This is a genomic window from Actinobacillus succinogenes 130Z, from assembly GCF_000017245.1.
GTDB lineage: Bacteria > Pseudomonadota > Gammaproteobacteria > Enterobacterales > Pasteurellaceae > Exercitatus > Exercitatus succinogenes.
In genome coordinates this window covers 1,730,147-1,843,234 of sequence record NC_009655.1, presented here as the reverse complement: position 1 = coordinate 1,843,234, position 113,088 = coordinate 1,730,147, and the positions used below count along the sequence as shown (strand labels likewise).

General features: G+C 45.1%; 115 protein-coding genes, 1 other RNA gene, 1 pseudogene and 1 riboswitch (1 of these 118 running past the window's edge). Of the genes and pseudogenes, 59 read left to right on the top strand and 58 right to left on the bottom strand.

Annotated features, from left to right (window positions below; all coding sequences use genetic code 11):
- Positions 1-35: 35 nt before the first annotated feature.
- Complete coding sequence (locus ASUC_RS08705) at positions 36-1,073, bottom strand: ABC transporter substrate-binding protein (RefSeq protein WP_012073411.1); 1,038 nt, start codon at positions 1,071-1,073, stop codon at positions 36-38.
- Between the two features lie 77 nt (positions 1,074-1,150).
- The gene (locus ASUC_RS08700) at positions 1,151-2,191 is read right to left on the bottom strand and encodes an ABC transporter substrate-binding protein (protein WP_012073410.1); all 1,041 of its coding nucleotides are present in this window, start codon (positions 2,189-2,191) and stop codon (positions 1,151-1,153) included.
- A 161-nt stretch (positions 2,192-2,352) separates the two neighbouring features.
- On the opposite strand from ASUC_RS08700, the gene ASUC_RS08695 reads away from it, so the two are divergent.
- The 7 genes from ASUC_RS08695 to moaE all read left to right on the top strand — a co-directional run bounded on the left by ASUC_RS08695 (position 2,353) and on the right by moaE (position 6,859).
- Positions 2,353-3,282 carry a LysR family transcriptional regulator gene (locus ASUC_RS08695; protein WP_041834659.1) on the top strand — a complete coding sequence of 310 codons (930 nt, stop codon included), beginning with the start codon at positions 2,353-2,355 and terminating at the stop codon, positions 3,280-3,282.
- Positions 3,282-4,007, top strand: a complete 726-nt coding sequence (locus ASUC_RS08690; RefSeq protein WP_012073408.1) for an AzlC family ABC transporter permease — start codon at positions 3,282-3,284, stop codon at positions 4,005-4,007. Before ASUC_RS08695 ends, ASUC_RS08690 begins: the two co-directional genes overlap by 1 nt.
- Positions 4,008-4,343 (top strand): branched-chain amino acid transporter permease, encoded by a 336-nt coding sequence (locus ASUC_RS08685; protein ID WP_012073407.1) that lies wholly within the window; start codon positions 4,008-4,010, stop codon positions 4,341-4,343.
- Between the two features lie 142 nt (positions 4,344-4,485).
- Positions 4,486-4,639, top strand: a riboswitch (molybdenum cofactor riboswitch).
- A complete protein-coding gene (gene moaA / locus ASUC_RS08680; RefSeq protein WP_012073406.1) occupies positions 4,628-5,638 on the top strand; it encodes a GTP 3',8-cyclase MoaA in 1,011 nt (336 codons plus the stop codon). It overlaps the preceding riboswitch by 12 nt.
- A gap of 8 nt (positions 5,639-5,646) precedes the next feature.
- Positions 5,647-6,123 (top strand): cyclic pyranopterin monophosphate synthase MoaC, encoded by a 477-nt coding sequence (moaC, locus tag ASUC_RS08675; RefSeq protein WP_012073405.1) that lies wholly within the window; start codon positions 5,647-5,649, stop codon positions 6,121-6,123.
- A 9-nt stretch (positions 6,124-6,132) separates the two neighbouring features.
- Positions 6,133-6,378 (top strand): molybdopterin synthase sulfur carrier subunit, encoded by a 246-nt coding sequence (moaD, locus tag ASUC_RS08670; protein ID WP_012073404.1) that lies wholly within the window; start codon positions 6,133-6,135, stop codon positions 6,376-6,378.
- Between the two features lies 1 nt (position 6,379).
- On the top strand, positions 6,380-6,859 hold the full coding sequence (gene moaE, locus ASUC_RS08665) for a molybdopterin synthase catalytic subunit MoaE (RefSeq protein ID WP_012073403.1): 480 nt from the start codon (positions 6,380-6,382) through the stop codon (positions 6,857-6,859).
- Positions 6,860-6,882: 23 nt separating this feature from the next.
- On the opposite strand, the gene ASUC_RS08660 is transcribed toward moaE, so the two are convergent.
- Genes ASUC_RS08660 through ASUC_RS08650 form a run of 3 tightly spaced genes read right to left on the bottom strand, consistent with a single transcriptional unit; the run spans position 6,883 to position 8,796 of the window.
- Positions 6,883-7,224 (bottom strand): SirB2 family protein, encoded by a 342-nt coding sequence (locus tag ASUC_RS08660; RefSeq protein WP_012073402.1) that lies wholly within the window; start codon positions 7,222-7,224, stop codon positions 6,883-6,885.
- 54 nt (positions 7,225-7,278) lie between these two features.
- Complete coding sequence (locus ASUC_RS08655; protein WP_012073401.1) at positions 7,279-7,821, bottom strand: KdsC family phosphatase; 543 nt, start codon at positions 7,819-7,821, stop codon at positions 7,279-7,281.
- 39 nt (positions 7,822-7,860) lie between these two features.
- Positions 7,861-8,796 (bottom strand): KpsF/GutQ family sugar-phosphate isomerase, encoded by a 936-nt coding sequence (locus ASUC_RS08650; RefSeq protein ID WP_012073400.1) that lies wholly within the window; start codon positions 8,794-8,796, stop codon positions 7,861-7,863.
- Between the two features lie 176 nt (positions 8,797-8,972).
- Between ASUC_RS08650 and rnpB the strand changes: the two genes are divergently transcribed.
- Positions 8,973-9,369, top strand: an RNA gene (gene rnpB, locus ASUC_RS11040) — RNase P RNA component class A.
- Between the two features lie 97 nt (positions 9,370-9,466).
- Here the strand turns inward: rnpB and ASUC_RS08645 are convergent.
- The 18 genes from ASUC_RS08645 to ASUC_RS08560 all read right to left on the bottom strand — a co-directional run bounded on the left by ASUC_RS08645 (position 9,467) and on the right by ASUC_RS08560 (position 29,082).
- Positions 9,467-9,778, bottom strand: coding sequence for a c-type cytochrome (locus ASUC_RS08645; protein WP_012073399.1), 312 nt, complete (start codon positions 9,776-9,778; stop codon positions 9,467-9,469).
- A gap of 1 nt (position 9,779) precedes the next feature.
- On the bottom strand, positions 9,780-10,265 hold the full coding sequence (locus ASUC_RS08640) for a TlpA family protein disulfide reductase (RefSeq protein ID WP_012073398.1): 486 nt from the start codon (positions 10,263-10,265) through the stop codon (positions 9,780-9,782).
- On the bottom strand, positions 10,255-10,926 hold the full coding sequence (locus ASUC_RS08635; protein ID WP_012073397.1) for an ABC transporter ATP-binding protein: 672 nt from the start codon (positions 10,924-10,926) through the stop codon (positions 10,255-10,257). Before ASUC_RS08635 ends, ASUC_RS08640 begins: the two co-directional genes overlap by 11 nt.
- Positions 10,927-10,928: 2 nt before the next feature.
- Entirely contained in the window at positions 10,929-12,065 is a 1,137-nt protein-coding gene (locus ASUC_RS08630) for an ABC transporter permease (RefSeq protein WP_012073396.1), read from the bottom strand.
- Complete coding sequence (locus tag ASUC_RS08625) at positions 12,055-13,365, bottom strand: ABC transporter permease (RefSeq protein ID WP_012073395.1); 1,311 nt, start codon at positions 13,363-13,365, stop codon at positions 12,055-12,057. Before ASUC_RS08625 ends, ASUC_RS08630 begins: the two co-directional genes overlap by 11 nt.
- Complete coding sequence (locus ASUC_RS08620) at positions 13,365-14,762, bottom strand: Fe-S-containing protein (RefSeq protein ID WP_012073394.1); 1,398 nt, start codon at positions 14,760-14,762, stop codon at positions 13,365-13,367. Before ASUC_RS08620 ends, ASUC_RS08625 begins: the two co-directional genes overlap by 1 nt.
- A gap of 72 nt (positions 14,763-14,834) precedes the next feature.
- The gene (locus ASUC_RS08615) at positions 14,835-15,359 is read right to left on the bottom strand and encodes an iron transporter (RefSeq protein ID WP_012073393.1); all 525 of its coding nucleotides are present in this window, start codon (positions 15,357-15,359) and stop codon (positions 14,835-14,837) included.
- A 109-nt stretch (positions 15,360-15,468) separates the two neighbouring features.
- Positions 15,469-17,394 (bottom strand): FTR1 family iron permease, encoded by a 1,926-nt coding sequence (locus ASUC_RS08610; protein ID WP_012073392.1) that lies wholly within the window; start codon positions 17,392-17,394, stop codon positions 15,469-15,471.
- Positions 17,395-17,749: 355 nt separating this feature from the next.
- Positions 17,750-19,891 carry a phosphate acetyltransferase gene (gene pta / locus ASUC_RS08605; RefSeq protein ID WP_012073391.1) on the bottom strand — a complete coding sequence of 714 codons (2,142 nt, stop codon included), beginning with the start codon at positions 19,889-19,891 and terminating at the stop codon, positions 17,750-17,752.
- Between the two features lie 58 nt (positions 19,892-19,949).
- Positions 19,950-21,164: an acetate kinase gene (locus ASUC_RS08600; RefSeq protein WP_012073390.1), complete on the bottom strand. Its 1,215-nt coding sequence runs from the start codon at positions 21,162-21,164 to the stop codon at positions 19,950-19,952.
- 296 nt (positions 21,165-21,460) lie between these two features.
- Positions 21,461-22,318 carry an AraC family transcriptional regulator gene (locus tag ASUC_RS08595; protein ID WP_012073389.1) on the bottom strand — a complete coding sequence of 286 codons (858 nt, stop codon included), beginning with the start codon at positions 22,316-22,318 and terminating at the stop codon, positions 21,461-21,463.
- 66 nt (positions 22,319-22,384) lie between these two features.
- On the bottom strand, positions 22,385-23,272 hold the full coding sequence (locus ASUC_RS08590) for a LysR family transcriptional regulator (protein ID WP_012073388.1): 888 nt from the start codon (positions 23,270-23,272) through the stop codon (positions 22,385-22,387).
- A 143-nt stretch (positions 23,273-23,415) separates the two neighbouring features.
- Entirely contained in the window at positions 23,416-24,393 is a 978-nt protein-coding gene (locus tag ASUC_RS08585; RefSeq protein WP_012073387.1) for an NAD(P)H-dependent flavin oxidoreductase, read from the bottom strand.
- A gap of 308 nt (positions 24,394-24,701) precedes the next feature.
- Positions 24,702-25,718 carry an MBL fold metallo-hydrolase gene (locus tag ASUC_RS08580; RefSeq protein WP_012073386.1) on the bottom strand — a complete coding sequence of 339 codons (1,017 nt, stop codon included), beginning with the start codon at positions 25,716-25,718 and terminating at the stop codon, positions 24,702-24,704.
- Between the two features lie 290 nt (positions 25,719-26,008).
- On the bottom strand, positions 26,009-26,719 hold the full coding sequence (locus ASUC_RS08575; RefSeq protein ID WP_012073385.1) for a DsbA family protein: 711 nt from the start codon (positions 26,717-26,719) through the stop codon (positions 26,009-26,011).
- A 9-nt stretch (positions 26,720-26,728) separates the two neighbouring features.
- Positions 26,729-27,073 carry a phenylpyruvate tautomerase MIF-related protein gene (locus ASUC_RS08570; RefSeq protein ID WP_012073384.1) on the bottom strand — a complete coding sequence of 115 codons (345 nt, stop codon included), beginning with the start codon at positions 27,071-27,073 and terminating at the stop codon, positions 26,729-26,731.
- Positions 27,073-27,930, bottom strand: coding sequence for an alpha/beta fold hydrolase (locus tag ASUC_RS08565; RefSeq protein ID WP_012073383.1), 858 nt, complete (start codon positions 27,928-27,930; stop codon positions 27,073-27,075). Before ASUC_RS08565 ends, ASUC_RS08570 begins: the two co-directional genes overlap by 1 nt.
- A gap of 9 nt (positions 27,931-27,939) precedes the next feature.
- Positions 27,940-29,082 carry an NADH-dependent flavin oxidoreductase gene (locus tag ASUC_RS08560; RefSeq protein ID WP_172435804.1) on the bottom strand — a complete coding sequence of 381 codons (1,143 nt, stop codon included), beginning with the start codon at positions 29,080-29,082 and terminating at the stop codon, positions 27,940-27,942.
- Positions 29,083-29,353: 271 nt separating this feature from the next.
- Here ASUC_RS08560 and ASUC_RS08555 point away from each other — a divergent pair, with 271 nt between their 5' ends.
- The 14 genes from ASUC_RS08555 (at position 29,354) to ASUC_RS08485 (ending at position 41,222) form a co-directional block, all read left to right on the top strand.
- Entirely contained in the window at positions 29,354-29,806 is a 453-nt protein-coding gene (locus ASUC_RS08555; RefSeq protein WP_012073381.1) for a ferritin-like domain-containing protein, read from the top strand.
- A gap of 34 nt (positions 29,807-29,840) precedes the next feature.
- Positions 29,841-30,632 (top strand): HpcH/HpaI aldolase family protein, encoded by a 792-nt coding sequence (locus tag ASUC_RS08550; RefSeq protein WP_012073380.1) that lies wholly within the window; start codon positions 29,841-29,843, stop codon positions 30,630-30,632.
- Between the two features lie 116 nt (positions 30,633-30,748).
- A complete protein-coding gene (locus ASUC_RS08545) occupies positions 30,749-31,120 on the top strand; it encodes an MmcQ/YjbR family DNA-binding protein (protein WP_012073379.1) in 372 nt (123 codons plus the stop codon).
- 20 nt (positions 31,121-31,140) lie between these two features.
- On the top strand, positions 31,141-31,809 hold the full coding sequence (locus ASUC_RS08540) for a nitroreductase (RefSeq protein ID WP_012073378.1): 669 nt from the start codon (positions 31,141-31,143) through the stop codon (positions 31,807-31,809).
- Between the two features lie 104 nt (positions 31,810-31,913).
- Positions 31,914-32,345 carry an organic hydroperoxide resistance protein gene (locus ASUC_RS08535; RefSeq protein ID WP_012073377.1) on the top strand — a complete coding sequence of 144 codons (432 nt, stop codon included), beginning with the start codon at positions 31,914-31,916 and terminating at the stop codon, positions 32,343-32,345.
- Between the two features lie 7 nt (positions 32,346-32,352).
- Positions 32,353-33,498 carry an alpha/beta hydrolase gene (locus ASUC_RS08530; RefSeq protein ID WP_245822070.1) on the top strand — a complete coding sequence of 382 codons (1,146 nt, stop codon included), beginning with the start codon at positions 32,353-32,355 and terminating at the stop codon, positions 33,496-33,498.
- Between the two features lie 196 nt (positions 33,499-33,694).
- Positions 33,695-34,249, top strand: a complete 555-nt coding sequence (locus ASUC_RS08525; RefSeq protein ID WP_012073375.1) for an NAD(P)H-dependent oxidoreductase — start codon at positions 33,695-33,697, stop codon at positions 34,247-34,249.
- A gap of 18 nt (positions 34,250-34,267) precedes the next feature.
- A complete protein-coding gene (locus ASUC_RS08520) occupies positions 34,268-34,873 on the top strand; it encodes a glutathione S-transferase family protein (RefSeq protein WP_012073374.1) in 606 nt (201 codons plus the stop codon).
- 10 nt (positions 34,874-34,883) lie between these two features.
- Complete coding sequence (locus ASUC_RS08515) at positions 34,884-35,510, top strand: glutathione S-transferase family protein (protein ID WP_012073373.1); 627 nt, start codon at positions 34,884-34,886, stop codon at positions 35,508-35,510.
- 285 nt (positions 35,511-35,795) lie between these two features.
- Positions 35,796-36,737 carry an alpha/beta hydrolase gene (locus ASUC_RS08505; protein ID WP_012073372.1) on the top strand — a complete coding sequence of 314 codons (942 nt, stop codon included), beginning with the start codon at positions 35,796-35,798 and terminating at the stop codon, positions 36,735-36,737.
- A gap of 169 nt (positions 36,738-36,906) precedes the next feature.
- A complete protein-coding gene (locus tag ASUC_RS08500) occupies positions 36,907-37,473 on the top strand; it encodes a restriction endonuclease subunit S (protein ID WP_012073371.1) in 567 nt (188 codons plus the stop codon).
- 9 nt (positions 37,474-37,482) lie between these two features.
- Positions 37,483-38,316, top strand: a complete 834-nt coding sequence (gene dinD, locus ASUC_RS08495; RefSeq protein WP_012073370.1) for a DNA damage-inducible protein D — start codon at positions 37,483-37,485, stop codon at positions 38,314-38,316.
- Positions 38,313-39,830 (top strand): type I restriction-modification system subunit M, encoded by a 1,518-nt coding sequence (locus ASUC_RS08490; RefSeq protein ID WP_012073369.1) that lies wholly within the window; start codon positions 38,313-38,315, stop codon positions 39,828-39,830. Before dinD ends, ASUC_RS08490 begins: the two co-directional genes overlap by 4 nt.
- 243 nt (positions 39,831-40,073) lie before the next feature.
- On the top strand, positions 40,074-41,222 hold the full coding sequence (locus ASUC_RS08485; protein WP_012073368.1) for a restriction endonuclease subunit S: 1,149 nt from the start codon (positions 40,074-40,076) through the stop codon (positions 41,220-41,222).
- 38 nt (positions 41,223-41,260) lie between these two features.
- On the opposite strand, the gene ASUC_RS11305 is transcribed toward ASUC_RS08485, so the two are convergent.
- On the bottom strand, positions 41,261-41,920 hold the full coding sequence (locus ASUC_RS11305) for a hypothetical protein (RefSeq protein ID WP_198003510.1): 660 nt from the start codon (positions 41,918-41,920) through the stop codon (positions 41,261-41,263).
- An 18-nt stretch (positions 41,921-41,938) separates the two neighbouring features.
- On the bottom strand, positions 41,939-43,273 hold the full coding sequence (locus ASUC_RS08480; RefSeq protein WP_198003509.1) for a hypothetical protein: 1,335 nt from the start codon (positions 43,271-43,273) through the stop codon (positions 41,939-41,941).
- A gap of 88 nt (positions 43,274-43,361) precedes the next feature.
- Here ASUC_RS08480 and ASUC_RS08475 point away from each other — a divergent pair, with 88 nt between their 5' ends.
- Positions 43,362-46,625, top strand: coding sequence for a type I restriction endonuclease subunit R (locus ASUC_RS08475; RefSeq protein ID WP_012073367.1), 3,264 nt, complete (start codon positions 43,362-43,364; stop codon positions 46,623-46,625).
- Positions 46,615-47,340, top strand: coding sequence for a M48 family metallopeptidase (locus ASUC_RS08470; RefSeq protein WP_012073366.1), 726 nt, complete (start codon positions 46,615-46,617; stop codon positions 47,338-47,340). Before ASUC_RS08475 ends, ASUC_RS08470 begins: the two co-directional genes overlap by 11 nt.
- 299 nt (positions 47,341-47,639) lie before the next feature.
- On the opposite strand, the gene ASUC_RS08460 is transcribed toward ASUC_RS08470, so the two are convergent.
- From ASUC_RS08460 to ASUC_RS08445, 4 genes are all read right to left on the bottom strand, one after another.
- A complete protein-coding gene (locus tag ASUC_RS08460; protein ID WP_041834656.1) occupies positions 47,640-47,870 on the bottom strand; it encodes a glutathione S-transferase family protein in 231 nt (76 codons plus the stop codon).
- A gap of 250 nt (positions 47,871-48,120) precedes the next feature.
- The gene (locus tag ASUC_RS08455) at positions 48,121-50,385 is read right to left on the bottom strand and encodes an ATP-binding cassette domain-containing protein (RefSeq protein ID WP_012073365.1); all 2,265 of its coding nucleotides are present in this window, start codon (positions 50,383-50,385) and stop codon (positions 48,121-48,123) included.
- 61 nt (positions 50,386-50,446) lie between these two features.
- Positions 50,447-50,773, bottom strand: coding sequence for an SMR family transporter (locus ASUC_RS08450; protein ID WP_041834655.1), 327 nt, complete (start codon positions 50,771-50,773; stop codon positions 50,447-50,449).
- A gap of 7 nt (positions 50,774-50,780) precedes the next feature.
- On the bottom strand, positions 50,781-51,104 hold the full coding sequence (locus tag ASUC_RS08445) for a DMT family transporter (protein ID WP_012073363.1): 324 nt from the start codon (positions 51,102-51,104) through the stop codon (positions 50,781-50,783).
- Between the two features lie 118 nt (positions 51,105-51,222).
- Here ASUC_RS08445 and ASUC_RS08440 point away from each other — a divergent pair, with 118 nt between their 5' ends.
- Positions 51,223-52,104, top strand: a complete 882-nt coding sequence (locus ASUC_RS08440) for a LysR family transcriptional regulator (RefSeq protein ID WP_012073362.1) — start codon at positions 51,223-51,225, stop codon at positions 52,102-52,104.
- A 275-nt stretch (positions 52,105-52,379) separates the two neighbouring features.
- On the opposite strand, the pseudogene ASUC_RS11175 reads toward ASUC_RS08440, so the two are convergent.
- Both ASUC_RS11175 and ASUC_RS08430 read right to left on the bottom strand, forming a co-directional pair.
- Positions 52,380-52,769: pseudogene (locus ASUC_RS11175) on the bottom strand (YybH family protein); the annotation flags it as partial.
- Positions 52,770-52,927: 158 nt separating this feature from the next.
- Entirely contained in the window at positions 52,928-53,161 is a 234-nt protein-coding gene (locus ASUC_RS08430) for a putative hemolysin (RefSeq protein WP_012073359.1), read from the bottom strand.
- A 141-nt stretch (positions 53,162-53,302) separates the two neighbouring features.
- On the opposite strand from ASUC_RS08430, the gene ASUC_RS08425 reads away from it, so the two are divergent.
- Positions 53,303-53,761: a PACE efflux transporter gene (locus ASUC_RS08425; protein ID WP_012073358.1), complete on the top strand. Its 459-nt coding sequence runs from the start codon at positions 53,303-53,305 to the stop codon at positions 53,759-53,761.
- Positions 53,748-54,176, top strand: a complete 429-nt coding sequence (locus tag ASUC_RS08420) for a MarR family winged helix-turn-helix transcriptional regulator (RefSeq protein WP_012073357.1) — start codon at positions 53,748-53,750, stop codon at positions 54,174-54,176. The genes ASUC_RS08425 and ASUC_RS08420 overlap by 14 nt, the downstream gene beginning before the upstream one ends.
- A gap of 207 nt (positions 54,177-54,383) precedes the next feature.
- Here the strand turns inward: ASUC_RS08420 and hypF are convergent, their stop codons facing one another.
- Complete coding sequence (hypF, locus tag ASUC_RS08415; protein WP_041834801.1) at positions 54,384-56,660, bottom strand: carbamoyltransferase HypF; 2,277 nt, start codon at positions 56,658-56,660, stop codon at positions 54,384-54,386.
- Between the two features lie 322 nt (positions 56,661-56,982).
- On the opposite strand from hypF, the gene ASUC_RS08410 reads away from it, so the two are divergent.
- Together ASUC_RS08410 and ASUC_RS08405 are read left to right on the top strand one after the other, a co-directional pair.
- Positions 56,983-57,729 carry an SDR family NAD(P)-dependent oxidoreductase gene (locus tag ASUC_RS08410; RefSeq protein ID WP_012073355.1) on the top strand — a complete coding sequence of 249 codons (747 nt, stop codon included), beginning with the start codon at positions 56,983-56,985 and terminating at the stop codon, positions 57,727-57,729.
- A gap of 181 nt (positions 57,730-57,910) precedes the next feature.
- The gene (locus ASUC_RS08405; RefSeq protein WP_012073354.1) at positions 57,911-59,176 is read left to right on the top strand and encodes an O-acetylhomoserine aminocarboxypropyltransferase/cysteine synthase family protein; all 1,266 of its coding nucleotides are present in this window, start codon (positions 57,911-57,913) and stop codon (positions 59,174-59,176) included.
- 89 nt (positions 59,177-59,265) lie between these two features.
- On the opposite strand, the gene ASUC_RS08400 is transcribed toward ASUC_RS08405, so the two are convergent.
- From ASUC_RS08400 to ASUC_RS08380, 5 genes are all read right to left on the bottom strand, one after another.
- Positions 59,266-60,183 (bottom strand): gluconeogenesis factor YvcK family protein, encoded by a 918-nt coding sequence (locus tag ASUC_RS08400; protein WP_012073353.1) that lies wholly within the window; start codon positions 60,181-60,183, stop codon positions 59,266-59,268.
- A 146-nt stretch (positions 60,184-60,329) separates the two neighbouring features.
- Positions 60,330-61,604 (bottom strand): alpha/beta hydrolase-fold protein, encoded by a 1,275-nt coding sequence (locus ASUC_RS08395; RefSeq protein WP_012073352.1) that lies wholly within the window; start codon positions 61,602-61,604, stop codon positions 60,330-60,332.
- On the bottom strand, positions 61,601-61,978 hold the full coding sequence (locus tag ASUC_RS08390) for a SufE family protein (RefSeq protein ID WP_012073351.1): 378 nt from the start codon (positions 61,976-61,978) through the stop codon (positions 61,601-61,603). Before ASUC_RS08390 ends, ASUC_RS08395 begins: the two co-directional genes overlap by 4 nt.
- A gap of 30 nt (positions 61,979-62,008) precedes the next feature.
- Entirely contained in the window at positions 62,009-63,208 is a 1,200-nt protein-coding gene (locus ASUC_RS08385) for a cysteine desulfurase (RefSeq protein ID WP_041834653.1), read from the bottom strand.
- A complete protein-coding gene (locus ASUC_RS08380) occupies positions 63,205-63,702 on the bottom strand; it encodes a thermonuclease family protein (protein WP_012073349.1) in 498 nt (165 codons plus the stop codon). Before ASUC_RS08380 ends, ASUC_RS08385 begins: the two co-directional genes overlap by 4 nt.
- A 101-nt stretch (positions 63,703-63,803) precedes the next feature.
- Here ASUC_RS08380 and ASUC_RS08375 point away from each other — a divergent pair, with 101 nt between their 5' ends.
- The 3 genes from ASUC_RS08375 to ASUC_RS08365 are packed head-to-tail and all read left to right on the top strand — an operon-like array spanning position 63,804 to position 66,267.
- Positions 63,804-64,235 carry a CidA/LrgA family protein gene (locus ASUC_RS08375; RefSeq protein WP_012073348.1) on the top strand — a complete coding sequence of 144 codons (432 nt, stop codon included), beginning with the start codon at positions 63,804-63,806 and terminating at the stop codon, positions 64,233-64,235.
- On the top strand, positions 64,232-64,915 hold the full coding sequence (locus tag ASUC_RS08370; RefSeq protein WP_012073347.1) for a CidB/LrgB family autolysis modulator: 684 nt from the start codon (positions 64,232-64,234) through the stop codon (positions 64,913-64,915). Before ASUC_RS08375 ends, ASUC_RS08370 begins: the two co-directional genes overlap by 4 nt.
- Entirely contained in the window at positions 64,912-66,267 is a 1,356-nt protein-coding gene (locus ASUC_RS08365) for an anti-phage deoxyguanosine triphosphatase (RefSeq protein ID WP_012073346.1), read from the top strand. The genes ASUC_RS08370 and ASUC_RS08365 overlap by 4 nt, the downstream gene beginning before the upstream one ends.
- Positions 66,268-66,278: 11 nt before the next feature.
- Here ASUC_RS08365 and ASUC_RS08360 read toward each other — a convergent pair whose 3' ends face one another.
- The gene (locus tag ASUC_RS08360; RefSeq protein ID WP_012073345.1) at positions 66,279-67,199 is read right to left on the bottom strand and encodes a TIGR01777 family oxidoreductase; all 921 of its coding nucleotides are present in this window, start codon (positions 67,197-67,199) and stop codon (positions 66,279-66,281) included.
- Positions 67,199-67,666 carry a transcriptional regulator ArgR gene (gene argR, locus ASUC_RS08355; protein ID WP_041834800.1) on the bottom strand — a complete coding sequence of 156 codons (468 nt, stop codon included), beginning with the start codon at positions 67,664-67,666 and terminating at the stop codon, positions 67,199-67,201. Before argR ends, ASUC_RS08360 begins: the two co-directional genes overlap by 1 nt.
- Positions 67,667-67,894: 228 nt before the next feature.
- Here argR and mdh point away from each other — a divergent pair, with 228 nt between their 5' ends.
- Positions 67,895-68,833, top strand: a complete 939-nt coding sequence (gene mdh, locus ASUC_RS08350) for a malate dehydrogenase (RefSeq protein WP_012073343.1) — start codon at positions 67,895-67,897, stop codon at positions 68,831-68,833.
- A 224-nt stretch (positions 68,834-69,057) separates the two neighbouring features.
- Here the strand turns inward: mdh and uspE are convergent, their stop codons facing one another.
- Both uspE and ASUC_RS08340 read right to left on the bottom strand, forming a co-directional pair.
- The gene (uspE, locus tag ASUC_RS08345) at positions 69,058-69,990 is read right to left on the bottom strand and encodes a universal stress protein UspE (RefSeq protein WP_012073342.1); all 933 of its coding nucleotides are present in this window, start codon (positions 69,988-69,990) and stop codon (positions 69,058-69,060) included.
- Positions 69,991-70,129: 139 nt separating this feature from the next.
- Positions 70,130-70,903, bottom strand: coding sequence for an FNR family transcription factor (locus ASUC_RS08340; protein ID WP_012073341.1), 774 nt, complete (start codon positions 70,901-70,903; stop codon positions 70,130-70,132).
- 120 nt (positions 70,904-71,023) lie between these two features.
- On the opposite strand from ASUC_RS08340, the gene ASUC_RS08335 reads away from it, so the two are divergent.
- Positions 71,024-71,218: a hypothetical protein gene (locus ASUC_RS08335; RefSeq protein WP_012073340.1), complete on the top strand. Its 195-nt coding sequence runs from the start codon at positions 71,024-71,026 to the stop codon at positions 71,216-71,218.
- Positions 71,219-71,265: 47 nt separating this feature from the next.
- Here the strand turns inward: ASUC_RS08335 and ftnA (ASUC_RS08330) are convergent, their stop codons facing one another.
- The 3 genes from ftnA (ASUC_RS08330) to ASUC_RS08320 all read right to left on the bottom strand — a co-directional run bounded on the left by ftnA (ASUC_RS08330) (position 71,266) and on the right by ASUC_RS08320 (position 72,927).
- Entirely contained in the window at positions 71,266-71,760 is a 495-nt protein-coding gene (gene ftnA / locus ASUC_RS08330; protein WP_012073339.1) for a non-heme ferritin, read from the bottom strand.
- 14 nt (positions 71,761-71,774) lie between these two features.
- Complete coding sequence (gene ftnA / locus ASUC_RS08325; RefSeq protein WP_012073338.1) at positions 71,775-72,260, bottom strand: non-heme ferritin; 486 nt, start codon at positions 72,258-72,260, stop codon at positions 71,775-71,777.
- Positions 72,261-72,510: 250 nt separating this feature from the next.
- Positions 72,511-72,927 (bottom strand): EamA family transporter, encoded by a 417-nt coding sequence (locus ASUC_RS08320; protein WP_012073337.1) that lies wholly within the window; start codon positions 72,925-72,927, stop codon positions 72,511-72,513.
- A 66-nt stretch (positions 72,928-72,993) separates the two neighbouring features.
- Between ASUC_RS08320 and ASUC_RS08315 the strand changes: the two genes are divergently transcribed.
- Positions 72,994-73,296 carry an RnfH family protein gene (locus ASUC_RS08315; RefSeq protein ID WP_012073336.1) on the top strand — a complete coding sequence of 101 codons (303 nt, stop codon included), beginning with the start codon at positions 72,994-72,996 and terminating at the stop codon, positions 73,294-73,296.
- Between the two features lie 353 nt (positions 73,297-73,649).
- Here ASUC_RS08315 and glpK read toward each other — a convergent pair whose 3' ends face one another.
- Positions 73,650-75,161, bottom strand: coding sequence for a glycerol kinase GlpK (gene glpK / locus ASUC_RS08310; RefSeq protein ID WP_041834799.1), 1,512 nt, complete (start codon positions 75,159-75,161; stop codon positions 73,650-73,652).
- Between the two features lie 379 nt (positions 75,162-75,540).
- Here glpK and ASUC_RS08305 point away from each other — a divergent pair, with 379 nt between their 5' ends.
- Positions 75,541-76,281, top strand: coding sequence for an MIP/aquaporin family protein (locus ASUC_RS08305; protein WP_012073334.1), 741 nt, complete (start codon positions 75,541-75,543; stop codon positions 76,279-76,281).
- Positions 76,282-76,360: 79 nt separating this feature from the next.
- On the opposite strand, the gene ASUC_RS08300 is transcribed toward ASUC_RS08305, so the two are convergent.
- From ASUC_RS08300 to ASUC_RS08290, 3 genes are all read right to left on the bottom strand, one after another.
- On the bottom strand, positions 76,361-78,622 hold the full coding sequence (locus ASUC_RS08300) for a nitric-oxide reductase large subunit (protein ID WP_012073333.1): 2,262 nt from the start codon (positions 78,620-78,622) through the stop codon (positions 76,361-76,363).
- Positions 78,623-78,846: 224 nt separating this feature from the next.
- Entirely contained in the window at positions 78,847-79,632 is a 786-nt protein-coding gene (locus tag ASUC_RS08295; RefSeq protein WP_012073332.1) for a triose-phosphate isomerase, read from the bottom strand.
- A gap of 22 nt (positions 79,633-79,654) precedes the next feature.
- Entirely contained in the window at positions 79,655-80,425 is a 771-nt protein-coding gene (locus ASUC_RS08290; protein ID WP_012073331.1) for a DeoR/GlpR family DNA-binding transcription regulator, read from the bottom strand.
- 220 nt (positions 80,426-80,645) lie between these two features.
- Between ASUC_RS08290 and pdxA the strand changes: the two genes are divergently transcribed.
- The 6 genes from pdxA to ASUC_RS08265 all read left to right on the top strand — a co-directional run bounded on the left by pdxA (position 80,646) and on the right by ASUC_RS08265 (position 85,952).
- On the top strand, positions 80,646-81,656 hold the full coding sequence (gene pdxA / locus ASUC_RS08285) for a 4-hydroxythreonine-4-phosphate dehydrogenase PdxA (RefSeq protein ID WP_012073330.1): 1,011 nt from the start codon (positions 80,646-80,648) through the stop codon (positions 81,654-81,656).
- A 22-nt stretch (positions 81,657-81,678) separates the two neighbouring features.
- Complete coding sequence (locus tag ASUC_RS08280; protein WP_012073329.1) at positions 81,679-83,043, top strand: four-carbon acid sugar kinase family protein; 1,365 nt, start codon at positions 81,679-81,681, stop codon at positions 83,041-83,043.
- Between the two features lie 10 nt (positions 83,044-83,053).
- The gene (rpiB, locus tag ASUC_RS08275; RefSeq protein WP_012073328.1) at positions 83,054-83,503 is read left to right on the top strand and encodes a ribose 5-phosphate isomerase B; all 450 of its coding nucleotides are present in this window, start codon (positions 83,054-83,056) and stop codon (positions 83,501-83,503) included.
- Between the two features lie 71 nt (positions 83,504-83,574).
- On the top strand, positions 83,575-84,621 hold the full coding sequence (locus ASUC_RS08270; RefSeq protein ID WP_012073327.1) for a 2-keto-3-deoxygluconate permease: 1,047 nt from the start codon (positions 83,575-83,577) through the stop codon (positions 84,619-84,621).
- A gap of 105 nt (positions 84,622-84,726) precedes the next feature.
- Positions 84,727-84,888 carry a hypothetical protein gene (locus ASUC_RS11255; RefSeq protein ID WP_156770517.1) on the top strand — a complete coding sequence of 54 codons (162 nt, stop codon included), beginning with the start codon at positions 84,727-84,729 and terminating at the stop codon, positions 84,886-84,888.
- A gap of 101 nt (positions 84,889-84,989) precedes the next feature.
- Positions 84,990-85,952: an oxidoreductase gene (locus ASUC_RS08265; RefSeq protein WP_012073326.1), complete on the top strand. Its 963-nt coding sequence runs from the start codon at positions 84,990-84,992 to the stop codon at positions 85,950-85,952.
- A 460-nt stretch (positions 85,953-86,412) separates the two neighbouring features.
- Here the strand turns inward: ASUC_RS08265 and ASUC_RS08260 are convergent, their stop codons facing one another.
- From ASUC_RS08260 to ASUC_RS08240, 6 genes are all read right to left on the bottom strand, one after another.
- On the bottom strand, positions 86,413-86,832 hold the full coding sequence (locus ASUC_RS08260) for a hypothetical protein (protein WP_012073325.1): 420 nt from the start codon (positions 86,830-86,832) through the stop codon (positions 86,413-86,415).
- Between the two features lie 227 nt (positions 86,833-87,059).
- Positions 87,060-87,650, bottom strand: a complete 591-nt coding sequence (locus ASUC_RS08255) for a hypothetical protein (protein WP_012073324.1) — start codon at positions 87,648-87,650, stop codon at positions 87,060-87,062.
- Positions 87,650-88,177, bottom strand: a complete 528-nt coding sequence (locus ASUC_RS11370) for a 2Fe-2S iron-sulfur cluster-binding family protein (RefSeq protein ID WP_012073323.1) — start codon at positions 88,175-88,177, stop codon at positions 87,650-87,652. Before ASUC_RS11370 ends, ASUC_RS08255 begins: the two co-directional genes overlap by 1 nt.
- Positions 88,178-88,188: 11 nt before the next feature.
- Complete coding sequence (locus ASUC_RS11170; RefSeq protein ID WP_012073322.1) at positions 88,189-88,386, bottom strand: 2Fe-2S iron-sulfur cluster-binding protein; 198 nt, start codon at positions 88,384-88,386, stop codon at positions 88,189-88,191.
- Between the two features lie 83 nt (positions 88,387-88,469).
- Positions 88,470-89,423, bottom strand: a complete 954-nt coding sequence (gene trxB / locus ASUC_RS08245) for a thioredoxin-disulfide reductase (protein ID WP_012073321.1) — start codon at positions 89,421-89,423, stop codon at positions 88,470-88,472.
- Between the two features lie 173 nt (positions 89,424-89,596).
- Positions 89,597-90,445, bottom strand: coding sequence for a co-chaperone YbbN (locus tag ASUC_RS08240; protein WP_012073320.1), 849 nt, complete (start codon positions 90,443-90,445; stop codon positions 89,597-89,599).
- A 332-nt stretch (positions 90,446-90,777) separates the two neighbouring features.
- Here ASUC_RS08240 and prlC point away from each other — a divergent pair, with 332 nt between their 5' ends.
- The 14 genes from prlC (at position 90,778) to tpiA (ending at position 105,124) form a co-directional block, all read left to right on the top strand.
- Entirely contained in the window at positions 90,778-92,817 is a 2,040-nt protein-coding gene (gene prlC / locus ASUC_RS08235) for an oligopeptidase A (protein ID WP_012073319.1), read from the top strand.
- A 374-nt stretch (positions 92,818-93,191) separates the two neighbouring features.
- Positions 93,192-94,208 (top strand): 4-hydroxythreonine-4-phosphate dehydrogenase PdxA, encoded by a 1,017-nt coding sequence (locus ASUC_RS08230; RefSeq protein WP_012073318.1) that lies wholly within the window; start codon positions 93,192-93,194, stop codon positions 94,206-94,208.
- Between the two features lie 31 nt (positions 94,209-94,239).
- Positions 94,240-95,244: a dihydroxyacetone kinase subunit DhaK gene (locus ASUC_RS08225; protein ID WP_012073317.1), complete on the top strand. Its 1,005-nt coding sequence runs from the start codon at positions 94,240-94,242 to the stop codon at positions 95,242-95,244.
- 1 nt (position 95,245) lies between these two features.
- A complete protein-coding gene (gene dhaL / locus ASUC_RS08220; RefSeq protein ID WP_012073316.1) occupies positions 95,246-95,872 on the top strand; it encodes a dihydroxyacetone kinase subunit DhaL in 627 nt (208 codons plus the stop codon).
- 54 nt (positions 95,873-95,926) lie between these two features.
- Positions 95,927-97,195 (top strand): MFS transporter, encoded by a 1,269-nt coding sequence (locus ASUC_RS08215; RefSeq protein WP_012073315.1) that lies wholly within the window; start codon positions 95,927-95,929, stop codon positions 97,193-97,195.
- A gap of 10 nt (positions 97,196-97,205) precedes the next feature.
- A complete protein-coding gene (locus tag ASUC_RS08210) occupies positions 97,206-98,126 on the top strand; it encodes an amidohydrolase family protein (RefSeq protein ID WP_012073314.1) in 921 nt (306 codons plus the stop codon).
- An 18-nt stretch (positions 98,127-98,144) separates the two neighbouring features.
- The gene (locus tag ASUC_RS08205; protein WP_012073313.1) at positions 98,145-99,008 is read left to right on the top strand and encodes a sugar phosphate isomerase/epimerase family protein; all 864 of its coding nucleotides are present in this window, start codon (positions 98,145-98,147) and stop codon (positions 99,006-99,008) included.
- Complete coding sequence (locus ASUC_RS08200) at positions 99,008-99,964, top strand: sugar-binding transcriptional regulator (protein ID WP_012073312.1); 957 nt, start codon at positions 99,008-99,010, stop codon at positions 99,962-99,964. Before ASUC_RS08205 ends, ASUC_RS08200 begins: the two co-directional genes overlap by 1 nt.
- A gap of 19 nt (positions 99,965-99,983) precedes the next feature.
- Positions 99,984-100,436 carry a ribose 5-phosphate isomerase B gene (gene rpiB / locus ASUC_RS08195; RefSeq protein ID WP_012073311.1) on the top strand — a complete coding sequence of 151 codons (453 nt, stop codon included), beginning with the start codon at positions 99,984-99,986 and terminating at the stop codon, positions 100,434-100,436.
- Between the two features lie 63 nt (positions 100,437-100,499).
- A complete protein-coding gene (locus ASUC_RS08190) occupies positions 100,500-101,477 on the top strand; it encodes a TRAP transporter substrate-binding protein (protein ID WP_012073310.1) in 978 nt (325 codons plus the stop codon).
- A 105-nt stretch (positions 101,478-101,582) separates the two neighbouring features.
- Complete coding sequence (locus ASUC_RS08185) at positions 101,583-102,059, top strand: TRAP transporter small permease (RefSeq protein ID WP_012073309.1); 477 nt, start codon at positions 101,583-101,585, stop codon at positions 102,057-102,059.
- Entirely contained in the window at positions 102,059-103,354 is a 1,296-nt protein-coding gene (locus ASUC_RS08180; RefSeq protein WP_012073308.1) for a TRAP transporter large permease, read from the top strand. The genes ASUC_RS08185 and ASUC_RS08180 overlap by 1 nt, the downstream gene beginning before the upstream one ends.
- Before the next feature lie 11 nt (positions 103,355-103,365).
- Positions 103,366-104,040, top strand: coding sequence for a cyclase family protein (locus ASUC_RS08175; protein ID WP_012073307.1), 675 nt, complete (start codon positions 103,366-103,368; stop codon positions 104,038-104,040).
- A 10-nt stretch (positions 104,041-104,050) separates the two neighbouring features.
- A complete protein-coding gene (tpiA, locus tag ASUC_RS08170; protein WP_012073306.1) occupies positions 104,051-105,124 on the top strand; it encodes a triose-phosphate isomerase in 1,074 nt (357 codons plus the stop codon).
- An 86-nt stretch (positions 105,125-105,210) separates the two neighbouring features.
- Here the strand turns inward: tpiA and ASUC_RS08165 are convergent, their stop codons facing one another.
- The 3 genes from ASUC_RS08165 to purE all read right to left on the bottom strand — a co-directional run bounded on the left by ASUC_RS08165 (position 105,211) and on the right by purE (position 108,213).
- Positions 105,211-106,401, bottom strand: a complete 1,191-nt coding sequence (locus ASUC_RS08165; protein WP_012073305.1) for an amino acid aminotransferase — start codon at positions 106,399-106,401, stop codon at positions 105,211-105,213.
- Positions 106,402-106,535: 134 nt separating this feature from the next.
- Positions 106,536-107,615 (bottom strand): 5-(carboxyamino)imidazole ribonucleotide synthase, encoded by a 1,080-nt coding sequence (purK, locus tag ASUC_RS08160; protein WP_012073304.1) that lies wholly within the window; start codon positions 107,613-107,615, stop codon positions 106,536-106,538.
- 100 nt (positions 107,616-107,715) lie between these two features.
- Positions 107,716-108,213: a 5-(carboxyamino)imidazole ribonucleotide mutase gene (gene purE, locus ASUC_RS08155; protein WP_012073303.1), complete on the bottom strand. Its 498-nt coding sequence runs from the start codon at positions 108,211-108,213 to the stop codon at positions 107,716-107,718.
- 259 nt (positions 108,214-108,472) lie between these two features.
- Here purE and sppA point away from each other — a divergent pair, with 259 nt between their 5' ends.
- The 3 genes from sppA (at position 108,473) to tyrA (ending at position 112,846) form a co-directional block, all read left to right on the top strand.
- Positions 108,473-110,350, top strand: a complete 1,878-nt coding sequence (gene sppA / locus ASUC_RS08150) for a signal peptide peptidase SppA (RefSeq protein WP_012073302.1) — start codon at positions 108,473-108,475, stop codon at positions 110,348-110,350.
- Between the two features lie 180 nt (positions 110,351-110,530).
- Complete coding sequence (locus tag ASUC_RS08145) at positions 110,531-111,580, top strand: 3-deoxy-7-phosphoheptulonate synthase (protein ID WP_012073301.1); 1,050 nt, start codon at positions 110,531-110,533, stop codon at positions 111,578-111,580.
- Between the two features lie 138 nt (positions 111,581-111,718).
- On the top strand, positions 111,719-112,846 hold the full coding sequence (gene tyrA, locus ASUC_RS08140; RefSeq protein WP_012073300.1) for a bifunctional chorismate mutase/prephenate dehydrogenase: 1,128 nt from the start codon (positions 111,719-111,721) through the stop codon (positions 112,844-112,846).
- 61 nt (positions 112,847-112,907) lie between these two features.
- On the opposite strand, the gene ASUC_RS08135 is transcribed toward tyrA, so the two are convergent.
- Positions 112,908-113,088 carry the 3' end of a DASS family sodium-coupled anion symporter gene (locus ASUC_RS08135; protein WP_012073299.1) on the bottom strand. It continues 1,211 nt past the right edge of the window, so the window shows 181 of its 1,392 coding nt (coding positions 1,212-1,392); its start codon lies off the right edge, out of view; its stop codon occupies positions 112,908-112,910.

Sequence of the window (113,088 nt, the reverse complement as noted above, 5' to 3'; positions counted from 1 at the left end):
TGCCCGAATTATATAAAGTGCGGTGAATATCGGGCTTATTTTGCCAATTTTACCTCATTCACCCACTTGGTAATCAAGCGTTTGCGTAATTCGCTCGAGCCGTATTTATCAAAATCATAATTGATTAAATTAATGGACTTAAAATCTAACGCATAAGGAGATTGTTTTGCTTGGCTGTTGGTTAAAATTTGGTGTGTTTCACCTTTTTGCCAAGAAAGTTCCTGCGCTTCTTTAGATAATGCCCAATCCACAAATTTTTTCGCATTTTCAAGGTTACGCGCGCCTTTAATAATACTTACGCCGCCGATTTCGTAACCGGTGCCTTCACAAGGCACCACCAGTTCGACCGGTGCGCCTTTTTCTTTTTCCAGAGAATGTTCGTGTAAAAAACCAATACCGACGGAGGCTTCGCCGCGAGCGGTGTTACGCGTTGCGGTATTACCCGATTTGGTGTATTGCGACACATTTTTGTGTAATGCTTTTAAATACGTATAGGCTTTATCTTCTCCCCAAAGCTGTATGAAGGTAGCCAGCGCAGTGTAAGCCGTACCTGAACTTTGCGGATCTGCCGTTTGAATTTCATTTTTCAAGCGCGGATCGGTCAAATCTTTCCAGCATTTCGGTACCGGAATGTTGAGTTTCGCCAGGCGTTCGGTGTTTACGCCGAAACCTAATACGCCTAAATAAACGGCTGAAGAATAATTACCTTTTATTTTGGCGGGATCTTTCAATTCATCCGGAATATACTGTAAATTCGGTGATTTATAAGGCACGAGTAAACCCATTTCGCCGGCTTGACTATGAGGATCAAGCGTACCGCCATACCACACATCGCCTTGCGGATTAGCTTTTTCAGCATCGATTTTGGCTAAAATAGATCCGGTTCCGCCACGGATAAAACTGGTTTTAATTCCTGTTTTTTTCTCGAAGGCCAACGTTTCTTGCTCGCACATGGTATTCTGGGCGGAACAATAGACTACGACACGTCCGCTATCGGCAGAAACATTTTGGCTAAATATTAAACTTCCTAACAAAGCCGTAGAAAGCGATAAAGCAATTTTTGAGATTTTCATAGGCTTTTCCCTTGAAAGTGATGGGAAATTGACCGCACTTTAAGCAAAGTGCGGTCAAAAAAACAAATGTTTTACAATCAATTTGCGAGTTTCACTTCTTGAACCCATTTTTCGATTAAGCGTTTACGTTCGTCTGCAGAACCGTATTTCTCAAAATCGTAATTGATGAGTTTTAATTTGGTCGGATCAAACGCCGTCGGTGATTGCTTGGCTTTGGTATTGGTTAAAGTCTGGTGTGAGTTACCTTTTTGCCATGTCGTTTCCTGGCCTTCGGCGGAAAGTACGTAATCTACGAATAGTTTGGCATTGTCCAAATTACGCGCGCCTTTAATGATGCTTAAACCGCCCAACTCATAACCGGTTCCTTCGCAAGGCACCACCATTTCGATTGGTGCACCGGCTTTTTTCTGAACCGCGTAATCGTGCAGGAATCCGATACCGACGGTCGCTTCGCCGCGCGCCGTGCTGTTGGACGGCGTAATGCCGGATTTGGTATATTGCGAAATGTTCGGATGTAACTCTTTGAAGTATTTGAAGGTAGCGTCTTCCCCCCAAAGTTGTACGAAAGTGGCGATGGCTACATAAGCGGTGCCTGAACTTTGTGGATCGGCTATTTGAATTTCGTTTTTCAAACGCGGATCAGTTAAGTCTTTCCAGCATTTCGGTACTTCTTTAATGCCTAACTTGGCTAGCCGTTCGGTATTGACGCCAAAACCTAAAATCCCCATATAAATAGCGGAAGCGTAATTGCCTTTTATTTTAGCGGGATCTTGGAAGTTCGGCATGACGTTGTCGATTTCTTTAGAACGGTAAGCCTGTAACAGGCCTAGTTCTGCCGCCTGCGCCTGAGGATCGAAGGTACCGCCGTACCATACATCCGCCTGCGGATTATTTTTTTCCGCTTCTATTTTAGCGAACGTACTACCGGAACCGTTACGGATAAAGGCGGTTTTGACGTTATATTTTCGTTCGAAAGATTTGGTTACCGCTTCGCACATTTCATTGGTAGCACTACAGTAAACCGTTAGACGTCCTTTTGCTTCGGCATGCGCGGAAAGCATTAAACCGGCGCTTAACAGTGCGGTCGATATAGCGAGAGAAAGTTTTTTATATTTCATAGAAACTCCGATTTTGAGTGAATACGAATTGAAATTGGCAACATATTATAGGATTTCGAAAATAAATACCGTGAACTAGCTCACAAAAATTGATTTAAAGTGCGGTCGGATTTCGAGTAAAATACGGCGCATTAATTTTTCCATTTAAATGAATGATTCTCATGAAACCCATATTCCTTGAACTGCGTCATTTAAAAACCTTGCTGGCATTAAAAGAAACGGGTTCGGTTTCTTTGGCGGCACAACGGATTTACCTGACTCAATCGGCACTTTCTCACCAAATTAAAGCCTTGGAAGAACAATACGGTTTGCCGTTGTTCGAACGCAAAAGTAATCCGTTGCGGTTTACCGCTGCCGGCGATCGGTTAATCCAACTGGCTAACGATATTTTGCCGAAAGTAGTCGCGGCGGAACGGGATCTTTCCCGGGTGAAGCAGGGCGAAGCGGGGGAATTGCGTATCGCGGTGGAATGTCACACCTGTTTCGACTGGCTGATGCCGGCAATGGACGGTTTTCGTCAGCATTGGCCGTTAGTTGAACTGGATATCGTGTCGGGGTTTCATACGGATACGGTGGGACTATTGTTAACCCATAGGGCGGATTGGGCGGTGGTGTCGGAAATCGAAGAAAATGACGACATCATACATAAACCGCTGTTTTCCTATGAAATGGTGGGATTATGTGCGAAAGATCATCCGTTGGCGAATAAAGATATATGGGAAGCGGAAGATTTTGCCGAACAAACCTGGATTACTTATCCCGTGCCGGACGATATGCTGGATTTATTACGTAAGGTGCTGAAACCGGCAGGGGTTAATCCGCAGCGACGCACCAGTGAACTGACCATTGCCATCATTCAACTGGTCGCCAGTAAACGCGGGGTGGCGGCAATGCCGTTTTGGGCGGCCAAACCCTATTTGGATCGCGGTTACGTCGTGGCGCGCAAGATTACCCGCCAAGGGCTGCAAAGTAATCTGTATTGCGCCTACCGCAAAGAAGATGCGGAAAGCGCCTATCTTGACGATTTTTATGAAACGGTAAAAACGCAAAGTTTTTCAACCTTGCCGGGGTTGTCGGTTTTGGAGTTGTAATGGCAAGTCGAACACAAATTTTTGCCGCGGCAAAAGCGGCATTTCCTTATTCCCTGCCGATGTTGGCGGGATTTTTGTTTTTAGGAATTTCTTACGGCGTGTACATGCAGGCGTTAGGATTCGGCGTATTGTTTCCTCTGTTTATGGCGGCACTGATTTATGCCGGTTCGGTGGAATTTATCGTTGCCACGGCTCTGGTTGCGCCTTTCGCGCCTATCAGCACATTATTAGTCACCTTAATGGTAAGCGGGCGACAAGTGTTCTACGGTATTTCCATGCTGGAAAAATACGGTGCTTATGTAGGCAAAAAACGTTGGTATTTGATTATGGCGTTAGTGGATGAAGCTTTTTCGTTGAATTATATGGCAAAGATCCCTGCCGGCATCGACAAAGGCTGGTATTATTTCTGGGTTAGCCTGTTCCTGCATATTTACTGGATTTCCGGTGCGGTACTGGGCAATGTATTCGGTAATATTCTGCCGATTAATCTGCAAGGCGTGGAATTTGCCATGACGGCGTTATTTATCGTGATTTTTGCAGAAAACTGGATGAACGAAAAAGTACATGACAGTTCCTTGATGGGGTTGGGCATCACGTTATTTTTCTTGCTGACAATAGGGAAAGAACACTTCCTGATTCCGACATTATTCGCTATTCTGGCGGTACTGACTTTCAGACGTAACAAGCTGGAAAGTAAAATCGTTCGTTTGGAAAAGGTGGAGTAAATGACATTAAGCCAACAAATCATTACCATCGCCATGGGCGTTATCGGTGTGCATTTTTGCCGCCTCCTGCCTTTTTGGGTTTTTCCGGCAAACCGCCCGATTCCGCAGTATATCCGTTACTTAGGCAAAGTGCTGCCTGCCGCGATGTTCGGTATGCTGGTGATTTACTGTTTTAAGGATATCGATCTGTTAACGGGTTACCACGGCATTCCGAATTTCATTGCCGGCGCGGTGACTTTAGCCCTGCACTTATGGAAGAAAAATATGTTCCTGTCCATGGCGGCAGGGACGGTTTTATATATGGTTTTGGTGCAAGCCGTATTTGTGACTGTATAAAGTGCGGTCGGATTTTGCGATGTTTTTTCGCTATAAAATTAAATATATAATTGATTTAAAAGAAAAATTCATTTTTTCTACCTAGATCAAGTAATTTCTTGTTTTATACTTGCTCATCCTCACGGGCTCTTTTACAATAGATTCAATTTTCGTTTACCGAGCTTGTGTGCCTAAGTTCTTCCGGTTATCCGGCGCGGAATAAGGCAGCAACGCCAGCGATGCGGTTTATCGCTCAGGGATCCGTTGGAAACAGTTGGTCCTACCGATTTTTGTAAAGGTATTCAATGCAATCTATTCCTGTGAAAAATGCCGGCGATCGTCTTGTGGATGCGTACCGGCGTACCTATTATTATCTGCGCCTGTCGATTACGGACGTGTGTAATTTCCGTTGTAATTACTGTCTGCCCGACGGCTATCATCCCTCGCACGAGCGCGATAAATTTCTCACAGTGGATGAAATTCGGCGTGCGGTATCTGCTTTTGCGGCAATGGGAGCGCAAAAAGTGCGGATTACCGGCGGCGAGCCTACTTTACGCAAAGATTTCCTGCAAATTACGGAAAATATCACCGCACTTGACGGTATTCGACATGTCGCGCTTACCACTAACGGCTATCGTATGGCACAAGATGTCGGGGCTTGGAAGCAAGCGGGAATTTCCTCCATCAATGTCAGTGTGGACAGTCTTGATCCGCGCATGTTTTATCAAATTACCGGCGAGAACAAATTCACTGAAGTCATGCGCGGAATCGATCGCGCCTTTGAAGCGGGTTATCGTAAAATCAAAGTCAATTCCGTGCTGATGAAAGATCTTAACGAACGGGAGTTTGACAAGTTTCTGGCATGGGTGAAAGACCGCCCGATTCAAATGCGCTTTATCGAGTTAATGCAGACCGGCGAAATGGACGCATTTTTCCGGTGTCATCATCTTTCCGGTCAAGTGCTGGCGGAAAAACTAATTCGCGACGGCTGGCAGTTACAATCGAAAGGCATAACGGACGGACCGGCAAAAGTATTCCGACATCCGGACTATGTAGGCGAAATCGGTTTGATTATGCCTTATGAACCGGATTTCTGTGCAAGTTGTAATCGCCTGCGGGTGTCGGCGAAGGGAAAACTACATCTTTGCCTGTTCGGCGAAGAAGGTATCGATTTGCGTGATTTGTTACAAAGAGACGATCAGCAATCTCTTTTACAAGCACGTTTATTCGCAGCGTTACAGGGTAAACGGGAACATCATTTCCTGCACCGGGGCGACAGCGGTATACGCAAAAATTTATCAACAATCGGTGGTTAACGGATAGCATGACAGAATTAACTCATATCAATCAAAACGGCGAAGCTAACATGGTGGACGTGTCCGGTAAACAGGACACGGTGCGCGAAGCGCGCGCGGAAGCTTTTATCGGCATGAACGCGGAAACGCTGCAAATGATTATGTCGGGCAATCACCATAAAGGCGATGTGTTCGCCACCGCCAGAATCGCCGGTATTCAGGCGGCTAAACGCACTTGGGAATTAATTCCGTTGTGCCATCCGTTATTGTTGTCAAAAGTCGAGGTGAATTTGACCGCACTTCCCGAAAGCAATCAGGTTCGCATTGAAAGTTTGTGTAAATTAACGGGCAAAACCGGGGTTGAAATGGAAGCTTTAACTGCGGCGAGTGTTGCAGCGTTAACCATTTACGATATGTGCAAAGCGGTACAAAAAGATATGGTGATTTCACAGGTGCGCCTGCTTGAAAAGTGCGGTGGAAAATCGGGACATTTTGTGGCGGCGTAAGGATTGAGTATGATTAAGGTTTTATTTTTTGCCCAAACCCGAGAGATTATCGGCGTGGCGTCAACGGAAGTGGGCGATGAATTCCAAACAGCCGAACAGATTCGCCGGCATCTTGCCGAGCGGGGAGAACGTTGGGCGTTAGCTTTGCAGGCGGGAAAACTGCTGGTGGCGGTGAATCAAACCTTGGTTCCGTTGGAAAGTGCGGTAAAATCCGGTGATGAAATCGCCTTTTTCCCACCGGTGACGGGAGGCTGATATGGCGGATATTCGCATTGCGGTGCAGGAAGCGGAATTTGATCAAAACGCCGAATATCGTTGGTTATCGGAAAATCATTCCATCGGTGCGACGACGATTTTTGTGGGCAAAGTCCGTGAGATGAATTTAGGCGATGAAGTGGCAAGTTTATATCTTGAACATTATCCCGCCATGACGGAAAAAGCGTTGCGTGAAATTGTAGAAGAAGCCAAACAACGTTGGGATATTCAGCGAATTTCCGTGATTCATCGCGTGGGATTGCTGCAAACCGGTGACCCAATTGTATTGGTGGGCGTAAGTTCCGCTCATCGCGGCGATGCCTATGCCGCCAATGAATTTATCATGGATTATCTGAAAACCCGCGCACCGTTCTGGAAAAAAGAACAAACCGCCCAAGGCGAACGATGGCTGGAAAGCCGAGACAGCGATCATCAGGCGGTGGGGAAGTGGTCAAGAGAAAAACGAATTGAAAGGGCGTAACATCACGCCCTTTTTTATGCAAATTAGTGGTGATAACCCAACCACATGGCAACCAATAATGCGGCAAGCGCAAGAATAAAGTGAAATGCTTTAGGTTGTGATGTTTTCTTGCTGAAGAATTTAGCGGCACCGAATGCGTATACGACAAAGCACAGTAGTTTTTCAACCATCCAGATTTCAAAACCGTAGATGACAGCCAGCGCAACGCCGCTTACCAATAAAACCGTATCCGATAAGTGCGGTAGAATTTTTAAGAGTTTTACTGCGCGCCAGTCTTTGCCGCCGAGCTGCATGCCGCCGCGGACAATTAATAAGAATAGGGTTAAAAATGCAAAAATAATATGAAGTTGAACAAGGATAGACATAATTACTCTCTGTATTTGGTTAAATATAAAGTTACGAAATAAAAAATTTTGTGGCTATTGTGCCATATTTTTTACGGTTTTTAGAAAGCCTTTTGCGGTGGTAAAGATATCCGTTTTGTTTTGGGCGGTTAGAATCATGTCGGACATTTCGCGAAATGCGCCTTTTCCGCCGCCGAGTGACAGCACGTAATCGGCGTTTTGTTTGACATATTCCGGCGCGTCGTTAACGGCAAATGCCATGCCGCATACCGCAAATGCCGGTAAATCGACGCTGTCGTCACCGATGTAAGCGGTTTCTTCCGGCGTGACGCCCGCTTGTTTTATCAGATCCAAACAGGCGGTTTCTTTTTCCAGTTTACCGAGATAAGCCAGTTTGATACCTAAATCGTCTATACGGCGCTGTAAAATCGGGGATGAACGCCCCGATAATACGGCGACCTGAATACCCTGTTCAATCAGCATGCGGATGCCTAAACCGTCACGCACATGGAAGCTTTTCACCGCTTCGCCGCAGGCGTCGTAATGGAGTAAGCCGTCGGTCAGTACGCCGTCGACATCGGTAATCACAAATTTGATGTTTTTAAGTTTGTTTTGCATTGATTTATTCCGGATAAGAATTCAAAATTCAAACGTAAATTATGATGAAAATTCCACCAATCCTACAACCTGATTATCATCATTCACGACCACTAATGAATGAATTTTTTTCTCTTTCATGAAAGATTCGGCGGCAGACAGAAATTCGTTTTGATTGATGGTTTTCGGCGTGCCTGTCATTAAATCCCGGGCGGATTTATGTAATGTTTCCGCGCCGTTTGCCGTTAATGCCCGTCGAATATCGCCGTCGGTAATAATGCCTTTCAGGGTTTGTCGTTCCATGACTAACGCCACGCCCATTCTGCCTTCGTTCATGACGGTTAGACAGTCGGTAAAACCGGTATTTTCCGCAACCACGGGCAACCGGGTTTGCATTTGATCTTTTACGCGACACAGTAAACGGCGCCCAAGGGAACCGCCCGGATGGAATTTAGCGAAATCAATCGGTTTGAAATTGCGGGCGTGAATTAACGCTACGGTTAATGCATCACCCAGCGCCAGCGTAACTAAGGCGGAAGTGGTGGGCGCCAGATTGTTCGGGCAGGCTTCGCGCTCTACCGTGATGTCCAAAATAAAATCGGCGTGTTTGCCCAGCGTGGAAGTAGGGTTGCTGGTTAAGGCGACGATTTTATTACCGAAATTCTTTAAGCTGGGAATGAGTTTATTTACTTCATCGCTTTCACCGCTGTAAGAGATGAGAATCACCACATCGCTGGGCTTAAGCATGCCTAAATCACCGTGAAAAGCTTCCGTGGGGTGCAGAAAAAAACTCGGCGTACCGGTAGAGGCGAGGCTGGCGACGATTTTCTTACCGATTAATCCGGATTTTCCCACGCCGCTGACGGCGATACGTCCTTCGCAACCAATAATGAGTTCTATTACGGCGTCAAAAGTGCGGTTTAAATTTCGGCTTAATTTGGCGAGCGCCTGTTCTTCAATGGCAAGGGTTTCGCGTGCATTTTGCAAATAATCCATCTGATTTCCTATAAGGTTGCGAATGTCCGCAGGGGTATTACATTCGCCCGAAAAACCGGCAATTTAAGGTTTAAACGGTACACTCCTGCAAATGGACGTAGGGTTAAAATAAAAGTGCGGTCATTTTACAGCAACTTTTGATTTCGCTCTACCATAAAATCCGCTATACTACGCGTCGAGTTGGTCAGACAATCGCTGGTTTATTGAAGCCCTTAATACCGAAAGGTTAGCCTGAAACAGGTGATAAGCGGGACAAGTAGACGAGAGGAAAGTCCGGGCTACATAGGGCAGAGTGCCGGATAACGTCCGGGGGGCGCGAGCCTACGACAAGTGCAGCAGAGAGCAGACCGCCGTTTTTAATAAAACGGTAAGGGTGAAAGGGTGCGGTAAGAGCGCACCGCGCGGGTGGTAACATTCCGCGGCAAGGTAAACTCCACTCGTAGCAAGACCAAATAGGAACTCAATGAGTGTGCCCGCTCAGAGTTCGGGTAGGTTGCTTGAGCGACGGAGCAATTCGTCGCCTAGAGGAATGATTGTCCGCGACAGAACCCGGCTTATCGACCGACTCATTCATTTCATACAATAACGGCGGGTTGCTTGACCCGCCGTTATGTTTTTTACCGGATATTTTTATGGAATTCGGGATCAGTTTATTTTTTGTGAACGGATCCTATTTTTGATGCGTCAAAAATTCCGCAATATTTTTCATATCCGATTCGCTCAACCGTTCTTTCACACTGTTGCCGGCGCCTTGAATTTCCCCGCTTTTCCGTTTGGACAAGGCCGTTACGATTTGTTGCGCCGTGAAATTGCGGATCACGGCGGATTGCCCCATCGCCGGTTTTTCACCTTGTTTGCCGTGACAAGTGGCGCATTGCTGTTTATAAGCGCGTTCGCCTTTTTTCAGTGAATCCGTATTACCCGCATGTGCCGCGAAAGACAACATACAAAGTGCGGTCAAAATCAGGGATATTTTTTTCATGTTACCCCTTAAATAATTTTTGTAACGTTTGTTCGGGAATGAGCCCTTCGTATTTTGCCTGAATATTGCCTTCGGGCGAGATCACGAAACTGGTGGGCGTACCTGTTACGCCATAGCGTTCGCCGGTAATTTTCATTTGATCTTTCAATACCGGCAGGCCGATTTTTTGTTTGATAACCACCGCTTGGGTATCTGCGTTTTCACCGTCGATATTGATTGCCAGAATTTCCACTTTATCCGGATATTCCGCCGCCATTTTTTCCAGCGATTTTAATTCCGCTACGCAGACTCCGCAATTACCGGACCAAAAACTCATCAGTAAGGTTTTACCGTGGAATTGATTTAATTCCGTCTTGTTGCCCTGTAAATCGAACACGGCAATATCGGGAGCTTGTTTGCCGATTTCCGCTGTTTGTTCTTTACAGCCGAATAAAATAGCGGAAAAAACGACCGCACTTAGCACGGGAAATAGAGACTTAATGCGCATTATGTTCTTCCTTGACAAATTTACCGTGATGGAAATAAATAATACGATCCGCCAGCTCACCGAGTTCCGGATTGTGAGTAACCATAACGACAGTCCGTCCCTGTTTATTGAGATCCTGTAATAATTTGAGCACTAAGGCTTCGTTTTTCTCATCCAGATTTCCGGTAGGTTCGTCGGCAAAAATTACCGGCGGTTGGTTCACTAATGCCCGTGCGATACATACCCGTTGCTGTTCGCCGCCGGAGAGCTGGCTGGGACGGTGCGACATTCGTTCTCCCAGTCCGACTTGTTCGAGTACGGCGCGTGCCGCCGCTTCATCGATTACACTGTGATAGTGCTGGGCCAGCATCACGTTTTCCAGGGCAGTTAAATAAGGAATCAGATGAAATTGCTGGAACACTAATCCTATTTTTTCGGCGCGGAAGCGTTGACGTCCCGTTTCATCAAGTCGGGCGGCATCTACGCCGTCTAAAATCACTTTGCCTTCGGTTGCGGTGTCCAGCCCGGTGAGAATATTCATTAACGTGGTTTTGCCTGAACCGGATGCGCCCATAATAGCGACAAATTCGCCCTCTTTGATTTGGATATTAATGTCTTCCAGAGCGGTAACGGTTCCGAATCTTTTGTATAAATGCTGGGTTTCAATAACGTAGTTTGACAAAATTATTCCCCTTTTAATACGTTCGCCATTTCCACATTAAGCGCACGTTTAGTTGGTACGATAACGGCAATAAATGCCACAATCAACGATAAAGCCGCGGTGACCGGAATCACCGGCAGACGCATGTCAATGTTGGCTTTAAACACGGTTAAGCCTAGAATCTGGGCTAAAATATAGCCGATAATCAACCCTGTCACAATAGCAGCTACCGCGATAATCAGGGTTTCCGTGCCGATTTGTGTGACGATATCCCGTCGTTTTGCTCCCAGTGCTTTCTGCAGCGCAAATTCTTTGGCGCGTTCACCTACGATGGCGATTAAAGTTGTGTTCACACAAAGGGTCGCTAACACTAAAATAACAGCGGAGATTAATCCCATTAAGCCTTTAATTTTATCCAGAATCTGTCCTTCGCTGGCGGATACTTTACGTATCGGACGGATGTCGAGATGCGGATATTTTTGCTGTAGTGACTGAGCAAATTCATCCACTTGTCCGTGATCGTTTTTTACGATAAGCAGCGCATTACTGGCAAGTTCGTCTTTTTCCAGCCAATCCTGGGCAAATTCAAGGTTAACGATCAACATACTGTCGGTAACATCACCGGATTCGACAATTCCTTTAATTCTTAAACTATGTTTTTCTACCGAATTTTTGGTCAGCGTGATTTTATCGTCCACTTTTAAATTTAATCGTTCGGCCAAATTTTTACCTATCATCGCGTTACGATCGTCAAATCCGATTTCAATCCGGGAGCCGGTGATTTGCCAGTAAGGCGTCAAAGCTTTCAGCTGGTCGAACTGCGCCCCCATTAACACGACTTTTTCCAAATCCGATCGCGCCACGCCGTGCAAATAGCTGCTGCCCGCCGAAATCAAACCTGGCGGCGCCTGATTGATAATCTCATTTACCTGTCGGGTTTCAATTAAGCCGGCATCCTGTGCGCCGATATAGAAATTGGCGCCGAAAGTGCGTAACTCCCGTGACATTTTAGTATTAATATCAAAATACACCGCAGACATTGCGGTCACAATACTTGCGCCGACGGTGAGTGCGGCGAAGATAATCAGTACGCGGTTTAGGCGTAGGCGTAACGCCTGTAATACTAAACGCCGGAACATTTTTCGTTTATTATCGACCATATAAAACTTCCACCGGATATAATTTTGCAATGCGGTGCGCCGGGAACCAAGTGCCGATGAGCGCGATTAACATGGCGAGAACCAAGACGCAGGGTACGACTATCCAGGCAAAATCCAAAGGCACGCCGAATAAACTGGCGCCGATGAATTTTGCCAGTCCCCAGCCGGCAATACAGCCTAATATGCCGCCTGTCAGTCCGCTTAATATCGCCTCGCAATAAAATAATAGCGTAATTTGCCATTGATAAGCGCCGAGCGCTTTCATTAAGCCGATTTCTTTGCTGCGTTCGATAATCGTGGTCGTCATTAAAGAGGCAATTCCCATGGCGGCGGCAATTAATGCGGCAACCGTTACGACGGCGAGCAGCAACTGAATTTTGCCGATAACGACGCCTTCTGAAGCGGCAACCTGCCAGATTGGCCGTACAACGGCGCCGGAAATGGCTTCTTCCAGCTGATGGGAAATAGATGATACGTAAGCGGTACAGTACCAGCGATCGTATTCTTCCGCGTCCAACCCGTCTACATTGACGCGTGCTTTACGGGATAATTCGTTTTCCGGTACCGTCAGCGCGGAGACTTTAACGGATTGCACCTTGCCCTGCAGGTTTACCAGATCCTGCAGCGCACTTAACGGTAGCAGAAGTTGTTGTTCTTCCGTACCGCCGGTTGAAACGATCCCTTTGATTTCTACGGTTACGCTGTTATCCGTTTCAGTGGTTTTATAAGTTAACGGGATCCGATCACCGATTTTCCAGTTTTCGCTGCGGGCTAATTGTTGACCGAGTAAGGCGGGCACGATTTCCGGCAAATTGTCGGTTTCGTCATTCACCCATTCGCCTTGAACCTTCCAGTAAGGACTGATGATTTTTTGTCCCGTATGGTAATCGTCTTCGTCCGGTACGGCAATTTGACGGTCAAAAAAGGTTCCCATCACGGATATCACTTTATCGCCGGATTTGACATTCGCCGTTAATTGCGGCGCGAAACCGACGATATTGTTACGCCAAAAAATATCCTTAATATTCGGTAATTCTTTTTCGTCGATAAAATCCTGAGTTTCCAAGGAGGTAGCGTTATTCTCCGAATCGGATATTTCCGGCAGAATCGCGCTGCTGGCGGGTTCCACCAAAATATTGGCTCCATAGGATTTCAGTTCTTTCGCCATTTTATCGCCGATGTCGATGGATACGGCAAGCAAGGCGGAAATTAATCCCGAGGCAAGGAAAATCGTGATAATGGCAAGTAATTTGCGTTTTATCCCGTTTCTCCATGATTGGAATAGCATGCGGGCTAACATTATGGGTTCTCCGTTTTCGGTAAATAGTTTTCCGGGTTGTCGCGAAACAGCTCTAAATTTTTCTCGCTGGTGAAGAAATAGGTTTTATTGTCGAGATTATATTTGAATTCCGCTTTGGTATTCATGAGTTTTTTGCCGTTCACCGGATCCGTCACTTGAATTTCAATTACGGTAGAGAATAAATTCAGACCGGCTTCCAGCGAAGTGCGGTCAATAATGACATCGTTTTGATCTTGTTTCCAGTCTTCAATCGGCACCGGATTACAACCGCCCGGCTTGCCGATGGAGGGAATAAACATCCGTACGCCGCAGGCTACGCACTCCACTTGACCGTCGTGCATGACGTAACCTTGGTCGCCGCACAGCAGGCAAGCGTCAAATACGGTGGCGAGACTCAATCCCTCCGGTTTACGGTTTATGATGAAGAAGCGGACTACTTTGCCGTCGTCCGCCACCCAAATGAAGCGGTGTAACTGACCGTCGCGCACCTGCTGAACGGGAATCCGGATTTGGTTATCGGCATTTAGTTTCACCGGAACCGATTCGGACAGTTGCGGCGGTCGGGAGGCGACTTTATCCCAGAAAAGCTGACTGCTTAATATGATAATCAGGCTGATTATTCCCCATAGGATTGTCCGTCCGGAATGTAATGCCAATGCCGTTTTTTTACGCTTTTCTATAGGGTGGGATTCGGCTTTGACCCGCGCTTTGCGCGGTAAATGGATTTTTACGGCAAACAGAATCAGGCTTAAGGCTAACAATGCGGTGACGATATAATTGAAATAATTGGTAATATTGCCGGTTTTCGCCACGAAACTGAGACGGGCTTTGGTGAGTTCGGTAACCTGCAGTTTCATTAGGCTGAGTAAAAATTCGCCTGTTAACGGAATGATAATCAGCAGCGCGATTAATCCCATTAATATCATGGGAAGTGCGGTCAGTTTTTGTTCCGTTTTAGTTTGTTTAATCAGGAAAAATAACCAGGCCGCTGAAAATACGCAAAAAATTACGCCGAAAACGACCGCGCTTAGATTCAGAATGAAATCCGTATTAATGACATCGGTGCTGGTGATGGCGGAAATATTAGGATTACGCGCCCATTGAACGCTTGCCAGCGTGACGAGTACGACGTGCCAAAAAGCCGTCAGTTTTTGCGAACGGGAAAATTGACTGAGGATAAAAAGCAAAACGGCACCGATAATCGTGCTGTTCAAACTTAAGTTGATAACTTGGGTTGCCGGTAAATAAGGGGCAAGCAGTATGCCTAAGGCGAAGCCTGTCAGTGTCAGACGGATGAGCGATTTTATGTTAGGTTTTTCAAATGCGGACCAGCGACAACCGAGTAATAAAGCGGTCGGCAATAAAATTTGAAGCAGTGAAGTAAAAAAATACGTCATAACGCAGTAAACCGGAGTAATTAAGATGAACCGTGAGAATAGAAAGTAAGGTGGGCATTGCCCACCCGAGTATTATTTTTTATCTAAACCGGCAAACTTGAATTCATAGCTGACATCAAACGGTTTCCACCAGCGACCGACACCGGTTTCGTCGTCGGTATGACGGTGCATACCCGCTTTAGAAGGCGGTTCGATATGATAAGTCAATTTATAGTTGCCTACGCCCATCATTTTAATATTCGCACCATAGTGAGGACCGTCGCTTGCCACCATCGGCATGAACGAACCTTCCTGCTTTTCATTGGTGTCGGTATTAACCAAGGTATAGTTGATAGTCAGATACGGCATCCATTCACCGTCGCCGAAACCGTTTTTGTTCCCTTTAGTAGCATGAATATCCGCTTCCAAATGGATGTCGGATTTTGCCGCCGGTAAACCCATACCGCGCGGTTCCATGTCGATAGGTTGCAGGTAAACCGCCGCAATTTCCATTTCATTGATGGTTTGCGCTTCGCCAATCGGATATTCGGTGAATGCGTGAGCGGCCGTGGCGGCAAACATACCGGCAAAGGTGGTCATTAATAATGTCTTTTTCATGTTGTTTTCCTGTGTTGTGGTTAAATCCGTTGTCGCCAAAGCGACGGTTAAAATTTTGCTTGAAGTAATGAATAAACCGATCGGCTTTAAAAGTGCGGTCGTTTTTTCATTATTGCACTTCATTTTCAATGTCTTTATTTTCAATGTCTTTGCGTGCCTGTATTTTCATATAAAATAGGGCGAAAACAGCGGCTAGAATCAATAAGCCCTGCGGAATTAAAGTTTCCACATAAGGATAAATACCTAACCAACCGATTTCCGGCACATGGTTTACTAAAGTCGGTTCGAACAGTTTTCCTTCGATTAATTCGAGTACGCTCTTACCGGCAAATACGAATGCCATCAGGTACATAAATCCGCCGGTGAACATAAAGAACGGTTTTAGCGGCAATTTCACCACACTGTAGCGCATAATGAAGTAGCAGATAGCGAGGATGACTACGCCGACGGCAAAACCGGCAAAAAGATAGAAATAACTGACCGCACTTTGCGCATCACCGGCTAAAGCGTAATAGAACAGCACGGTTTCGGCGCCTTCGCGGTATACCGCCAAGAAGCTGGTCAGCCACAATCCGATGAGCGAGCCGGTGGTTAATGCGGTACTGAGTTTGCCTTCCAAATACCGTTTCCAGTTTTGCGCTTCTACTTTGGAAAGCAGCCAGTAACTCATACTAAACAGCATAAATACGGCGATAATCATGGTGAAACCTTCGAGTAATTCCCGGTTTTGTCCGGAATTTTCAAAGATCATTTGGAATAAATAAGCTGTCACCACGCTTGCCGCCAGTGCAACATAAACGGAATTGCGGATAGTCGGTAGTTTGTCTTCGTGTTTGTTTTTTACCAAGTAAGCAACGATAGCCGCTACAATCAATAAGGCTTCCAAGCCTTCACGGGTGATAATCAGCAAACTGTACAGGAACATTGCCCAGTCACTTTGATTTTCACCCTGTAATGTAGTGACGGCTTGGGCCAGGTCCTGACTTAGACTGTCGGCTTGCGTCTGCAATTTTTTCACCGGTTCGTTTGCTTTCATTAAACTGACCATGCGGGTGAAATAGGCTTCCAACCGGGTTTTAAAGTTACTGTCGCGGGAACCTATTTTGTTTTCCATTCCTGTGGCTTCAAACACATCAAAATAGGTGTCCTGTACGGAGAGGATGGCTTTTTTAGACTCGCCGTCCCGGTAAGTTTGAATTGCCTGCTGGATGCGATTATTAATTTCAGCGGTCACTTTTGACCAATCCTGAGAATCTTGCTGATCTTCTACCGTACGTTGTTCGGCTTGTTGTATTTGGCTGTCGCGGGTAGCCGGTAAATCAGGCAGTTGTTCTTCAATCGTTTGCAGTAATTGTGTACTTTGATAACCTAAAGCGTTGATTTGATCAGGCTGTTCGGTAAGACGGATTAAATCGTAAAATTGTTGGTTGATGTTAGCGGAAATACTTGCGCCGCGATTATGGCGGATAGACATTTCCATTTCAGAGTTTTTGAAACCGTCGTATTGAGCCTGCTGCATAAATTTTTTGGCGTCGGCAAATTTATTTTCCTGATAGGCTTCAATGGCTTGAGCCAGCAAATCGTCGATAATTCTGAAGCTTTGTTGCCAGTAAGGCAGGATATCCTGATTGTCGTAGGCAGCGTGTTGTCCTTCGGCATTTAACTGATGCCCCTCCGCCAACGAAGGCAAAACGGCATCCAATTCGCTTTTTAACCAGTCGATACGGGCTTGAATTTCAGCCTGCGGTTTGTTTTCGGTGATCATTTTACGAATTTCGCCGAAAGCGGCTTCCATCTGGTAGCTTTTTTGCGCGGAGAAATTAATGCGGATCGGCCCTTCTAAGTTTTCAAATACTTCAAAATAGGCGGATTGTACTTCGGTTTTGGCTTCAGCCGTTTGATGTTGTTGATAAAGCTGCGCCGTTTTATCCAAACGTGCTTTGATGTCATCCGCCAAAGCCTGGTAATCTGCCGCCAAAAGCGGATGAGAGAAAAGCGAACAGAATAAAATGAAAATAAATTGAAGATAACGCATGATAGTTGTAAATAAAATTGATTATCAATTAGATGTGGATTATGAAATTTTGATCTTCATATTTCAAGCAGAAATTTTGAAAAATATGATGTAGCTCAAACTTTTCTTGAATGAATGATAAATTTATGTGCGGTACATCACAAAATTGAAAATTGGGATTTGCATATAAGAGATAAAATCCGTATTCTCATGTCGCATAAAAAAACAGAACTATAAAAATTAAATAGTCATCTTATTATTTGCTTTCCGAGTAGAGCCTTGATCCAAGGCTCTTTTTTTTCGCCGTTAGATCAGCGAAAAAGCAGCAAAAAATAACCGCACTTCAAAAGTGCGGTCGGGTTTTGAAAAGTTTTTGTTAAGCTTGCGTAGCCTGAATAGCGGTTAACGCAATGGTATAAACGATATCGTCCACTAATGCGCCGCGGGACAAGTCATTTACCGGTTTACGCATACCTTGCAGCATTGGGCCGATAGACACTAAATCCGCAGAACGTTGTACCGCCTTATAAGTGGTGTTGCCGGTATTCAAATCCGGGAAGACGAATACGGTGGCTTTACCTGCAACCGGCGAATTAGGCGCTTTGGATTTCGCCACGTCCGCCATAACTGCCGCGTCGTATTGTAACGGACCGTCAATCAGTAGGTCAGGACGTTTTTCCTGCGCGATACGGGTTGCTTCTTTCACTTTTTCAACGTCCGCACCGGCACCGGAAGTACCGGTTGAGTAGGAAATCATCGCTACTTTCGGATCAATACCGAAGGCTTTGGCGGAATCGGCGGATTGAATGGCGATTTCCGCCAATTGTTCCGCTGTCGGATCCGGATTTACCGCACAGTCGCCGTACACCAATACTTGATCCGGCAACAACATGAAGAAGATTGAGGAAACGATCGAGCTGCCCGGTGCGGTTTTGATGATTTGCATCGGCGGACGAATGGTGTTTGCCGTCGTGTGTACCGCACCTGAAACCAAACCGTCCACTTCGTTGGCTTCCAACATCATGGTGCCTAACACCACGTTGTCTTCCAATTGTTCGCGTGCCGCTTCTTCGGTCATACCTTTCGCTTTACGTAATTCGACCAAACGCGCCACATAGTTTTCGCGTACAGTGGCAGGATCGATAACAGTAATACCTTTATCTAAGCTGACCCCTTGGGCTGAAGCTACGCGTTTTACATCTTCAGGATTGGCTAGCAATACGCAATCGGCAATGCCGCGTTCTGCACACAGCGCCGCCGCTTTAACGGTACGCGGTTCGTCGCCTTCAGGTAAAACAATACGTTTTTTCGCAGCACGGGCCAATTCGGTTAATTGATAGCGGAAAGCCGGCGGTGATAAACGGCGTACGCGGGCTGATGTGCCGGCAATTTGATGAATAAATTCCGCGTCGAATTGACGGCTGGTATATTCTTTAATGTTTTCAATACGGATTTTATCGTCGACCGGTACTTCAAGGTTGAAGCTTTGTAAACTTAATGCGGTTTGCCAGGTGTTACCTTCGATGCGGAAGATAGGTAAGCCGGTAGTTTCAAAGGCGCGTTGGCATAGTTTATTGATCTCGTTATCGATTTTATAACCGCCGGTTAGTAAGATACCGCCTAATTCAATGCCGTTAGTCACGGCTAATGCTGCGGCGGCCAAAACGTCCGCACGGTCGGCGGAAGTCACTAACAAATCGCCTGCATGGAAATGTTCCACCATGTGATGTAACGAACGGGCACAGAATGTAATACCGCGGATACGGCGGGTTTTCATTTCACCTTCGTTAATGATCGCCGCACCTAAGTGTTTGACTAAATCGATTACGCGGGTCGCCACTAAATCGGCAGACCATGGGATACATGCCAAAACCTTAATCGGGCTTTGTTCGAACAGTTTGAACACTTCCGCCGAATTATTATGGCTGTGTTGGAATGAATCGAAAATTTCGGTTAAATCAGGACGGGTACGACCGGATTCGTCAACCGGTGCATTGAATTTATTGATTACGACGCCTAACAGATTCGGGTTGTTTTTGCCGCCGAACAACGAAGCGGAAGCTTCTACGCGTTCTTTGAGTTGCGCCGGCGTTTCCGTACTTGGCGCCGCCACTAAAATAATTTCTGCATCAAGTGCCTGAGCGATTTCGTAGTTAATGCTATTGGCATAACTGTGCTTGCGGTTAGGGATTAAACCTTCGACAATAACGATTTCGTTATTTTTGCTTAATTCCTGATGTGCCGCAACGATGGTTTCCAACAGGACATCGGTTTGGTTTTGACCGATCAGATTCTCCGCCACGCTCAACATTACCGGTTCGGCTGTTTCAAGCTGCGTACTGGTGCGAACGATTGAAGTGGTACGATCGATTTTGTCTTCGCCGGTGCTTGGTTGGGAGATCGGTTTCATAAAGCCGATTTTGGCGCCTTTTTGTTCGAGGGAACGGATTAAACCGAGACTGACGCTGGTTAAACCAACGCCGCCGCTGATAGGGATAAGAATAAATGTACGAGACATGAGATTTCCTTAATAAAAGTGAAACTGCCGAACAAGTCGGCAGTTCATTATTTACACATTAGAAACAAAGACGGGCGGTATCCTGTGCGATAACCAATTCTTCATTTGTCGGGATTACCATTGCGATTGGCGTGTTATCCGCCGTGATAACGCCTTCGTTACCGAAACGGGCCGCCAGATTTTTGTCGCGATCTAATTGATAACCGAACAGTTTTAAGTGATTCAACGTGATTTCACGTACGTGAGCGGAGTTTTCACCGATACCGCCGGTAAACACGATGGCGTCTAAACGCTCACCGATAACCGCCATATAAGAACCGATGTATTTCGCTAAACGGTAGCAGTAAACGTCCATTGCGCGACGAGCCGGTACACGTAACGATTCGTCATCACTTTCATAGTTGTCTTCCGCAAAGCGACAGTCACTGGTCACTTCCGTTAAACCTAAGATACCGGATTTTTTGGTTAAGGTCGTGTTGATTTCTTCTACGGACATGCCCAAAGTATCATGCATATAGAACATGATCGCCGGATCGATGTCGCCGCAACGGGTACCCATTACGATACCTTCTAACGGAGTTAAGCCCATTGAGGTATCGATACATTCACCGTGGCGGATTGCGGAAACGGAACCGCCGTTACCTAAGTGGCAGGTAATCACGTTAATTTTATCTTCCGCGACACCTAAACGTTTTGCCGCTTCACGGCTGATAAAATAGTGGCTGGTACCGTGTGCGCCGTAACGACGAATACCGTGTTCTTTATATAAAGAATAAGGAAGAGCGTATAAGAATGCTTCTTCAGGCATGGTTTGATGGAATGCGGTGTCGAAAACGACTACGTTTTTATCTTTCAGATGCGGGAAGATTTTGAACGCTTCTTTTATACCGATTAAGTGGGCAGGGTTGTGCAACGGTGCGAATTGAATAGCGTCTTCGATACCTTTAACTACTTCGTCGGTGACGATAACGGAAGAGGTAAATTTCTCACCGCCGTGAACGATACGGTGACCGATTGCTACGATACTTTCCTGCAAAGAAGGGTCTAAAGGGAAAATATTTTTAACAATAAAGTTTAACGCTTCACTGTGAGCAGCTCCGGCACCTAAATCCGCATTGCCTTTTTCACCGTGCAATTTCCATTTGATACGCGCTTCCGGAAGATAGAAAGCTTCGGCTAAACCTGATAATTTTTCTTCACCAGATACGGGATCTAAGATAGCAAATTTTAAAGATGAGCTACCGCAGTTAAGAATTAAAACTAATTTGGACATAAATTAACCTATCTTGTGGGTTTGAGTGGAATAGTTCACTAAATAACCAGCGAACGACTAAAAGTCATGATTTTTATAGAATACACGTTTCGCGCACTAAAATAAATTGTTACGCAAAGAAAAAACACGATCTTTATCAAAAAAGTTGAAGATTTCAATAATTTTTATAATGACGAATCCCATAGGTTGTGAGCCTGCACAAAAGTGCGGTCAGATTTTTCTCTGTTTTTTCTGATAGCCGTTTCAGCATTGTCTGAAATAGCTTCTTTTAATCGGTATTGCTTTATTTACTTCATTTACTTCTCACTTGGTGTCGTTCCGAAATATCGTTTAAATTCGCGGCTGAACTGGCTGGGGCTTTCGTAGCCGACTTGGTAGGCGGCGGTGGAAACGGGCAGGTTTTCTTCCGCAATCAGGCGTTTGGCTTCCATCAGGCGCAAGGATTTCTGGTATTGCAGCGGCGAGAGCGTGGTGTATTTTTTGAAGTGGCTGTGAAAGCCGGAAAGCGACATGCCGCACAGTTCCGCCAAGCTGTCCACCGTGACATTTTCAGTGTAATGGGCTTGCAGGTATTCGGTGGCTTTGGCGATTTTTTGAGTGTTGGAACCAAAACTGACCATTTGTTTGAGCTTGCCGCTTTGTTCGCCGGTGAGCAGTCGGTAGTAGATTTCCTGCTGAATTAAAGGTGCAAGAAAGGTAATGTCATTTGGGTTTTCGTGCAAAAGTAGCAGGCGTTCGAAGGCGTTTTCCAGTTCTTCATCTAAATGCCATTGAGCAAAACCGGTCGAATTTTCAGGGGAATTGGCAAAAAGTGCGGTCTGTTCCAACAGAATTTTATTCACCGCCTGCAAATCGATTTTCATTGATATAATCACTGACGGATTTTCTGGGGTTGCTTTGCGGATTTTACCGCACATCGGTACATTTACGGGGCAGAACATAAAGTGTCGGTTGTCAAACAAATAACATTGCTCCCCCAGCTGAATTTCACGTTCGCCGCGAATCACAATGCAAATGCTCGGTTTTTGAATTACGCCATCGTAAGAAAACGGGTGGTCGGAATGGGAGATAACCAATCCTTTAACCGGGGAGTGAAAGGTTTGGTTGTGGGGGATAACCTGTAATAAGCGTTCAAAATTTTGTGCGTTAAACATAATAATTTGGATAAATAGGCAAGTATTTGGAGGGATAATATACCGCTTGCCGGTCAAAATCAATCTCTATTGAAACACCGTCCCGACCCACTCAATAAACACCGCCAGTCGTTTCGGGATAAACTGGCGTTGCGGATAGATAAGCCACAGCGGTCGGGTTGGGGACTGAAGTGCGGTCAGAACCGGCACCAGTTCGCCGTTGGCAAGATAGGGGCGGAGCATCAGTTCGGGCATTTGCACGATGCCCAGCCCCGCAAGTGCGGCGAACAGCAAAGCGTTGGAGTCGTTTACCTGCGTGGCGTGGGCGGCTTTGAAGCGGTCGGTTTCGCCCGATTTTTTGCGAAATTGCCACGGCAGCACTTTGCGTTGCGAGCCTGAAACATAATGTACGATGTGGTGGCTCTCTAAGTCCGCCAAGGTTTCGGGCGTGCCGTGTGCAGCGACATAACTCGGGGCGGCACAGGTTTGCATTGCCACGTCCGTCAAACGGCGTGCGATATAGCTTGCGTCCGCCAATTCGCCCAAACGGAGCGTGCAGTCCAAACCGTCATCAATCAGGTTGCTCACGCCGTCATTGGCGGTTAGAACCAGTTGGATTTCGGGATATTGGCGTTGAAATTCAGGCAATTTGGCGAACATAAAGGGAGCGATGGCGGTCGGCATTTCAATGCGTAACTTGCCCTTCGCCTGCTGGCTTACGCCCGATAAATCCTGAAAAGTCTCTTCCAATTCCGCCAATAAAAATTGGGCTTTTTCATAAAAGGCTTCGCCTTCGGCAGTCAGTTTCAAGCTGCGAGTGGTGCGGTTGAGCAGTCTTGAACCAAGCTGATTTTCCAAATATTTCACCGCTTTGGAAACCGCCGAAACGTGCAGATTCAGCTGATCCGCCGCTTTAGAAAAACTGCCGCTTTCAACCACATGGGCAAACACTTGCAGGGTTTGGATTCTGTCCATTTTCTTGTTCTCTTTTGCAAAATTCAGCAAGAATTTTACCGCTTGTTATTGAAAATACAAAGAAAATGCCGTCTGAAAGTTGAGTTTTCAGACGGCATTTAGCTAATTAGACCATGCATCTGCCACCAATAAGGCTCTACGTATTACTCAATCCAACCCGTCAATTCTTCCACCACATCTGCCACGGATTTCACAGCGTGAATACTGCCGATGCCATTGCCGACCGAGATGTAACCTTCGTCAAAATTGCCGTCCAGCATACCGAATTTCATTCCACGCAAGCCACCCATTAAGGCGTTGATTTCTTCCTTGCCTGCCCCTGCTTTATCCATCGCGGCGAGCTTGTCGGCTAGTGGTGTGGAGAGCGAGCGGTAGTAGTCCGGCACAGTACGGAACAGCAGTAAATCCTGCCCCGTGGCGGCGACCACTTTCGCTTTGGCGGCTTCGTGCATACGGCTTTCCAGCGTGGTTAAAAATGCCGAGCCGACAAACACGCCTTCAGCACCCAAAGCGAACGCTGCTTTTGCGGTGCGGTGGTCGGCTATGCCGCCGGCTGCCATCACAGGTACGTTTTGAGCCGCATCGGCAATCAATGGCACGATGGAAAACGTCCCCATCACGGTTGCAGGCAACGTGCCACCTTCATCAAAACCTGTGGCGACAATCACGTCCGCCCCTGCGGCTTCCGCCCGGCGAGTGTTTTCAGGGGTTGGGTTGATGTCACGATAGACGATTTTCACGCCAGCGGCTTTTAAATCGGCAAACAGCTCGGGGATAATACCGCCTTCGCCATAGCCGGTGTACACCACCACGGCAACTTTTTCTTGCTTGATGACTTCCACTTGCGGCGGTGTCCAGACGCTCATCGCCCCATCGATAATCACGTTCACGCCGAACGGCTTATCGGTCAAGGCTTTGGTTTTGCGGATTTCTTCACGTAATTTTTCCGCCGCTCCTTCAGGCGTGCTTTCCGCATGGTGCAAACCTGCATTCGGTCCCAATACTCCCAAACCGCCCGCATTGCTGACCGCCGCCACCAAACGCGCGTCTGTCAGCCAAGACATCGGCCCTTGAATCACAGGTTTTTCAATTCCTAAAATTTCACAAATACGGTTTTTCATTTTTCAATTCCTTCAATAACGGGTTAATTTGCGGCTATTTTAGCGGTTTGTTGTTGCGGATAAAGATAAAGAAAAATAAAACAGTTTTGCTGATTTGGAAAATATATAGTGAATTAAAATTGCAATGGTACAGCGTTGCCCCGCCTTGCTGTACTACTTGTACTGTCTTCTATCTTCGGCTCGTCGCTTTGTCTCATTTTTATTTTCATTCACTATAAGAGAACAAAAAAGCGGTCAAATTCTGCAAAATTTTTGCAAAAAATGACCGCTTGGAAAGTTACTCACAAGTGAGCATTATGAAAATCAGTTTATTTTTTCTCGATTGGTGTATATTCCACCGGGATCCAAGAGAAACCTTTGCCAGCTTTGACGATGTGTCCGAAGCCTGGGAATGGCAAGTGTGCACCGGCCACCAATAATTTGCGTTCGGCAATTTCAGGTAATTTTGCCACACGGCTGTTTCTCGCGCCTTTTGAATCCACGTCAAACTCTGCCGCTACTTCAGGCTCTGGCAACTGCAAGGCGTGGTTGTGCAATAAATCGCCCCATACAAAAAGGGTTTCGCCCTGTGATGATACTTCAAATCCGCCGTGTCCTGGTGTGTGTCCTTGAGTTGGTACGGATTTCACGCTTGGGATCACTTCATCGCCTAAATTGTAGTATTTCACTTGGTTTGCCGCTGCATAAGGTGCAACGGCATCACGTGTCCATTGTGCATATTTTTGCACGTGTTCAGGCATATCTTTGATTGCGGTGTCAAACCAAAACGCTTTTTCTTCGTTGGCGATATAAATAGTCGCATTTGGAAACGCCATTTTGCCGTTGCGGGTTACGCCGCTGAAATGGTCAAAGTGCAAGTGAGTTGGGATAATGGTATCCACATCTTTCGGGTCGTAACCAGCCGCTTTCATACTCGCCGCCAATTTGCCGACACGGTTGTCAAACACGTCCCCCGAGCCTGCATCAAGCAAAATCAAGTTTTTGCCAGTGTTTACCAAATAACCTGTCACAGCGGTATTCACGCCGCCATCTTCTTTCACAATCGGGCGGAACTGGTTAGAAATCAGTTCATCAAGCTGTGCTTTGGTTAATTTTGTGAACTCCTGATAGGCAGGCGTACCGATGGATAAATAGCCGTCATAAAGTGCGGTTACTTCATAATCGCCCACCATAATGCGGTAGTAGCCCGGAACTTGCTCCAATTTCAGTGCAACGATGTTTTCTTTCGGCGTGTAAGCCGCTTTATGGTCTCCGTGAGCTAATGCTGAAGTGGATAAAGTTGCAGCTAAAATTGCCGATAATGCAGTTAATTTGATTGATTTCATTGTTAAATCTCCAATAAGTTAAATTGATAATTGTATTGCATCTCTGTGCGATGGAGTACATTATAGAGATTTGTTTTTTCTGAAAAAGCCAAAGAAAAGCAAATCAGTTTTGTCGGATTGGAAAAGATAAAAAGAAAAAATGCCGTCTGAAAAATTAATTTCAGACGGCAAAATTATCAAATAACATAACTCGTAGGGTGGGCTTGCCAGCCCGCCATTAAAATATGATGTCGTTTTCAGCGGGCTGGCAAGCCCACCCTACGCAAATGATGTCCTTATAAACCAAGCATTCAACCATTCAATTTTCCCTGTTTTTTCAGCAGATCTTCGACTGCTTGCGGTGTAAATTTCGGGGCTTGCGGTTGCAGTTTGCCGTCGGATATTTCGGCGATGATTCGGGCGAATCGGGCGAAGTTCAGTACGCCGCTTATAAGTCGTTGTTTTCCTTCAAATTCAAACAGATAAGCGGGTAAGCCACGCACGCCGAGTTGTGCTTTCAGGGCGAAATCTTGCTCTAAGGCTGCCTGTGCCGAGCCGTCTTGAAAATGGCGGAGAAAGGCGGTTTCATCAATACCGACTGCTCGCGCCACGCGTAAAATTTCCGTCAAATCGTTGGTGGAGCGGACTTCTACGATGGTGGCGTATCGCAAGCGGTATAAAAATGCGTCCGCTTTGCCAATGTCCGTCAGTCGGGCGGCTTTGTATGCTAAGTTCAACGGCAGGGAAGACGGGCGTTCGGGCGTGAACAGGTCGAGCTTCGGCATTGAAATCGGCAAGCCCGAAATCGCCTGTTCCGCTTCGTAGATTTTGGCTAGTCGGGCGTTGTATTCGGGCAGGGTTTCGTTGGGCAGCAGCCAGTCGGCGACGTTCCGCACCAAACCACCCATCACATAAGCGAAGTGAATTTGGTTAGGGAAATGGGTTTCCAACTGGCGGAAAAACGGCTCGCTTTCATAGGATAAGCCCATCATCGGATCGGTAAAGGTGGTGATTTTGAGCATTTTCGCCCCCTATTCAAGATAAAATCCATTCACGCCCCACGCCTGAATGTCGTCAAATTGTACATACACATTTTCAGACGGCATCGCTAAAATCTCCGCCACAATGTTCGTCATTGCTGCCGTCAGCTCGGGATAGCCCGAATGGTGCGGATTGGCGAACAGGCTGAGTTTGATGTGTGCCATCGGCGGCTGCTCGCCACGCAGCCACATTCGGGCGTGGTCTTGCAGTTCAATCATTAACACCGCTTCCGATTTGTTTGGTACAAGCTCAATCGTCTTGTCGAGAGAAGTTTTCAGGTGAATTTCCTGTTCATCAGAAATCGCCACATTGGTTTTTAAAAATAAAAACGGCATCAGAACCCCCATTTTTCCACAAGATCCCGAATTTTATCGGCAACTTCCTGCTCTTTTTGCTGGTAAGTATGCCCTGTGTTTTCGATAAAAATCAGCTCGTTTTCAGCCGCACTTGGAAAATGGTCGTTGATATTGCGCAGAAAACCGCTCGGGTCGCCGTAGGTAAAGCGGTCGAGCGTGCCGATAAGCAATGCTCCCGAGTGGCGGATTTGCTCGATTTGCGAAAAATCGCCGTCGGCTTCGACGTGAACATTATTCAAGAACGGGCTGTACAGCCATTGATGGGCGGTGTCGGCGGTGGCCGGCAGCCAGCCGAACAATTCAAACGGCAGCATGTTTTGACCGTTGCCGTTTGCCACCTGCTGACGGATGTAAGCACGTTCTTGCCCGCTCACAAAATTAGTCAAATGCGTAACATTGGCAGGGCTGAGCAGCAGGAATTTGCTAACGCGGCGGTCGTGCGTTTCACTTAAATAATAGATGACCTTGTTTGCCCCGAGCGAATGTCCTGCCAGCACGATGTTTTCGTAGCCCCGGCATTCGGCGAAGTCAATGTAAGCGGTTAAATCTTCAATGGTTTTTGCAAAATCTTCATTGAACGAACCGATTGTTTCAGGCTCGCCCGACAAGGCGTTGGTTTGCTGCATTTTGCCGAAGGCATTGCGGGTTTGGGCGTAAATAAAGTCCACGCCCGCGCCGCTTAGCGTCTCGCCGATGTTGTAGTAAAACGGGTTGGAATAAAAATTTCCGTGAATACCCGTGATAGCAATCACCACCGTTTTTGTCTGTGTTGCCGCCGAAAACAGTACGCCGTGCAGCACTGTGCCGGATTGGCTGGCGATGTTGAGTTTTTTCATTTTTGCTCCCTAAAAATGATTCGTTCTATACCGCACCCCATTCTGCTTTGACGGCGGGAAGAAGTCCGTGCCTGTCATTGTGCCTTGCAGCATTGCAGGGGTGTAGCGGTAATAGTCGGCTTTGTCCCAGTCGAAGGTGCTTTCGATTTCCGCTTCTCGTCCCGTTTGGATCAGCTCCACCAAATTCGGGTTGAGCATAATGCTTTTGCCGATAGATACACTTTCCACCCAGCCTGTTTGGTAGGCGTTGAGCATATCGTCCGCGGTGTAGAGATTGCCCGAAGCGAAAAACGGCAAGCGTCCGTTGATGCGGTCGTGAACCACTTGGATGCGGGTCAGGTTCGTATCCGCCCCGCGGCGGACTTTTTTGTAGAAATCCCACAGCGAGATGTGCAGATATTGCAGCGGTTTTTCCAGCAAAGCGTCTACCAATGCCAGCGTTTCTTTCATTGTGATGCCGTGTTCGCCGGGTTCTTCAGGCGAGAAACGGTAACCGATGATGAAATCGGGGCGGTTGTGTTTTTGTCGGATTGCGTCGATTTTGTCCACAATCGTCAGCGGAAAACGCATACGTTTTTCAAGCGAACCGCCCCAATAATCGGTGCGAAGATTGGTCGCCGCCGACATAAATTGCTGAATCAGCCAGCCGTTCGCACCGTGGATTTCCACGCCGTCAAAGCCTGCTTTCATCACTAATTCCGCCGCATAAGCGAAGCTGTCCGCCATCTCCCATACTTCTTGTTCGGTCATTGTGCGAAAACGTCCGTACATATCGCCGGTCGGGGCGACGACATCGTACCCTTGCGTCATTGAGTGGTCGGCACGGCTGCCTGAATGGGCAATCTGTACCACCGCTTTCGCCCCTTGTCGGTGGGCGAGTTCGGCATATTCACGCAGGGTCGGCAAGTGGCGTTCGTCAAAAGCGTTCGGGCTTTCAAAGCCGATACTGCTCGGATGGACGTTGGTAAAGGGCATAATGTACAAGCCGAAACCTTCAAAACGGTTCTGCCAGAAACGGCGGCCTGCTTCCGTCATCTCGCCGTCTTCGCCCGAGTCGTAAATGGTCAGCGGTGCGACCGTCAGGCGGTTTTTGATCTCCACACCGTTGTTGAGCGTATAAGGGGTAAACAAAGGGGCGTATTTGGGATTCATCATTTTCATTCTCCATATTGGGTTATATAGGTGGTTTGGTTGGCGGCTATTTTACGGATTTATATTTGCTGAAAAAGCAATGGAGAATTAAATGAGTTTTGATAAATTGGAAAATATAGCGTAAAAGAGATTTTGGTCTAATGCGAAAAGTTTGGAGAAATAGGCAAGTAATTTGGAGAAATAATATACCGCTTGTTAGTCAAAAGCAATATACTGAATACATCCCAACACGGGATAGATAAAACAACCATTAATATAGAAGGTGAATATTATGAGTAACAATAAACAAATTGAAATCTTAAAGAGTTTCGCAAGAGCGTGGTTCGGTAATTCACAACAACATAGTATTCATGCGGAAATTATCCGCCAACAAGGTTTCCACAAATTAGCCGACAAAATGCAGGAAGAAGCAAATGGAGAATGGCAAGAAGCGCAACGTGTTAATGCACGTTTATTAGAATTAGGCGTAACCCCCGAAGTGGCGATTGATGATTACCCGGTATTTACTGAGGTTCGTGATCAACTTGAATACGATTTAAAAGAAGGTTACGCCGGTATGACGGCATTAAATGAAGCGGTACGAGCCTTCAGCGATGACTACATCACCCGCCGTATGTTTGAAGAATTTATTGTGGACGAACAAGAACACACCAACTGGTTGGCGGAACATCTCGGTTTAATCGAAAAAATCGGTTACCAAAATTATTTAATGAAACAGATGTAATTTCCATCATCTCTAAGAGAAAAAGGCGAGATTAATGAAAGTATTTGATAAATCATTCTTACACAATCCGTTTAAAAAAGCGGTGATGCGGCACCAAACGCAAATCGGTTTCGGTTTGGTGTCGGGTTCGGCGGTGAACGCGGAAATCGTGGCAGGTTCGTGCTATGACTTCATTTGGATCGACGGCGAACACGGGCCGAACACCATCGAAACCGTTATCGACCAAGCCCGCGCCATTGCCGCTTACGACAGCCACGTGGTGGTGCGCCCGTTGGAGGCCGACCGCGCGTTAATCAAACAACTGCTGGACGCAGGCATTCAGTCCATCATCGCGCCGATGGTGGAATCGGGCGAGCAGGCGGAATATGTAGCGGAATCGATGTATTACCCGCCACGCGGCAAACGTGGTTTCGGCGCGCCGGCCGTGCGGGCAGGGCGTTGGGCGAGATTGCCCGAATACATCAAACACGCCGAAGACGAACTGTTCCTTGCGGTGCAAATTGAAAGTAAAAAAGGCGTGGAAAATGTGGAAGCCATCACCAAAACCGACGGTGTGGACGCTATTTTCTTAGGCCCGGCGGACTTGGCGGTGGATATGGGCTACCACGGCGACTTCTCGGGCGAAGAAATGCAGGCGACCATCAAAAAACTGATTACCGACATTCGCCGTTTCGGTAAACCGGTCGGCACCATTGCAGGCAGCCCGGAAGAAGCCCAACGTTACATCGAATGGGGCGCGAGCTTCGTAGTGGTGGGCGCGGATACTGTTCTCCTTGCCCACGCCGCAGACAGTATGCTGGAAGCGTGCCGGAATTTGAAAAAATAACCGTAGGGAGAGGGTTTATCCCTGTCCCTGCGATAAATAAATTTGTAGAAAAAGGCAAGCATTTTAGAGGCTTTCAGACGGCATTTGTCCGTCACGATACATCCAAGGAGTTTGCTATGAGCCAACGGCAAGCTGTTTTTCATTATGCCGAAACCCAATACGGCGTAGAACCCGAATTTCTTTTTGCGGATAAATACCCGTCTTATGCGATTGCGGTATTGCGCCACCAAAATGCAAAACGAAAGTGGTTTGCCTTGCTGATGACCGTGCCGAACAGCAGTTTAGGGTTGGCGGGCGAGGGGGCATCCGATGTCGTTACGCTCAAATGCGCGCCCGAGATGGTCAGCATTTTGCAGCAAGATGAAAATGTTTTGCCTGCTTACCATATGAACAAAAAGCATTGGCTGACGATTGTGCTTGATCGCGGTTTTGATTTTGATGAAATGAAAAAACTGCTTGATTGGAGCTATGACTTAACCAAGAAATAATCTTTTAGGAGGATAGTAAAATGCTGGATTTTTCAACCGCAACGCAAACACGCAAATCTATTCGCGAATACCTGCCGGAGCCGCTGACCAAAGAAGAAATGGATGCGGTTTTAAAAGATGCGCTGCGTGCGCCTTCGGCCGTAAATGCCCAGCCTTGGGTGGTTCACATCGTTTCAGGTGCGGCGTTAAAACGCTTGTCGGACAAGCTGGTAGAAGGTTTCCGCAGTGGCAATCTTGCCCCCGATTTTGTCTTTGATCAGCAAGCCTTCAGCGGGGTGTATGAAGAGCGTATGCGCGATTCTTACAAACGCCTGTATGACGCATTCGGCATTTTGCGTGAAGATAAAGCGGGGCGTAAAAGTTTTGCCGAAGAAAACGCCCGTTTTTACGGTGCGCCGCACGCCGCCTTTTTCTTTATGCCCGATATTACCGATAACGTGTTCACCGCATTAGATGTCGGTATGCTGGCGCAAAACTTTATGCTGTCGCTGACCGCCCACGGCTTCGGCAGCGTGCCGCAAATCGCTTTGACTTACAGCCCCGATACGGTTCGCCAAGAATTAAACGTGCCCGATAATTACAAATTGGTGTTGGGCATGTCGTTCGGCAGACCCAAACCCGATTCGACGGCCAACAACTACGTTCAGCCGCGCGCCCCGCAAAGCGAAACCGTGGTATTTCATCAATAAAATTTAGAGAAACAGGCAAGCATCTTAGAGAAACAGGCTACCGTTTTCAGACGGCATTGCGCTAAGATGTTTGCATTCCAACCCAATCACAAAAGGACGAAAATATGAAAATCTTTTACCATACTTCAGCCACAGCAACCGGCGGTCGCGACGGCCGTACCCAAGTAGACGACGGCTCAATCGGCTTCGATTTGGTCGGTTTCCAAAACGAAAGCGGCAAAGTTGGCACCAACCCCGAGCAACTTTTCGCTATGGGCTATGCGGCGTGCTTTGACAATGCCATCATTCACATTGCACCGACATTAGGCATCAAACCGACCAAACATTCAACAACCGTCGGCGTGGGCATCGGTCAAAAACCGGGCGGTGCATTCAGCTTTGAAATTGACATCACCATCACGGTGGAAGGCATTAGTGCAGAAGAAGCGAAAACCTTAATCGAAAAAGCACACGAAACCTGCCCGTATTCCAACGCTACCCGCGGCAATGTGGACGTACGTTTACACGTGAATGTGATTCAAACCATTGATTTGTAATTGACTGATGCCGTCTGAAAGTGCCTTTCAGACGGCATTTTGTCAACAAGCGGTCGTTTTTCAGCGAAAATCTGCAAAATTTGACGGTACTTTTAAAATTTCACACGGAGAATATAAGATGAAATTCAAATCGCTTCTTTTGGGAATGGCACTGAGCGCGGCTCTTACCGCCGCAGCCCAGCCGAGCGGCACATCTTCGCACTTGCTCGCCCCCGAATACAAAGATCCCGCGCTGCTTTCCGCTCTCAAAATCGATGCCGCCCAATTGCAGGACAAAAAAGGGCTGGCTGCGGTTAACCGGCTGTTTTTAGAAGCGGCAGAGGCTTCTCCGGTGCAGCCGAACGCCAAATTGACCGCACCGAAGCGGGGCAGCCAGCCTGCGGTGGATTTGTACGTTTATTATCCCGAGGGCGGTAACAAACAACAATGGCCGGTGGTCTACTTTATACACGGCGACGGCTATTTAATCGGCAACGCCCGCCAAAACAACGAATCGCTGGCGGAGCTGGCGCGGCTCAACCAAGTGGCGGTGGTGAGCGTGGAATACCGTTTGGCTCCCGAAGCCCCGTTTCCGGCAGACATCGACGATGCCTACCACGGGCTGGCCTATATGCTGAATCACGCCGATCAATTTAAAATCGATAAAGAAAAATTTATTCTGATGGGCGAAAGCGCGGGCGGCGGTCTGGCGGCGCGCCTTGCCCTAAAAGTGCGGGATAAGGGTGAGTTCAAACCCAAAGGGCAGGTGCTGATTTACCCGATGCTGGATTACCGCACCGGCACGGCGCAATCGCCGTATGACAGCCGCTACGCCGGCGAATTCGTCTGGACGGCGCAGATGAACCGCATCGGCTGGGAGACGCTCAAAGGCGGGCAGACCATCGCCGCAGACCAAATGCCTTATTACTCCGCCGCCACCGCCCAGAACCTGTCCGGCCTGCCCCGCACCTATATGATGGCCGGCAGCCTGGATTTGTTCGTCAATGAAAATCTGGACTACGCCAACCGCCTTATTCAGGCGGGCGTACCGACGGATTTCCAGTTGATTTCGGGCGTTTACCACGCGTTTGAAGCGGTCAACCCGCAAAGCCCGCAAACCCGCGATTACAAAGCCGCACGCACGCAGGCGATACAACGGATGCTGGCGGAGTAACCCCGCAGCATGAAATATTTGCCGAGGCCGTCTGAAACTTTTCAGACAGCATTCAGCCCGACAAGCGGTCGTTTTTCGGCGGAAATTTGCAAAAACGCCTGCGTTTGAACCTTGGCTTCGCCGACGACTCCAAAGGGATGGGCGAAGCGGGTAAAAATCGACCGCACTTTATTTATCCGACAGAGAGGACACAGCAATGAAAAACGTATTAGTCATTTCAGGCCATAGCGATTTATCTCATTCAACCGCCAATGCGCGCATTCTTAAACGCTTGGAAAGCGAGATCGGCAACGTGCAAGTACACGATTTGGCGGGGCGTTACGGCAATCAGGCGATGGATGTCGCAGCCGAACAGGCGGCGTTGGTGCAGGCCGATGTGGTGGTTTTCCAATACCCGATGCACTGGTACAGCATTCCCGCCATTCTCAAACGCTATTTTGATGACGTGTTCGCCTACGGCTTCGCTTATGGCACGGACGGCGACAAACTGCACGGCAAAAAAGTGATTTTTTCATATACTGTCGGCGGTGGCGAAGAGGGCTACAACGGCGCACTGTTCCACCGTCTTGACGACTTGCTGGCACCGTTAAAAGATACGGCGAAATTTTCAGGCTTGGTGTGGCAGGCTCCGGTACATAGCAGCGGAATGCTCTACATTCCGGGCGTGAGTTCGGAAGACGATTTAGCCCAAGTGCAAGCCAAAGCCGACGACCACGCCGACCGCTTAATCAAACAAATTCAAAGCCTGTAATGTGAAAAAGGAGAAAATATGATTACTTTATACAATCTCGAAAATTCCCGTTCGCAACGCGTGGCATGGCTGTTGGAAGAGCTCGGTATTCCATACGAAGTGCAGGAATTTAAGCGCGACCCCGTGACCAAACTTGCACCGCAAGCCTTGCGGGATATTCATCCGCTGGGCAAATCGCCGTTGATTTCCGATGACGGCGTGGTGGTGGCGGAAAGCGGGGCGATTGTGGAATATATTCTGGCACGCTACGGCAACGGGCGTTTACAACCTGAAATCAGCTCGTCCGACTATGCGTCATATTTGCAATGGCTGCATTATGCCGAGGGTTCGGCGATGGGGGCTTTTGTGCTGAAATATTTTGCGGAAGGCAAGGCCGAAGTGTTCTGCCAGACGCAATTTGACTTGCACATCAACTATATCGAAAACAGCCTGAACGGCAAAACATGGTTTTTGGGCGACACCTTCACCGCAGCCGATATAATGATGTCGTTCGCACTGCAATTTGCGCTATTGTTCGTAGAAAAAGACCGCTTCCCGAACATCCGCCGTTTTGTCAGCCAAGTGGAAAGCCACCCGAGCTATCGCAAAGCCTGCGAACGCGTGGGCGAAGTACATTTAGGTTAAAGGAGAAAATATGATTACCTTACATTATCTCAAACAATCCTGTTCCCACCGCATTGTGTGGCTGTTGGAAGCCTTAGGCTTGGATTACGAACTGAAAATCTACGACCGTTTGGAAGACACGGGCTTCGCCCCGGCGGAACTCAAAGCCCAACACCCGCTCGGCAAAGCCCCCGTGTTGCAGGACGGCGGTTTAGTGTTGGCGGAAGGCAATGCGATTATCCAGCACCTGCTCGACCGCTACGATTCTGAAAACCGCTTCACACCTGCCCGCCAAACCGATGCCTATTCCAACTATGTCTACTGGCTGGCGGTTTCCGCCTCCATGTTCTCGGCAAACCTGCTGGCATTGGTGTCGAAAAAAGGAGATTTAGGCGACTTCGCCCAATACACTAACGCCCAAGTCGGTTTGTATTTCAACCACGTCGAACAAACCCTCGAAGGCAAAAAATGGATTGTCGGCGAACAACTGACCGGTGCGGATTTCGCGTTGAGCTTCCCGCTGCAATGGGGCTTGAATTATGTGGAGAAAACCGATTATCCGAATATCAGCCGCTATTTGGAACAAATCGAAAACCACCCGAGCTATTTAAAAGCCAATGGAAAAACAGCCGGCGGGCTGGATTTGAGCCGGTTTTAACATTGAAAATGCATGCACCGCTTGTTTGACAAGCGGTGTTTTTTTGGGGGATTTTTGCAAAATTTTCTGAAAAAACGACCGCTCTTTAGTAGGCGGAGGGTATTCGGCTTTATAAAACCGTTCATTACTATCGGACAGTAGTGTTTGTTAGTAATGAACGGTTTTGAAATAAGTGCCTTTATAAAAGGTTTTCCAAATTCAAAAAGCATCTTTCCGAAAATCATCATTCTTTATTCATTTCTAAAAAGCTATAATTTCTCCGTTCACTTTTAACGGAGAAATTCAATGAAAAACAGATTTAAAACCGGTTTGACTGCGCTTGCGCTGGCATTTGCCCTCAGCCCGCAGGCTTTTGCGCAAAATACGCAAGGCGAGGCGCTTAAACAAAGCGTGACAGCCGAGCAAATTCAAACTATCCGCACCCAAGACGGTTTAAATTTGCACCTGCAAAAAGATATTCCGCAAAGCAAACCTAAAGCCGTTTTGGTGATTTCGCACGGCTTGGCGAGCCATTCCGGCGTATTTGCTGATTTCGCCAAACAGATGAACGAAAACGGTATCGCCGTTTACCGCTTCGACGCGCGCGGACACGGTAAATCAGACGGTCGAGACAGCATTCATATCAACAGCTACTTTGAAATGGTGGAAGATTTACGCCTTGTGGTGGAAAAAGCCAAAGCCGAAAACCCAAATACCCCGGTATTTGTGATGGGGCATAGTATGGGCGGGCATATTACCGCACTTTACGGCACAAAATATCCGCAAGGGGCGGACGGTGTGATTCTGGCGGCGGGCGTACTGCGTTATAACCAAATGAACTTCGGCCACCTGCCACGCCCCGAGCCGAAAGACAGTTTTGTTAACGGCTTTGAAGCCGCTCACAAAACGCTGAATTTACCGATGCCCGAAATGGGCGCAGGCTTATCGTTGCCGAACGATCCGCTGATGTTGGAAAAATTCTCCGTATCCTTCCCGAACAGTTTCAAAGAAGGGATAAAGTATCTGAAAAACAATGACGACAAATTTATCGCCCCAGTATTGTTAGTAAGTGGCGATGCGGATTTGTATGTCGTGCCGAAAGACGCCATTCAGTTTTATGAAGAAGTCAACTCAACCGATAAAAGCCTGCGCCTGTACAACGGCTTAGGGCATATGCTGATGATCGGCGAAGGCGGACAGATTGTGATTGATGATATTGTGCGTTGGATTGCGGAACGAGCGAAGTAACTTATTAACGTTGGAGATAAGTATGCCGCCTGAAAGTTTTCAGACGGCATTTTTTTATTCCTAAATTTAAAGTTGTAAAGTCAATGATACTAAAAATTACGCTTGCAAGTGCTTGTTTTACGATCTAAAATTAGCAAAAATAATGTAGTAATGATTATGGTGTAATAAAATGAAGCTAAAGCAAGTTGCAGATATTCAAACCGGCTATCTGTTCAGAACAAAAGTGCCGGAAGATCCGAATGGTAATGTCGTGGTGGTGCAGATGAAAGACTGTTCCGCTATAAACGGCATTGATTGGGAACATTGCGTAAAAACCCGGTTAGAGCAAGTGCGGGAACACGAGTGGCTTAGGGAAGGGGATATTTTAATTCCTTCGCGGGGGAACAATTATCAAGCGGTCTATATTGATGGCCGTATTACCGATCGAAAAGCGGTGGCTTCTCCCCATTTTTTTGTGATTCGTGTCGCTTCTCCCCAAATTTTACCGAAATACCTTTATTGGTGGCTGAATTTGCAGGCAAGTCAAAAGTATTTAAACCAGAATATTGAAGGCTCGATTACCAAAAGTATCCGCCGCCCCATATTACAAGCCTTGCCGATAAAACTACCGCCGTTATCCAACCAAGCAATGATTATTTCCATTGCGGAAACTGCGGAGCAAGAAAGGCTTATTGCATTAAGGCTGATTGAAAACAGCAAGCGGTTAATGAATGCACTTTCTCAATATTTAGACTAGGAGCAATCGATGAACGAACTTACCCAAACCTTTGAAGGCATCAAACAAGTTGATGAGCAAGGCAATGAATTTTGGTCGGCAAGGGAGCTTGCCCCAATTTTGGAATATAAAAAATGGCAGAATTTCCAATTAGTTATTCAGAAAGCCATTGTTGCCTGTGAAACCAGTAATATCAATGTTTCATACCATTTTACCGAAATCAGTAAAATGGTTCGGTTAGGCTCAGGTTCTCAACGCCAAGTGGGGGATTTTCTGCTTTCCCGCTACGCTTGCTATCTGATCGTTCAAAACGGCGATCCGTCTAAGCCGGTGATTGCCGCCGGGCAAACCTATTTTGCAGTACAAACACGTCGTCAAGAGTTGGCTGATGATGAAAATTTCCAACAACTACAAGAAGATCAAAAACGGTTATTTTTGCGTAATGAACTCAAAGAGCATAATAAACAGCTGGTGAAAACGGCACAAAAAGCCGGCGTTGCAAGCAATTTGGATTTTGCTATTTTTCAGAATCACGGCTATAAAGGGCTGTATGGCGGTTTGGATAACAAAGCGATTCACGCCCGTAAAGGGTTAAAGGCAAATCAGAAAATTCTTGATCATATGGGCTCGACCGAACTGGCGGCAAATCTGTTCCGGGCGACCCAAGCGGAAGAAAAATTACGCCGAGATAACGTTCAAACCAAAACAGAAGCGAACCAAACCCATTTTGATGTCGGGCAGAAAGTTAGACAGACAATTCAAGAACTTGGCGGTACAATGCCGGAAAACTTACCGACACCGGGCAAAAGTGTAAAATCGATCGAAACCCATTTAAAAAAATTAACCAACAAGGATAAAAAATGACACTCAAAATCAATCAAGACGATATTAACAAAGCACTATGGGCGGCGTGTGATACGTTTCGTGGCACGATCAGTGCGGATACTTACAAAGACTTCATCTTAACAATGCTGTTTTTAAAATACATTTCCGATGTGTGGCAGGATCATTATCAAAACTACCAAGCGGAGTATGGCGATGTGCCGGAGCTGATTGAAGAAATGATGAAACAGGAGCGTTTTGTATTGCCGCCGCAGGCGAATTTTTATTATCTGTACGAACATCGTTTTGAAGCCGGCAATGGCGAACGAATCGACCTAGCCTTGCACGCCATTGAAGAAGCCAACGGCACAAAATTGAAAGATGCTGGCAAAAGCGTGTTCCAAGATATTGCCTTTAACACCGACAAATTGGGCGAAGAAAAGCAGAAAAACACCATTTTGCGTGAACTGTTGGAAGATTTTGCCAAGCCCGAATTAGACTTAAAACCGAGCCGAGTCGGCACACTGGATATTATCGGCAACGCTTATGAATATCTGATCAAAAACTTTGCCGCCAGCGGCGGACAAAAAGCCGGTGAATTTTATACCCCGCCCGAAGTGTCCGATTTAATCGCCGAATTATTAGATCCGCAAATCGGTGACAGTATTTGCGACCCGGCTTGCGGTTCCGGTTCGTTGCTGATGAAGTGCGGTCGAAAAGTGCAACAAAACTACCAAAGCAAAAACTACGAACTCTACGGACAGGAAGCCATCGGCTCAACGTGGTCACTGGCAAAAATGAATATGTTCCTGCATAGTGAAGACAACCACCGCATTGAGTGGGGCGATACGATCCGCAATCCGAAGCTGACCGACAAACAGGGAAATTTGCTGAAATTCGACATCGTTACCGCCAATCCGCCGTTTTCGTTGGATAAATGGGGCTACGAAGAAGCAGGGCAAGACCGTTTTCAGCGTTTTGTTCGTGGCTTACCGCCGAAAACCAAAGGAGATTACGCCTTTATTTCGCATATGATTGCCACCCTAAAAGACGGCACAGGGCGAATGGGCGTTGTCGTGCCGCACGGTGTGCTGTTTCGTGGGGCGGCAGAAGGCAAAATCCGCCAAAAACTGATTGAAGAAAACCTGCTTGATGCCGTGATCGGCTTGCCGGAAAAACTGTTTTACGGCACCGGCATTCCGGCGGCGATTTTAATTTTCCGCAAAGACAAAACCGACGACAGCGTACTTTTCATTGATGCCAGCCAAGAATTTAAAGCCGGCAAAAATCAAAACACGCTCACGAGCGAAAACATCACCAAAATCCACCGCACTTACCAAGCACGGCAAGCGGTGGAAAAATACGCCTATCTTGCCGATTTTGCCGAATTGAAAGAAAACGACTTTAATCTGAATATCCCCCGCTATGTGGACACCTTTGAAGCCGAAGAAAAAATCGATCTCAACGCTGTCCGCACCGAACGCCTAGCCTTGCAACAAGAACTGGCGGAATTGGAAGAGAAAATGGCAGGGTATTTGAAGGAGTTGGGGCTATAACATAGCGATAGACACTTAAAATAGGAAGATCTTGTGCACATTCGGACAACGTGCACAAAAAAACGGGAAATTTGTGCGTATCGTCAAAATACGCACAAAAATCCTAAAATTTTGTGTAAATGTAGGTTGGGCATTTATGCCCAACATTAAGCTTGCCGACGATTGTAATGGTAGGGGCGAATTATATTTGCCCTAGTAACAAGCGGTTAAATTTTAAAGAAATTTTGCAAAATAGGATAAGAAATGGATAAATTGCGGAAAGGGTGGGAATATATCAAATTAGGTGATATAGCAACAACGGTTACAAGTGGTTCGAGAGATTGGGCTAAGTATTATTCAGATACTGGGGCTAAATTTATTCGAATGACAAATTTAAATCGAAATGGGATTAACCTACTGCTTGATGATTTAAAATTCGTAAATGTAAAATCCAATTCATCAGATGGAAAAAGAACAGCTTTACAAGCTAATGATATTTTAATGTCTATTACAGCTGAATTGGGAAAAATCGGATTTATTCCTGAAAATTTTGGGGAAGCCTATATTAATCAACATACGGCATTAATTAGGATTGATCCTAGCAAAGCATATGCAAAATTTATTGCTTATGTCCTTTCATCAAGAACGATGAACCAAACAATTAATTCATTGAATGACGCAGGTGCAAAAGCAGGTTTAAATTTACCAACAATCAGAGCATTATCTTTAAATATCCCCCCACTCTCCGAACAAATCAAAATTGCCGAGATTCTGTCAGCGTGGGATAACGCCATTCAAACCACAGAAAAACAGATCACCAACAGCCAACAACAGAAAAAAGCCCTAATACAGATGTTGCTAAGCGGAGAGAAAAGAGTTAGCGGGTTTAGTGGGGAGTGGAAGATTGTAAAAATATCTGACATATGTAATATAGGCAGGGGACGAGTTATTAGCAAACAAGAAATCGAAAAAAATCAAGGTAAATATCCAGTGTATTCATCACAAACCTTAAATAATGGAGTTATGGGATATTTAGATAGTTTTGATTTTGATGGTGAGTTTGTTACATGGACAACAGATGGAGTTAATGCTGGGACTATTTTTTATAGAAATGGTAAATTTAATTGTACAAATGTATGTGGTGTTTTAAGCTCAAAATTAGAACAGTTAAATCTTAGATTTTTAGCTTATATATTATCAACAGTTTCATATAAGTATGTTTCTCATACTCTTGCAAATCCAAAATTAATGAATGGAGTTATGGGAACGATAGAAGTTAAATTACCACAGTTAGAAGAACAACAAAAAATCGCCGAAATTCTCACAACCGCCGATCAAGAAATCGAAACATTACAACGAAAATTGGAATGTTTGAAGTTGGAGAAAAGGGCGTTAATGCAGGGGGTGTTTTGAAAAATTAGGCTCAAATCGATGATTTGAGCCTAATTTTTTTAGTTTATAGGTAATCCTAATTTTTCAAAAAAAGCATAATTTCTTTCTTTTGCTGCTTTCACTAATTTATCAAAACTAATAACTTCAATATATGCTTTGTAATTAGGATTGTATCCAAAATATCCCATTTTATCTGATGTTTTTGTTAATCCAAGCATATCACATCTCTCAATCATAGTTTCTGTTAAATCACTTAAAATATAGCAAAATCCAGGTATTTCTTCATTTGCTGGAATAGGTCTTCCTGATTTCGTTGTGATTTTCCCTTTTCTAATTCGATTTAGATACCCTAAAGATTGCATTATTGGGTCTTTATCTTCTGATGTCATGTCATTTCTCATTGGACGTTTTATTTCTACAACAGAAATTGATGCTAATGGTAATGAAGAACCATCATTAACTAAAATCGGATTATCAAAAACTTGTAGGCTTAAAATGTCAGGTTCTTTTTTAGATTTATCACTTGAAATTGGCATTGAAGATAGTGTTTTATCTGATGCTAAATAATTATGAAATGCTAACCTTTCATCGATTAACCATAGATTACAAGAATCACTAAGTAATTCATCAGACTCTTTACGCATAGGCATAATTAATTGATGAATAATATCCTCTCTAGAGTATTTTTTATTATCTATTTTTTCAATAGCTTTCTGCAATAAATCAATAATGATTTTTCAATGCATTACATAATCGGCAAGATCTGATTTTTTAATATCTTCAACTTTGTGAAGATATGTGTTCAATCTATTTTTATAATCTTCGCAAGTTTCTTTATGAAAAGGTGTCATAATTTTATGTCCCTCTTCTAATATCTCTTTTTCTACTTTATGTAAAAGAGAGTGCAAGTGAAGATCGATTTTTTCATCGGACAAATTAGGATCAATAATAAGCTCTTCATTATTTATATGACGAAGTATAGGCTTATATCTTGGACTTACTTTATCTACATAAGTAGATATTCTATTTTTACTAGCATTAATATTACTCTCTAAATATTCCTGTAAATGTTCCTTAATCCTAGAAATTACCAGATTTCTGATTTTATTAAATGATAGTTCATGATCATCAAACATGTCACCTATATTTTCTATAATATTGAATCCAGTTCGTTCACTTCTAACATTATCAGTTAAGTAATCTGATGTAACATAGCAAGTATAGAAAAAATCTCCCTGCTCATCTTTTAATGAACTATATAATGCAGGGATTTTTAGTATTTCATTTTTAACTAATCTATTAGCTGCACACCAACCAATATGATGTTTTTTATTATGAGAAGCCTTAAATTTTATATGTGTTAGTTCAAATTTGGTATCATTTATATAAATAACATCTTTTGAGATATTATTATGAATGAGATTGTTAAATTTTTCTCTTAAATTTATCGTGCTTGAATTATCTTTTACTATGAAATTAATAGAGCTATCTCTGACTAGATACCATAGTATATGCTCTAGTAATTGTTCTGCTATAACCTCTAAATCGCTTGGAGATGATTTTCTATAAGAAGAATCAAATCCAATCAATCTAATTTTTGTATTGGTTTCTTCCTGTGAAGAATTTTCTACCTGTTTATCAAAAATTCCCCTATTAGCATTGAAATAAAATTTACACTTTTGAGTTTCTTTGTTTTGATTAAAATATGTACTACACACTTCAACCAGGTCAAATGCTTTTAACCACATCAATCTACCCAACCCTCTACATCCTTTATCTAATTTATAATTAGAATCTAGAGTCTCAAAAGAGTTAAAATTAGCTTCATTAAAACCACATCCATTATCAGAAATTAAAAACTCTTTAATAGGTGAAATATTTTTATTGGCTGTATCAAAGTTTAAAGTATTTTCTCTAATAACTTCTAATGTGATAATCCCCTTTTTTAAATTTCCTTTTTCCTCTATTGCATGAATAGAATTAACCACAGCCTCAAAAACAGGCATTAATCCATGATTTTTAGGTAGAGATGTGTTACGGAGTCTTCCTTGTAAATTAGTCTGTAAGCTCATAGACTATACCTATCGTTAAAAAATTTACTTATGATATAGTATTCTAGGTTCTATTTCTAATTTTTTGTTTCAATGAGAGTAAAAAACTATGCACCCCACCCCCAAACTCCAAGAAAAATACACTTTCAAAATCCCGGCGATTATTCTGTTGAACAATCTGGGTTGGCAGTATCTTTCGCCGAAGCAGGCGTTGGCGTTGCGTGGGGGGAAGTTGGGGAATGTGGTGCTGGAAACGGTGTTGCGGGCAGAGCTTGAAAAACGCACTTTTGAGTTTGCGGGGCGGGAAAGGGCGTTGTCGGCCAAGGCGGTGGATACGCTGGTGGCGGAGTTGCTTGACCCGAAGCTGAACGAAAGCCTACTGACCGCCAATGAACATCTCTACAATCATCTTTTATACGGCATTACCGTTACCGAATTTATCGACGGCAAGAAAATCAGCCGTACCGTGCCGGTTATCGATTGGGACAATCTTGAAAATAACGCCTTTCATTTCAGCGAAGAATTTAGTGTAGAAAATGTGCAGGGTTCGTCTGTCCGCACGCCGGATTTAGTCTGTTTTATCAATGGCTTACCGCTGGTGGTAATTGAAGGTAAACGCCCCGACGGTAAGGAAAAAAGCACCATTGAAGAAGGTATTTCGCAAACACTCCGCAATCAACGCCCGAATGAAATCCCCCATTTATTTGCCTATACTCAGCTGGTTTTATCGCTCAACGGTGTGGACGGGCGTTACGGCACTTGCGGTACGCCTTCAAAATTCTGGGCGGCGTGGCGTGAAGAGATGTTTGGCGAGTCGGAAATGGCGGAGATAAAGAATGTGGTAAATTCGCCGCAAAATTTGACCGCTTGCCTGCCGAACGAAGCCGACTGTCTTTGGTATCAGCAACTGATTGCACAGGGTAAGTTAGCGGTTACAGGGCAGGATCGACTGCTTATCGGCTTGCTGACCAAAAGCCGTTTGTTTGAAATGATCCGCTATTTCACGCTGTTCGACCGTAAATCACAAATTCGGGTGGCAGCACGCTATCCGCAAGTATTCGGGGTGAAACGGCTGCTGGAACGAGTCACGACCCAAAATGAGAAAGGGGCGAGAAACGGCGGTGTGATTTGGCATACCACCGGTTCGGGCAAGTCGTTTACGATGGTCTTTTTCAGCAAAGCCTTGCTGTTGCACCCTGCGTTAAAAAGCTGTCGCATTTTGGTGGTCACGGATCGGGTGGATTTGGAAAATCAACTGAGTAATACCTTTTATAACAGCGGCGAACTTGCCACCAAACGGGAGCGGCAAAATTCGCTGGCGACGACCGGCAAACGGCTGGCGGAGCAGATAAGCCAAGGGAGCGAGCGGATTATTTTTTCGCTGATTCAGAAATTCAATACCGCCATTGCTCAGCCCGACTGCTTTAATCCGAGCGAAAACATTATCGTGCTGATTGATGAAGGGCATCGCACCCAAGGCGGTGAAAATCACACCGCAATGCGTCGAGCCTTGCCGAACGCCGCTTTTGTCGCCTTTACCGGCACACCTTTGTTAAAAGACGATGAAACGACACAAAAATTCGGCAGCATTATTCACGCCTACACAATGCAACGAGCGGCGGAAGATCACACCGTTACCCCATTGCTCTATGAAGAGCGGATTCCCGAGCTTGATGTAAATGAAAGGGCGATTGATAACTGGTTTGAACGTATCACCAAAGCCTTAAACGAACGGCAAAAAGCGGATTTAAAACGCAAATTCACCCGCAAAGGGCAGATTTATCAGGCGGACGAGCGGATTCATCTGATCGCCTTAGATCTTGCCGAACATTTGGCGAATAAAATTCCGCAAGGCTTAAAAGGGCAGCTGGCTTGCGAGAGCAAAAGCACCGCCATTCGCTATAAAAAATACCTTGATGAAATCGGCTTGTTTGAAAGTGCGGTGGTGATCAGTCCGCCCGACAGCCGAGAAGGCAACAGCGAGCTGGACGAACAGGCTAGTGATGAAGTGGTGCGTTGGTGGAATGCCAATGTGCAGGGCGGTGAAGCGGTTTATACCCAACAAGTGCTGAACCGTTTTGCCGACCCCGATAGTCCGTTGCGGTTGCTGATTGTGGTGGATAAATTGCTGACCGGCTTTGACGAGCCGAGCAATGCGGTGCTGTATATCGATAAGCCGTTGAAACAGCACAATTTAATTCAAGCCATCGCCCGAGTGAACCGCCTGCATAAACAGAAAGAATTCGGCTTGCTGATTGATTATCGGGGCATTTTAAAAGAGTTGGATACCACCATCGCTAAATATCAGGATTTGGCGAACCGTACCCAAGGCGGTTATGCAATTGAAGATTTGGCAGGGCTGTACCGCCCGATGAAAAGCGAGTATCTGCGGTTGCCGAGCCTGTATAAAGCGTTAAGGGCGATTTTTGCGGCGGCGGAAAATCAAGCGGATATTGAGCAACTTCGCCGTGTGTTAATGCCGAATATGGTGTTGGACGAAACAAGCGGTCTGTTTTTCGATAAAAACAGCAAATTGCGTGATGATTTCTACCTTGCTTTGCGGGAATTTAACCGCTGTTTACAGGTGGCGTTGCAGTCGGAAGATTTCTATCAAGACCCAAATTTCAGCGAAAACGACCGCACTTTATACAAAGAAACCGCCAAACAGTTCGGCTATCTGCGTCGTTTGGTGCAACAAGATGCCGGTGAGCAGGTGGATTACGGCGACTATGCCGACCAAGTCGCCCAGCTGATTGATAAACATTTGGTAGCGATTAGTGTGAAAGAACCGAATGGTGTATATGCGGTAAATAAAATGGGCAAGGCGGAAAACAAAGCGTGGGACGATACTAAAACCCGCAACGAAGCGGATAAAATCCGTTCCCGTCTGGCACGCACCATTGATGTGGAATTGAACGGCGATCCTTACGCCAAAGCCCGATTTTCCGAACTGTTGCAACAGGCGATTAAAGAGGCGGAAGCGTTGTTCGACAACCCGATGAAACAGTATTTATTGTTTGAATCTTTTGAAACACAGCTCAATGCCCGCAAATTGCCCGAGATTCCCGACCGCTTTGCCGACAACCGTTCGGCACAGGCGTATTTCGGCGTATTCAAAACCGTGTTGCCAGAAAGTTTGGCGAATGATGAAACGCAATGGATTGAGCTGGCTTTTACCGTCGATCAGCTGGTTGTGCAGATTGTCGCCCAGTATTCGCTTAATACCGACCAAGTGGAAAAAGAGATCCGCAAGCAGTTATTGCCGATGATGTTCAGAACCTGTCAATCCGTCGGAGCAGGAATGGAACAGGCGAAAGAAATTGTCGAACGCATTGTGCAAATCGTACGGGTAGGGCAGGCAAATGGCAGCTAAACCCATTCAAGAATGGCTTTCGATCCCTTATGGCGAAAGCCGTCTGACCGTCGGCATTATTCCCCAAGCCCATCTCAAACAGCTACGTTTAACCGTTCAGCCGAACGGTGAGATCATCGCCCAAGTACCGCAAAGTGCGGTCAAAAATGAGTTGATTTTTGCTATTTCGCAACAAACGCAATGGATCGCCAAACAGCAACGCCATTTCAGCCGAATGCCGAAAACCGCCGAACGGCACTATATCAGCGGCGAAAGTCACCGTTATTTAGGGCGGCAATATCAGCTAAAAGTGTACGAAACGCCCGATTTACCTAACCAAGTGAAACTGTTTCGGGGCTATCTGGAAATTTATGTACAGCAAAAAACAGCGGAAAATGTGAAAAAATGTCTGCACCAATGGTATCGCCAGCGAGCAAAACAAATTTTTCACGAACGACTTACCCATTTGTTACCGCAAGCCTTATGGACGAATGCCCAACCCGAAATCCGCTTACGCACAATGCAAAAACGCTGGGGCAGTTGTTCGGTAAAAGGCAGATTGTTGCTCAATCCGCTGTTGGTCAAAGCCCCGAAAGCGTGTATCGACTATGTGATTCTGCACGAACTCTGCCACCTTGCCGAACACAACCACAGCGAACGGTTTTACCGCCTGATGACGGCGGTCATGCCGGAGTGGGAGAAAGTGAAAGAGCGGTTGGAAAAAATGCGGGAATGATATTTGATGATCAGAAAACTGATCCCCTTATATCATCATTAGCATTTTACAAATTATCTTGCGAACGATTCTTCTCACCCCATTCGCACATCGCCTGCATAATCATGGTGCTGATTCATCTGGATTTGGACGTGCAGGGCCCCGCTGAATTAATATTCGCCCTAGGAACCGACCCTGACGGTATGACTTTGCAAGCGGTCGGTCGGGTTATCAATGACATTGCAAAAACCGCCTGATCAAAACGATCCGCATACGCTGCCAAATTCGCTTTTGAACTGGCATATCGGGCGATTTTGGTATCAATCGGCGTAAAATGCTACAACGGGGACGATTGCTGTATCAAAAGTGTTGATTTGGTCACCGAACAGGTAAGGTTTTTCGTCCAAATAATTACTAATGGCATCTAAATCCTGCATAGCAAAATGATAGACATCGGCTTGACCGTGTAAGCCGATGCCGTGTCCTTTTAGTTGGTTCAGTGATTTTGCTTGCAATACCACAAAGTTCGCTTCGGCTTGCTTCGCAGGCATACCGTCGAATATCGCCGCCTACCGCAGGGCTGCATCCCTTTGATGCCGAGCGGTTCGGGAAGTTATTACTTGAACTCAAAGCCAAACAAAACAACGTACTTATTGAGCTTGGCACAAGAGCGGGTAAAATGGGGGCGAAATTATGTTTTCAGGCAGTCTGAAAACCTTTGCAAAAAATCGGAAAAATCTGACCGCTTGTAGGTGAATGAACAGTTTGTAACACGCTGTTTTTCAATTCCGCTCTCGCCGTTTATTTTGAATACTCCGCTAAAAACTTCGCAGTTTTTGAACGCTTGCAATTCAGCAGTTCGGCTACCGTGCCGGCAAACATCACTTTTCCACCGGCCGAGCCACCGCCTTCGCCCATATCGATCACCCAATCCGCTGCGGCGATGAGTTCCAGTCGGTGTTCAACGATGATGACGGTGTTGCCGTTTTTTACGAGCTGGCGGAGCAGGCTTAAAAGCTGCATTGCATCGTTTTGGTGCAAGCCTGTGCTGGGTTCGTCCAATACATAAATTTTACCCGATTGCTGCAACTCGGCGGCAAGTTTGACCCGTTGTACTTCGCCGCCAGAAAGGGTACTGGTAGGCTGTCCGAGTGTGAGATAGCCCAACCCGACATCAAGCAGGCTTTGCAGAGCCTTGCAGATTTTCGGGTTGTCGAAAAACTCGGCGGCTTGCTCGATGGTTAAAGCCAGCACGTCTTCGATGTTTTTGCCCTGATAGTGAAAGCTCAATGCCGTCCGGCTGTAACGTCGTCCGCCGCATTCTTCGCATTGCACCACGACAGGTTCGGCAAATGCCATATCGTAGCTGATTTGCCCTGTGCCTTTGCAGACGGGACAGCCGCCTTTGGCATTGAAACTGAACATGGAGGCATCCGTGCCGTTGGCTTTGGCGAACAGCTTGCGGATGTCGTCCATCACGCCTGTGTAGGTAGCGGGTGTGGAACGAACTGACGTGCCGATCGGTTTTTGATCGATGAAGACTGCTTCGGAATAACGGCGGACAAACGCCTGTGCGAGCGAGCTTTTGCCCGAACCTGCCACGCCTGAAATCGCCGTCAATACACCTTTGGGAATGACGGTGCTGACGTTTTTGAGATTATGCAACTTGATGTTTTCAAGAGCAAAACTTTCCGTCCAAGCCAGCGGAGCCAAATTTAACCGCACTTTTTCCATCAGCATTTTCGCCGTTAAGGTCTCCGCCTGACGCAGTTTGTGAATATCGCCCTGATAGACAATCTTACCGCCTTGCGAACCGGCACGCTCGCCCAGCTCCACAATTTCGTCCGCCAGCTCAATCATTTGACGGTTGTGTTCCACTACCAGCACGTTGTTGTGCCGGTCACGCAACTGCTGCAAAATCCGCCCGATTTTTTGGGCGTCGGCAGGGTGCAGGCCTGCGGTAGGTTCGTCGAAAATATAGGTGATGTTGTTGAGCGAGCCGTCCAAATGCCGCACCATTTTCAGTCGTTGCAATTCTTCGCCCGACAGCGTGTCGGTGGGACGGTTCATCGAAAGATAGTTAATGCCGATTTCCGCCATTTTGCCGAGTGTGCCGCACATCTGCTCTGCCAGCGATTTGCCGACAGGGTGGGTAATCCGTTGCAGTTCGCCAAGCAGTTCACCGGCGGTCAGCGATTGGAAATGCAGAATGTTGTTACCATTAATTTTTGAAGCCAACGCCTTTTCGTTCAGCCCCGAACCTTGGCAGTGCGGGCATTCTCCCTGATGAACCAAACTCGCAATTTCGTCCTGCAAACTTTGTTTGAGCTTGGAAATGTCACGGCTCAAATACAGACGGCGGAAACGCGGCAATACACCTTCGTAATCCACCTTGTCCACCCGCCCTGTGTTGTTGGATCGGATTTCGATTTTTATCGGCTGTTCGCTGCCGTTTTTCAGAATTTCCCACTCTTTATCGGAAAAATCACGCAATTTTTTGTCCGCACTTAACAGCGGATTGGCTTGGTAAAGATAAGTCTGCCAGCCTGCCGAAAACTGGCTGAACAAAATCGCCCCTTCGCTTAGGCTTTTGTTCACATCAAACAAACGGCTTTCATCCAACACCAACTGCTCGCCCAAGCCGGTGCAGTGCGGACACATTCCCAACGGGTGATTGGGCGAATACGCCATTGAACCGCCCGCCGACGGCTCGCCGATACGGGAAAACATCAGGCGGAGTAAGGGGGCTATATCCACCGCCGTGCCGACGGTGGAACGGGCATTCGCCCCCGCCGTTTTCTGCTCCACCACTACTGCAGGCGTTAAACCGTAAATCGCCCCGATTTTCGGGCGTTCGTAATGGGGCATTTTGTTGCGGAGATAGAGCGGATAGCCCGCCTGCCACTGGCGATAGCTTTCCACTGCCAAGGTGTCAAACACCAACGAACTCTTACCTGACCCGGACACGCCGACAAATACCACCAGCTTGCCTTTCGGCAGTGTGAGCTTGATGTGTTTTAAGTTGTTTTCGTGGGCATCGATGATTTGGATTTGATCGGGGTGCATAGAGTTCTCCTTAATAGGTGCGGTCGGATTTTGCAAAATTTTATTAAAATTTCACCGCTTGTTACATCACTTTCAACGCAATAGCACTGGTGATAGTTAACACCAAGCCGGCGGCTTTTTGCAGGGTAATTTTGTCTTTGCTGATCCATACGCCGACGGCGACCGCCCCCGCTGCACCGATGCCTGTCCACACCGCATAGGCGATGGAAAGCAGAATATCTTGCATCGCCAAGCTCAATGAGCTGAGTGATGCGGCGAATAATACGATGGTTGCCAATAAAAAAGCGGTTTTGCGTTGGGTGGTTCGGGCGGTTGAAAATACATTCAAGGTGGAAACGCCTGCTACTTCAAATAACCCAGCGATAATTAAAGTAATAAAAGACATCATTTACTCCTTATTTTGCACTTTTGATCACAATTACGCCTGACATTAGCGTTACCACAAAAAACAGCTTAACGAAATCAATCGCTCCGCCTGCCTGCACGGTGGTTACCATATCCAGCAACACCACAAAAAGCGTGCCAAGTCCTGTGTAAAGTACATAGGCGATGCTCGCACCCATATATTTAAAGGCTTTGGTGAACACCCAAAAACTCGCCACGATGCAGAAAATGGTTACCGCCCATTCCAAGCCGTCTGCTGCGTGTTTTAAACCGTATGCCCAAGCACATTCCAATGATGCCCCGATGATGATGTAAGTCAGCCCTTTGCTGTTCATTTTTTACTCCTAATAGATTGAATTATTGGTTTGTTTTGAAAACGAGCGTATTGTAGTTTTTCCTTTTATATTTGATAATCCCATAAAACTAACAAACACTTTCAAGCAGAATTTGATAATGGAACACGCCAAACTTCTTTTTATTTACGCCACCGTGCTGAAATACGGCAGTATGAACGCCGCCGCACCTCATTTGGGAATGACGGCAAGTGCAGTCAGTCATCACATTAAGCAGCTGGAAAAGCACTATCAACTCAAATTGCTCAACCGCACCACACGTAGCCTGTCGCCCACCGATGCAGGCAGGTTGCTGCTGTTGCACGCCAATGATTTAGTAAATCTGATGAAACAGGCCGACGAAGCTATGCAGAATCTGCGTGCCGAACCTGTGGGACAGGTCAGCATCACGCTTTCCACGGTGGAGATTCACAATCCGTCGATGCAGTGGGTGGTGCAGCAAATTCGAGCCCGTTACCCGAAAATTCAGCTCTCATTATTGGAAAGTGATGGCGTGGTGAATATGTTGGACGACAACGCTCCTGATATTGCCATTCGCACCATGCCGGAGCCTGATGATGACCGCCTGATCGCCCGTCCGCTGGCAAAATGGCAGACTATCATTTGTGCCTCGCCCGACTATCTCCGTCAACACCCCATTGAAAAAATTGCTGATTTATGCACCGCACATTGGCTGAACTTCCATGACGGAGTGTTGCTCGGTTCCTTGTCGCATTTAGGTTTAAGCCGAGTGTTGCCCGAAAACCGCATCGACTGCCCGAATCATTCGATTACCGCTAAAGAATTGGCAATCTTGGGCTTGGGCATCACGATTATGATGGATGGAGACATTCGCCAAGAATTGGACAGCGGCAAATTACAACAGGTGCTACCCGAAGCCAAATTGCCCGAACGCACTATCTACGCTTTAACCGCCAACCGCACCCAATCGGCAAAAGTACGAGAGGTGTTGGAGGTGTTAAAAGAAGGGTTTGAGCGGTAAAAAGTGCGGTCGGAATTTGCAAAGTTTTCATAAAATCCGACCGCTTGCAGAAGGTAAAAATGCCGTCTGAATATTCAGACGGCATTCGCTATTATCCGGGTATTAAAACTTCTGTAAAAGTGAGGAACAGGCTTAATCAGCTGATAATAAGTCTTGCTGATTTGTCGGTTCTCCACAAACATTAAACCTATACTGCATACACTGCTTCGTTCACGGTTGGCGGTTTCAAAATCCAGAGCGACAAAATCTTTCATATACGTATTTTGAGGCTTATTTTAAAGGTTGTTTTTATTCCATATATCACGCAGTCTGGGCAGGCTGTCGGGGTCGAAGGCATTACGCAAAGACAGATGTCCGTGCGTCATCAACCATTTGTCGTCGGATTTACGGAAAATCAGCGACATATTCCACGACAAAAACAAGGTTTCATCGCCATTATCGTCCTGCCGATAGGTGGTAAAGTTAGAAATAAGCAGGACTTCATTCCCGCTGAGTACCCGTGCGGTTTCGTTATGGTATTCTTGTCGGCTGATTTTAGTAGGTCCGCCGTTATTGATGCTTTGAAAATGGGCACGCACCGCTTCACGGCCAATAAGAAAGTGCTTGGCAAGCGGATCAATATAGGTGACATCTTCGGCCAGTGCATTTATATAGGCGGTCGGATCGCCCTTGCTCCATTGCTACTGTATCTGCTGTTCAAAATCAATGAGTGTTTGAATATCTTGTGGAGTCATAACATTATTCCTGTTTTTTAGGTTTTTTGAGGTAATACTAACTTAAAATCGGATTAAAAATATTTAACCTTAATGAAAAATAAAGGTTTTTATAACTGATGATGCCGGCGGAAGTATTCCCATTCTTCCACCGTTTCACCGTTCGGCAAATGGCAGACGCCGTATTCGGAGCCGTCTTTATCTTTACGGATTTCGGACTTGCCGCCTTGTTTTATGCAAAATTCCGAAGCGGGATTGGCTATTCCCGCCGCCGGGGAGGTGTAGTGGCAGGCGGTTAAAGCGGAAACGGCCATTGAAGCGCCGAATAAAATAACTTTTTTCATAAAAAAGCCTTATGTAGTGAATGAGGCGAATTTTATCGCATTCTCGGGCAGGAAAGTCAATCAAAAAAATACTTGAAATAGTCTATTTGTAGACTATAATAGTCTGCTTTTAGACTAGTGTGCCATTTAATGAGGAAAATAATGAGCCAAATTCAATCCAACCCGATGAGCGTAAAAGAACGCGTTTTTCACTCCGTTTTATTTGAACTCGGCGCAGTGGCCGTTTCTACCGTGCTGGTACTGTTGCTTTCTCCGGCAGACACCGGCTCAGCCGTGGGCGTCAGCATTGTTATGGCGCTGATGGCGGTGGTTTGGAATTTCGTTTTTAACTACGGTTTCGATAAAATTTTTACCGCCCCGCGTGAAACCCGCGGCTTTGGTTTGCGCGTCTTTCACACCATCAGCTTTGAAGCGGGGCTGCTGATTTTTACCATTCCCGTGATTGCGTATCTGCTGAATTTAAGCCTGTGGCACGCCTTTATTGCCGATGTCGGCTTGACACTGGCGATTACGCTTTACGCCCTGATTTTTAACTGGATTTATGATAACGCCCGTTTGAGATTTCAGGATTCCGCAGGAGTGATGGATGAACTCGTTTGATCTGTTCGGGCAAACCGCCAGCCATATGTTCAGCCTGTATGAACAATGGATAAAAACAAAAGGGCTGAATTACAGCACTCTGGCGGTGCTGCATACTCTTGTTAAAGAAAACGCTTGCACCCAAAAACATATCTGCAAACAATGGGGCTTGCCGAAGCAAACCATTTCCGCCAGTTGCCAAAAACTGCACAAAGACGGCTTAATCGCCTTTTCAGCCAACGGTACGGACGGGCGGGAAAAACAACTGCATCTGACCGAACAAGGCAAGGCGGTTGCCGAGCCGTTAATCGACGAACTCAATCAAATCGAACAGCGTGCGGTGCAGGCATTCGGCGAAAAACGCGCCGAACGCTTTATTCAGGAAATGAGCCGATTTGTAGCGACATTGGAAAAAGAGATAAATACCGTTATCTAAAAATAAGCTCTTGCTTTGACAAGTTATTGTTTTTAAAGAATTTTGTAAAATTATTGGATTTACCCTTAACTGCTGTTTTTTCGAATCGGCACGCAATGGTTTGCAATATTCCGGCGAACGAGTAAGCACTGTGATGATTTTATCAAAACCGAATTCGAGCGCTCTCAAAACTACTGCATCTAAACGGTTATGGTGTCACCAAATGTGCTAAATTGCGCCGATAACTGCTTGTCCTAAACTTAGCCCGCCGTCGCCCATAGGGAATTGGTGAGCGCTGAGTACGTTGAATTCAGCCAGATTTTCTTTTAATAAACGCCGTAGCAGTCGGTTGTGCATGACACCTCCGCTAAGCACGATAGTTCGGCAATGCAATCTATGCGCCTGTTGGCGGGCTAAATCCGCCAAACCTTGGGCCAGTGCAAAATGAAAGGCAAAGGCTTTATCGGCGATTTCGCTTTTATCTCGCATCCACCCTTGCCAGAAAACCGCTAAATCTAACTGATGATCTTTCAACGGCATGTCTAACCGGATATTATTTGCCGCATCGGTGCCCGATAAGCCTGTAAGTGAGGATTGTGACGCCAACGCTTCCAGCTGGCAGGCGGCTTCGCCTTCCCAGCTTAATTTTTCCGGTGCAATACCTAAACTGTAGGCGACGGCGTCAAATAAGCGTCCGGCGGAGGAAATCGGCGGTGAATTTATTTGGCGTTCAATCGCTTTGGCAAGCAGTTGCCAGTTTTGATGGCTACAGGTTTGTACGGCGATTTCCCGCCAGTTCGGCACAAAACGATATAAATGCGCCAGCCAGTTGCGCCACGGTTGGCTCGCCGCCAAATCTCCGCCGGGCAGGGCAACCGCCGGCAATCCGCCGAGATGACGACATTCCGCACCATTTACATAGAGGCATTCACCGCCCCAAAGTCGTCCGTTTTCACCCATACCGATGCCGTCTAAGGCTAAGCCGATGACGGGGTTATTACAATGATGTTCTGCGCAAACCGCGGCGATATGGGCATGATGGTGCAAGACTTCTACACAGGGAACGCCGAGTTTTTCAGCCAAAGCTTTCCCTATTCGGCTGGAAAAATAACCGCCATGAGCGTCTACTACGATTTTGTCCGGTTTGAATTGGTAAATTTGTCGGAACAAGGTTAAATTCTGTTCTAATTGTGACCGCACTTTTTCGTTAGCGATGTCCCCTATATGCTGACTGACTATCGCTTTATCACCTTTCAGCAGGCAGAAAGTATTTTTTAAATCGGAACCTAATGCCAGAATATGTTGCGTATTGTTCAGCTTTAACTGAATTTCGTCAGGTACATAACCGCGGGCGCGGCGCAAAGTCTCCGTGCCGTCAAATGCTGCGCGTACCAAACTGTCATCGGCGCGTTGTAGGATATCGCGATTGTGACAGAGAAAAACATCTGCCAAATCTTTCAAAAATTTGACCGCACTTTGATTATCCAGTACCGGCGGTTCGCCGCTCGGATTGGCGGAAGTCATCACCAGCGGGCGATTGACTTCCCGCAATAATAAATGCTGAAGCGGATTGCCCGGCAGCATGACGCCGATTTCATTAAGTTTCGGCGCAATCAGCGGACAAACTTCCGGCACTTTGCGGTTTTTCAGCAACACAATGGGCGCGGCGGCGGATGTCAGCAACCGTATTTCTTCAGTATTCAGATCCCGCAAATTCGCCAAACCGGGCACCATAATCGCCAGCGGTTTGCCGGGGCGATGTTTCCGTTCCCGTAATAATTTGACCGCACTTTGATTGGTCGCATCGCAAGCTAAATGAAAACCGCCCACGCCTTTAACGGCAACGATTTTACCTTGTTTCAGCGCATCCGCCGTTTGTTGCAATGCCGTATTCCGTTCGGCAAGGATAGTTTCGGCATTTTGCAGCCAAATGTGCGGTCCGCAATCGGAGCATGCGTTGGGTTGGGCGTGGAAGCGGCGGTCGGCGGGATCCCGGTATTCTTTTTCGCAATCGAAGCAGAGCGGAAATTGCGCCATGGAAGTATTCGGGCGATCGTAAGGAATAGCGCGAATAATGGTAAAGCGCGGTCCGCAATGGGTGCAGTTAATAAAGGGATAACGGAACCGACGGTCGTTTTTATCGAACAATTCGGCTACGCAAAGGGGACAGGTGGCGGCATCCGGCACAATTTGGGTATCCATAGTGTTATTTTCGCTTTCTCGAATGGTAAAGTCCTGAAAGCCGCGAAAGTGCGGTGAAATTTCCCACTGTTTTTTGTATTGTCGAATATCGGTGACGGCAGCCAAAGGCGGTAACTCTTCTTGTAAATCCTGCAGAAAACGGGCGAGTATGTTATCGTCGGTTTCCGTTAACCGAATAAGAACGCCTAGTCCGTCATTATTGACGTCGCCGGTTAAATGGTGTTTGTTGGCGAGTCGCCATACGAAAGGACGAAAACCGACGCCTTGTACCTTTCCTTTAATACGTAATTCGATTCCGTTTATGCTTGCTCGATTTTTGCCGTCCATATATTTTCCTCACCAAATGAGAACCGTTCTACATCAAATATTTTTATAAAATTATCTATGTAAAATTTTATCTTATAATATTCGAAAATCAGAAAATTTATTGTGTGTGGCGCGTGTGACTAGTAAACGTATTGTTATTAAAAACACGGTTATAGTACCTTCGTCATATTACACGGAAAAGGGCGTGTGGCCCAACCGGGGCGAACGATGGAGTCAATCCGTACCAATAGTTTACAGCATTCTTTTCTAACGTTATGATGAGTAAACAAAAGATTCAACAGGGAATAAGGAGAACAAGATGGCAAACTTAGTGAACAAAACGGCATTGGTGACAGGCGGTGGTACGGGTATCGGGCGAGCTATCGCCAAACGCATGGCGAAAGACGGGGCTAATGTGGTGATTATCGGCCGCAATGAAGCGACTTTGGAAGAAAGCGCCGAACAGCATGAGAATATTACATACCTTGTCGCCGATGTGCTGAAATCGGAGGATATTGCCCGTGTTCTGACGGAAATTCAGGAAGAATTCGGTAAGCTGGATATTGTGGTAAATAATGCGGGCATCGCTCCGATGACGCCGATCGAAAATATAAACTTAGCGGATTTTGACCGCACTTTCGCATTAAATGTTCGGGCGGTGATCGATGTGACGGCACAGGCGATACCTTATTTGAAAGCCAGTAAAGGCAATATTGTCAATATCATCTCGGGGTTGGTACATAATCCGATGCCGGGAAATTGTATTTATACCGCCAGTAAAGCGGCAGTGCTGAGCTTAACCCGCACTTGGGCGAAAGAGTTGGCCGCTTACGGTATTCGGGTTAATTGCGTGTCCGTCGGTGCGGCGAATACTTCAATCCATGATGCGCTAGGTTTCAGCGAAGAACAGATGAACGCCTATAAACAGGCGGTAAGCAGTGCGGTGCCGTTGGGACGTTTCGGCGAACCGGATGAAATTGCGCCGATTGTTGCATTTCTGGCATCCGAGCATGCCCGTTACGTGACCGGCTCCGACTACGGCGTTGACGGCGGGTTCGGTATTTAATCCGAATCGATGTCGGTATTCGGTATTTAACCGCTTCAGGTTCGTCTGCAAGCGGTTTTGTTTATGAAAGTATTTCATGATAGAAATGATAAAAAAGAATCCGGATCACGATTGAAAATCTCCATGAGATGATGGAAGATAACGGCGATATTTAAGTTTAATTCGACCAAAAGGAATTTTTATGCAATTTGAAACTCAGTGTTTACATGCGGGTTACAGCCCGAAATCGGGCGAACCTCGGGTTCAGCCTATCGTCCAAAGCACCACTTATACGTACGACAGTACGGAAGATATAGGCGATTTGTTTAATTTGAAAACGGCCGGTTATTTCTATACCCGTTTGGCAAACCCGACGACCAATGCCGCAGAAGAAAAACTGGCGGCGCTGGAAGGCGGAGTCGGGGCTTTATGTACTTCGTCGGGACAGGCGGCGACTTTTTATGCCCTGTTGAATATTTTGGAGTCCGGGGATCATTTTATTACCTCTACTTCTATTTACGGCGGCACTTATAATTTATTTGCGCATACCTTCAAAAAGATGGGTATTGAGGTTACTTTTGTAGATCAAACCCTACCGCTGGAAGCACTGGAACAGGCGATTCGACCGAATACCAAAGCGGTATTCGGTGAAACCGTCGCTAATCCTGAATTACGGGTACTGGATATTGAAAAATTTGCTCGATTAGCTCAAAAAGCACAAGTGCCGTTGATTATTGATAACACTTTTGCTACGCCGTATTTTTGCCGTCCTTTCGAATTTGGCGCCAATATTGTGGTACACAGTACGACCAAGTATTTGGACGGTCATGCGGTTGCCGTGGGCGGAGCGGTGATTGACGGCGGTAATTTTGACTGGCATAACGGAAAATTCCCGGCGTTTACCCGTCCGGACGAGTCTTATCATGGATTGATTTATACGGAAACATTCGGTGCGGCGGCCTATATTGTAAAGGCGAGAGTACAGTTAATGCGTGACTTGGGTGCGACGCCGGCTCCGCAAAACAGTTTTTTGCTGAATCTGGGGATGGAAACCTTGTCTCTGCGTATGAAAGCACATTATGAAAACGCCTTAGAAGTGGCAAAATTTTTGGAAAACCAGTCGCAAGTCAATATGGTGAGTTATCCGGCGTTGGAAAATTCGCCGGATTATGCGTTAAAACAAAAATATATGCCGAACGGACTTTGCGGCGTTATTTCCTTTGAAATTAAAGGGGGACGGGAAGCAGCCTCGAAATGGCTGAACGGCTTGAAGTTGATTTCCCGCGAAGTGCATGTGGCGGATATTCGCACATGCGCCCTGCATCCGGCAACGTCCACCCACCGACAAATGAGCGAAGAAGAGCTGGCGAAAATCAATGTGTCGGCCGGACTTGTCCGTTTGTCCGTCGGCATTGAAAACGTACAGGATATTCTGGCGGATATTGAACAGGCGTTTAGCGGGATTTAACGAAAAATTAAACTTGTGAAAAAGCGGGTCAACGATAATGGTTAACCCGTTTTTATTTTTGAAGTGCGGTCAGAATTTCGATCATTTTATCAAGTCAGAATTTTGATCATTTCGTCGACTGCTGCGCATAACCGATCGCGATCATGCCGATAAATGACATCATCGGCATTCAGTTTGCGCCCCAATACTTTAATATTCGGCAGATGTTTATCGTCAGTATATTGAGGCGTGGTAATCACGCCGTCAATGATATTTTTGCCCATCACCCGATGAATCCAGCGAATACGATCCGTCAGCGATAGTGCCGCCGCCGGGCTATGTTCGATGCCGAGATTATCGATAAAAATTTTCTTGGCTCGACTGTTTTTTAATGCCTGAATAATTTCGGGAATCAGCAGGGACGGCATGATACTGGTTAAAAAGCTGCCCGGTCCGAATAAAACCACTTCCGCCTGTTGAATGGCAGATACCGCTTCGGGCGTGGCGTGCACGATCGGATCAAGAAAAATAGAATCCGGTATTTCGTTGATCAGTTTATCGATTGCCACTTCACCGATGATTTTTTCACCGGAAGTCAACACGGCACCGAGATCCACCGGTTGTTCGGACATGGGAATCAAATAAGATCGCACCCGTAAAAAGTTACGAATCAGATTGATGGCCTCAGTAGGACGGATTTCCATATCTTCCAGCGCTTTCAGAATAAGATTACCGAGATTGTGTCCCGCCAGTTCGCCTTGTCCGCTGAATCGGTATTCGAATACTTTTGAGGCTGTAGTGGGTTTGGCGGTAATCTGATTAAGACAGTTACGTAAATCGCCCCATGCAATGCCGCCGTGTTGACGGCGGATGCGTCCGGTGGAACCGCCGTTATCGGTGGTAGTGACGATGCCGGTAAGGCGTTCTTTCATGAAACTTAATGCGGACATAACACGCCCCAAACCGTGTCCGCCGCCGATGGCGACAATATGTTGCGTGTTATCTAAATGATGATGTTGTTCGGACATAAGCATACCTATCTATAAATGCTGTCGTATATCGGGGCGGTTGATGAAAATAAACAACCCCTATCCTTATTTACTTCCCAAATGGAAAAAATATTAAAAACTTTACCGCACTTTGGTTGGTTTAACCGGGTAAAGTGCGGTCAAAATTAGGCAGATTTTTGTTGTGATAACAACCAGTTACGCACGGGTTCGATAGCATAGGCATATTTCCAGGTGTTGATATGCCCTAATCCCGGATTTACCGGATTTTCGCCCGCAGCAAAAACCGAGCCTTTACGGAACATCACAAAATAAATATTGGCATCGGTTGCGGTTAATCGGGCATATGCCTGTTGGAATTCTTCCTGCGACCATTGCGCATCCCAAACCGCCCGTGCGACTTTAGCTCCCTGTTTTTCCAGCTCCTGCATAATGGCGGTTTGTCCCGGAAAGGCTTTGGCATCATCCTCGGAGACGGTGATCCATAAATTGCTTTTCGCCATAGGTGCGACTTTTGCAGGATCCCACTGGCAAGCCACCAAATAACTCGCGGCAAAAAAATCCGGGTATCGGATATTCATGGCGATAGCTAACATACCGCCGCCTGATTGACCCGTTGCATAAAGTCGCGATGTATCAATATTGTATTGCGTGATTAAATGTTTAATCAAATGAATTGTGGCGTCTAAATAGTCGGAAGTCTGCGCCTCGTCATCCGCCACGATTTCATCAAAGGCCGGCGCCAGTACAAATACGGGACGTTGGATTTGATCCGCCGCCGAAGCCCAAACTATCGCGCCCAAGCCCTGATACAGCGGCGCTTTGATTTTGTTACCCGTTACGCCTGCGTCATGCATAAACAGCACCAGCGGATAAGGTCGGTTGAACTGATAATTTGGGGGGACGAACAGATTATATTTCACGGTTTTACCGGTTTCCGGATCCTGCCAGCGTTCTTGTTTAAAATCATCTAAAATCGCAGTTTTGTTCTCGTTTGTGGTAAACATTTGTCCGTTTATTACAACGGAACCGTTCACCGATTTCATTTCCGGCGAATCGTCTTTCTTTTCGCCGACTTTGAGTTTAACCGACGTTTCGTGCGGTTTTTTTTGTAGTAAATCAGCCGCTTCATCCTGCGGATCCAAATTAAGAACAACGAATTTACCTTCGCTTTTAGCGCCGTTTTTCAATGAATCCGTGACATAAAGCCCGAGCACTTTACGGTTTTGTACTAAAAATCGATAGCGGGGTAAATCGGCGGCCTGTAATGGTTCGGTATATTGAATCGCGACGCCTACCCACTTAGCGCCGTCAGCGAAAACCTGGTTTAATACAATCAGTTTTTGCGGTGTATTTTCAGTATCGGCAAATACCATTTTAGGCAACGTTATCGCCAAGACGGCACCGGTGCCGAGCGTTAAAAAAGTTCGACGGGAAGTCATTCTCGTTCCTTAAGCAGTGTTTCGATCTGTTGTAATCCATTCAGGCGGGTCGAACTCAGGCGTTGGGCAATGCCGAGTTCATGAAAAAAGTCTGAAAAATGGAAGTCATGCAGTTGTTTGACCGTTTTACCGTTAACTTCGTTCATTAAAATTGCCAATAACCCGTTCATAATCCGCGCTTCACTGTAGGCGGAAAGGGTTAAAGTGCGGTCGGAATTTTGCGTAATTTTAGCCCATAGGTTTACTTCGCAACCCGGAATCGATGCATAATCCTGCAGATTTTCGGGTTTTGTTAAGGTTTTGCCAAGCTGAATCAGCAGGCGGTATTTATCTTCCCAGTTTTGGGCGTTCAGTAACGATTGTTTTATATCCATAATCTTTTTTATGCAACGGATTACCGGTTATTAGGCCAATAAATCCAAGGCGTTATCTAAGGCGAGGAACAATTGATCCAGTTCCTCTGACGTGTTGTAAGGGGCGAAACTCAAACGCAGGGTAGAGGATACGCCGATCCTTGTCAAATAAGGCATGGCGCAATGTACGCCGGTACGCAGGGCGATCTGTTGTTCCGCCAGCAACGTGGCCAAATCGGAACAGGCGATGCCGTCGAAGACGAAACTGACCACGGAACTTGGCGTCGGCGAGGTAAACAAGCGACAATTCGGATATTTTTTTAACCGCACTTTTGCTTGTTCCGATAACGCTACGGCGTGTTTTTCCGCTGCGGCGAAATCCCATTGCGACAACCATGCCAATACCGCATTAAACCCGATAACGCCTGCAATATTCGGTGTGCCGGCTTCTAAACGGTAGGGTAAATCGGCAAAACGGATTTCCTTTTCTGAGGCGAACGCTACCATTTTTCCACCGTATTGCAACGGTTGAAGCCGTTCAAGTGCGGCCGGTTTTCCGCTTAACACACCGATGCCGTTAGGTCCGTAAATTTTATGGGCGGAAAAGGCAATGAAATCCGCGTCCAGTGCTTGCAAGTCAATTTTCAGGTGACTGATTGCTTGCGCAGCGTCCACTAAAACCAACGCCTGGCTGTGTTGACGGATTAAACGGATGAAATGGGCTATCGGTTGTTCCGTTCCCGTAACATTGGATACGAAATTGAGCGCTACCAGCTTGGTGCGCGGATTTAACGCTTGAATTAAGGTGTTTTCGTCAATCAACCATTGATCCGAAATCGGTAAAACGTGGATTTTTGCTCCGCACTTTCCGGCAATTTCATGCCAAGTAACAAAATTAGCGTGGTGGTCCGCTTCGCTGATGATAATTTCGTCATCGGGTCGAATGTGCGGAATCAATCCGTTAGCAACGGTGTTAATGGCTTGTGTAGTGCCGGATGTCCAAATAATCGCCCGTTCCGATCGCGCATTAATGAATTCTTTCACTTGCGAACGCGCCTGTTCGAAAAGTGCGGTCTGTTTTGCGTCATATTGACTGCGATGAACGGAACCGGCTGACTGATAAAATGCCACAGTCGCATCGATTAAACATTGCGGTTTCAGGGCGGTTGCCGCGTTGTCGAAATAAACGACGGCATCCGGCTGTTGGAAATAGGGAAATTGTCGGCGGAATTGCTGAACGTCAAACATTATTTTTTCTTCTCTTTGTTCTTCTTCGGGTGACGGAATTGAGCGGGCGGAATCGGATTAGGATCCTGCCATAAACCGATTCGGGCATGTTGCGCTTTTCGCTGCGCATCGATATAAGCAGGATTCTTCACATATTTGCCATACGCCCACGCCATGCCCAGTTGCACCATTTTCAGGTTAATATTTTCTTGTCGGGTATTATAAACCGTCGCCAGCAAACGGTGGTAACGGTCATAACCGGTAATACGCAATGTCACCTGTTTTTGGTGTACTAACCGTCCCAACATCTGGCGGGATTTTCTGCCGAACGGTTGTGCGCGTTCCGGTGCATCGATTTCGTCCAGGCGGACTTTAAGCTGTTTATGATTATTTGCGAGACAGGTTAAGGTGTCGCCGTCAGAAATTTTTACCACGCGACAGGATAAAGTACGGTTCGCTTGCGCGTTAAATGTTAAAAAAATGACCGATAACGCAATAAAAAGGGCTCTGTTCCGCATAATGTTAGTTTATATCAAGTTTTTATACCTATTAAAGGTAACAATTCAATGAAAAGAGTGTAAAATAATTTCGCAAATTTTCAAAAAAAGTTAAGTTATCTATGCTTGAAAAATATGATTTACCGAAAAAAGCGATGGAGCTTGCTCGCTCGTTCGTTATTTTATACGCAATGCTGTTTCTTGGCGAGCGGATTACTCACCTGATTCCGCTCGGTATTCCCGGTAGTATTATCGGATTGTTGCTTCTGTTTTTAGGGCTCACTACGCAGCTTATTAAAGTGCATTGGATCTTTTTCGGTGCCGGCTTATTGATTCGATACATGGCGGTACTGTTTGTGCCGGTGAGTGTCGGTATTATGAAATATTCCGATTTACTGATTTCCCAGGCCAAAGCCTTGGTTATTCCGAACGTAGTGAGTTCTTTAACTACACTGGTTGTAGTGGGCTTAGCGGGAGATTATTTATTTTCTCTGCATTCTTTTAAAAAACTCCGCAAAAAAGTCATCAAAAAACGTCTTAAGGAGCGAACATGATCATCTTATTTTCTTTATTGACTGTCGCCGCTTTCTTTACAGCGTTACAAATCAATAAACGTTTAAAATCCATGTTACTGAATACTTTTGTATTAACCGTGTTGATTCTGGTGGGGATTTTGTTGGCGGCGGACGTGCCTTACGATACTTACATGAAAGGCAATGCACCGTTAAATAATCTATTGGGCGTCAGTGTGGTGGCGCTGGCGTTACCGTTGTACGAGCAGCTTCATCAAATCGCCGCACGCTGGCAAGCGGTCTTGCTGACAACTTTACTGGCCTCGGTTTTGGCGATGGTATCAGGTGCCGGCACGGCTGTGTTGTTGGGGGCGAATCCTGAGATCGTGGCGTCGGTGATTTCCAAATCGGTGACGACGCCCATTGCCATGGAAGTGTCGAAACATTTGGGCGGCGTGCCGGCCGTGGCGGCGGTAGGCGTTATTCTGGCCGGCTTGCAGGGGTCCCTGTTCGGTTATCTGATTATGAAAAAATTACGGATAAAAAATCACGAAGCAATCGGCTTAGCGGTAGGATCCATGTCGCACGCCTTAGGCACCGTCAGTCTGATGGAAGTGGATCAACGGGCGGGCAGTTACAGTTCAATTTCATTGGTGCTTTGTGGTATTATCAGCTCATTGTTGGCGCCCTTAATATTCAATTTAATTTATTTCAGCCTATGATATTGTCCGTGAATTCCGCTTGGCTTGAGCGTTTTCAAGCCGACCGACCGAGAGAAAAAGATCACCGACCGCCTTTTCGCCGCGACCGTGCCCGTATTCTGCACAGCGCGGCGTTTCGCTGTTTGCAGGCCAAAACACAAATCCATGCGGTGGGAGAGAACGATTTCTATCGTACCCGCTTAACTCATTCTCTGGAAGTGGCGCAAATCGGTAGCAGTTTGGCTTCCCAATTACGTTTTACCGAAGCCTTCACGTCACTTACCGAACAATTAAATTGTAGTAGTAAAGAGTTAGAATCCGTGCTTAAACCGTTATTGCCCAGTAACGATCTGATTGAAACGCTGTGCTTTGCTCACGACATCGGGCATCCGCCTTTCGGGCACGGCGGCGAAACCGCGTTAAACGCTATGATGCGTCATTCCGGTGGTTTTGAAGGCAATGCTCAAACTTTTCGTATCGTCACTAAATTGGAACCCTATACGGAAAAAGCAGGTATGAATTTAACCCGTCGTACCGTTCTGGGGTTAGTGAAATATCCCGCTATTTTAGATGAAGCTTCACCGCAATATTCCCTCTTGGATTTACCGCATCCGACGGATTTGGGGCATTTACGTCAGATTGACTGGCGCCCGAGTAAGGGGCTGTACCGTGATGACTTAACGATGATCAACTGGCTGTTGAAACCGCTGTCCGACACCGATCGCCGTTTGTTCACGTCATTTCGAAAAGTGCGGTCGAATTTTCAAGAGTTTTTGAAAACCGTCTATAAATCGTTGGATTGCAGCATTATGGAGCTGGCGGACGACATCGCTTACGGTGTACATGATTTGGAAGATGCCGTCGTGGTGGGATTGATTTCGCAAAGTCAGTGGCAGGCGGCGTATGACGAACTGAAAAACTGTTCTTCGGATTGGATGCGGAAAAACGTGGACACGTTGACGCAAAAGCTGTTCTCCGATTACCATTATGAACGCAAAAATGCCATCGGTGCGTTGGTAAATTATTTTATTACTCATGTCCGTTGGAAAATGACGGCGGATTTTACTGATCCGTTATTGCGCTATAACGCCGAATTGCCGGATGACGTGATTTGCGTGCTGAATATTTTCAAGGATTTCGTATTCAAATATGTGATTCGCGATGTAGAAACGCAACGCATTGAATTTCGCGGGCAGCGTATTTTAACGGATATGTTTCAAATTTTCGAAAGCGATCCGGAACGTCTGTTGCCACGAAATACGGTGAAACGTTGGCAGAATGCCGAGGCGGAGGGGCGTAAACGGATTATTTGCGATTATATCGCCGGTATGTCGGATGCTTATGCTTTACGGGTTCACCGTCAGCTTTCGTAACCGAATCGATTTTATCTTCGTTTTTTATGGCGTGAGGGTAAGATGCGCTGGAGGTAGGGCTTAAGTTCGGGAAATCGGAATTGAAATCCCGCCTGTAATAATTTTTCGGGAAACACGTTTTGGCTGTCAAGTAGCAAACAGGCGCGTTCGCCGAATAATAAGCGTAACAAACAAGCGGGGACAACGGTAAAGTGCGGTCGGTTTAACTGCGATCCTAACAGGCGGTTGAATTCGGCATAACTGACCAAGTTCGGTGCGCTGAGATTGAAAGCGCCGCGACAGTCGGCGTTTTGCAAAAGAAAATCTATGGCGCGAATCATATCGGGCAGGGCAATCCACGGCATAATCTGGGTTCCGCTGCCCAATCTGGCGCCCAATCCCCAACGGTAAACCGGTAACATACTTCCTAACGCACCGCCGGATGTCGCCAACGGCATGCCGGTACGTAACAGACAAACCCGCGTTTTTTCCTGATTTTTCACTTCATTTGCCGCCTGTTCCCAGGCTACACAAAGTTGTCCGGTAAAACTTTCGCTCGGCGTGTCGGATTCGGTGACGAGCTTTTGTCCTTTATCACCGTAATAACCCGTAGCGGAGGCAGAAATAAAACAGTGCGGCGGATGCGTGCTGCGGTTGATAAGTGCGGTCAGTTTTTCGGTTAAATTTATGCGACTTTGGCGGATCAGTGTTTTTTGCCGACCTGTCCAGCGACAGTTGAAAATCGGTTCGCCGGCAAGATTAACAACGGCATCGAATTGATTGAAATGCGGAAAAACATCAAGGGAATCCACCGCACTTATGCGATGCCGAAAACGTTGTTCGGCGATTTGCGGGTTGCGGCTGAGTAGGGTGATACGGTGGTGACCGGCAAGCCATTTTTTAACTAATGCCTGCCCGATAAATCCCGTACCGCCCGTAATGAATATTTGCATTAGAGTGAATTCTCAAATAAGCGTTTTACATTTTCCATTAATTCGTCAATAGACGTGCCTGTGGTCGGCGTGATGAAAATAGTGTCGTCGCCTGCTATGGTGCCGAGAATACCGTCCGCTTTGCCTACGGAATCCAACAGGCGGGCAATCAACTGTGCCGCGCCGGGACTGGTTTTCACTACGATTAACAACTGGTTGTGATCAATATCCAGCACTAAATTTTTTAACGGACTACTAGTATTGGGCACACTCATTTCGTTCGGCAGGCAATAGACCATTTCCATGCGGGTATTACGGGTACGAATGGCGCCGAATTTTGTAAGCATGCGGGAAACTTTGGATTGGTTGATATTGCTGAATCCCATTTCCTGCAGTGCGGTGACGATTTCGCTTTGCGAACCGAAGCGTTCCTGCGCGAGTAACGCTTTAAAAACCTGTAATAGGTTATCTGTTTTATTGTCGGTCATAAATAGAAATATATCAGTTTTTAAGTCGAAATATTGCATAAATTCTGCATAAAAATTCAAAATTAATCAATAAAAATTTAAGTTTATTGTGATTTGAGCGTTTTCGAAAAATAAATGATAAAAACTTGTTTTAGATCGTAAAAATAGATGAATATTTAATTGAGTTTCATTTTTTTTCTTCGTAAAATCTACCCAGTTCAAGTTATTAATATTATCGAGGAGTATCTCATGAAAGTAACCTTATTAGGCGCCAGCGGCGGTATCGGTCAACCTCTTTCATTGTTGTTAAAATTACATCTTCCGGCAGAAAGCGATTTAAGCTTATACGATGTTGCGCCGGTCACCCCCGGTGTGGCGAAAGACATCAGCCATATTCCGACTTCGGTTGAAGTGGAAGGTTTCGGCGGCGATGATCCGTCCGAGGCATTAAAAGGGGCGGATATCGTTTTAATCTGTGCGGGTGTGGCGCGTAAGCCGGGTATGACTCGTGCGGATTTGTTTAATGTTAACGCCGGTATTATCCAGAATTTAGTGGAAAAAGTTGCGCAAGTTTGCCCGCAGGCTTGTGTTTGCATTATCACTAATCCGGTGAACTCGATTATTCCGATTGCGGCGGAAGTGCTGAAAAAAGCGGGCGTATACGATAAACGGAAATTATTCGGTATTACTACGCTGGATACCATCCGTTCCGAAAAATTTATCGTGCAAGCGAAAAATATTGAAATCAACCGTAACGATATTTCAGTTATCGGCGGACATTCAGGTGTGACGATTTTACCTTTGTTGTCACAAATTCCGCATGTGGAATTTACCGAGCAGGAATTAAAAGATTTAACTCACCGCATCCAAAATGCCGGCACCGAAGTGGTAGAAGCTAAAGCCGGTGCGGGTTCCGCTACACTTTCCATGGCGTATGCGGCAATGCGTTTTGTGGTTTCCATGGCTCGCGCATTAAACGGCGAAGTGATTACGGAATGCGCCTATATTGAAGGCGACGGTAAATTCGCCCGTTTCTTTGCACAACCGGTTCGTTTGGGTAAAAACGGCGTAGAAGAAATTCTGCCGTTAGGTACATTAAGCGCATTTGAGCAACAAGCGCTTGAAGCGATGTTACCGACCTTGCAAACTGACATTGATAACGGTGTGAAATTTGTTACCGGCGAATAATTCACCAAAATAATTTAACAAAACCGATTAAAGGATTAGGTTTTTATGCAAACCTAATCCTTTTTGTTTGGTATCAATCAGTTAAAATCCGCCGTTTGATTAATGGGAAGCTATATAAGATTTTAGTATTTTATATAGATAAAAATAGCGTGGAAGAAATAAAGTAATCCTCCACGCGTCTTCTCAAAATGTATAAAAAGTGCGGTCAAAAATTAATCGATTTTTTATTCATCCTCGTTTCTTGGCGGTTTAATCGCCAGTAAATTACATTTTAACTTACTGATAACATGTTCGGCGGTGTTGCCTAACAGGGCGGCGGATAAGCCGGTGCGTCCGACCGTGCCGAGCACCACCAATTCCGCGCCGAGTTCTTCGGCGACTTCGGGAATCACTTCTTCCGGGAAGCCTTCGCGAACATGGGTATGGTCTTCATCAATTCCGTATTTTTGGCGTAAAGCTTTCATGTTCAGTAGATGTTGTCCGCGAATACCGTTGATGTACTCTTTAGTGTGGAATTCCGGCAAGTCGATCGCCATATTGATCGGGGTCGGCGGATAGGCGCTGACTAAATGAATATTTCCGCGCTCCAATGTATCGGCCAAATCGATGCTCAGGTTGACTAAATAATGATTAAATTCTTCATGATAGTCTTCGTCGCCGGAAACGTTTACCGCCACAAGAATACGACGTTGGTGTTTCCAGTCGCCGTCGCGCACCATTAACATCGGTGCCGGGCATTTACGCAGTAACTGCCAATCCACCGGGGTGAAGAAAATGGAAGCGACACTTTCTTCCTCTTTAGTATATTTCACTACCAAATCGTATTGATTTTTTTCGAACTCTTCCGCAATAGCTTCCGCTTCATTATTATTCCAAACCACTAACGTATTGAATTCAATCGCCGAATCGGTATATTTTTCGATATAATGCTGAATTTCTTGTTGACGTTGGGTAATGACACTCTGGTGCATTTCGTTGCGTTCCTCTGATGAAAGCAACGCTGACATTTCATAAGAAAGATCATAAACCGCAAGGAATAGCGTAATTTTCACTAATTGCTCGCTTTTTTGCTCTTTCACTAAACGAACCGCACGAGCCAAGCCGTGTTGCTTTTCATTTTCAGGGTTTAGGACGACGAGTATATTATTAAACTTCATAATGATCTCCTTTCTTGATCGCTATAATTAGAATAGAACAGAGCGGTCGTAAGAACAAGAATAATGAATCAAAAATGTGACCTAGTGCAAATTTTTGCCAAAAAAATTGCCATTTCGGTAGAAACGGCAATAAATTACATTAAGAAACAAATTTTATTTTTGTTCGGTTTGAACCCGAAATTGCCAATAAGGCATTTAAGTCGTTGATAGTAATGTATTTTCCTTGTACGGAAAGAATGCCCAACTTTTGAAAACGACCTAACAGGCGGCTAATCGTTTCAACAGTCAAGCCGAGATAATTACCTATATCGCCGCGCGTCATGGTTAATCGGAATTCACGGGAAGAAAAACCGCGTGCGGAATACCGTTTGGATAAATTGTAGATAAAGGCGGCCAAACGTTCTTCCGCATTCATTTTAGAAAGCAGAAGAATCATTTCCTGGTTGCTTTGAATTTCACAGCTCATCAGGCGCATCATCTGCTGACGTAATTTCGGCATTTTACCTGTTAAGTCGTCTAAAATATCATAAGGAATTTCGCAGACCATAGCGGTTTCCAACGCTTGCGCAAAACTTGGATGACGTACGTTGGTGATGGCGTCAAAACCGACTAAATCGCCAGGCAGGTGGAAAGAGGTAATTTGTTCTTCGCCGGTTTCGCTGATGGTATAGGTTTTGATGGTGCCGGAACGGATGGCATAAAGAGAAGTCAGTTCATCACCGGCTTTGAACAGTACCTGTGATTTTTGAATAGGTTTTTTGCGCTCGATAATGTTGTCGAGCTGATCAAGCTCATGTTCGTTAAGAGTAAAAGGAATACAAAGCTGGCTGATACTGCAATCTTGGCAGTGGATCGCACAACCGCCGGATTGGATACGGCGACCTGCCTTGGTTTCATTAGCTAAATTTGTCATGAGTTCCTCAATAGCAACTAAAACGCATAAAAAAGGGATAAAATTGATCTAACTCAACAAATGATAGCATTATTTGTTAAAATTAAGAAGAAATAAATCAAAAACTCAGAAGGTAAAATTATGCCGGCAGAAAAATTAACCAAACGCCGATTTCTTCAAATTCTCATTATGTTGGGAATTTTGATTTTCGTTTTTTTATATCGGACTTATCACTACTCCGATGAGCCGAATGAGGAATTCCGGCGTAGCGAGCCGTTTAATCGTACGCAAAGTGCGGTCAATTCCGCGCCTGTTTTGAAAAACGGCAATAAATAAAAAGGAGAGCATAAACATGCTCTCCGTTTGGTTATTTGGTCGTTAAATTAATCGGCGGATAAATTGCCTAAATCTTTATCGATCAGGAATAAGGATTTACCTTCTTCACCTAGGATGTTGAATTTATCTAAAATACCGCCGAATAATTTTTCTTCTTCGTGTTGTTCACCGACGAACCATTGCAAGTGATTGAATGCGGAATAATCTTTTTCTTCAAAAGTCGCCGTCACTAATTCGTTGATTTTACGGGTAATTAATTTTTCGTGTTCGAAAGTCAATTCGATAACTTGGCGCAATGAACGATAGTCGGCCGCCGGCGCTTCAATAGCTTCAATGCGAACTTCTGCGCCGGTTTCGTTCAGATAAGTGAACAGTTTGCGCATATGCTGCATTTCTTCCGCCGCATGTTCGCGTAAGAATGTTGAGGTACCCGTATAACCTTTTTGTTCGCACCACGCGCTCATTTGCAAATAAAGATTGGAAGAATAGAACTCGAGATTCATTTGGGCGTTTAACAATTTAACTACATTTGCTGATAACATTTTAATTCTCCCGATTATAATTTTGCTAAATCGTTATCGATAAAATATAAAGAGTGGCCGTCTTCACCCATGATGTTAAATTTGTCCAGAATACTGCCGAATAATTTTTCCTCTTCATGCTGTTCCGCCACATACCATTGCAGGAAGTTGAAAGTTGAGTAGTCTTTATGGGCGAATGTTACTTCTACCAATTCGTTGATTTTGGATGTCACCAGTTTTTCGTGTTCCATTGTAACTTCGAAGACTTCTTTTAACGAACCGTATTCGGCACGAGGTGCGTCGATTTTGCCTAAAAGCGGTAAACCGCCGGTTTCGCTCACATAACCGAATAATTTTTGCATGTGTTCCATTTCTTCATCGGCGTGGCGAAGCAGGAATGCCGCTGCGCCGGTATAACCTTTTTGCTCGCACCATGCGCTCATTTGTAAATAGATGTTGGATGAATAAAATTCTAAATTGATTTGTTCGTTCAATTTAGCGGTAATTGCTTGGTTTAACATGTTTCGTTTCCTCAATAAAATAATTCTGACATGATTGTCGTAAATTCGTCCGTATTTTAACCAAATTATAATATCCGTCAAGTGTTGTTTTACGTAACTTATTAATTTATCTAGATTTTTTAATGTAAATCATTCTTGTTTATTATATCGTTAACAAATAAATATTCTCTGTAATGCGTTACGTTTTTGATTCGGATTCGTCTCGGTTTGTATGAGCGGTATTTGAAAATCGTTATTTTTATGACCGCACTTATAATGCCAGAACCAGTACGCCGCTACAAATCAGTAATGATCCGATCACTAATTTCAGACTGACGGCTTCTCCCAATACCGCCACACCTAATACGATAGCAATCACTACGCTGAGTTTATCGATGGGGGCAACCCAAGAGGCCGGGGCAAGCTGTAAGGCGCGATAATAACAAAGCCAGGACAGTCCGGTGGCAATGCCGGAAAGTATCAGAAAAGTGAGGGGCTTGGCTGCAATGTGTTGGGGCAGTTGCCATTCGTTGCGGGCGGTGACGATACCGCCAATAACAAAGAATATTACGACGGTTCGGATAAACGTGGCGAGATTACTGTTAATGCCTTCAACTCCTAGTTTGCCGAAAATTGCCGTGAGACCGGCAAAAAATGCCGAACCGAAAGCAAAAATAAGCCAGTTCATAAATTTCTCCTGTTTCCGATTAACGTTTTCGTTATAATGCAACTAATTTTTAGTTAAGGGAAGATTATGGAACAAATAAATATCGAAATCGCTTACGCCTATCCGCATAATCACTATTTGAAATCCTTTACATTAGATGCGGGAACAACCGTGCAGTCCGCCATTTTGCAATCAGGTATTTTAGCCCAATATACGGATATCGATTTACGTAAAAATAAGATCGGTATTTTTGCCCGACCGGTAAAATTAACGGATGTATTGAAAAATGGTGATCGTATCGAAATTTACCGTCCGTTATTGGCGGATCCGAAAGAAATCCGCCGTAAACGCGCCGCTCAGCAGGCAGCCCGGCAAAAGGGAAAAATATAAATAAATCGCTTTTATTTAACCGAGCCCTATTGCTGCCGATATCTTTTTACGGAATGTTAGTGCTACGGTTTAATCAACACAAACACCAGATCCGGAAAGCAGGGAGAGGATAAAGTCGGCAAATGAAGCAATAATTCTTTCTGATATTAGCGGATTTTGCCGAAGTGCGGTCGAAAATGAGACAGGATTTAGCCTGTCTGTGGCAAATAATTGCAAACCGGCTTATTTCGCTTTACCTTTGGAACTCTATCCCAAGGAGGGATGATGACCGAGTTATTTAACTAATTGAAAAAAGTGCGGTGAAATTCACCGCACTTTGATTTAGAACCGGTTTTTTAGCATTTTTAATAATCTTATTCAGCGTCTTCCTTCGCCCATTCAAGCGCGCGGCGAACCGCTTTTTTCCAACCTTTATAACGGCGTTCGCGTTTTTCATTGTCGTTATCCGGCGTGAAAGTCCGTTCTACGCGTGCTTTATCCTGTAATTCATTTAAGTCTTTCCAGAAACCTACGGCAAGACCGGCAAGATAAGCTGCGCCTAATGCGGTTACTTCTTTTACGACAGGACGTTCTACATTTACATCCAAAATATCCGCTTGAAATTGCATTAAGAAGTTGTTAGCCGTTGCACCGCCGTCTACACGGAGATATTTTAATTTTTCACCGGAATCTGATTGCATCGCTTCTAATACGTCGCGGGTTTGGTATGCGATAGATTCCAAAGTGGCACGTACGATGTGGTTGCGGTTGGCTCCGCGGGATAACCCTAAGATCGCTCCTCGGGCATAAGGATCCCAATATGGCGCACCTAAACCGGTGAAGGCGGGAACGACATAAACGCCGTTAGTGCTTGGTACTTTGGTGGCAAAATATTCACTGTCGTAACTGTCGTGAACGATTTTGAGTTCGTCACGTAACCATTGAATTGACGCACCGGCGATAAATACGGAACCTTCGAGCGCATATTCCGGTTCGCCTTTAGCGTTACAGGCGATGGTGGTCAACAATCCGTTTTTAGATGTAATCGCTTTGTTACCGGTGTGGAGTAACATAAAGCAACCCGTACCATAAGTATTTTTCGCCTGACCGGCGGTGACGCATAAATGTCCGTAAAGCGCCGCTTGTTGGTCGCCTGCGATACCGGCTACAGGAATACGTACCCCGCCTTTACCACCGATGTTGGTTTGGCCGTAAATTTCAGATGAATTTTTCACTTCCGGCAACATTGAACGAGGAATATCTAAAATTTCCAACATTTTGTCATCCCATTGTTTGGTATGAATGTTGAATAACATGGTACGGGAAGCATTGGTATAGTCGGTCACGTGTACGCGTCCCTGCGTGAGCTTCCATACCAGCCATGTATCCACGGTACCGAATAATAGTTCGCCGCGTTCCGCTTTTTCACGCGCGCCTTCCACATTATCCAAAATCCATTTAACCTTAGTACCTGAGAAATACGGATCAACCACTAAACCTGTGGTTTGGCGGATGTAATCTTCATAACCCTCCGCTTTTAATTTATCCGTAATATCGGAAGTACGGCGACATTGCCATACGATAGCATTGTAAACAGGCGTACCGGTTTCTTTTTCCCACACAATAGTGGTTTCCCGTTGATTAGTAATACCGATAGCCGCAATTTGATCGGAAGTAATACCTGCTTTTGCAACGACTTCGTTTAAGGTTGAACTTTGCGTCGCCCAAATTTCCATCGGATTATGTTCAACCCAACCGGCTTGCGGATAAATTTGTGTGAATTCCCGTTGGGCTATCTCCACAATGTTTGCATCGTGATCGAGTAAAACGGCACGGGAGCTGGTTGTTCCTTGGTCTAATGCAATAATGTATTTTTTGTCCATAATAAATTTCCTTTGGAGGTTTATCGGATACGATTGTGTGATTTTTACGCACATAGTGAATCAATTAATATCCTTTGAGCGTAAACGAACAAATTGCAACTATACGTTAATCGAATATGCGCATAAATTAAATGGTTATTTTTCAAAAATTTGAACTTTGTCACAAAATTTTATCAATATTGCTCAGATTTTGAAAAATAATGTGATCAGGTTAACATTTTCGAAAAAAAACAATCTGTCGTTATTGCTTTATTTAAATAAAGCCAGATAATAATCGCCGGTCACATAAGTCTCTAAAATATTGCTTGATTGAAAACGAACGAAATTGCCGATTTATGTTTTGAGGGAAACATAGTTCTATCAATAATATGGAGATTTTCTTATGAATGCTTATTTAGCCGAGTTTTTGGGTACTGCACTCTTAGTTTTAATGGGTAACGGTGTCGTTGCCAATGTGTGCTTAAACAAAACAAAAGGTAATAGTTCCGGCTGGATTGTAATTACAACCGCATGGGCATTTGCGGTATATGTTGCGGTGGTCGCGACGGGAGAATACAGCGGCGCTCACTTAAATCCGGCGGTAACTATCGGTGTTGCGGTGAAAGGTTCATTTGATTGGGCGATGGTACCCGGTTATATCGCCGCACAAGTTGCAGGCGGTGTGCTGGGTGGTTTTGTCGTCTATTTATTTTATCGCGATCACTTCCTGGCAACAGAAGATGCGGCGGCAAAACGTGCCTGTTTTTCAACGGAACCGGCAATTCGTCACTATGCAAATAACTTGTTCTGTGAAATTATCGGAACTATTGTTTTAGTTTCTATCATTTTCTTTATTTCATCAGGTCATGTCACTTTACCGGGTTCTGACGCACCGGCACCAATCGGTTTAGGTTCAATCGGTGCGTTGCCTGTTGCGATTTTAGTTTGGGCCATCGGTTTAAGTTTAGGCGGTACAACCGGTTATGCCATTAACCCGGCTCGGGATTTGGGTCCGCGTATTGCGTTGGCAATATTAGGTAAAAAACTCAATACACCGGCGGATTGGGGATATGCCTGGGTGCCTGTTGTGGGACCGATGCTGGGTGGTGTTATCGCGGCAGTCGCTTACAATATGATTATGTAATTGAAAATTTCAGTTAAAATTAGAAGCCGTCTTTTCACAAAGATGGCTTTATTTTATGGTGAATATTCGAATTTGTATGTTATATGATTGATTCGGTCTCTTGTTGTTTACGATTAAATGTTAATCTTGCCACTTCATAGGCAAATAATAACGCCCCGAAGATCAGGATTAAATCGCCGATAGTTCTCAACCAACGCAGGGTTTGTAAGAAATCTTGTTGTAGGAAACCTTCGCTGCGTGCGTACCATAGGCCCTTGCTGATACTGGCGGAAACCTGATATAAGCCGATCGGTAACAGGCTGACGGCTATCATCAGTACTAACCCGATGTTCATTGACCAGAATCCTGTCTTCATGATTTTTTCATTGAATTGAAAATCAGGTTTTAAATAGCGCGCTACCAGTAACACGAAGCCTAACGCCAAAAAACCGTACACACCGAATAATGCCGCATGGGCATGGACTGCAGTCGTATTCAACCCTTGTAAGTAAAACAGTGAAATAGGCGGGTTAATTAAGAAACCGAAAACGCCGGCACCCAACATATTCCAAAAGGCGACGGCAACGAAACACATTAACGGCCAACGCAACTTTTGCATCCATGGGGTTCTATGCTGATATGACCAATGTTCATAAGCTTCATTTCCCAAAAGAACCAGGGGTACCACTTCTAACGCTGAGAATACCGCACCGGCGGCTAATGCCGGGGTAGTCGTGCCCGAAAAGTAGAAATGGTGTGCGGTTCCGGGTATGCCGCCGACAAGGAATAAGCTGCCTGCCATTAATGAGGCAATGGTTGCACTGTGATAGCTGACTAATCCTAAATTATAGAAAATAAATGCCAACGCACAGGTGGCGAATACTTCAAAGAAGCCCTCCACCCATAGGTGCACCACCCACCAACGCCAGTATTCCATCACCGTAATGCCGGAATGTTCGCCGTAGAATAATCCCGGACCGTAGAACAACCCGACGCCTATAATCGATGCGATAAAGATAGCCAGTAAATTTTTATCTCCGTCTTGTTTGAAGGAATAACGCGTACAACGCAGCATTAACCATAACCAAAGCAGGAATCCCACAAATAACAGTAATTGCCAGAAACGTCCTAGATCTAAGTATTCATAGCCTTGATGACCGAACCAGAAATTCAGTTCCGTCGGAATCCGATGGCTTAATGCAAAGAAATTACCGGTGTAAGAACCGATAACGACGATTAATAATGCCAAGAATAAGAAATTCACGCCGAATTTTTGGTATTTCGGATCCTTTCCGCCGTTGATAACCGGCGCTAAGAATAATCCTGCGGTCAAAAAGCCTGTTGCGATCCAAAATAAAGCGGATTGAATATGCCATGTTCTGATTAAAGAATAGGGAAGCAGCTGGGAGATATCCACACCGTAGAATTTTTGGCCTTCTACCGTATAGTGCGCAAGTATGCCGCCCAGCCCTACTTGAACGACAAATAATGCCAATGTCAGGAAGACATATTTACCTAATGCTTTTTGCGACGGCGTTAGATTTAATTTGAGTAGCGGATCCGCAGCCGGTGCTGCCGGCGCTTTTTCGTTATGATCGCGAAAGAAAGAATAGCCCCAAATCAGAAAGCCGATACCGGCGATTAAACATACGATGGAAATCAGCGACCACATGATATTTTCCGTCGTCGGTACATTATTGATTAAGGGTTCGTGCGGCCAATTATTGGTGTAAGTCACCTCCGCATTGGGACGACTGGTTGAGGCCGCCCATGCTGTCCAGAAGAAAAAATCCGATAGCTTTTGACGGGCTTCAATGTTCGGTAGAGTGTTGTTTTTCATTGCGAATGATTCCCGGGTCGGAATCATTGAAGGATCATCGCCATACAATTTGATGTAATAATCGGCGGTTTGTCGAATGGCTTGCAGACGGGTTTCGGATAAAAGCACATTACCGGCTTCATTTACTCGGCTTTGGTGGCGGTATTCATCACGCAGAGCGGATTGTAGAGCAGCTTGATCGGTGAAGTTTAATTCGTCATAACTTTTCCGAAACGTTGTTTGCGCCGTAATATCCAGCCATGCGGTTAACTCGCGGTGGAGCCAGTCAGCCGTCCAGTCCGGCGCTTGGTAGGCGCCATGCCCTAATAATGATCCGACTTCCATCCCGCCGGTCGTTTGCCAAGCGGTCTGACCGGCAAGAATATCGGCTTCTGTCATTACCGTTTCGCCGTTCTGAGATACATAAGCCTTAGGAACAGGAGGCGCTTGCCGATAAACTTCAACGCCGATATAGCCTAATATTGTGAAAGTTACCATGAGGACGATAATCAGCGTCGCCCACAGCTTTTTATATTTTCCCATTGAAATTGCTCCTTGTAATAATGATTACTTTCGATTTTTTGCATCTAGGAGCGATTAAAATAACCAAGTATTTTAGTCGGCTAAATACCTGAGTAATTGTATCAGATATTAAGTGAATCAAAACACTCAAAAATAGGTAAATAAAAAGCGCGGTCGAAATTTCGTCTGTTTTTTCGACCGCACTTTAGTGATGTAACAACGATAACGCTTAAATAGAATTTCGTTTATTTTGTCAATAAACCGGACATTAGCGCATGGAATTTATCCACTTCCCAGGCGCTGCGTCCGATGAATAATCCGTCGATATGCGGTTGGACGAATAATTCCGGTGCATTTTCCGGATTCACGCTGCCACCGTAGAAAACCGGGATCTTGTCGCCTTCTTCACCGAATAATTCGATCAGACATTGTTTGATTACCGCTTGTTTTTCATCGGCATAACCGGCGGAAGCGGGGATACCGGCGGTGCCGATTGCCCAAACCGGCTCATAAGCGACACGCAGCAACGATAATTGATCCGGTGTGACGCCGTGTAGACCGATTTTTAGTTGGGTTCTTAATATTTCGTCGGAAATACCGTAGTTTTTTTGTTCCAGGGTTTCACCGACACAAAGTAAAGTGACAAATTGATGTTTAAGAGCCGCCAATACTTTAGCATTTTCTTCCTGATCCGTTTCACGGAATACGTGACGTCGTTCGGAATGTCCGATCATTACTAATTGTACGCCCAGTTCTTTCAGCATGAGGGGCGAAATATCGCCGGTAAATTGCCCCGAATCGTTCGGATTCATATTTTGCGCACCGATCATAATCGGATGTTTGGAAGGTATGCTGCGTACGGCGGCGATAGCGTCGCTTAAGGTAGTAAATGAAGGGATGACAAATAATTCCAGATTTTTATCCGCCGGCAATGTATCCGCTAATTCGGACAGTTTGGTTAGATAATCCACCGCTTCCGCATTACCTTTGTACATTTTCAGATTAGTCCCGAAATAGATTTTCTTGGTCATAACAAATCCCTCTTGTTTCTAATTATTTAACCACATCGACGGATGTAACGTTTTTGAGCAGGTTGTAAAATTTTAACGAAATACCTTTATCGGTAATAATTTTATGCACTCTGTTTAACGGCGCGGAGACGAATAAATGCTCCGTGACGAATTTATTGCTGCAGGTTAGCACATAAACTTCTTTAGCAATTTCAAAAATAAGTTTTTTGATTTGCATTTGATCGTTACCGATAGAAGTAATGCCGATTTCCGGATGAACGCCGTGTACGCCGATAAAAGCCTTGCTTGCTCTGAAATTTTTCATCATGTCTATAGCGCTTTCTCCCATGGATGCCGGAATCTTGCCGGAAATGAGCCCGCCGATCAGCATAATTTCAATATTATTGGTATTGGCAAGTTCGCATGCTACATAGAGGGAGTTGGTGATAATCACTAAATATTTATCGGCATAGCGTTTAATCACTTGCGCCAAATAAAAGCTGTTAGAAGAGTCGTCAAGAATGATCGTGTCGCGATCATTGACGTACTGGTAGGCTTTTTCAGCGATTTTTAACTTATTTTCGCGATCTTTGAATATATTGCCCGCTGGCAAAGAGATGGAAATCATCGGTGGGGTCGGCAGCGCTCCGCCGTGAGTACGGATTAGTGCGCCTTGTTTTTCTAACGATCGGATAGCCGTACGAATCGTTACTACGGAACAATTCAGTAACCGGCTTAATTCAATATTATCTACATATTGTTGTTGTTCCAGAACTGTCAATATTTGCTGTTCCCTTTCGCTGTATTGGGCCATATTTCTTCCTTTAATTATTTATCAATATTTATTATAGAACACTTTTCTTTATTTTTCTCTATATAAAATTATTTTCGTTTTCTTTCGCTAAAATTTGATCCATCTCTCATTTTTCAAAAATAATCTATATTTAACCGCATTTTTTAATGACATTATAAAAAATGCGTATATCATTAATTTATCTTTTACTTAAAACGAAAATAAACGAAAGGAGTTTTGTATGGGTAAAAAACCTGTCATCGCACTAACCATGGGGGATCCGGCGGGTATCGGTCCGGAAATTGTCGTGGATACCATGTTGAGCAAAGAAATTCACGATGTATGCAAACCTTTTGTTATCGGCAGCATTGCTATTCTTGAGCGTGCAGCCAAAGTGAGAGGGGCGTCGCTGAAATATCGCAAAATCGATGATCCCGCCGAGGCTAAATATGAATACGGTACGGCGGATGTACTGGAAACCGGGGATTACGATACGGATTCCATCAAATGGGGTGAAGTCCAGGCTTTAGCGGGACAAATGTCTTATGACTGGGTGATGAAATCCATTGAGTTGGGTATGGCGCATAAAATTGATGCGGTCTCCACCGCACCGATTCATAAACGTGCCATTAAGTTGGTCGGGGTAAAGGAACCGGGTCATACCGAAATTTATCAAAACGAAACCCATTCGCCTTACGGCCTGACTATGTTCAGCTGCCATAAACTGCGGGTATTTTTCGTCAGCCGCCATATGTCGGTGATCGACGCCTGTAAATATGCCACAAAAGAACGGGTGCTGGAGGATGTAAAAAATATCGATAAAGAATTGCGCAATATCGGTATCGAAAATCCGCTCATCGCCGTCGCGGCGTTAAATCCGCACGGCGGCGATAACGGGTTATTCGGTCGCGAAGAAATTGACGAATTGATTCCGGCCGTGGAAGCGGCGAAAGCGGCGGGCATAAACGTTACCGGTCCGGTGCCGGCGGATTCCGTGTTCCATATCGGTAAATCCGGTAAATACGACGCTATTTTGTCGCTATATCACGACCAAGGCCATATTGCCTGCAAAACCTTAGACTTTGAAAAATCCGTCACCATTACTTTCGGTTTACCGTTTATGCGCAGTTCCGTGGATCACGGTACGGCATTCGATATTGCCGGTCAAAACATTGCCAACGGCGTCAGTATGATCGAATCCACAAAAGTGCTTGCCGAATATACCGCTAAGTACATGAACAAAAAATCGTAATACATTTTATAGGAGTCACCCTATGCCTGTAATCGGAGTTGTCGCAGACGATTTAACCGGAGCCACTACAACGGGGGTGTTGTTAGCACGTTCCGGTTCGAAAACTACGGTATTTTTCCACACCGAGGCGGCGGAAAAATTAAATGACGAAATTAATTCGGAATCATTACTTATCAGTACCAGCAGTCGACCGTTGCCGAAACATGAGGCTTATAAAGCCGTGCAAAAAGCGACCGCACTTTTAAATAAACTGGGGGTGCAATATTTTACCAAACGGATTGATACCACTATGCGCGGCGGTGTCGGAGTGGAAATCGATGCCATGCTGGATATTTTGCCGGAAGATACGATTGCGATCGTTGTTCCTGCGATGCCTCAATCCCGCCGGATTTTAGTGGGCGGTTATTCCGTGATTGACGGAGTAGCGTTAACCAAAACGCCGGTGGCGCAAGATGTAAGAACGCCGGTAAAAGAAGGCTTTATTCCGGCTTTACTGGCGGCACAAACCCGTCATCATGTGGGGCAGGTTACGTTGAACGATGTCATGCGCGGCATCTATGAAATTAAAATCGCTTTAATGGAGCAAATTCGTCTCGGTAATCGCGTCATCGTGGTTGACGCCATTACTTTAGAAGACGTTTCCAATATTGCCCATGCTTGTCTGTTACTGGAAAACCACATTCTTGCCGTGGATCCGGGGCCTTTTACGGCGGCACTCGGCTTTCATCGCGGTCTTATTCATAAAGAAGAACCGAATATTCCGCCGAAAAACGGTGACGGTTGTGCCGAAGGTAAAACCGTATTGGTGGTTGCCGGTAGTGCGACACCGGTAACTAAGCTACAAATGGAAGTGCTATGTCGTGATGAGCGTAATGTCTGTATTTCCGTTGATCCGTTATTAATGATTGAAGGCGGTGAAATTGCGGACAAAGAAGCTAAACGGGTGGTGAAACGGATGAAAGACTATATGTCGGATAAAGTGCCGCCCCGAGCGGTTTTACTGGAAACCGCATTACACGGACCGTTGCTGAATCTGACTGAAGAAGACGAAAAACGCAATTATGTTTCGGGCGAAAGTGCGGAACGGATTAATGCCGGTTTAGGCATGATTGTGGCGGATATTTTTGATGCCGTGGGCGCTGATCGTTTTGCCGGTATTTACGCTACGGGCGGCGATACGATGGTGAATGTGTGTAATCAGTTGGGCGTTGCGGCAATTGAAATGATCGACTACGTCATTCCTCAGGCTGACATCGGTCGTTTAGTGGGGAAATTCGATAACAAAATGCCTATTGTCGGCAAAGGCGGATTAACTGGTGATGAACATACCGCTTGTAAGATTGTGGATCGACTGTTCTTAGAAGCGTGTAGAGATGAAAATAATTAAGGAGTAAAACATGAAAATTGCAATTGGATGTGATGAAGCGGCATATCGTTTAAAAGTTGAAATTATGAAACATTTAGATGCTATTGGCGTTGAATATGACGATTTCGGCGCAGGCGAGGGCGATGTGGTGCTATACCCCGATGTTGCGGAAGCCGTAGCCGTCGCTGTGGCGGAAGGCAAATATGAACGTGCCATTTTAACCTGCGGTACGGGGATCGGCATGTGCATTACAGCGAATAAAGTACCAGGTGTGCGGGCTGCGGTCTGTCACGACGTATTTTCTACGGAACGTTCGCGCAAAAGTAATGATGCGCAAATTATGTGCTTAGGCGAACGTGTAATCGGTGTCGAATTAGCCAAATCTCTGATTGATGTTTGGTTTAAATGTGATTTTGCCGGCGGCGGTTCCGCACCGAAAGTTGCACGTATCAATGAAATTGATGCGAAATACCACAAATAAACGCCGTATCAATCAATAAACTCCGGCGATAACGCCGGAGTGCCGATACTTTCTATATCAGGAGATATCCTATGGTTAAGCTAAAACGTAATGCGGAAGGTCATATTGATTTGGGATTAATGGATAAAATGATGAAAATCCCCGGCGGGTTGGTTATCATTCCGTTACTTCTTGCCGTCGCAATAAAAACATTTTTCCCTCAATTCTTTGAAATCGGGGGCTTCACAAGCGGGTTGTTCAAAAACGGCCAACCGGCAATGATGGGGATTTTCCTCATTTTATGCGGTTCGTCCATTAATGTCAGACAAGTCGGTATGCCGCTGTATAAAGGAGTCGTATTAACCAGCGCCAAATTTTTTCTGGGCATTGCCATCGGTTTATTTGTCGGGCATTTCTTCGGCCCGGAAGGTATTTGGGGATTATCGCCAATCGTGTTGATTGCGGCAATTACCAACTCTAACAGTTCATTATATATTTCCCTGTCATCCCAGTTCGGTAATTCCACCGACACCGGCGCGATTTCTATTTTATCATTGAACGACGGACCGTTTTTTACATTGATTGCCCTAGGCGCAAGCGGTTTGGCAAACATTCCGTTTATGGCGGTAGTGGCGACTTTAATTCCGTTATTAATCGGTTTCATCTGGGGGAACCTGGATACCACTTTTCGTACGTTATGCGGCAAAGCACAGCCGATCATCATCTTTTTTATGACTATCGCTATCGGTTCCGGTACCAATGTGGACACCATTTTAGTAGCGGGAGCTTCCGGTATTATCTTAGGTCTATTATCCACCGTTACCGCCGTAGTATTCTTTTATGTATTTAATATTTTCCTGCCGAAAAGGGAGCGTAACGCTATGGGGGCGGCGATCGGCACGACAGCATTGAATTCGGCTATGACGCCGGCCGCCGTTGCGGATGCCGATCCGACTTTCGCACCGCATGTACCGCTTGCCACGGCGCAATGCGCAACAGCTTCTATCATTACTTTATTCCTTTGTCCGTTTGTGGTGGCGTTTTTTGATCGACAAATGCGCAAAAATAAATTGGGTATTTACTCGGCGGAAGGCTGGGCGGGTAAAAAAATGGCAGATAATCAAGCTGACGCCGCTTAATTTTTTAATCATAGATAAAAGGCTGCAAAAGCAGCCTGAATATCCTTTCAAGAACTGATTTCGGCATAAAAGAAATCAGTTTTTTTATTTGTATTAGGAATGTTTATGAAAGATAAGCCACCTTTAATATGTGGAAAAACTATCGGATTTTTATTCGCAATCCTTTTAAGGATAGCTCCCCCAAAGGCCGTTGGCAAAGCCAACGTTCAAAAAGCGATGTTTTTTGTGACCGCACTTCAGGAAGCCTTGCCATCAACACGAAAATAAAAGCCGGTTTGTATGTTCCCGTTGCTCAAGCGCAGGTGTTATTTTCTTTTTATATTAAAGTCAGTAGAATACGCGCACGATTTATTACAGAGAGATAAAAAATGAAGACATTGAATATTGCGATTGCCGCCGAGTTTGATTTATGTGAAAAATTAACTGAGTTTTTGGAACGGAGCGAATTGGCTGTCGGTCAGATTTCTATTGTGGAAATTATACCGTTTAATGAAGAACAGCGTGTACGTTTTAATCAGCGAGCGGTGGAACAGGTTACGCCGGACGAGGCGGATTGGGCGAAGTTTGATTATCTGTTATTTGCCGGTAATGCGGTGCATGCGCCTTATATGGCGAATGCGGCGGAAGCGGGTTGTACGGTAATCGATATGAAAGGTGTCAGTGCGGCGATTTCCGGTGTGCCGGTTGTTGTGCCGTCCGTTAATGATATCAGTTTGGCAGAGGCGCGTGCGCGTAATATTGTAGCAATGCCGGATCCTCAGGTCAGTCAGTTAGCGTTAAGCATGGCGCAGTTTATTGAAGAGAATCAGTTTAACCATATTTTAGTGACCAGTTTGCTGCCGGCGTCTTATACGGACGGCGAAACGGTCGGTCGGTTGGCGGGGCAAACCGCCCGTTTGTTAAACGGTATTCCGCTGGATGACAACGAACAACGTCTGGCGTTTGACGTATTTCCGAAAAGTGCGGTCAATTTAACGGCACAGTTTCAGAAAATTTTTCCGGCGTTGAATGTGACGTTCCATAGTATCCAAGTACCGGTTTTTTACGGACTGGCACAAAAAGTGACCGCACTTTCGGATTACGAACCGGAAACCGTGCGTTTATTGGAACAATGGCGGAATAACGATTTAATTGAAGCGGAAGAACGGCTGGTGACACCGGTGCTCAACGGCGAAGCGGAAAGCGGCGAAGATGCGGTTAAGTTACATTTGGGCGGCCTGAGTGCGGTGGAAAACGGGATTGAATTTTGGTCGGTGGCAGATGAGCAGCGGTTTAATTTAGCGTTTTTAACGGTGAAATTGCTGGAAAAAATGGTTCGACAGCTACATTAAACGGTATAAATTGTTGTGAATAAAAAAAGTGCGGTAATTTTACCGCACTTTATGTCTGTTTTCTGTTCCCGCAAATTATTCCAGCCCATTCAAAAAACGTTCGGCGTATAAAGTCCATTGGGCAGCAAAAATTTCAGGGAATGTTACGCCTAATACTCTATCAATCCTCATAACATCATGAAAATCCTGATAATGCTCTGCATAACTTCTTTTTGATATAAGTATCCTTTATAAAAAAGGCATCTTTCTTGGCGACTAAGCGGTACATCACAAAACAACTTACTAACAATGCTATAAAAGGAAATAAAAATTTATACAAAATTCACATACTTTATATAGTATTTTTTGGTTCGCTGATTGGATTCCACCAGTAATTCATCATAATCTGATAACGATCATGCTATTTAGTCAATTTCGCCGCTTAGTAAGAAATAAACCGCCCGTTAAATAATGGCTTGGGTTAAAATATATGTTTTTGCCTAATTCGCAAATAGTATTGCGATAGAGATTCACATTCCTGTGGTGTGTTTACTGTGGTTTCATCGGTGGACAATCTGCTGAGTTTTTCATTAAACTGTTCCTGTACCGTTGGATTTTCAAAAATCTGGACGGTAGCTTCTTCGCCAAACAGCTCTGTCATTAATGCAATTTCGTATTGAGACGCACTAATAGTTTCCATTTCACTACGCTGATTCAGTATTGAATTATATTCCTCATCATTTTTAGCATTTCTAGCACGCCATAATTTGGGCTGGAAACATTTTTCCGCATTGTTTTGAATAAGAATAAATTGACGAACACTCTCATCAGGAAATAAATCCACTTCAGCCATCACCGAACCATTAAGCAGTAATAAGCACACTAACGCAATTTTTTTCATATCCTCCTCCTGTGAAAAGTCAAAAGATAATGACGCCTAGAAACTCAAAAAAAACTGCCAGAAACCTGCGACGCCATAACCCTGTGGAAGAGCGTACCCGTCGGAAGTCCCTTTTTTATTAATATTACCTATTCTCCATCTGCTATGATTGAGATATTACCGTTAGTGCTATAATTCCACAGCTAATATGAAAAATAAACGTCAACTTTCGGGGAACCTGATATTGCTTAAGGAAACATTTCCGCTAATGTTTCAGTTCTATGATGAATATATTTATCGATAAGGAATTGCCCTTCCGGGGTTTCTATACTTATTAGATTAGAAAATTCTTGCAAGGTATCTTGCTCATTATGCAATGCGCTAAAGGCAAAAAAGTACTCGCCTAAATCTTGATAGTTTAACTTTTTCTTAGTGAGCAGCAGCGCATTTTTATAACATTCCGCAAATGGCATCGATAATCTTTCTAACACCATACATTCTTGTACTTTGTAATGGGAATTACCGGTCTGCTGATAAAGCTCGCGGTTAAGCTGTAATAAAATTTCCGCTTTATTAGGGCGATTAGTTAACCGAACGATATAATCTCTCAACTTTAAATAATCGGTTAACCACCAACGAGAAATTAAGCTATTTTTACTTTGTTGAATACGTTCCACCAGTAATGCATCCAATTCGTCAGCTTTTGATGTATTTTTCCGAACTGAGGTCATAAATTGATCATGCCGTATCAGAACGGCTTTATATTGTTGATATGCTTGACCAAACAAGCTAATTATCACAATAAAGACAACGCCTACAAGTAAAAATAGCTTTTTCATTACTTAATCCTTACTGTTTCATTAAAAGATCCGGGGTAAGAACTGATATATCCTGATCCGGAATTATAGCTCCCCTGAAGAGTTACATGGAGAGTAACATCTTGGCCGGAAAGACCACTCGGAATATTGAAACTAGCCGTTCCGACATAGATCGTATCAGACGAAACCATATTACTCCCTTGAACAGACAGAGGCAACGAACCAAGCGTATTTCCGTTATACAATAAATTTACTGATGCAGTCCAGCTTGTATTTTGTTGCACACTGGAATCTACCAGTTGAGCATTAAGACTTATTGATAACCGGCTTCCGTTCTGACTAATATAGCCACTGGCTTTGACCGTGGCAGCATTTATTCCGACGCCCGGAATCGCGGGAAGAGTGAATCCTGCTACTATATGGCTAAACTCTTGAATATCTTCATTTTCGCTGTTCTCTGCTGCATCAAGAATATATACGTCATCAGGGCATAAGATTATTTGTTCTGTTCCATCAGGAGCGATTAATTTTACTTTATAAATAGCCATTAGCACACTTCCTAGTTTGTCAGATTTTCTTCCTGATGCGTATAAATCACACAGTCTGATGTGGGATATGCCACGCACAACAACACATACCCATCCTGAATCTGCTGTTCAGTTAAAAAACTTTGATCGGACTGATCAACAGTTCCTTCTACTAGTTTGCCAACACAAGCAGAGCAGCTCCCTGCGCGACAAGAATAAGGTAAGTCCATAATATTCTCCTATTTATAAAAATTAACAACTTTAACGTGTGTATACACTTTATTTTATCCTTGAGAAAGATAGGCTTATTGGTTTATTCCTGCGCATCCAAAAAACGTTCGGCGTCTAATGCCGCCATGCAGCCGGTTCCGGCGGAGGTGATGGCTTGACGGTAATTATGATCCATCACGTCGCCGGCGGCGAAAACGCCTTCCACGGAGGTCGCGGTGGCATTGCCTTCCAAGCCGGATTTCACCACAATGTAACCGTTGTTTAATTCAAGTTGCCCCTGGAAAATTTCGGTATTCGGCGCGTGTCCGATAGCGATGAATACGCCGTCTAATTTCAGTTCTTCTGTGGCGTCGGATTGAGTGTCTTGCAAGCGCACGCCTGTTACGCCCATGTTATCGCCCAATACTTCGTCCAAAGTGCGGTTGGTGTGCAGAATGATTTTGCCTTCCTCCACTTTTTTCTGTAAGCGACCGAGCAGAATTTTTTCCGCACGGAAACCTTCACGACGATGGATCAAATGTACTTCGCCGGCGATGTTCGCCAGATATAAGGCTTCTTCCACGGCGGTATTGCCGCCGCCTACCACCGCAACCGGTTTATTGCGATAGAAGAAGCCGTCACAGGTGGCACAGGCAGACACACCGCGGCCTTTGAAGTTTTCTTCCGATTCCAGCCCGATGTAACGGGCGGAGGCGCCGGTGGCGATGATTAACGCGTCGCAGCTGAAGGTTTGCTCATCGCCGTAAAGTTTGAACGGACGGGAAGATAAATCCACGCTATTGATGTGATCGAACACGATTTCCGTCTCGAATTTTTCCGCGTGTTGTAACATGCGTTGCATGAGTTCGGGCCCGGTCGTATCACCGAAATCACCGGGCCAGTTTTCGATTTCCGTAGTAGTGGTCAATTGACCGCCTTGTTGCAAGCCGGTGACTAAAACGGGTTTTAAATTAGCGCGGGCGGCATAAATTGCGGCGGTGTAACCCGCAGGACCCGAACCTAAAATGAGGAGTTTGCTGTGTTTGACGTCTGACATAATGTATCCTTTTATCTGAAAGTGCGGTCACAAAAAGCATCAGTTTTTGAACGTTGGCTTTGCCAACGGCCCTTTAGGGGAGCAATCCTGAAAAGGGTTGCGAATAAAAAACGAAGTTTTCTGCACATTTTCCATTAATGGTTTTAGGTTACCCGATTATAAAGAAAACCCGTTTAATAGAGTAGTGAATAAAGCAATCGGCGATACTTATTGGTTAAAGGATCGTTGCCTAACGCAGACAAAATAGACAAAAACTGCTGTTTTACCTCACCGTTTTGTACGGATAAATCCTGTTTTAATAAACCGAACAACAGCGCTAACGCCTCTTCGTCGCGGTTTGCCTGATGAAGTTGAACCGCCAGTTTCAATGCGATTTCAGGGCTCGGATTTTGGTCATAATCCGCCTGAAGCTGCTGAATTTCCGGGGTGTCCGCCGCTTTAATCAATAATTCGATTTGTGCCTGCAATCCATGCCAACGGCTGTCGCGATCCTGCAATGGGATTTTCGCCAGAATTTCCGTTGCGGGTTCGGTTTTCTTCATGGCAATATAGGTTTCCGCATAAAGCAGCGCTATGTCGCTGTTTTTCTTATCGGACAATTCCCAAGCTTCTTTCAGCAACGGTAACGCCGCGTTGTAATCGTTCGCCTGCAAATAATCCAGCGCCAGATTGAATTTTATTTCTTCTTCTTTCGGCAGAATCAGGCTTAACCGTTGTTTTAACTGCTCTTCCGGTAAATCGCCTTGAAAAGCGTCCACCGCTTGGGCTTCTTTAAATAAATAGGTGCTGGGCAACGCCTGAATACGGAATTGCATGGCAATGCTTTGTTCCGTTTCGCAGTTGACTTTTGCCAGCAGGAACTGCCCTTGATACTGTTCGGCGTAACGTTCTAAAAGTGCGGTAAATTTTACCGACGTTTCATGGCTCGGCGCATAAAATACAATCGCCATCGGCGTTTGCTGCGATTGTTGCAGGGTTTCCGTAAGATTTTGTTCGTTAAGTTCAATCACGAATTTTGACATGGGTTTTCTCGTTTGATTAAAAAGGAATAAACAGAATATGCGGATAAATTTACTAAAATTCAACCGCACTTTGCGAATTTATCGTGACGAATTGAACCGGCGGTCAAAATTTAATCCTTGCGGACGAACGACCGCTTGCCGAACTTCGTAACCGAGAGGAAATTTGATGGAGTAAAGGAATATATGGATAAGTTACATGGTCAATGTCCTGTTGTTTTATCGATTATGTGCCGTCCGGCTTTGAGGGCAATGAATAAATTTTTGCGTTCACCTTGATTTTGTTAAAATTCTGCACCATGTAATTAAAGATTTTTGTTAACAAAGGAATAGTTATGTCAAATCCACTACTGGAAAATCCGGTATTACCGCAATTTTCTAAAATTAAGCCGGAACATGTTCAACCGGCGATTGAAAAACTGATTAACGATTGTCGTAATGTGACGGAACAAGTGCTGCAGCAAGCGCACTTTACTTGGGATAATTTTTGCACGCCTCTTGCCGAAGTGAACGACCGTCTGAGCAAAGCCTGGTCGCCGGTGGCGCACTTGAATTCGGTGAAAAACAGTCCTGAATTGCGGGAAGCGTATCAGGCTTGCTTACCGATGTTGTCCGAATACGGTACTTGGATAGGGCAGCACCAAGGGTTATACAACGCTTATGCGGCGTTGAAAAACAGTGCGGAATATGAAAATTACAGCGTAGCGCAGAAGAAAGCTATTGAAAACAGTTTGCGTGATTTTAAACTTTCAGGCATTTCATTAGCGCCGGAACAACAAAAACGTTACGGTGAAATCGTATCCCGCTTGTCCGATTTGAGTTCGCAATTCAGTAATAATGTACTGGATGCCACCATGGGCTGGGAAAAAATTATCACCGATGAAAGCCTGCTTAAAGGTTTGCCGGAAAGCGCATTACAGGCGGCACGTCAATCTGCGCAGAATAAAGGCATGGAAGGTTATCGTTTTACCCTTGAATTTCCAAGCTATTTACCGGTGATGACGTATTGTGAAAATCGTGAACTTCGCGAAGAAATGTATCGCGCATTTGTCACCCGCGCCTCGGAACAAGGACCGAACGCCGGCAAATGGGATAACACGCCGATTATGGAAGAAATTCTGACGTTGCGGGTGGAATTAGCGAAATTGCTGGATTTTGAACGCTATACGGAACGTTCCCTTGCGACCAAAATGGCAGAAAATCCACAACAAGTGTTGGACTTTCTGGAAAATTTAGCCGTTCGTTCCAAACCGCAAGGCGAAAAAGAATTGGCGGAATTACAAGCGTTTTGTAAAACTCACGAAAATGTGACCGCACTTGAACCTTGGGATATTTCTTTCTACAGTGAAAAACAAAAACAGGCGTTGTACGCTATCAATGACGAAGAATTGCGTCCGTATTTCCCTGAAAACCGTGTGCTTTCAGGTTTGTTTGAACTGATTAAACGGATCTTCAACATTCGGGCGGTAGAACGTTTCGGCGTGGATACTTATCATAAAGATGTACGTTTCTTTGATTTGATTGATGAAACCGACGAGGTGCGCGGCAGTTTTTATCTGGATTTATATGCCCGTGAAAACAAACGCGGCGGCGCCTGGATGGACGACTGTGTCGGACGCCGACGCAAAGCGGACGGCGGAATACAAAAACCGGTAGCTTATTTAACCTGTAACTTTAACGCACCGGTAGGCGACAAGCCCGCCTTGTTTACCCATGATGAAGTGACGACCTTATTCCACGAATTCGGACACGGCATCCATCATATGCTGACAAAAATTGATGTGGGCGATGTGTCGGGAATTAACGGCGTGCCGTGGGATGCGGTGGAATTACCGAGCCAATTTATGGAAAACTGGTGCTGGGAAGAGGAGGCGCTGAACTTTATTTCCGGACATTATGAAACGGGCGAACCGTTACCGAAAGAAAAACTGACTCAACTGATTAAAGCCAAAAACTTCCAGGCTGCAATGTTCGTATTGCGTCAATTGGAGTTCGGTTTGTTCGATTTCCGTTTGCACCACAATTATGAACCGGGTAAACCGAATCAGATTTTAGACACCTTGCAGTCAGTGAAAAAGCAGGTTGCCGTCATTAAAGGCGTGGATTGGGCAAGAACACCGCACAGTTTCAGCCATATTTTTGCCGGCGGTTATGCCGCGGGGTATTACAGTTACCTATGGGCGGAAGTGCTTTCGGCAGACGCATTCTCACGTTTTGAAGAAGAAGGCATTTTCAACCCGGCAACCGGCAAATCCTATCTGGACGAAATCCTCACCCGTGGCGGTTCGGAAGAACCTATGGTGTTGTTCGAACGCTTCCGCGGACGCAAACCGACCTTAGATGCCTTGTTGCGTCATAAGGGGATTGCTGGGTAGAGCATAAATAATAAAACTAAAAACGGTCAGAAGTAACGAACTTTTGACCGTTTTTTTATATGAAAAGTAAACCTTTATGTTCTGTTATTACAGATGTAATCATAAAAAACTTTTATGTTATATAAATAAATTACTTAATTCACTACTATTAAAAATATTGAGGGGAACATTAGTTTGGAAATCTGTGATTATGATCACATTTTCAATATAAATTTTTACTCTGTTTTTAATATTGAGATTTAGATCACATTTTTTCTTTGTAATTTTAATTTAGAATCTAACAAAAGAACATAGCTTGTTCTTTTGTTCTATCAAGTTTTAGTATTTTATCACTAAAAAGTGAAAAGAATTGAAATTTAAGTGAGGGTATTTTTATGCAAAAACCTACAGTTGCAATGGTTTTGGGGGATCCTGCTGGAGTCGGTCCTGAGCTGGTAGCTAAATTATTAGCACAGGCTGAACAGAGAGCAAAAGCCAACGTATTGCTGGTGGCGGATAGAGATGAGTTGTGTAAAGGATTGACGATTGCTGAAGTTTCATTTGAATATAATGAAATAGTACCGGAAAATTTACCGAATTATTCTTTCAAGCCGGGTATTCCAGCGCTAATTCATCACAAATGTTCACACCCTGTACCATTTGAATATGGTAAAGCAACCGAACAAAGCGGAGTATATATTTTAGAAACCTTGAAAAAAACCGTTGAATTTGCTCAAGCCGGGTATGTGCAATCTATTTGTTTCGCGCCGTTGAATAAACAGGCTATGCATAAAGGTGGGTTGAAATATCGTGATGAACTACATTGGTTCGCGGATCAAACAAATTTTCACGAGTTTGTGTGTGAATTGAATGTGGTTGATGGTATTTGGGCAAGTCGTGTTACTTCACATATTCCTTTCAAAGATATTGTGCAGAATTTATCAATAAAAAATGTAGTAGATTGCATTTGTTTACTGCATAAATCTTTAACGCAAGCTGGTGTGAAGAATCCGAAAATTGCGGTACAAGCCTTAAATCCGCATGGTGGTGAAGGAGGGGTATTTGGCGATGAGGAAATTAAAATTATTACGCCCGCTATTGAACTGACACGGAAGAAGTATGGGATTAACCTTTATGGTCCGTTCCCAGGCGATACGACAATGCGTGAGGTTAATCGGTTAAAAATTGACGGTGTGGTTTCTATGTATCACGACCAGTTCTCCACTGCTTTAAAATTATTAGGATTTGAGCGCGGCGTCACGGTACAGGGCGGTATTCCGATTCCGATTACTACGGCAAACCACGGCACGGCATACGATTTATATGGCAAAAATGTTGCCATTCCAACCGCGTTTGAGGAAGCCTTTAATATTGCCGTACGTATGGGTAACGGGGTTCTTGAATCCAAATAAAATTTTAGAATTAAACATCAGGAGACGAGTTATGAGCAGAAAACCGAAAAAATTACTGAATAATCCGAATGATGTTCCGGCAGAACAGCTGGAAGGATTGATTTATGCCTGTGGCGATAAACTTATCAAAGTTGAAGGCTACAGCGGAGTGTACCGTAATGATATTAAAGCGGATCAGGTTGTCGTGGTGACGGGGGGCGGCAGCGGTCACGAACCGATGTTTGCCGGCTATGTCGGCAAAGGGCTGGCCGATGCGGCGGCGCTGGGGGAAATATTTGCTTCGCCGTCTCCGGACATTATTATTGAAACGACGAAAGCGGCGCAAAAAGGTCAGGGCGTACTATTCGTTTACGGTAATTATGCCGGCGATAATATGAATTTTGATATCGCCGCCGAGTTATTGGAAGAAGAAGGTATTCAGGTTAAAACCGTACGGGTTACCGATGATATTTCGGCCGCACCCTTATCTAGAATGAGTGACCGACGTGGTGTGGCCGGTGATATGTATGTGCTTAAAATTGCCGGTGCGGCGGTAGAAGCCGGTTACGATCTTGATAAAGTACATGAAGTGACCGCTAAAGCAAATTTCAATACGCGCACAATGGGGGTGGCGTTGGGGGCTTGTTCTATTCCGCAAACGGGTAAATTTAATTTCGAATTAGCGGATGATGAGCTGGAACTTGGAATGGGTATTCATGGTGAACCCGGTGTCAGACGTCAGAAAATGGCAAGTGCGGATGAAATTAACGGAGAAATGATCGAACGTTTATGTGCGGATATTGAACTAAAAGCCGGTGATAAAGTTTGCGTTACCATTAATAACTTAGGGGCTTCGACTTATACGGAACTGCTGATTGCCAACCGGAAAGTTCATCAGGTGTTAAGCGAACGCGGTATTCAGATTCACGATACGTTAATCGGCGGTTATTGCACCTCACAGGAAATGGCGGGGTATTCCATTACCATTTTCCGTTTAGATGACGAATTACAAAAACTTTACGATATGCCTTGTGATAGTTTTGCCTGGAGAAAATGATATGAACGTAGCAGAAACAAGAGAATTATTACTCTACACCGCAGAAAAAATGGTGGATAGCGAACCGACTTTAACCGAACTGGATTTAAAAATCGGTGACGGAGACCACGGATTGGGTATGCAACGGGGCTTTGCGGCCGTCCGGGATTTGCTTAAAACCGACGCTTTCCAACCTAAAGACATCGGTGAGTTGTTTTTAACCGCCGGTACCAAAATGATGTCCAGTATGGGCGGTGCTTCCGGTGCGATTTTCGGTACCTTATTCAGAGCGGGCGGTAAAGCTATCGCCGGTCAAAATACTTTCAATGCGACCGTATTATCTCAGTTTTTAACTGCCGGTTCCGCCGGGGTATTTGCCCGCGGCGGTGCGAAACCGGGCGATAAAACGATGATGGATGCTTTGGTCGCGGCGGAAAAACAAGCCGAGCAAGAAAAAAATGCGGATTTGAAAGATGCGTTGGCCCGCGTTGCCAAAGCGGCGGAAGACGGAGCAGAAAGTACCCGTGATCAGGTTGCCGTATTCGGGCGGGCTAAAAGTCTGGGAGAACGTTCTTTGGGTTATGTTGATCCGGGCGCCGTTTCAATGTCGTTAATTTTGAAATATATGTCCGAATTTGTGAATAAATAATCGTCTCAGAAGATAGGGCGTAAATTTTTACGCCTTTCAACGGAGGAAAGTGTTATGACACAACAAAAGGCTACAAATATACGCTGGTTAGTTTTTGGCGTGATATTTCTATTGGTGGTTATTAATTTAATTGACCGAATTTCTCTTTCCATCGCAATGCCGACTATTGCCAAGGAATTTGACCTGACACCTGAAACTCAGGGGTTGATTTTAAGTAGTTTTTTCTGGGCGTACGCTTTATTACAAATCCCCGGCGGTTGGCTGATTGATAAATACGGCCCGCGTAAAATTATTACGGGTTCTACCGTATTATGGGGGATATTCCAAACATTAGCTGCATTATCCACCGGCGGCATTTCATTACTTCTAACCCGTTTCATGCTGGGTACGGCGGAGGCGCCGTTATTTCCTGCCGGCGGTAAATTAAACGCTACCTGGTTATCTCCGCAGGAACGTGGCCGCGGGGCGGTTATTATGGATTGCGGCGGTCCGCTGGGAGCTGCATTAGGCGGAATTATTATAGCCTATATGATCGCCAGTATCGGGTCGTGGAGAACCGTATTTGCTATTGCCGGTATCGTAACAATCTTATTAGGTTTCATTGCGTGGAAATTTTTACGTGATACTCCGGGAGAGCATCATTCCGTCAATCAGGAAGAACTGAAATTGATTGAAGCTACGCATTCTAAGTCGCAAAGTGCGGTTGATTCCGAACCCGTTTTGAAAGGTATCGGCGTAGCTTATCGTTCGCTTGTTGCGATTTTATGCGGTCGCGCCGCATGGGCGATGATGTTCTTCGGCTTGCTGACCTGGGGACCGAGCTATTTGGCTCAGGCCCGCGGTTTTGATATTAAGGGTATCGGTAATGCGACCTTTATTATCTTCTTGTGTGGTACGTTCGGTTCGTTATGCGGCGGATTCATCTCCGATACCTTGGTTAAAAAAGGTATTGCACAGCGTATTGCATTGAAAAGCGTATTAACCGTATCAGGCGTGAGCACGTTGATTGCATTTTCGTTATTACCGAGTATGAGCGATCCGATTGTTGCCATTGCTACGTTATCGGTTGCCGCCTTTTTCTTAATGTGGGGCAGCTTGTATTGGAGCTTCCCGGCATTACTCGCCCCAAAAAGTAAGGCTGGCATCGTAGGGGGAATTATGAATATGGCGGGAAGTGTGGGCGGCATTGTCGTCCCTATTTTAGTCGGAGTTATTCTCGGTCAGTCTAAAAATTACGACAATGTACTGCTTTTTTTCGCCGGCTGTTCAATTATTTATATTTTGGGCACGCTAAGTATCAAATTAAGTAAACAAGATAAATAGGAGAAATATTATGGAAACCAAATTATATGACGGACCTATGATCGATGCGCATCAACATTTCTGGCAACCTCAAATCAACCCGCATCCGTGGTTGGCGCCGGACGTATTGATTCCTTTTAGATACGGCGATTATACCGCGATTAAAAAAGAATATTTACCTCCCGACTATCTGAAAGACGCAACCCCGAAACACAATGTGGTGGCGACAGTTTATGTGGATGCGGAATGGGATCCGAAAGACCCGATGGGAGAAACCAAATATATTCATACCGTAGCGGAGAAATTTAATATGCCGAATGCCGTTGTGGCACAGGCTTGGTTACACCGCGATGATGTTGCCGATGTATTGAAAGAACAGTCGGCATTTCCGTTGGTAAGAAGCGTTAGACATAAACCGGCGGGAGCGTTAACGCCGCAAGAGGCGCAAGCTGGCGTCAGAACCTTAATGAGCGACGATAAATGGCGTAAAGGCTATGAACTATTGGCTAAATTTAATTTGAATTTCGATTTGCAAACGCCGTGGTGGAATTTGCACGAAGCCAAACAGCTGGCGTTAGACTTTCCGGATACATTAATTATTCTGAATCATACCGGGCTGCCATCCGACCGTTCGCAAGAAGGGCTGTCTGCTTGGCATAAAGCTATGTCGTTATTGTCTGATGTGCCGAACATCGTGGTAAAAATTTCGGGAATCGGATTGCCGGAAAAACGCTGGAACATTGAAGACAACCGCTGGATTATACAGGAGACCGTTAAGATTTTCGGTGTTGAACGGGCGATGTTTGCCAGTAATTTCCCGGTGGACAGTTTATGCGGTGAATTGGAAACTATTTTTACCGGCTTCAAGGAAGCGATGAAAAATTATAATTATGATGATCAGCATAAACTGTTTTTCGCCAATGCAAAAAAATATTACAAAATTGATATTTAAGTATTGGAGGAATAAATAATGGATAAGGGTTTTAGATTAGCGGTAAATACATCGATTTTTGACGGCTATGATTTAGAAACAGCGTTAGCTTCAATAAAAAAATGTGGTTTTAATTTTTTTGAATTGGCATACAACCAAGGTTATGTAGGTAATCTAAATCAGGATTTATTTGGTGTTGAAAATGGAAATAATATTAATAAATTAAAAGAAAAATACCAATTATCCGTTTTAGCGCTTGGTTGTACCATGGATTTATCCTCGGATAATTTTCTAGAAATTTTTTCGCCAAGACTGCGTTTTGCTCAATTAATCGGAGCTAAATACATTAATGTATGTACCGCTAAGCGTGAGAATAAAGACAAAATGATATGCAATCTAAAATCATTAAGACCCGTATTAGAAGAAACGGGGTGTATTCTCTGCTTAGAAAATGGTGGTGATTATAATTTTGATGCCTTTATTACGCTTGAAGAAGGTATTGAATTATTGAATGAATTAGGAGATGACGTTTATTCCATTAATTTTGATCCGGGTAATATGGTGACCTACGATAAAAATCTGGATGTCGTCGCACAGTCAATAAAATCATTGGATTATGTACGTTATTTTCATATTAAGGATGTTTGTATTACAGATGAAAAATTCAGATTTATTCCGGTGGAAGGCAGAGGACTGATTAATTATCAGGAAATTATTTATGGGTTAAAACAGCGGGGTATTCCTTGTAGCTTTGAAATCCCACTCAGAATATACCGTGAGCTGGATTCTACGCCGCGTAGATTTGAAAAAGCGGCGGAACTTGCCGTAATTGAAACCACATTAATTAAATCGCGAGAGTATGTTGAAACTATACCTGGAAATATCAATTTTGAGAGGGAGTAATGGTTGAATATAAAGAAGGGAGTCTACTGACGGAAATTGCCATTGCCTATTATGAGCACGAGCTTACTCAGGAAGAAATAGCCAATAAATTTAATATTTCACGTATTAAAGTGGGGCGTTTATTAAAAAAGGCAAGGCAAGAAGGCATTGTTGAGATCAACGTAAAATATCATCCTGTTTTTACCTCTCAGCTGGAAGACAGATTGATTGAGCAATTCGGTATTCAACGGGCATTGATTGCAATTGATGAACAAAATGAGAGCGAACAACGTGAACAGGTCGCCACATTAGTGAGCTCTTATTTATCCAATACATTAAAAGACGGTATGACAGTTGCTGTCGGACAAGGGCGAAATGTTGCCGCTGTGGGTGAACATATCGGAATCTTCCCAGAAAAAAACTGTAAATTTATTTGCGGAATAGGCGGGGTTCAACGGTTAGGCGATCCTGTTGATGCCGATCATATTTGTCGTAATTTAGCCCGTAAATTTAACGGGGCGAACGAAACTTTATACGCTCCGGCGTATTTGGAAGATAAAGCGTTTCGCGATGTATTTATGAAAAACGGGGTAATTAAAGAGACCCTGGATCGGGCCCGTAAGGCGGATATCGCGCTGGTCGGTATCGGCGATATGAGTGAAGAAAGCTATATGGTTCAGTTAGGTTGGTTTACACCGAAAGAAATTACCGAGGCAAGAATGAACCTGGGGGTCATTGGTGATATTGCGGGATACGGTTTTTTCAATTTGCAGGGAGAACCTGTCGATACGGTAATGAATAACCGGGTAATCGGATTAAGCTTAGAAGATCTTAGAGCCATTCCCTGCGTTATCGGCATTGCTTCCGAAAGTAGTAAGGCAATGGCAATATTGGGTGCGCTAAGAACGGGGATTATTGACATTATTGCCACCAGTGCAAGCAATATAAATTCAATTTTAAATTTAATAAAGGGTTAATAGCATAGGAGAAATAATTATGAAAATTGCTATCGGATGTGATGATGCCGCATATAACTTAAAAATTGAGTTAATCAAATATCTGGAAACATTAGGTATTGAATGCGATGACTTTGGCGCCGGTGCGGGCGATTTGACATTGTATCCGGATGTTGCCGAGAAAGTAGCTTTGGCGGTTTCCGAAGGCAAATATGAGCGTGGAATTCTTACCTGCGGAACCGGTATCGGCATGTGCATTACGGCAAATAAAGTTCCGGGGGTAAGAGCGGCGGTTTGTCATGACGTTTTTTCTGCCGAACGTTCAAGAAAAAGTAATGATGCGCAAATTATCTGTTTCGGTGAGCGTGTGATTGGCGTGGAATTAGCAAAATCACTACTTAAAGTGTGGTTGGAATGTGATTTTGCAGGCGGTGGCTCAACACCAAAATTAGCAAAAATTAAAGAAATTGATGCTAAATATAATAAACGTTAGTAGTGAATAAACTAAAAGTATTATTCCTATTTATCCACAATGAAAATGAGTGAAGGTGTAATTATGAAAAAATTAACTGTTATTTCAGCAACCGTATTACTTGCTATGTTCTCTGCGTCTACCTTTGCCGCGGGAGAACATACGTTGGCGCTTAGTCACTATGGTTCGCCGAGCGATACCGTGACAAAAGCAACCGCGTTGATGGCCAAAAGAGCCAATGAACTGTCTAATGGACGTATCACGATTAAATTACATCCCAATAGTGAATTGGGGGCTTCCGATACTCAAATCGACGGTACCAGAATGGGGACGATTGATATTGTTGTAGTAGGAAACCCGTATTACACCACCTTTAATGAAGAACTCAATCTATTGGATTTACCATTCCTATTTAAAGACGAAGCTCATGTTGAAAAAGTATTAAATGGGGAAGTCGGGGAACATCTGTTGAAATCATTGGAAAGTGCAAACTTGAAAGGGTTGGCATTCTATGAGATTGGATTTAGAGATATCACTAACAGCAAAAAACAAATTAAAACCGTCGCGAATTTATCCGGTCTGAAGTTAAGAACCACTCCTAATCCCGCACATATCGCGGCTTTTAAAGAATGGGGTGCAAATCCGACGCCAATGCCGTTTAACGAAGTTTATTTTTCTCTGAAAACCGGCGTTATTGATGGACAGGAAAATCCGGTTCATCATATTTACAACAATAACTTACAGGAAGTTCAGAAATATCTGTCTTTAACTCATCATGCTTATACCGCGGCACCAATGTCAATGAATTTGGATCGCTTTAATTCTTTAGATAAAGAAGATCAGGATATTTTGTTGCAAGCGGCAAAAGAGGGCGCTGAGTTAGAGAAACAACTGAATGTGGAAGAAAATAAGGTTTATTTGGATAAACTAAAACAGCAAGGTATGGACGTTGAGGAAGCTCCGGATACAGCCTCTTTCCAAGCCGGTGCTAAAAAAGCCTGGGATGATTATGCCAAGAAATTTGGTGATCAAATGATTAATAAAGTGACTGCCACTAAATAAGCAAATATAAAAAAGTTGGGATTATGTCCGTATCAAGTGTTGTGTACGCATAATCCCAACACATATGAAAATACACTTATTTAGTCTGATTAGGAGGCTGATATCATGCTGGAACAATATGAGAAATTTATCAATAAAACCTTTTTATCATTAGGATGTCTTTTTTTTCTTGTGTTAGTTGCGATGACATTTGTACAGGTTATTACGAGATATGTGATTAACATTTCGTTTCCCTGGGCGGAAGAGTTTTTGAGATTTTGCTATACCTGTATGATTTTATTCGGAATTTTAACGACAACCCAGATTCAGGTTCCTATGGTTAGAATCATGATTTTTGAGCGATTTAAATACGGCTGGTTATTATCCTCCGCTCTATACATTGTGATGTTAATTTGTTTATTTTTATTAGTTAAAGGCGGTTTAAAAGTTTATTCCATGAATTTGAATAGCTATTATTCGGCGTTTAAGATCTCAAAGTCTTGGGTATATATACCGTTTCTTATTTGTTTATCATTAGAGATGGTGCGAATTGTCATTGCGTTCGTTTCTTTAGCTAAAACCAGAAAAGTGAGGGAATTATAATGTCATTCATCGTATTGCTTGGAGTAATGTTTATCCTTACGGTGCTCGGTTTACCATTGTTTTATAGTATTATCTTCGCATCTATTGTGACATTATTCACTTTCTTACCTAATATCCCCGTGACAATCGTAGCACAGCAAGTAATGCAAGGACTTGATACTAACGCTTTGCAGGCGCTCGCATTTTTCTTTTTAGCCGGAGAATTGATGAGTGTCGGCGGGATCACTTCACGTATTATCCGTTTCGTCACCTCATTAATCGGTCGCTGGAAAGGTTCGCTGGCCTATATCAATATCTTTTCCAGTTTATTTTTTGGTTCTATCAGCGGATCCGCAGTTGCCTCTACGGCGGCTATTGGCAGTTCTTTGATTCCCGCAATGAAGAAGACCGGTTATCCGGCGGATTTCTCTGCCGCACTGACACAATCCGCTTCCATTATCGGACCGATCATTCCGCCAAGCGTACCTATGATTGTTTTCGCGGCTTTAGCCGGCGCGGGTGTATCCGTAGGGAAAATGTTCATGTCCGGCATTATTCCGGGTATCATGATTGCGCTTGTGCTGATCCTGGTTACTTTTATATTAAGTAAAATTTATAAATACGGTAATCAGGCAACCGCATTCAGCTGGAAAGAAGTGAAAGATAGCGGAAAAGATGCCGTATGGGCAATATTTTGTCCGGTTATTATTTTATACGGTATTATTTCGGGCGTTTTCACTGCAACGGAAGCGGGGGCGGTTTCTGTTGTTTATGCCTATCTGGTCGGTACATTCGTATATAAAGAATTAAGTATTGAACTATTGAAAAAAGCGTTGATTTCTTCACTCAAAGGAACCATTACGGTTATGCTGATTGTCGGAGCATCTTCAATCTTTGCTTGGTTAATTGCTCGTTTACAAATCAGCCATCAGGTAGCCCATTGGGTGTCTTCTGTTTGCGATAGCCCTCTTCAGGCTCTGCTATTGATTAATGTTATTGTGTTGTTCATCGGAATGATTATGGATCCGACGGCGGCATTGACAATTTTAGTACCGGTATTTATGCCGATCGTTAATCAGTTTGGTATCGCACCGATTCACTTCGGTTTGGTAATCATCCTGAATCTGATGATAGGCTTGGTTACACCGCCGGTGGGCTATTTGATTTTCCTCTCGGCCAACATTGCGGAATGTGAACCGATGAAAGTGCTTAAATCAAGTTTACCGTTCTTGTTCACATTATTCGCATTATTGTTATTTCTCATTTTTGTACCTGAATTCAGTACATATTTACCTGATTTATTGTTTCCACAATAAGGAGATTAATTATGAATAAATGGATTGATTTATCCATGCCGATTTCTACCAACCATGTACGTTGGAAAAGTGCGGTCGAAAAAAAAGGTAATTTTGATGAAGGTGATTTATTCGAGGCTACTCAGCTTCAGGTATCGTGCCATGCATTTACACATATGGATGCACTTAGTCATATAAAAAAAAATGCCTATAATATTTTGGATATTCCAATTGAAACCTATATCGGCGAATTTCATGTGTTGGATTTGGCGGAGGTTATTACCGACAATTTCGCTATTACGCCGGAAGTGTTGGAACATTGTTGGCCGCAAGCGGAAAATGTGAAAAAAGTGATTTTTAAAACCTGTTGGGATACCCACTACAGCTATAATTCGAGAGAATTCTGGGGAAACTCGCCTTATATTACCTTTGAAGGCGCCGCTTATTTAGCGGATAAAAATTTGGAAATAGTTGCTTTTGATTTTCCGCAGGATTATCCGATTCGTGGTTGGCTTACCGGTATAATGGAAAAACCATTGATAAAGCATGTCACTCATCACCATCTTTTAATGAAAGGTGTAACGCTGGTGGAATATCTTTGTAATACAAAAAATATTACATCACCACTGATTGATGCTTTGATGATTCCGATTGCAATAAAAAATACCGATGGCGCACCTTGCCGTGTGTTAATTAAAAATAAATAAGGATTTGATAATGACAGCAAAGAAAATTTATTTCGGTACCAATCTGAAAATGTATAAGGGGAATGCCGAGGTCGTGCAATATCTCTCCGAATTATCTGATTTTGCCACTACCTTTAAATCGGAATATGACATTCAATTGTTTGTAATTCCGTCTTATACCACATTAAAAGATGCCGTGGAATTAGTGAAATCAAAGACGGGTCGGCCTAAAATTAAAATTGGCGCCCAGAATATGAATCCGAATGACAACGGGCAGTTTACCGGTGAGATTTCACCGTTAATGCTTAAAGAATTGGGAATCGAACTGGTGATGATCGGGCATTCTGAACGTCGTCATGTGATGAAGGAAACCGATCAGGAAGAAAATGAGAAAGTGCTTGCGTCTTTGAAGCATAATTTCATTACGCTATTATGTATCGGTGAAACGCTGGAGCAAAAAAATTACAACATCTCCGATGAAGTATTGCGAACTCAGCTAAAAATCGGATTACAGGGTGTTACCGCCGAACAATTATCTAAGCTGTGGATTGCTTATGAGCCGGTGTGGGCGATTGGTACGGGAGGAATTCCGGCAAGCGCCGAATACGCCGATGAAAAACATGCCGTTATTAAACAATGTCTGTTTGAACTTTTTGCTGAAGAAAGTAAAAAAATACCAGTGCTATATGGCGGTAGTGTTAATCCTGAAAATGCTAATAGCTTAATTACCAAACCGTATATTGATGGTCTATTTATCGGCCGTAGTGCATGGAATACGTCAAATTTTCATGCATTAATTGCTGATGTATTGAATACGCTTTCTGGCAGTAAAATTGACCCGATAATCAATAAATTTACGGAAACAGCGATACAACTCGTTGATAAATTGGGGGGGAAGGATAATATTAGTGCTTTAACCCACTGTGCTACTCGTATTCGCGTAGTGTTAAGAAATGATGGAAAAATGGATAAATCAGCTATTGAAAAAATTGATTGTGTTAAAGGGTTATTTTCTATTACCAATCAATATCAAATTATTTTAGGTGCAGGAATAGTAAATCAGGTTCATGAGGAAATGGTAAAATTACTGGCTAGATCATTATAATTAAATGCGTAAATATATACTGGGATGTTTAATGTTAAACAAACCGATCGCACTAAAGTGCGATCGTTTTTTGTCGATTTTTTAAATTAAAGCACTTTAACGATGCTTTCGCACAGATAGCGGATGTTGTCTTCTGTGATGCCCGCGACGTTAATTCTGCCCGAGCGCACGGCGTAGACGGCGAATTCGTTTTTAAGGCGATCCACCTGTTCCGGCGTTAAGCCGCTGAAGGAGAACATGCCGTTTTGTTCGGTGATGAAACCGAAATCCTGTTGTGCGCCTAATTCTTGCAATAATTCCGCCAGTTTGTTGCGCATTTGTTTAATACGGTTACGCATTTCGGTGAGTTCGGTATTCCATTGTTCGTGTAATGCGGGATCCGCTAATACCGTTGCTACCGTTGAAGCGCCGTGAGAAGCCGGGTTGGAGTAAATAGTTCGGATAATAGACTTCACTTGGGTTAACACCGTATCGGCGATATCTGAATTTTCCGCGACTAATGTAAATGCCCCGACCCGTTCGTTGTACAGACCGAAGTTTTTGGAATAGGAACTGCAAATCAGCAATTCTTTGTGGCATTGGGCAAAGGTTCGCAAGCCTATGGCATCTTCGTCCAAGCCGTTGCCTAACCCCTGATAAGCAAAATCGAACAGCGGCAGCCAGCCGTTTTGCATTGATAATTCCGCCAGTTGTCGCCATTGTTCCGGTGTCGGATCGATACCGGTAGGATTATGGCAGCAACCGTGTAATAACACGACGTCGCCCGGATTAACGTTGGCTAAATCCGCCAGCAAATTATCCCAGTCTAAGGCTTTTTTTTCGGCATCGTACCAACGATAATCGCGGATAGTCATGCCGACGGCGTTGAAAATGGCATTATGGTTCGGCCAGGTAGGGTTTGAAATCCAAACATTTTGTGCTTTGGTTTGGCGTTTGATGAATTCCGCCGCAATGCGTAATGCGCCGGTACCTCCCAAACTTTGTACCGTTCTTGCCCGTTTATCGGCGATAATGTCGGAATCAGCGCCGAACAGGAGCGTTTGAGTCAGGGCGTTAAATTTTTGTACGCCGTCAATAGATAAGTAATTCTTGCTGTTTTCACTCTCCAATAAACGAGTTTCCGCCGCTTTTACCGCTTTCATAATTGGCGTGAAACCGTGAGCGTCTTTATAAACACCGATACCTAAATTGATTTTTTGCGGGTGTTTTTCCGTTTTAAACGCTTCGTTTAAGCCAAGAATAGGATCTGCAGGGGCCGCTTTAATATTTTCAAACATAATGTAATCCTTGTTATGTCGTGTTAATTTGAATTATGTCTTTTATACTGCAGATTAAGGATTTTTAGCAATACTCATTCAAATAAAAAAGCAATCTATTGATGAATTATCAATAAATCACTTTTAAAATTAAATTATTTCAATTTTTCGATTGTCCAATTCAATCCTGACTGATAATCTTCGGTCAATTCGTTTCTAAGCTTGTTGAGTTGACAGATTAATATTTCTTTGTCCGTATGAGTTAAGTTGATGTGTCCTACTTTACGACCGGGACGTACTTCTTTACCGTACCAATGCACTTGACTGAAGGGGGTGTTTAACCACTGCGGGTTATGCGGCGTGCCGATTAAATTTACCATAACGCTTGGCGCGAAAACCTGTAATTCCGGCGTCGGTAGGTCAAGCAGGGCGCGTAAATGCAGTTCGAATTGACTGACGGCACAGCCCAGTTGCGTCCAATGTCCGCTGTTATGCACCCGCGGAGCCAGTTCGTTTACCAATAATTTGCCGTCTACGACGAAACATTCCATCGCCATTACGCCTACGTAATCCAAATGCTGCATCACTTTGCCCAGCATGTGTTCCGCCTGCGTCTGCAGATGTGCGGCGGAACCGTCGGCGACACTGTAGCGTAAAATACCGTTTTGCTGCAAGTTATGGGTGACGGGATAAAAACGGGCGGAACCGTCACGGAAACGGGCGCCGACGATAGATACCTCACCGTCGAAAGGAATGAATTTTTCCGCGATAACCGTGCCGAACAAATCTTCTGTAATTACCGCTTGGTTTTCCGGTGTCACAATCCACTGACCTCGTCCGTCATAGCCGCCGGTACGTCGTTTTACCACGACTTTTTCACCGATTTCGCGGAAAGTGCGGTCAAAATCCGCTGCGTTTTTAATTAACGTCCAAGGCGAAGTGGGTAATTTTAATGTATCTAAAATAGATTTTTGGGTTAAACGATCCGCGGTTTTGCCGAACACGTCTTTATTCACGAATTTATGGTGATTACCTAATAGGGTCGTTAACGGTGTTTCTTCCCAGCGTTCGATTTCCGCAGTAATGACGGCGTCTTTCGGCAATTCAAACACGGAAGCGTTAAACGCCAGCGGTACTACATTAATATCCAAAGGCGCGCCCGCATAACGCAGCATACGCCCGAGCTGCCCGTTACCGAGTACGTAAACGGTCGGGTATAAAGTACTTTTTTGCATGATGAAAAATCTCTTAAAAAAACGACCGCGCTTTGGCACGGGAATCGGCAAAGCTACGGTATAAATATATCGTTCTTGGCTGGGTATTCATCCGTAAGGATTAATCGCGGGGATCCGGATTATCCAACACCGCGTTGGTTTGGTTTTCGCGGAACGTTTTTAAACGGGTGGATAATTCGTTGTCCCAAACACCTAAAATTTGAGCGGCCAGCAACCCTGCGTTCGCCGCACCGGCCGGTCCGATAGCTAATGTCCCCACCGGAATGCCTTTCGGCATTTGGACAATAGAATACAGGCTGTCCACGCCGCTTAACATGGAGCTTTTCACCGGCACGCCCAGCACCGGTACCAAGGTTTTGGCGGCAATCATACCCGGCAAATGCGCCGCGCCGCCGGCTCCGGCGATAATCACTTTATAACCGTTTCGTGCGGCGTTTTCGGCGAAGCCGAATAATTTATCCGGCGTGCGGTGAGCCGACACGATTTCGACGTGATATGCCACTTGAAGTTGATCTAAAACGGCAGTAGCCTCCCGCATGGTCGCCCAATCACTTTTAGAACCCATTACGACGGCAACTTGTGGTTTTGCATTTGACATATATTTATTCCCAAAATAAGAAAAATCGGCGTAAGAATAGCATATCGGGCAAACGATTGCGATAGGACTATGACAGGATTATCGGGCTGACAATAAAATTATTGAAAGCGCCTTAAAAGTGCGGTCGAAAAATCATCGGAAATTTAAATTTTCCGGCGCCAGCCTCCGTCATACCGGTTAACTTTACGCCATGAAATCACTGATATTCTGTTGTATTTCTGATATAGTACGCTCATTTTCGGTTTGAAGCAGAGGTATTATGAAATTTCTTTTGAATCTGGTGAAATATGCTTGGCGGGCATTGAATTTTATCCGTGATGTGGTGATGAACCTGTTCTTTTTAGCGTTTATCCTGTTAGCGTTGACGGTATTCGGTCTGGTTTTTTCCTATAAAGCCGGTACGACGCAATTGGTAGGAAATCAGGGGGCGCTGTTATTAAATTTAGACGGCTATCTGGCGGACAACCGCGATGAGAGCCTGACCTGGCAGAAAGCTTTACAGGAAGTAAACAGTAATAAAATACCGATGCAGATTTCCACTTTTGATGTGGTTTATGCCGTTGAAAACGCTAAAGACGACGAGCGTATTAAAGGGCTGGTGCTGGATTTGAATTTCTTTGAAGGCGCGGATTTGCCGGCGCTGGATTATGTGGGGAATGCCATTCAACACTTTAAAACTTCGGGCAAACCGGTGATTGTATATGCGGACAATTATACGCAGGCACAATATTATTTGGCCAGTTTTGCCGATGAAATTTACCTGAATCCGGCGGGGGCGGTGGATATTAGAGGGATGACGGCCAAGAATCTGTATTTCAAATCCATGCTGGATAAATTAGATATCACCCCTCATGTTTTTCGTGTCGGCACCTATAAATCCGCCGTGGAACCGTTTTTACGCGACGATATGTCGCCGGAAGCCAAAGCCAATGCCGCTTTATGGGTAAACGGTATGTGGGATAACTATAAACAGCAGGTAGCGCAAAACCGTACGATTCAAACCTCGCAGATATTGCCCGAACCCAATCGCTATTTGCAGGATTTAAAAGCATTGAACGGCGATAACACCCGTTATGCCGAGCAACGCCGGTTAGTGACGACATTGGCTACATCTTCGGAAATGAATGAAAAACTGACTGCACTTTTCGGTAAAGACGATGAAGGGACGGCGAAGCGGGTCGATTTGGCTACTTATCTCAGTGCATTGCCGGATCGTCTCGGCGGCAGCGGCGGGAAAGATTTCAATATCGCCGTAGTGAACGTGGAAGGCACTATTATTGACGGCGAAAGCGATGATCAAAACGTCGGCGGCGATACCGTTGTGAAACTGTTACAGCAGGCGCAAACCGACGAGCGGATTAAGGCGTTGGTATTACGGGTGAACAGTCCGGGCGGCAGTGCATTCGCCTCGGAAAAAATCCGTCAGGAACTGACCGCACTTCAAAAACAGGGTAAACCGGTGGTGGTTTCCATGGGCGGCATGGCTGCGTCCGGCGGCTATTGGATTTCCAGTACTGCGGATTATATCGTGGCGGATAAAAATACCTTAACGGGTTCTATCGGTATTTTCGCTATGTTTCCGACATTTGAGAAAACCGCTAAGAATATAGGTGTGACGGCGGACGGCATCAGCACATCGCCGTTAGCCGATATTTCTTCGTTGGAATCGCCGTCAAAAGTAGTAAAAGATGTTTACCAGCTGGAAATCGAACACGGTTATGATGAGTTTCTGCGTGTTGTGAGCGAAGGCCGCCGCCTCGACAAAGAGCAGGTCGATCAAGTGGCGCAGGGGCAAGTGTGGTTAGGACAGGATGCGGCGAAATATCATCTGGTGGACGCATTGGGTAATTTTGATGCCGCCGTGAACAAAGCGTTCGAATTGGCAACGCAGGATCTGACGGAAGATAAAAAACCGGATTATTCCGTGTCATGGCTGGTGGATGAGCCGCAGGGCATTCGTGCGTGGTTAAAAGAATTGAAAAGCGAAGCCGAGGTATTGATTCGAACTTCCGTGCTGAATTCCGTCGGTTTACCGAAAGACATCCGAACCGTACAGAAACAACTTGGCGTGTTGAATCGGTTTAATGATCCGAAAGGGCAGTATTTATATTGCCTGAACTGCGGTACGGTAAAATAACCGCATAAAATTTGACCGCACTTTTCCGTTTTCTCATTGAAGCGTAAAGTGCGGTCGTTTTTTTGTGTTTTTTCGTTAACCGGTTCTAATTAGCCGTTGCAATGAGAAAACTTATTGTGTAATGTAAGCCTTACATTATTCGTACATAAAAATTTACAGTAAAAATAACAAGGAAGAAAAATGAAAGACAGTATCCACAATATTCATATTGTTGACGAAAAAGTTTTGATTACCCCGGCCGAACTGAAAAAAAAATTACCGTTACCCGCCCACTTGCGCACCCAGGTAGAAACCCACCGTCGTGAAATCGCCGATATTATTCATAAAAAAGACAACCGTTTGTTAGTGGTAATCGGTCCTTGTTCCGTGCATGACCCCAAAGCGGCATTGGATTATGCCGGACGGTTAAAAGCATTATCGGACGAATTGAAAGATCAGCTTTATATCGTTATGCGGGTTTATTTCGAAAAACCGCGAACTACCGTGGGTTGGAAAGGGTTGATTAATGATCCGAAAATCAACGGTACTTTCGATGTGGAAAACGGATTGCACATCGCCCGTAAGTTATTGTTGGATCTGGCGGAAATAGGATTACCGTTGGCGACGGAAGCGTTGGATCCGATGACGCCGCAATACTTGGCCGATTTATTCAGTTGGTCGGCTATCGGTGCGCGTACTACAGAATCTCAAACTCACCGCGAATTAGCGTCCGGTTTATCCATGGCCGTGGGATTCAAAAACGGTACGGACGGTAGTCTGGGTACTGCGATTAACGCCATGAAAGCCGCATCGATGGGACACAGTTTCATCGGTATCAACCAGCAAGGTCAGGTGAATTTACTGCATACCGAAGGCAATCCGGACGGCCATGTGATTTTGCGCGGCGGTAAAGCGCCGAATTATGCGGCGGGATTCGTAAAAAAATGCGAGGAAGAACTGGAAAAAGCCGGCTTGGAATCTTCGATTATGATCGACTGCAGCCACGGCAATTCCAATAAAGATTACCGTCGTCAGCCGCTGGTAGCGGAAGATGCTTTGCAACAGCTCGTGAACGGCAGTAAATCCATCATCGGGTTAATGATTGAAAGCAACATCAACGCGGGTAATCAATCGGCGGAACAACCGGTGAGCGAAATGAAGTACGGCGTATCCATCACCGATGCCTGTATTGATTGGGAAACGACGGACAATCTGCTGCGTAAAATTGCGGGCGGATTGAAAAATCGTTAGAATGGTCTAACATCAACGGCTGTTGCCGGCATGGCGGACAGGTTAAAAAAACTGTATTTTTCGACCGCACTTTATGCGTATAACTATCTTTAAGGACGCAGCTTTCGCGTCCTTTTCCCGTATTTAGAGAAAATCGGAATGGAAGCACTGAAAGAAATCAGAAAAGAAATTGACGCCTTGGATAAAGAGCTTATCGAGGTGTTTGCCAAACGTCTGGCATTAGTGAAAAAAGTAGGTGAAATAAAACATAAACACGGATTACCTATTTATGTACCGGAACGCGAAGCGGATATGCTGGCGGCCCGCCGTCAGGAAGCGGAAAAAACGGGCGTGCCGGCCGATTTAATCGAAGACGTTTTGCGCCGTTTAATGCGGGAATCCTACGCCAGTGAAAATGATTACGGGTTTAAAACCGTGAATCCTGCGATTAAGAAAATTGTGATTGTGGGCGGAAACGGTAAATTAGGCGGCTTATTCGCCCGTTTTCTGCGCGCTTCGGGTTATCATGTAGACACGATGGGCAGCAGGGACTGGGAAAGCGCGGACAAAATTTTAGCGGATTCCGATGTGGTGATGGTGTGTGTGCCGATTGCCAAAACATTAGAAACTATTGAGCGGTTGAAACCTTATCTGACGGAAAGCATGTTGCTGACGGATTTAACCTCCGTGAAGCGCCGTCCGTTAGAAAAAATGCTGGAAGTGCACACCGGCGCTGTAGTGGGGTTGCATCCGATGTTCGGTCCGGATATCGCCAGCATGGCGAAACAAATTGTAGTGCGTTGCGACGGGCGTTATCCGGAACGTTATGAATGGCTGCTGCAACAAATCGGTATTTGGGGGGCGAAAATCTATCAAGCGGATGCCGCCGAACACGACCACAGTATGACGTATATTCAGGCGCTACGCCATTTTTCGACCTTCGCCAACGGCTATCATCTCTCCCGCCAGCCGGTCAAACTGGCGAATATTCTGGCGTTGTCTTCACCGATTTACCGTTTGGAATTGGCGATGATCGGACGACTGTTCGCACAAGACGGCGAACTTTACGCCGATATTATTATGGATAAACCGGAAAATCTGGCGGTGATCGAAAGCTTGAAACAAAGCTACGAAGAAAGTCTGAAATTCTTTGAAAACGGCGATAAAGCCGGCTTTATCGAAGCCTTTAATCAGGTGCGCGAATGGTTCGGCGAATATTCCGAACAATTTATGAAAGAAAGCCGCCAGTTGTTACAACAGGCGAATGATTATCGTCAGCACGATTAATCAGGCATGAAGTTAAAAAGTGCGGTGAAACTGACCGCACTTTTTGCTTTCGGGCGTAAGATTAATTCAACCAGAACAAGTAACCGAAAGTAGCGATGATAAAAATACTGACGAGATTTAAGATCACCCCGGCTCTCACCATTTCGCGTTGTTTCACGATACCGGCACCGAATATGATGGCGTTCGGCGGAGTGGCGACAGGCAGCATGAAGGCACAGGAGGCGCCCAAACCGATGATTAAG

What these genes read in the sequence shown, in the direction of transcription:
- ASUC_RS08705 (WP_012073411.1), bottom strand. Translation starts at nt 1,073, where the DNA reads ATGAAAATCTCAAAAATTGCTTTATCGCTTTCTACGGCTTTGTTAGGA.
- ASUC_RS08700 (WP_012073410.1), bottom strand. Translation starts at nt 2,191, where the DNA reads ATGAAATATAAAAAACTTTCTCTCGCTATATCGACCGCACTGTTAAGC.
- ASUC_RS08695 (WP_041834659.1), top strand. Translation starts at nt 2,353, where the DNA reads ATGAAACCCATATTCCTTGAACTGCGTCATTTAAAAACCTTGCTGGCA.
- ASUC_RS08690 (WP_012073408.1), top strand. Translation starts at nt 3,282, where the DNA reads ATGGCAAGTCGAACACAAATTTTTGCCGCGGCAAAAGCGGCATTTCCT.
- ASUC_RS08685 (WP_012073407.1), top strand. Translation starts at nt 4,008, where the DNA reads ATGACATTAAGCCAACAAATCATTACCATCGCCATGGGCGTTATCGGT.
- moaA (WP_012073406.1), top strand. Translation starts at nt 4,628, where the DNA reads ATGCAATCTATTCCTGTGAAAAATGCCGGCGATCGTCTTGTGGATGCG.
- moaC (WP_012073405.1), top strand. Translation starts at nt 5,647, where the DNA reads ATGACAGAATTAACTCATATCAATCAAAACGGCGAAGCTAACATGGTG.
- moaD (WP_012073404.1), top strand. Translation starts at nt 6,133, where the DNA reads ATGATTAAGGTTTTATTTTTTGCCCAAACCCGAGAGATTATCGGCGTG.
- moaE (WP_012073403.1), top strand. Translation starts at nt 6,380, where the DNA reads ATGGCGGATATTCGCATTGCGGTGCAGGAAGCGGAATTTGATCAAAAC.
- ASUC_RS08660 (WP_012073402.1), bottom strand. Translation starts at nt 7,224, where the DNA reads ATGTCTATCCTTGTTCAACTTCATATTATTTTTGCATTTTTAACCCTA.
- ASUC_RS08655 (WP_012073401.1), bottom strand. Translation starts at nt 7,821, where the DNA reads ATGCAAAACAAACTTAAAAACATCAAATTTGTGATTACCGATGTCGAC.
- ASUC_RS08650 (WP_012073400.1), bottom strand. Translation starts at nt 8,796, where the DNA reads ATGGATTATTTGCAAAATGCACGCGAAACCCTTGCCATTGAAGAACAG.
- ASUC_RS08645 (WP_012073399.1), bottom strand. Translation starts at nt 9,778, where the DNA reads ATGAAAAAAATATCCCTGATTTTGACCGCACTTTGTATGTTGTCTTTC.
- ASUC_RS08640 (WP_012073398.1), bottom strand. Translation starts at nt 10,265, where the DNA reads ATGCGCATTAAGTCTCTATTTCCCGTGCTAAGTGCGGTCGTTTTTTCC.
- ASUC_RS08630 (WP_012073396.1), bottom strand. Translation starts at nt 12,065, where the DNA reads ATGGTCGATAATAAACGAAAAATGTTCCGGCGTTTAGTATTACAGGCG.
- ASUC_RS08625 (WP_012073395.1), bottom strand. Translation starts at nt 13,365, where the DNA reads ATGTTAGCCCGCATGCTATTCCAATCATGGAGAAACGGGATAAAACGC.
- ASUC_RS08620 (WP_012073394.1), bottom strand. Translation starts at nt 14,762, where the DNA reads ATGACGTATTTTTTTACTTCACTGCTTCAAATTTTATTGCCGACCGCT.
- ASUC_RS08615 (WP_012073393.1), bottom strand. Translation starts at nt 15,359, where the DNA reads ATGAAAAAGACATTATTAATGACCACCTTTGCCGGTATGTTTGCCGCC.
- ASUC_RS08610 (WP_012073392.1), bottom strand. Translation starts at nt 17,394, where the DNA reads ATGCGTTATCTTCAATTTATTTTCATTTTATTCTGTTCGCTTTTCTCT.
- pta (WP_012073391.1), bottom strand. Translation starts at nt 19,891, where the DNA reads ATGTCTCGTACATTTATTCTTATCCCTATCAGCGGCGGCGTTGGTTTA.
- ASUC_RS08600 (WP_012073390.1), bottom strand. Translation starts at nt 21,164, where the DNA reads ATGTCCAAATTAGTTTTAATTCTTAACTGCGGTAGCTCATCTTTAAAA.
- ASUC_RS08595 (WP_012073389.1), bottom strand. Translation starts at nt 22,318, where the DNA reads ATGTTTAACGCACAAAATTTTGAACGCTTATTACAGGTTATCCCCCAC.
- ASUC_RS08590 (WP_012073388.1), bottom strand. Translation starts at nt 23,272, where the DNA reads ATGGACAGAATCCAAACCCTGCAAGTGTTTGCCCATGTGGTTGAAAGC.
- ASUC_RS08585 (WP_012073387.1), bottom strand. Translation starts at nt 24,393, where the DNA reads ATGAAAAACCGTATTTGTGAAATTTTAGGAATTGAAAAACCTGTGATT.
- ASUC_RS08580 (WP_012073386.1), bottom strand. Translation starts at nt 25,718, where the DNA reads ATGAAATCAATCAAATTAACTGCATTATCGGCAATTTTAGCTGCAACT.
- ASUC_RS08575 (WP_012073385.1), bottom strand. Translation starts at nt 26,719, where the DNA reads ATGCTCAAAATCACCACCTTTACCGATCCGATGATGGGCTTATCCTAT.
- ASUC_RS08570 (WP_012073384.1), bottom strand. Translation starts at nt 27,073, where the DNA reads ATGCCGTTTTTATTTTTAAAAACCAATGTGGCGATTTCTGATGAACAG.
- ASUC_RS08565 (WP_012073383.1), bottom strand. Translation starts at nt 27,930, where the DNA reads ATGAAAAAACTCAACATCGCCAGCCAATCCGGCACAGTGCTGCACGGC.
- ASUC_RS08560 (WP_172435804.1), bottom strand. Translation starts at nt 29,082, where the DNA reads ATGAATCCCAAATACGCCCCTTTGTTTACCCCTTATACGCTCAACAAC.
- ASUC_RS08555 (WP_012073381.1), top strand. Translation starts at nt 29,354, where the DNA reads ATGAGTAACAATAAACAAATTGAAATCTTAAAGAGTTTCGCAAGAGCG.
- ASUC_RS08550 (WP_012073380.1), top strand. Translation starts at nt 29,841, where the DNA reads ATGAAAGTATTTGATAAATCATTCTTACACAATCCGTTTAAAAAAGCG.
- ASUC_RS08545 (WP_012073379.1), top strand. Translation starts at nt 30,749, where the DNA reads ATGAGCCAACGGCAAGCTGTTTTTCATTATGCCGAAACCCAATACGGC.
- ASUC_RS08540 (WP_012073378.1), top strand. Translation starts at nt 31,141, where the DNA reads ATGCTGGATTTTTCAACCGCAACGCAAACACGCAAATCTATTCGCGAA.
- ASUC_RS08535 (WP_012073377.1), top strand. Translation starts at nt 31,914, where the DNA reads ATGAAAATCTTTTACCATACTTCAGCCACAGCAACCGGCGGTCGCGAC.
- ASUC_RS08530 (WP_245822070.1), top strand. Translation starts at nt 32,353, where the DNA reads ATGCCGTCTGAAAGTGCCTTTCAGACGGCATTTTGTCAACAAGCGGTC.
- ASUC_RS08525 (WP_012073375.1), top strand. Translation starts at nt 33,695, where the DNA reads ATGAAAAACGTATTAGTCATTTCAGGCCATAGCGATTTATCTCATTCA.
- ASUC_RS08520 (WP_012073374.1), top strand. Translation starts at nt 34,268, where the DNA reads ATGATTACTTTATACAATCTCGAAAATTCCCGTTCGCAACGCGTGGCA.
- ASUC_RS08515 (WP_012073373.1), top strand. Translation starts at nt 34,884, where the DNA reads ATGATTACCTTACATTATCTCAAACAATCCTGTTCCCACCGCATTGTG.
- ASUC_RS08505 (WP_012073372.1), top strand. Translation starts at nt 35,796, where the DNA reads ATGAAAAACAGATTTAAAACCGGTTTGACTGCGCTTGCGCTGGCATTT.
- ASUC_RS08500 (WP_012073371.1), top strand. Translation starts at nt 36,907, where the DNA reads ATGAAGCTAAAGCAAGTTGCAGATATTCAAACCGGCTATCTGTTCAGA.
- dinD (WP_012073370.1), top strand. Translation starts at nt 37,483, where the DNA reads ATGAACGAACTTACCCAAACCTTTGAAGGCATCAAACAAGTTGATGAG.
- ASUC_RS08490 (WP_012073369.1), top strand. Translation starts at nt 38,313, where the DNA reads ATGACACTCAAAATCAATCAAGACGATATTAACAAAGCACTATGGGCG.
- ASUC_RS08485 (WP_012073368.1), top strand. Translation starts at nt 40,074, where the DNA reads ATGGATAAATTGCGGAAAGGGTGGGAATATATCAAATTAGGTGATATA.
- ASUC_RS08480 (WP_198003509.1), bottom strand. Translation starts at nt 43,273, where the DNA reads ATGAGCTTACAGACTAATTTACAAGGAAGACTCCGTAACACATCTCTA.
- ASUC_RS08475 (WP_012073367.1), top strand. Translation starts at nt 43,362, where the DNA reads ATGCACCCCACCCCCAAACTCCAAGAAAAATACACTTTCAAAATCCCG.
- ASUC_RS08470 (WP_012073366.1), top strand. Translation starts at nt 46,615, where the DNA reads ATGGCAGCTAAACCCATTCAAGAATGGCTTTCGATCCCTTATGGCGAA.
- ASUC_RS08460 (WP_041834656.1), bottom strand. Translation starts at nt 47,870, where the DNA reads ATGCCTGCGAAGCAAGCCGAAGCGAACTTTGTGGTATTGCAAGCAAAA.
- ASUC_RS08455 (WP_012073365.1), bottom strand. Translation starts at nt 50,385, where the DNA reads ATGCACCCCGATCAAATCCAAATCATCGATGCCCACGAAAACAACTTA.
- ASUC_RS08450 (WP_041834655.1), bottom strand. Translation starts at nt 50,773, where the DNA reads ATGATGTCTTTTATTACTTTAATTATCGCTGGGTTATTTGAAGTAGCA.
- ASUC_RS08445 (WP_012073363.1), bottom strand. Translation starts at nt 51,104, where the DNA reads ATGAACAGCAAAGGGCTGACTTACATCATCATCGGGGCATCATTGGAA.
- ASUC_RS08440 (WP_012073362.1), top strand. Translation starts at nt 51,223, where the DNA reads ATGGAACACGCCAAACTTCTTTTTATTTACGCCACCGTGCTGAAATAC.
- ASUC_RS08430 (WP_012073359.1), bottom strand. Translation starts at nt 53,161, where the DNA reads ATGAAAAAAGTTATTTTATTCGGCGCTTCAATGGCCGTTTCCGCTTTA.
- ASUC_RS08425 (WP_012073358.1), top strand. Translation starts at nt 53,303, where the DNA reads ATGAGCCAAATTCAATCCAACCCGATGAGCGTAAAAGAACGCGTTTTT.
- ASUC_RS08420 (WP_012073357.1), top strand. Translation starts at nt 53,748, where the DNA reads ATGAACTCGTTTGATCTGTTCGGGCAAACCGCCAGCCATATGTTCAGC.
- ASUC_RS08410 (WP_012073355.1), top strand. Translation starts at nt 56,983, where the DNA reads ATGGCAAACTTAGTGAACAAAACGGCATTGGTGACAGGCGGTGGTACG.
- ASUC_RS08405 (WP_012073354.1), top strand. Translation starts at nt 57,911, where the DNA reads ATGCAATTTGAAACTCAGTGTTTACATGCGGGTTACAGCCCGAAATCG.
- ASUC_RS08400 (WP_012073353.1), bottom strand. Translation starts at nt 60,183, where the DNA reads ATGTCCGAACAACATCATCATTTAGATAACACGCAACATATTGTCGCC.
- ASUC_RS08395 (WP_012073352.1), bottom strand. Translation starts at nt 61,604, where the DNA reads ATGACTTCCCGTCGAACTTTTTTAACGCTCGGCACCGGTGCCGTCTTG.
- ASUC_RS08390 (WP_012073351.1), bottom strand. Translation starts at nt 61,978, where the DNA reads ATGGATATAAAACAATCGTTACTGAACGCCCAAAACTGGGAAGATAAA.
- ASUC_RS08380 (WP_012073349.1), bottom strand. Translation starts at nt 63,702, where the DNA reads ATGCGGAACAGAGCCCTTTTTATTGCGTTATCGGTCATTTTTTTAACA.
- ASUC_RS08375 (WP_012073348.1), top strand. Translation starts at nt 63,804, where the DNA reads ATGCTTGAAAAATATGATTTACCGAAAAAAGCGATGGAGCTTGCTCGC.
- ASUC_RS08370 (WP_012073347.1), top strand. Translation starts at nt 64,232, where the DNA reads ATGATCATCTTATTTTCTTTATTGACTGTCGCCGCTTTCTTTACAGCG.
- ASUC_RS08365 (WP_012073346.1), top strand. Translation starts at nt 64,912, where the DNA reads ATGATATTGTCCGTGAATTCCGCTTGGCTTGAGCGTTTTCAAGCCGAC.
- ASUC_RS08360 (WP_012073345.1), bottom strand. Translation starts at nt 67,199, where the DNA reads ATGCAAATATTCATTACGGGCGGTACGGGATTTATCGGGCAGGCATTA.
- argR (WP_041834800.1), bottom strand. Translation starts at nt 67,666, where the DNA reads ATGACCGACAATAAAACAGATAACCTATTACAGGTTTTTAAAGCGTTA.
- mdh (WP_012073343.1), top strand. Translation starts at nt 67,895, where the DNA reads ATGAAAGTAACCTTATTAGGCGCCAGCGGCGGTATCGGTCAACCTCTT.
- uspE (WP_012073342.1), bottom strand. Translation starts at nt 69,990, where the DNA reads ATGAAGTTTAATAATATACTCGTCGTCCTAAACCCTGAAAATGAAAAG.
- ASUC_RS08340 (WP_012073341.1), bottom strand. Translation starts at nt 70,903, where the DNA reads ATGACAAATTTAGCTAATGAAACCAAGGCAGGTCGCCGTATCCAATCC.
- ASUC_RS08335 (WP_012073340.1), top strand. Translation starts at nt 71,024, where the DNA reads ATGCCGGCAGAAAAATTAACCAAACGCCGATTTCTTCAAATTCTCATT.
- ftnA (WP_012073339.1), bottom strand. Translation starts at nt 71,760, where the DNA reads ATGTTATCAGCAAATGTAGTTAAATTGTTAAACGCCCAAATGAATCTC.
- ftnA (WP_012073338.1), bottom strand. Translation starts at nt 72,260, where the DNA reads ATGTTAAACCAAGCAATTACCGCTAAATTGAACGAACAAATCAATTTA.
- ASUC_RS08320 (WP_012073337.1), bottom strand. Translation starts at nt 72,927, where the DNA reads ATGAACTGGCTTATTTTTGCTTTCGGTTCGGCATTTTTTGCCGGTCTC.
- ASUC_RS08315 (WP_012073336.1), top strand. Translation starts at nt 72,994, where the DNA reads ATGGAACAAATAAATATCGAAATCGCTTACGCCTATCCGCATAATCAC.
- ASUC_RS08305 (WP_012073334.1), top strand. Translation starts at nt 75,541, where the DNA reads ATGAATGCTTATTTAGCCGAGTTTTTGGGTACTGCACTCTTAGTTTTA.
- ASUC_RS08300 (WP_012073333.1), bottom strand. Translation starts at nt 78,622, where the DNA reads ATGGGAAAATATAAAAAGCTGTGGGCGACGCTGATTATCGTCCTCATG.
- ASUC_RS08295 (WP_012073332.1), bottom strand. Translation starts at nt 79,632, where the DNA reads ATGACCAAGAAAATCTATTTCGGGACTAATCTGAAAATGTACAAAGGT.
- ASUC_RS08290 (WP_012073331.1), bottom strand. Translation starts at nt 80,425, where the DNA reads ATGGCCCAATACAGCGAAAGGGAACAGCAAATATTGACAGTTCTGGAA.
- pdxA (WP_012073330.1), top strand. Translation starts at nt 80,646, where the DNA reads ATGGGTAAAAAACCTGTCATCGCACTAACCATGGGGGATCCGGCGGGT.
- ASUC_RS08280 (WP_012073329.1), top strand. Translation starts at nt 81,679, where the DNA reads ATGCCTGTAATCGGAGTTGTCGCAGACGATTTAACCGGAGCCACTACA.
- rpiB (WP_012073328.1), top strand. Translation starts at nt 83,054, where the DNA reads ATGAAAATTGCAATTGGATGTGATGAAGCGGCATATCGTTTAAAAGTT.
- ASUC_RS08270 (WP_012073327.1), top strand. Translation starts at nt 83,575, where the DNA reads ATGGTTAAGCTAAAACGTAATGCGGAAGGTCATATTGATTTGGGATTA.
- ASUC_RS11255 (WP_156770517.1), top strand. Translation starts at nt 84,727, where the DNA reads ATGAAAGATAAGCCACCTTTAATATGTGGAAAAACTATCGGATTTTTA.
- ASUC_RS08265 (WP_012073326.1), top strand. Translation starts at nt 84,990, where the DNA reads ATGAAGACATTGAATATTGCGATTGCCGCCGAGTTTGATTTATGTGAA.
- ASUC_RS08260 (WP_012073325.1), bottom strand. Translation starts at nt 86,832, where the DNA reads ATGAAAAAAATTGCGTTAGTGTGCTTATTACTGCTTAATGGTTCGGTG.
- ASUC_RS08255 (WP_012073324.1), bottom strand. Translation starts at nt 87,650, where the DNA reads ATGAAAAAGCTATTTTTACTTGTAGGCGTTGTCTTTATTGTGATAATT.
- ASUC_RS11370 (WP_012073323.1), bottom strand. Translation starts at nt 88,177, where the DNA reads ATGGCTATTTATAAAGTAAAATTAATCGCTCCTGATGGAACAGAACAA.
- ASUC_RS11170 (WP_012073322.1), bottom strand. Translation starts at nt 88,386, where the DNA reads ATGGACTTACCTTATTCTTGTCGCGCAGGGAGCTGCTCTGCTTGTGTT.
- trxB (WP_012073321.1), bottom strand. Translation starts at nt 89,423, where the DNA reads ATGTCAGACGTCAAACACAGCAAACTCCTCATTTTAGGTTCGGGTCCT.
- ASUC_RS08240 (WP_012073320.1), bottom strand. Translation starts at nt 90,445, where the DNA reads ATGTCAAAATTCGTGATTGAACTTAACGAACAAAATCTTACGGAAACC.
- prlC (WP_012073319.1), top strand. Translation starts at nt 90,778, where the DNA reads ATGTCAAATCCACTACTGGAAAATCCGGTATTACCGCAATTTTCTAAA.
- ASUC_RS08230 (WP_012073318.1), top strand. Translation starts at nt 93,192, where the DNA reads ATGCAAAAACCTACAGTTGCAATGGTTTTGGGGGATCCTGCTGGAGTC.
- ASUC_RS08225 (WP_012073317.1), top strand. Translation starts at nt 94,240, where the DNA reads ATGAGCAGAAAACCGAAAAAATTACTGAATAATCCGAATGATGTTCCG.
- dhaL (WP_012073316.1), top strand. Translation starts at nt 95,246, where the DNA reads ATGAACGTAGCAGAAACAAGAGAATTATTACTCTACACCGCAGAAAAA.
- ASUC_RS08215 (WP_012073315.1), top strand. Translation starts at nt 95,927, where the DNA reads ATGACACAACAAAAGGCTACAAATATACGCTGGTTAGTTTTTGGCGTG.
- ASUC_RS08210 (WP_012073314.1), top strand. Translation starts at nt 97,206, where the DNA reads ATGGAAACCAAATTATATGACGGACCTATGATCGATGCGCATCAACAT.
- ASUC_RS08205 (WP_012073313.1), top strand. Translation starts at nt 98,145, where the DNA reads ATGGATAAGGGTTTTAGATTAGCGGTAAATACATCGATTTTTGACGGC.
- ASUC_RS08200 (WP_012073312.1), top strand. Translation starts at nt 99,008, where the DNA reads ATGGTTGAATATAAAGAAGGGAGTCTACTGACGGAAATTGCCATTGCC.
- rpiB (WP_012073311.1), top strand. Translation starts at nt 99,984, where the DNA reads ATGAAAATTGCTATCGGATGTGATGATGCCGCATATAACTTAAAAATT.
- ASUC_RS08190 (WP_012073310.1), top strand. Translation starts at nt 100,500, where the DNA reads ATGAAAAAATTAACTGTTATTTCAGCAACCGTATTACTTGCTATGTTC.
- ASUC_RS08185 (WP_012073309.1), top strand. Translation starts at nt 101,583, where the DNA reads ATGCTGGAACAATATGAGAAATTTATCAATAAAACCTTTTTATCATTA.
- ASUC_RS08180 (WP_012073308.1), top strand. Translation starts at nt 102,059, where the DNA reads ATGTCATTCATCGTATTGCTTGGAGTAATGTTTATCCTTACGGTGCTC.
- ASUC_RS08175 (WP_012073307.1), top strand. Translation starts at nt 103,366, where the DNA reads ATGAATAAATGGATTGATTTATCCATGCCGATTTCTACCAACCATGTA.
- tpiA (WP_012073306.1), top strand. Translation starts at nt 104,051, where the DNA reads ATGACAGCAAAGAAAATTTATTTCGGTACCAATCTGAAAATGTATAAG.
- ASUC_RS08165 (WP_012073305.1), bottom strand. Translation starts at nt 106,401, where the DNA reads ATGTTTGAAAATATTAAAGCGGCCCCTGCAGATCCTATTCTTGGCTTA.
- purK (WP_012073304.1), bottom strand. Translation starts at nt 107,615, where the DNA reads ATGCAAAAAAGTACTTTATACCCGACCGTTTACGTACTCGGTAACGGG.
- purE (WP_012073303.1), bottom strand. Translation starts at nt 108,213, where the DNA reads ATGTCAAATGCAAAACCACAAGTTGCCGTCGTAATGGGTTCTAAAAGT.
- sppA (WP_012073302.1), top strand. Translation starts at nt 108,473, where the DNA reads ATGAAATTTCTTTTGAATCTGGTGAAATATGCTTGGCGGGCATTGAAT.
- ASUC_RS08145 (WP_012073301.1), top strand. Translation starts at nt 110,531, where the DNA reads ATGAAAGACAGTATCCACAATATTCATATTGTTGACGAAAAAGTTTTG.
- tyrA (WP_012073300.1), top strand. Translation starts at nt 111,719, where the DNA reads ATGGAAGCACTGAAAGAAATCAGAAAAGAAATTGACGCCTTGGATAAA.